Source organism: uncultured Dechloromonas sp. (assembly GCF_945957265.1).
Lineage (GTDB): Bacteria > Pseudomonadota > Gammaproteobacteria > Burkholderiales > Rhodocyclaceae > Azonexus.
Genome location: NZ_CAMFKO010000005.1, coordinates 1 through 110593, shown reverse-complemented (window position 1 = coordinate 110593; position 110593 = coordinate 1). Strand labels below are relative to the sequence as shown.

Sequence of the window (110593 nt, the reverse complement as noted above, 5' to 3'; positions counted from 1 at the left end):
ACCCGGCCGACGCCGGCCCGGCTGGCGCGCACGGCACAGGGCAGGTAGCGCTTGATGTCGGCGCTCAGCCATTCGGCATCGCGCAGCAGCTGCGAGGCTTCGTCGGCGGTCATCGCGTCGAGCAGCTCGCCGGACTTGTCGGTGACCCCGTTGCTATCGGTCAGATAGACCAGCTTGTCGGCCTTGATCGCCGTCGCCACGGCCTCGGCGGCCTCTTCCATCTGCAGGTTGAAGATTTCCCCGGTCGGCGACGGGCCCTCGCAGTTGAGCAGCACGATGTTGCCCAGGCCGAGCTGGGCGTTGATGCCTTCGCTATCGACCTTGCGCACCTTGCCGGCGTATTGCATGTCGATGCCGTCGAGCACGCCTATGGGCTGGCCGGTGATGAAGTTGCCGCCGATGACGCGGATGCGGCTGTTGGCCATCGGCGTATTGGGCAGGCCCTGCGACAGCATGGCCTCGATTTCCAGGTAGACGCTGCCCACCGCGTCGAGCACGCAATCCAGCGCCGCCGCGTCGGTCACCCGGTAGCCGCGGTGGTAGATCGACTCCAGGTTTTTCTCGCGCAGTTCTTCCTCGATCTGCGGTCGCGCGCCATGCACCAGCACCAGGCGGATGCCCAGGCTGACCAGCAGGTTGACGTCGTAGGCCAGGGTCTTGGCGAACTCGCTCTCGACCGCCTTGCCGCCGAAGGCGATGACGAAGGTCTTGCCGCGAAAGGCATTGATGTAGGGCGTGACCGCCCGGAACCAGGAGACGAAATGCTCGTCGTAAGGGGTATCGCTCATTTTTCGGTGGTTTTCCCGTCGTCGTCCTTGAGCGCCGCTTCCAGGCGCTCGCAAATGGTTTTCAGCACTTTAACCCGGGCGAAGTTCTTGTCGTTGGCCTCAACCAACGTCCAGGGCGCCAGCCCGGTTGACGTGCGGTCGACCATGTCGCACACGGCGGCCACGTAGTCGTCCCACTTGTCGCGGTTGCGCCAGTCCTCGTCGGTGATCTTGAAGCGCTTGAACTCGGTGTCCTGGCGCTCCTTGAAACGGCGCAACTGCTCGTCGGCGCTGATCTGCAGCCAGAACTTGACGACCACCGCGCCGGCGTCGGACAACTGGTGCTCGAAATCGTTGATCTCGGCGTAGGCGCGCAGCCAGTCGGCCTCGGCGCAGAAGCCCTCGACCCGCTCGACGAGCACGCGGCCGTACCACGAGCGATCGAAGATCGCCGCCCGGCCGGTGCGCGGCAGGTGGCGCCAGAAGCGCCAGAGGTAGGGCTGCGCCCGCTCTTCCTCGGTCGGCGCGGCAATCGGCACGATCTGGTACTGCCGGGCATCCATGGACGCGGCGACGCGGCGGATGCTGCCGCCCTTGCCGGCCGCATCCGAGCCTTCGAAGACCAGCACCAGCGAACGCTTGCCGACGAAACGCGGGTCGCGCACCAGTTCCGACAGCCGCGCCTGGTACTTGGCGAGCTGCGTCTCGTAGGTTTGCTTGGCGAGCTTCTGCGTCAGATCAAGTTCGCTGAGCACGTTCTTCTCGTCAATCGGATGCACGATGGGCGGGGCGACCGGGACGCGCTGCAGGCCTTCCTGGTTCACCCGGCGCTTCATGGCCTCGAGCACGATGCGCCCGACCGTCAGCGAGCGGTATTCGTCGTCGGTTCCCTCGACGATGATCCACGGCGCATGCGCCGTGTTGGTCACGCGCAGCACATGCCCGGCCACCTGCTGCAGCTGGTTGTAGGTCTTCAGGCGCTCGTAACTCTCCTTGGTCACCCGCCAGGCCGTGCGCGGGTCTTTCTCCAGCGCTTTCAGGCGGGTTTTCTGGCCGTCCTTGGAAAGGTGGAACCAGAACTTGAGGACCAGCGCCCCTTCGTTGACCAGCATGGTCTCGAAGCGGTTGATGTCGTCCAGGCGCCCGTCGAGCTCCGAGCGGCGCATGTCGCCGTTGATGCGGTCGGTGATCGGCTGCGAATACCAGGAGCCGGCGAAGATGCCGACCTTGCCCTTGGGCGGCAGGGCGCGCCAGTAACGCCACATGTAAGGCCGCGACGATTCCTCGTCGCTCGGCGCCGAAAACGCCAGCGTCGAGATGTGGCGCGGGTCCATCCACGAATATAGCAGGTTGATGGTTTCGCCCTTGCCGCTGCCGTCGACCCCGGAAATCAGGATGACGACCGGAAATTCCTTCTTCTGCAGCATGTCGTACTGCACGTCGAGCAACTCGGCGCGCAGCTTCGGGACTTCGGTCTTGAAGGTTTTCTTGTCGACCTTATGCCCCAGTTCTGCCGATTCAAACATAGTCTCTCCCCTTAGTGGCTTTTCAGCCCGCGTTGCTACTGGCGGGCCGATGGATGCTAGGCGCGCGGCACAGCGAATGGCCACCCATTCGCAAGCCGTGCAACGACGCAGACGCGGCCCGCCAGTAGCAACCCGAAGGGACCGGGAGGCCTTGCGCGCATTGCTGCGTCAATCGTCGTTTATTTGGATCAACCAAACTGCACTCCTCTTTCCTTGCACTGCATCGCAAGGCCTCCCGGTCGCGGGCTGAAAAGCCACTAAGGGGAGACACCGCCCCCCCTGAAATCACCCCACAAAGCCTGCATCACCGCCAAGGCGGCCAAGCCCGCCGTTTCCGTGCGCAGCACGCGCGGCCCCATGCGCACGGCGACGAAGCCGGCCTGCCGGGCGGCGATCATTTCCTGCGGATCGAGGCCACCTTCGGCGCCGATCAGCAGTTGCACCGCCCCCTCCGGGCGCATCGAGGCGAAGCTGGTTTCCGCCTCGGGATCGAGCATCAGGCGCAAGACGCCGTTCGCCGGCCGGGACAGCCAGCTCTCCAGCTTTTCCACCGGCGCCACCAGCGGCACCTGGTTGCGCCCGCACTGTTCGCAGGCCGAGGCCACCACGCCCTGCCAGTGCGCCACGCGCTTGGCCGCCCGCTCCCCGGCCAGGCGCAGCACGCTGCGCCTGCTCTCCACCGGAACGATGTCGCGCACCCCCAGCTCGACCGCCTTCTGGATGGTGAAATCCATCTTGTCGCCGGCCTGCAGGGCCTGCACCAGGGTGATGGCGAGCGGCGACTCGCACTCCACGTCCTCCCAGGCCGACAGCTCGGCATAGACGCGATCGCGCTCGATGCGCTCGATGCGCGCCGGGTACTGGCCGCCCCGGCCATCGAAAAGGATCATCGGGGCGCCCGGCGGCAGGCGCAGCACACGCACGGCGTGGCGCGCCACCGGCTCGGGCAGTTCGACATGCGCCCCCGGAGAGAGGGCTTCTCGGCAGTAAAAACGCGGCAAATTCATCGGTGCTATTATGGGCGAAATGCCTTTTGGAGTGGAGAATCCATGGTCGCCCTGAACCCGCCGGTGTGCGATTTCGGCCAAGCCGCCCCCGACTTCGACCTGCCCGGCATCGATGGCAAACGTCATACGCTGGCCAGTTGCCGCGGCCCCAACGGCCTGCTGGTGATGTTCATCTGCAATCACTGCCCGTACGTCAAGGCGATCATCGACCGCCTGATCCGCGACTGCCGCGAGCTGGCCGGGCACGGCATCGGCTGCGTCGCCGTCATGAGCAACGATGTCGCGGCCTACCCGGACGACGCGCCGGACAGGATGCGCCAGTGGTCGGACCAGCTGGCCTTTCCCTTCCCCTACCTCTACGACGAAAGCCAGGCGGTCGCCCGCGCCTTTGGCGCCGTATGCACGCCCGACTTCTTCGGCTACGACGCCGGCCTGACGCTGCAATACCGCGGCCGGCTCGACGCCTCGGGACGCAGCCCCGCAGCCCCCGACGCGCCCCGCGAGCTGTTTGCGGCGATGGCCGGGATTGCCCGCGGCGGGCGGGGGCCGGAAGAACAGACAGCCTCCATCGGCTGCTCGATCAAATGGCGCGAGCAATAGCATCTGCCGCAATTAAAAAAATCGGCATTTTTGCTACACCCTCTTGGCACTGCGCTATCATTTGGCATGAATCCACCGACTGAATGATTCCATTGATTTCTCCGGACGCCCCGCCGCTTCCCGCCGGCGATATTCAGCGCCAACTGGCCTACCTGCAGGCCGTCGTGTCGAACATGCCGCAAGGCATCAGCGTGTTCGACGAAAGCCTGCGCCTGCGCATCTGGAACGACGGGCTGCTCAAGGTGCTGGGCCTGCCCGCCGAGACGGTATTCGAAGGCGCCCTGTTTTCCGACCTGATCCGCATTCCCGCCAGCCGCGGCGAATACGGCCCCGGCGATGTCGAAGCGCACGTCGAACGGATTACCGCGCTGGCCATGAAGTTCGAGGCGCACTGCTTCGAACGCACCCGCCCCAACGGCACCACCCACCTGGTGCAGGGCGAGCCGCTCTACATGGGCGACCAGCTGGTCGGCTTCATCACCACCTACACCGACATCACCGAGCGCAAGGCCGCCGAAACCGCGCTGCGCAAGCAGCACTCCCAACTGCACACGATCATCGAGAGCATTCCCAGCGCCGTCAGCCTGTTCAGCGCCGATACCCACCTCGAGCTGTGCAACACCGAATTCCAGCGCCTCCTCGACTTTCCGCCGGCGCTGACCCAGCCGGGAACGCCGATCGAAGAGCTGTTCCGCTTCAATACCCGGCGCGGCGAGTACGGCCCGGGCGACGAGGATGCAATCGTCCAGTCCCTGCTGAAGCGAGCCCGGAAGCCGGCCTCCCATCATTTCGAGCGCACCCGGCCGAACGGGAAAATCCTCGAGGTGCGCGGCGTACCGCTGCCCGAAGGCGGCTTCGTGACGGTCTATACCGATATCACCGAGCGCCGCCATAGCGCCGAACGGGAGCAACTGGCCCAGAAGGTCTACAGCCACACCCCCGCCGGCATCATCTTCACCGATGATGCCCACCGTATCCTGTCGATCAATCCGGCGACCACGCAGATGACCGACTACGAAACCTTCGAGCTGATCGGCCAGACCGTGTTCGGCCTGCTCAACCTCGAGCCCGGCCAGAATGCCGACGAACTGCAGGTGCAACTGGCGCAACGCGGCTCGTGGAGCGGGGAACTCACGGTCAATCAAAAGAACGGTTCGTCGCTGCCGGTAGGCACCCGCGTCAACCGGGTCGACGACCCGCAAAGCGGCATGCCGGCGCATTACGTCTGGATCCTGGCCGACATCACCGAGCGCAAGCAGGCCGAAGACCGCATGCGCCACATCGCCCAGACCGACGCCCTGACCGGACTGCCCAACCGGCTGGCCCTGCTCATGCGGCTCGCCCAGATCCTGCCCGACGCCCGCCGCCACCAGTGGAAGGTGGCGATGATGTTCCTCGATCTGGATCGCTTCAAGATCATCAACGATACCCTGGGCCACCAGGTCGGCGACGAGCTGCTGCGCGAGGTGGCCTGCCGCCTGTCCAAGCTGGTCCGCGAAACCGACTTCGTCGCCCGCATCGGCGGCGACGAATTCGTCATCATCCTGCCCGCCATCAGCTCGCCGGCCGATGCCGCCAGCATCGCCAGCAAGGTCACCGCCGCGCTGTCCATTCCCATCGAGACGGACGACCACGAACTGCACACCAGCCCGTCGATCGGCATCAGCATCTTCCCCGACGACGGCCCCGACGCCGACATCATCCTGAAAAACGCCGACACCGCGATGTACCACGCCAAGGCGGCCGGGCGGAACAACTACCAGTTCTTCGCGGCGGAGATGAACCACTCGGCAGCGGAACGCCTGCATATCGAGCGCAAGTTGCGCCACGCCATCGCCCGCAACGAACTGAACCTGGACTACCAGCCGCAGTTCAACGCCAGCGACCGGACGCCGATCGGCGTCGAGGCGCTGGTGCGCTGGCACCACCCCAGCGAAGGCCTGATCTCGCCAGCCCGTTTCATTCCGGTGGCCGAGGAAACCGGCCTGATCAACGACATCGGCGACTGGGTGCTCAACACCGCGTGCCGGGAAATGGCCCGCTGGATCGGCGCCGGGCTGCGCCCCATGCGCGTCGCGGTCAACGTCTCGGCCCGCCAGCTGCGGCGCCGCGACTTCTGCGAGACGGTGGCCAACGCATTGACCACCTCGCAACTGCCGCCGGAACTGCTCGAGCTGGAAATCACCGAAAGCTCGGTGATGGAAAACCCGCAGGAAGCCACCCAGATTCTCGAACGCCTCGGCCGCATGGGCGTCACGCTGGCCATCGACGACTTCGGCACCGGCTACTCGTCGCTCGCCTACCTCAAGCTGTTCCCGATCGACCACCTGAAAATCGACCGCTCCTTCGTTGCCGACATCGAACACGACCTCAACGACCGCGCCATCGCCTTCGGCACCATTGCGCTGGCCCACTCGCTCGGCCTCAAGGTCATCGCCGAAGGCGTCGAAACCGAGGACCAGCTCGACCTGCTGCGCACCAACGGCTGCGACGAAGTCCAGGGCTACCTGCTCAGCCGGCCGCTCAACGCCGCCGCGGCGTTCGCCTTCCTGCACGCCAGCCACGACCCGGAGTAAAATCGCGCCTTTGTCACGAACGCAGGAGTTCTCATGGCACAGCAACGCACGCTGGCGCGCTACCTCACCGAAGAGCAACGCAACAAGGGCGTCATCACCGGCGACCTGAAGCTGCTGATCGACATCGTTTCCCGCGCCTGCCAGGCCATTTCCATCGCCATCGGCAAGGGCGGACTGGGCGGCGTGCTCGGCGAGGCCGGCAGCGACAACGTGCAGGGCGAGGCGCAGAAGAAGCTCGACGTGCTGTCCAACGACATCCTGCTCGACGCCAACGAATGGGGCGGCCACCTCGCCGCCATGGCCTCCGAGGAAATGGACCTGCCGCACCTGGTTCCCCATCGCTTCCCCAAGGGCGAATACCTGCTCACCTTCGACCCGCTCGACGGCTCGTCGAACATCGACGTCAACGTCTCCATCGGTACTATCTTCTCGGTACTGAAGTGCCCGGACGGCGCCGACCTGAGCACCCCGCAAGCCGCCGAACAGGCCTTCCTGCAGCCCGGCACGGCGCAGGTCGCCGCCGGCTACGCGGTCTACGGCCCGACAACCCTGCTGGTGCTGACCGTCGGCGACGGCGTCGTCGTGTTCACGCTGGATCGTGAACAGGGCCAGTTCATCCTGACCCAGGAAAACGTGCAGATTCCCGCCGACACCAAGGAATTCGCCATCAACATGTCGAACCAGCGCTTCTGGGAAGCCCCGGTCCAGCGCTACGTCGCCGAGATGCAGGCCGGAAAGGAAGGCCCGCTGGGCAAGGACTACAACATGCGCTGGGTGGCCTCGATGGTCGCCGACGTGCATCGCATCATGACCCGCGGCGGCATCTTCATGTACCCGCTCGACAGCAAGCTCAAGGACAAGGGCGGCAAGCTGCGCCTGATGTACGAGGCCAACCCGATGGCCCTGCTGATCGAACAGGCGGGTGGCGCGGCCACCACCGGCCGCCAGCGCATCCTCGACATCCAGCCCGGCAACCTGCACCAGCGCGTGCCGGTCATCCTCGGCTCGAAGAACGAAGTCGACCGGGTCACTGGCTATCACACCGCCTGAACTGCTACATTCACGCCTTCCCCAACGTCATAGGACGAACGCGATGAACAAGACCACCCTCGCGCTCCTGTTCGCCGCCGGCGCACTGATCGCCGGCTGCAAGAGCAACGAAGCCAAGCCGGAGGAAAAGGCCGCCGAACCGGCACCGGCCGCCCAGCAGGCGCCAGCCCCGGCGCCGGCCAAGCCGGAGTGTCCGCCACCGGAAACGAAGAAGAAGACGACCAGCAAGTCAAAGACGGCCAAGAAGAGCGACCCCCCGCCGGAAGATTGCGAACCGGCCAAACCGAAGAGCGCCGCCACCGCCAAGGCGGCCGAACCGGCCAAGCCGGCGCCGGCCCCCGCCGCCGCGACCGTCGCCGGCAGCACCGTCGGCAAGACCTGCAACCCCTGCGCCATGAAGTCGAAGGACGGCACCTTCGAGGGCGAGGTGTACGGCACCATCCCGGCCGGCAGCAAATGGGCCAGGCTGCAGATCGGCATGCACCAGTCCGAAGTCGAGCGCATCCTCGGCGTGACCTCGAACATCCGTGCCTACGTCACCGCCAAGGCCTGGATTCCGTTCTACTTCGGCGGCGACAGCCACCGCTACGAAGCGGTCTATGCCGGCCAGGGCAGCGTCGCCTACACGGGAGGCAGCTTCGGCGGCGGCCAGGGCATCCTGATGATGATTAATTTTGATCCCAAGATTCAGTAAAACTGATCGAAGGCAGGCCCCAAAAGCCTGCCTTATTGGCCTCCCGCCCTACCCAAAAAGAGGGTTTTCCCGGATAATTTAGGCTTTTCAGCAGGCTGGATTTCCGGACATGAGCGTCAGCAACACCCCCAAGTTTTCCCCCCTGACCGGCGCCATCCGCGCCCTCGCCATGGACGCCGTCCAGCAGGCCAATTCCGGGCACCCCGGCGCCCCGATGGGCATGGCCGAAATCGCCGAAGTGCTGTGGCGCCGCCACCTGCGCCACAACCCGGCCAACCCGCAGTGGGCCGACCGCGACCGCTTCGTGCTGTCGAACGGCCACGGCTCGATGCTGATCTACGCCCTGCTGCACCTTAGCGGCTACGACGTGTCGATCGACGACATCAGGAATTTCCGCCAGCTGCATGCCCGCACCCCGGGCCACCCGGAATACGGCTACACCCCGGGCGTCGAAACGACCACCGGCCCGCTCGGCCAGGGCATCACCAACGCCGTCGGCTTCGCGCTGGCCGAGAAGGTGCTGGCCGCCGAGTTCAACAAGCCGGGCCACGAGATCGTCAATCACCACACCTTCGTCTTCCTCGGCGACGGCTGCCTGATGGAAGGCGTGTCGCACGAGGCCTGCTCGCTGGCCGGCACGCTCGGCCTGGGCAAGCTGATCGCCTTCTGGGACGACAACGGCATTTCCATCGACGGCCACGTCGAGGGCTGGTTCACCGACGACACCCCGAAGCGTTTCGAAGCCTACGGCTGGCATGTCATCCCCGCCGTCGACGGCCATGACGCCGACGCCGTCGAAAAGGCCCTGCTCGCCGCCAAGGCGGTGACCGACAAGCCGACCCTGATCTGCTGCAAGACGACCATCGGCATGGGCTCGCCCAACAAGCAGGGTTCGCACGACTGCCACGGCGCGCCGCTCGGCAAGGACGAGATCGCCGCCGCCCGCGAGTTCATCGGCTGGCCGCACGCCCCGTTCGAGATTCCCGACGACGTCTACGCCGCCTGGAACCGCAAGCCGGCCGGCGCCGTCTTCCAGGAAAACTGGGACCAGCGCTTCGCCGCCTACCGCGAGGCCTTCCCGGCCGCAGCCGCCGAATTCGAGCGCCGCGTCGTCAAGAACGAACTGCCGGCCACCTGGGAAGCCACCAAGACCGCCTACATCGCCGCCTGCCGCGACAAGGCCGAGAACATCGCCACCCGCAAGGCCTCGCAGAACGCCATCGCCGCGCTGGTCCCGGCCGTGCCGGAAATCTTCGGCGGCTCGGCCGACCTGGCCGGCTCCAACCTGACCTTCGTCAAGGGCAGCAAGGGCGTCACCCGCACCGAAGGCGGCAACTACTGCTACTACGGCGTCCGCGAGTTCGGCATGACCGCCATCGCCAACGGCATCGCGCTGCACGGCGGCCTGCTGCCCTACACCGCGACCTTCCTGGTCTTCTCCGACTACGCCCGCAACGGCATCCGCATGGCGGCGCTGATGAAGCAGCGCCAGATCATGGTCTACACCCATGACTCCATCGGCCTCGGCGAAGACGGCCCGACGCACCAGCCGGTCGAGCACATCCCGTCGATGCGCATCATCCCCAACCTCGATGTCTGGCGCCCGGCCGACGCCACCGAGACGGCCATCGCCTGGACCGCCGCCGTGGAACGCGCCGACGGCCCGAGCGTGCTCGCCCTGTCGCGCCAGAACCTGCCGACCGTGACCCAGAAGGTTGCCGATGCCGACATCGCCAAGGGCGGCTACATCCTCTCCGATGTCGCCGAACCGAAGGCCGTGCTGATCGCCACCGGTTCCGAGATCAAGCTGGCGCTCGACGCCCAGGCCGCGCTGGCCGCCGAAGGCATCGCCGTGCGCGTGGTGTCGATGCCCTGCACCAACGTTTTCGACCGCCAGGACAAGGAATACCGCGTTGCGGTGCTGGGCAGCCACGTCCCGCGCGTCGCCATCGAAGCGGCGCACTCCGACTTCTGGCGCAAGTACGTCGGCCTGCACGGCGCCGTGGTCGGCATCGACCGCTTCGGCGAATCCGCCCCGGCCGGCCAGCTCTTCGACCTGTTCGGTTTCACTGTCGCCAACGTCGTGTCCACGACCAAGGCGCTGCTGTCCTGATTCAATATTCAAACGCAGAGAGGAAATAAATCCATGGCTATCAAGGTTGCAATCAACGGTTTCGGTCGTATCGGTCGCTGCACGCTGCGCGCCATCTACGAACAAGGCCTGCAGAACGAGTTCGACGTCGTGGCGATCAACGCCTCCGGCGATCTGGCCACCAACGCCCACCTGCTGAAGTACGACACCACGCACGGCCGCTTCCGCACCTCCGTGGAAACCGAAGGTGAAAACGTCATCATCATCGACGGCAAGAAGATCCCCTTCTACTCGACCAAGAACCCGAAGGACATCGACTGGTCCAAGCACGGCGTCGACCTGCTGCTCGAATGCACCGGCGCCTACACCACCAAGGCCAAGGCCGCCGCCCTGCTCGAGCAAGGCGCCAAGCGCGTGCTGATCTCCGCCCCGGGCGGCGACGACGTCGACACCACCATCGTCATGGGTGTTAACGAAGGCGCGCTGAAGGCCGACATGACCGTCGTCTCCAACGCCTCCTGCACGACCAACTGCCTGGCCCCGGTCGCCAAGATCCTGTCCGACGCCATCGGCATCAAGCAGGGCCTGATGACCACCATCCACGCCTACACCAACGACCAGGTCACCGTCGACGTCCGCCACAAGGACCTGCGCCGCGCCCGCGCCGCCGCCGCCAACATCATCCCGACCAAGACCGGCGCCGCCAAGGCCGTCGGCCTGGTGCTGCCGCAACTGGTCGGCAAGGTCGATGGTTTCGCGCTGCGCGTGCCGACCATCAACGTCTCGCTGGTCGACCTGACCTTCACCGCCGAGCGCGCCACCACCAAGGAAGAAATCAACGCCTTGATGACCGCCGCCGCCAACGGCCCGCTGAAGGGCATCCTCGACGTCAACAACGAGCCGCTGGTGTCGTCCGACTTCAACCACACCACCGTGTCCTCGACCTTCGACGCCACCCAGACCCGCGTCATCAAGGGCGAAGACGGCTCGGTGCTGGTCAAGGTCCTGGCCTGGTACGACAACGAGTGGGGCTACTCCTGCCGCATGCTCGATGCTGCCCGCGCCTGGATGGCCGCCAAGTAAATAAAAATAAGCTGTTCCCCTCGCCCCGCACTCGCGGGGCGAGTCGTTTCAAGCCGGAGAGAGCCGAAGTACCCCACTGCCCAACAGGAGATCGAGATGAACCTCAGTTTCGCCCGCCTCACCGCCGCAGCTCTTTGCCTTTCCCTGACCCTGCCCGCCCTGGCGGCAGATGAAAAGAAACCCGCCGAAGGCGAGCAAGCCATCGTCACCGGCAACCCGCCGACCGATAGCCCGTTCGCCAGGATCAAACCGGGCATGAAGTACGCGGAAGCCGCTGCCATCCTCGGCAAACCAAGCTCCGAAACCGCCTACTGCACCGGCAAGCACGCCATCCCGTTCTACTTCGGCATCGACAAGGCACGCACCAACCAGCACTTCAAGGGCCAGGGCGTGGTTATTTTCTACTCCGACTTCAGCTCCTTCGGTTTCGGCCGCTACAAGAGCTGTTCGGCCAAGGAACCGCTCGAGGTCGCCGAAGTGCATTACGACGCCAATGAAACCGGCGTCGCCGAGGGCGATGAAACCAAGAAGGAGCCGGCCCAGGCCGCCAAGTAAGTTGCTGAAACCGAAACGACTTGCCATCAACGGATACGGCCGCATCGGCCGTTGCTTCCTGCGCGCGCTGCTGGAGTCCCCGGTCGCGCACCCGCTGCAGGTCGTCGCCATCAACGAACCGGCCAACCTGGAAAGCATGGCCTACCTGACCCGCTACGACTCGACGCACGGCCGCTTTCCCGGCCTCGTCGAGGCCGTTGACGGCAAGCTGCTGATCGACAACCGCGGCATCCGGGTCAGTCACGCCAGCACGCCGGAAGAGGTCGATTGGCGCGACATCGACCTCGTCGTCGAATGTTCCGGCGCCTACGCCCGGCGCGGCGAACTGACCCGCTTCCTCGATGCCGGCGCGCCCCGCCTGCTGCTGTCGCACCCGGGCGCCAGCGCCGACGACGTGGATGCGACGATCATCGCCGGCATCAACCAGGCAAGCCTGAGCGGCGAGGAAAAGCTGGTCTCGGCCGCCTCGTGCACGACCAACGCCATCGTCCCGCTGCTCGACCTGCTCGACCGCGAGGTCGGCATCGAACAGGCCCTGCTCAGCACCCTGCATTCGGTGATGAACGACCAGCCGCTGATCGACGGCTATCACCACGACGACCTCCGGCGCACCCGCTCCGCGATGCAGTCCATCATCCCGGTGTCGACCGGGCTGGCGCGCGGCGTCGAGCGCCTGCTCCCGCAGCTGGCCGGCCGCGTCCAGGCCAAGGCCATCCGCGTGCCGACCACCAACGTCTCGGCCATCGACCTGACCATCAGCACCCAGCGCCCGGTCTCGGCGCACAGCATCAACGCCCTGCTCGCCAACGCGGCGCGCGGCCCGCTCAAGCGACTGGTCGCCTACTCCGAGGCGGCGCACGCCTCGATTGACTTCAACCACGACCCGCATTCGGCCATCGTCGACGGCAGTCAGACGCGCACCGCCGGCACCCACCTGGTCAACCTCTTCGTCTGGTTCGACAACGAATGGGGCTTCGCCAACCGCATGCTCGAAGTGGCCGACCACTGGTCGCGCCACTGGCCACAGAATCCAACCTAACCAAAACTCAGGAGATAAACCATGAACGTCATCAAGCTGACCGACCTCGATGTTTCCGGCAAGCGCGTCTTCATCCGCGCCGACCTGAACGTGCCCCAGGACGAAGCCGGCAACATCACCGAGGACACCCGCATCCGCGCCTCGCTGCCGTCGATCAAGTACTGCCTGGAAAAGGGCGCGGCGGTCATGGTCACCTCCCACCTCGGCCGCCCGACCGAAGGCGAGCTGACCCACGAGGACAGCCTGATGCCGGTCGCCGTGCGCCTCGGCCAGATGCTGCACACCTCGGTGCGCCTGATCACCGACTGGGTCGATGGCGGCTTCGAGGTCAAGCCGGGCGAAGTCGTTCTGCTCGAGAACTGCCGCGTCAACAAGGGCGAGAAGAAGAACAACGACGAACTGGCGCAGAAGATGGCCAGGCTGTGCGACATCTACGTCAATGACGCCTTCGGCACTGCCCACCGCGCCGAAGCCACCACCCATGGCATCGCCAAGTACGCCCCGGTGGCCTGCGCCGGCATCCTGATGGGCGCCGAGATCGACGCCCTGGGCAAGGCCCTGCACAATCCGAAGCGCCCGCTGGTCGCCATCGTCGGCGGCTCCAAGGTGTCGTCCAAGCTGACCATCCTCAAGTCGCTGGCCGACAAGGTCGACCAGCTCATCGTCGGCGGCGGCATCGCCAACACCTTCCTGCTCGCCGACGGCAAGCGCATCGGCCAGTCGCTGGCCGAACCCGACCTGGTCAAGGAAGCCCACGCCATCATGGACATCATGAAGGAGCGCGGCGCCGAAGTGCCGTTGCCGACCGATGTCGTCGTCGCCGACGAAGTCTCCGCCCTGGCCCGCGCCAACAAGATCTCGGTCGACGACGTGCATGCCAACGACCGCATCCTCGACGTCGGCCCGAAGACCGCCGCCAAGCTCGCCGAAATCATCGCCAACGCCGGCACCATCGTGTGGAACGGCCCGGTCGGCGTCTTCGAGCTGCCGCAGTTCGCCGGCGGCACCAAGATGATGGCCTCCGCCATCGCCCACTCCGAGGCCTTCTCCATCGCCGGCGGCGGCGACACCCTGGCCGCCATCGCCAAGTTCCACATCCACGACGACGTCGGCTACATCTCCACCGGCGGCGGCGCCTTCCTGGAATTCCTCGAAGGCAAGACGCTGCCGGCGATTGCGATTCTTGAAGAACGCGCTGCAAAGTAGCCCTCGCGAACCGTCGGCCTCGACACGAGGCCGACGGGGTTGTACCTAAAAGAACCAAATTAGGAAGAGACATGTCCCGCCACACAAAAATTGTTGCCACGCTCGGCCCCGCCTCATCCTCCCAGGAAGTTCTCGAACGCCTGGTCCAGGCCGGCATCGACGTCGTCCGCATGAATTTTTCGCATGGCACCGCCGAGGATCACAAGGCGCGCGCTGACGGCATTCGCGCCGCCGCCGCCAAGTACGGCCGCAGCGTCGGCATCCTCGGCGACCTGCAAGGCCCGAAGATCCGGGTCGGCAAGTTCGAGAACGGCAAGATCACGCTCGGCATCGGCGATTCCTTCATCCTCGACGCGGGCTGCCCGCTCGGCAACCAGGAGCGCGTCGGCCTCGATTACAAGGACCTGCCCAAGGACGTGGTCGGCGGCGACATCCTGTTGCTCGACGACGGCCGCCTCAAGCTCGAGGTGCTGCTCGTCCGCGGCACCGAGATCCACACCCGCGTGCTGGTCGGCGGCGACCTCTCCAACAACAAGGGCATCAACCGCCAGGGCGGCGGCCTGACCGCCCCGGCGCTGACCGCCAAGGACATGGACGACATCAAGACGGCGGCGCAGATCGGCGTCGATTTCGTCGCCGTCTCCTTCCCCAAGAGCGCCGCCGACATGTACATGGCCCGCCAGCTGCTGCGCGCCGCCGGCAGCGATGCCGTGCTGATCGCCAAGATCGAGCGCGTCGAGGCGGTCAGCAACATGGCCGAGATCCTCGATGCCTCGGACGGCGTCATGGTCGCCCGGGGCGACCTCGCGGTCGAGGTCGGCGACGCCGCCGTGCCGGCGCTGCAGAAGAAGATGATCCGCATGGCGCGCGACATGAACAAGCTGACCATCACCGCGACGCAGATGATGGAATCGATGATCCACTCGCCGGTGCCGACCCGCGCCGAAGTCTCCGACGTGGCCAATGCCGTGCTCGACGGCACCGATGCGGTGATGCTGTCGGCCGAAACCGCTGCCGGCAAATACCCGGTCGAGACCGTCGAGTCGATGGCGCGCATCTGCGTCGAGGCCGAACGCTCGAGCGAGGTCACCCTCGACCGCGAATTCCTCGACCGCGTGTTCACCCGCATCGACCAGTCGATCGCCATGGCCGCGATCTGGACGGCGCACCACCTCAAGGTCAAGGCCATCGCCGCCCTCACCCAGTCCGGATCGACCGCGCTGTGGATGAGCCGCATCAACTGCGGCGTGCCGATCTACGCGCTGACCCCGGACGCCGGGGCCGTCGCCCGGATGGCGCTCTACCGCGAGGTTTACCCGCTGCTCATGGCGCAGCACCACAGCGACCGCGACCGCCTGCTGGCCGAGGCCGAGCAACTGCTGATCGACCGCGGCGTCGTCGAGAAGGGCGACCTGATCGTGCTCACCATCGGCGAGCCGATCGGCAGCGCCGGCGGCACCAACACGCTGAAGATCGTCCGCGTCGGCGAGCATCAAATCAACTAAAATACATAATTCACCAGCTACAAATTACTGAACAGGAGTTCCCATGCCGATCGTTTCCATGCGCCAACTGCTCGACCATGCCGCCGAAAACGGCTATGGCCTGCCCGCTTTCAACGTCAACAACATGGAACAGGTCTGGGCCATCATGGAAGCCGCCAACCAGGTCGACGCTCCGGTGATCATGCAGGCCTCGGCCGGCGCCCGCAAATACGCCGGCGAGCCCTTCCTGCGCCACCAGATCCTGGCTGCCCTCGAAGCCTACCCGCACATCCCCATCGTCATGCACCAGGACCACGGCCAGTCGCCGGCCGTGTGCATGGCCGCGATCAAGTCCGGCTTCTCGTCGGTGATGATGGACGGCTCGCTGCAGGCCGACGGCAAGAGCGTCGCCAGCTACGAATACAACGTCGAAGTCACCCGCAAGGTCGTCGAATTCGCCCACAGCATCGGCGTTTCCGTCGAAGGCGAGCTGGGCGTGCTGGGCAGCCTGGAAACCATGAAGGCCGACAAGGAAGACGGCCACGGCGCCGAGGGCCACATGACCCGCGAAGACCTGCTCACCGACGTCGAGCAGGCCGCCGACTTCGTCAAGCAGACCAACTGCGACGCGCTGGCCATCGCCATCGGCACCAGCCACGGCGCCTACAAGTTCACCAAGAAGCCGACCGGCGACATCCTGGCCATCGACCGCATCGCCGAAATTCACGCCCGCATCCCGAACACCCACCTGGTGATGCACGGCTCCTCCAGCGTGCCGCAGGAACTGCTCGCCGAGATCCGCGAATTCGGCGGCGACATGAAGGAAACCTACGGCGTGCCGGTCGAGGAGATCGTCAAGGGCATCCAGCACGGCGTGCGCAAGGTCAATATCGACACCGACATCCGTCTGGCGATGACCGGCGCCATCCGCCGCTACCTGGCCGAGCACCCGGACAAGTTCGACCCGCGCGACTACCTCAAGCCGGCCCGCGAAGCCGCCAAAAAGATCTGCATTGCGCGCTTCGAAGCCTTCGGCACCGCCGGCAACGCCAGCAAGATCAAGGCCGTCGGCCTCGACAAGATGGCCGAGCGCTACGCCAAGGGCGAGCTGAACCAGATCGTCCGCTGAGCCAGCGCGCACCAGCCACGGAAAGGCCGCTGCATGCGGCCTTTTTGTTGCGCCCCCGCCACCCGAGAAAAGTCCCTTCCTTGCCGAGACGCCACGCCGCATGACCCGGATTTCCGACCAGCACTTGCATTGGGCGGCGGCCGGGCTCTTCCTGCTGGCCCTCCTGGCCGTGCTCTGGCCCTCGTCCGACCTGCCGCCCGCCGCTTTCGTCGTGCCGGAACACAAGGCCGGCGGCGGAGCGCCGCAGGCCCCGTCACCCGTCGCGCTGCCGGTCGCCGCGCCGATGGCCGGCGCATCGTCCCTGACCCAGTTGGCCGACGGACGAGTCGCCGTCGCCTGGCTGAGCGGCCCGGACGACGACGCGTCGGTGGCGGCGATCTGGCTGTCGACGCTCGGACGCGACGGCTGGAGCACGCCGACCCGGGCGCTCAGCCGGGAACACATCGCCGCCGCCACCTTCATGCACCTGAACCGGCTGGGCCGCCCGCTGCTCCACGCCGAGGGCGGCTGGCTGCACCTGTGGGTCGAGGCACTCCCCTTGGGCCAGTGGGCGGGCGGCAGCATCGTGCACGCCACATCGACCGATGGCGGCCGCAGCTGGGGACGCCTCGAGCGCCTCGCCACCTCGCCGCTCGGCGGCCTGGGCAGCGGCCTGGGCGGCTCGCCCGTGGCCCTGGCCGACGGCGGCATCGGCCTGCCCGGCGACCTTCGCCTGGCCGGCGGCGTCAGCACCTGGCTCCGCCTGTCGGCGACCGGCGCCATCGTCGGCAAGGTCCGCCTGGCGCACGAAGAGGCCAATCGGCAACCCGCCATCGCCGCCCTCGACGAGCGCCGGGCCCTGGCCGTCGTTCGCGAAGGCGGCGGCCAGGCCGGGCGCGCCACGCTGCGCACCGACAACGGCGGCGCAACCTGGCAGGCCGGGCGACGCGCCGAACTGCCCAACCCGGACGCGCCGGTCGCCCTGCTGCGCCTGGCCGGGGGAAGCCTGCTGCTCGCCGGCAATGCGCCGGAAGGCCGCGAGGCCCTGCATCTCTGGACATCGGACAACGACGGGAATACCTGGCGGCACGCCGGGACGGTCGAAGCGGCGGCCGACGGCGGCGCCGAATTCGCCTTTCCGGCCCTGCTGCAAACGCGCGACGGTCGCATCCACCTGAGCTACACCTGGCGGCGGCAGGGCATCCGCCACGCCACCTTCAACGAAGCCTGGCTGCACGGGAGCCGGCCATGAACCTGAGCGCCGCCTACGGCCTGCTCGCCCATGCCCTGGTGTTCGGCGCCCTGGCCGCCCTGCTGCCGCTCGGCACGCTGCGCCCGCGCGCCGCCCTGGCGGCCACCGCCGTCGCGCTGCTGGTCGGCATCGCGCCCTTCATGCTCGCCGTCTTCGGCCCGCCGTCGCTGACGCTGCTGCTGCTCGCCCTGCTCCAACTGGCCCAGCGCACGCCCTCGCCCTTGTCGTACCGCGCCGCCCTGTGCCTGCTGGCCTGCGCCATTCCCCTGCTGCTGACCGCGCTCGGCTGGGGTCCGCTCGATCTCCATGCCCTCGGCTACCGGCCCTGGCCCGCGGTCGCGGCGCTACTGCCGCTCGGCCTGGTCTTGTGGTGGAAGCGCCTCGACGCCTGGCTGATCATCCTGGCGCTCGATCTGCTGGCCTACGCCGGCGGCGTCTTCGCCAACCTGTGGGATGCCCTGCTCGACCCGCTGCTGATCCTGCTGGCAACGGCGGTTGTCGCGCGGCAGTGGATGGTGCGCCTCCTGGCTTCCCGGCGGCGCTAGAACGCCCCCGGGCCACCGCGGCTCACTCCTCGTCGCCGCCCTCCGGCGCGCCGGCCTCCTCGAGGCGCAACAGGGAATCGTCGAGCAAGACATGCAGGGCGATCACCCGCTCCGGCCCGAGCATGGCATTGACCCGCTCCTGCGCCACCCGCCACATCGCCTGCGCCTCCTTGCGCTTTTCCCGGCCGGCCTCGCTGGCGACGATCAGGCGGCTGCGCGCATCCGTTCCCGGCCGCACCTGTACCCAGCCGGCGGCGACCAGCGGCTGCAGGTTGCGCGACAGCGTCGAGGTGCTGAGCTTCATGGCGCGCGCCAGGTCGACCGCGCGCAGCGGCCCCAGCTTGATCACATGCGAGAGCAAGGAATACTGCGTGCCGCGCAGGCCGCTGCGCGCCATTTCCTGGTCGAAGACCGCCCCCACGCGGCGCATCAGCTGACGCAGCTTGAGGTTCGTGCAGCCCTGCGGGCGTTCGGGAAGGGGGTTTGCAAGCGACATGGATGAGATTATGATTGCATCCGCAATAGTTGCATATACAACAATCAACCTCAAGGAGACATCATGCAGACGAACACCCTGGAAAACTGGCTGGCCGAAGAAACCCTGGTCCGCCAGCGCGTCGACGCCGGCCCCGGGCCGGGCCAGGCCGACCCGCAAATGGTCGCCGACTGGAGCGGGCTGCAGCTGATGCAGGCGATGCTCAATGGCGACATCCCCTACGCCAGCATCGCCCGCACCCTCGACTTCATTCTGCTGGAAGTGGGCGCCGGCCGCGCCGTGTTCCAGGGCACGCCGGGCATGGACCACCTGAACCCGATGGGCACGGTGCATGGCGGGTGGTACGCGACCCTGCTCGATTCGGCGCTCGGCTGCGCGGTGCACAGTTCGCTGCCCGCCGGGCGCGCCTACACCACGGCCGAACTCGGGATCAACCTGGTCAAGGCCATCCAGCCCGGAAAGGTGACGCGCGTGCGCGCCGTCGGCGAGATCGTCCATTGCGGCCGCCAGCTGGCGACCGCGCAGGCCCGCCTGGTCGGGCCGGACGGCACGCTGTACGCCCACGCCAGCACGACCTGCCTGGTCTTCGAGTTGCGGCGGTAAAACGAAAGAAGGGGTGCTGGCGGCAAGCCCGGCTCAGCGCGTCAGCGCCTCGCTGATCAGGCGGCGGATGCTGCCGGCCTCGAAGGGCTTGTCGCAGATGGCGGAAACGCCGGCCCGCTCGACGGCCGCCAGCCGCCCCATGTTCTGCTCGCTGGTCACCATCAGGATGGGCACCGCGGCCTGCCAGCTCTGCGTGCGAATGTATTCGGTCAGCTCGCGGCCATCCATTTCCGGCATGTTGTAGTCGGTGATCACCAGGTCGACCATGGTCGTCTGCAGCAATTCCACGGCCTCCTTGCCATTCACCGCCTCGTTGATGCGCTCGATGCCCAGTTCCGCGAGCAGGCGGTGCAGGTGGCGGCGCGAGGCCAGGCTGTCATCGACCAGCAAGACGCGCAGGCTCTCGATTTCCGTGGTGTCGATATCCTCGGGCGGGCTCAGGTAGTCGGCCGCTGCATAGAGGGCACGGGACAACTGCTGCTCGTTGAAGGGCTTGGCGACGATGCTGCAGGCGCCAGACTGGCGAACCGGCTCCAGCACCTGCGGCCGGGTTTCGCTGGAAACGAGGATGAAGGGCACGGACTCCAGCGCGACCTCGGCACGCATCGCCATGACCAGCTCCGTTCCCGCCAGATCGGGCAGATAGAGGCTGCTGATCACCACGGTATTGTCGTGTTCGGTGCGCAATGCCGCCAGCGCGGCGCTGGCCGTGTCGACCACCCGGACCTGCCGGGTGCCCTGGTGCGCCAGCATGCGACCGATCAGGTTGGCCTGCATGGACGATGGCTCGACGAGCAGGACCGACAACTCGGTCAGTGACGTAATCATTGCCATGCGACCACTCCGACGCAAAGGGGAATGGTCCCACTATAGCAGCGCCCCGCGGCTTTTTTCACCCCGGGGCGAGGAGGGATCAGGCGCGCAGGCGGGCGGCGACGGCGGCGACGCGCTGGCCGTAGGCCTTGGCGGTATCGAGATCGCCCTGCGGCACTTCCTCGACGCCGGCATCGGACGGCGAGCGCACGAGCAGGCCGACCGAGCCGCCCAGATGGTTGCTGTCATTGGGGGTCGCCGCCTTGGTGTTGGACGGCAGCATGCCGAGGCTGACCCACAGGCCGCCGTGCTGCGAGGCCAGGGTCTGCAGCTGGATCATCGTCGCGCCCTTGTCGCCGACCGGACTGGCGCTGTTGGTGAAGCCGCCGAAGACCTTGTCCTGCCAGGCGCGGACGTACCAGTTCTTGGACGAGGCGTCGGCGAACTTCTTGAACTGCCAGCTCGGGCCGCCCATGTAGGTCGGCGTGCCGAAGATGATGGCGTCCGCGGCGTTCAGCTGGTCCCAGCCGCCTTCCGGCAGGTTGCCTTCGGCGTCGATGGCGAGCAGCTCGGCGGCGGCTCCTTCGGCGACGAAGCGGGCGACGCGTTCGGTGTGACCGTAGCCGGAGTGATAGACGACGACAGTTTTGCTCATGGCGATTCCTTTCGGGGAAAAATGGGAGGGTTCAATCGTTGGGAGGAAGGTCGAACAACAGGATTTCCGCTTCTTCGTCGGCGACGAAGCGCAAATCGGTTTCTTCTGCGACTTTGGCGCCGTCGCCGCCGGACAGGGCCACGCCGTTCAGCGCGAGGCTGCCGCGGACCACGTGCACGTAGGCCAGACGACGCTCGCCGAGCGCGTAGGCTAGGGTTTGCCCGGGCGGCAGCAGGCTGGCCCACAGGCGGGCATCCTGGCCGATGGTGGTACTGCCGTCGGCGCCATCCGGCGAGGCGACCAGCCGCCAGCTGCCGCGCATGGCATCGACCGCCAGCACCTGCTGCTCGTAGCTCGCCGCCGTGCCGCGCAGCGCCGGTTCGATCCAGATCTGCAGCAGGTGGGTTTCCTCGTCCGCCGAGGGGTTGAATTCGCTGTGCAGAATGCCGGTGCCGGCGCTCATGCGCTGCACCTCGCCGCGCCGGATAATGCCGCCGTTGCCCAGGCTGTCCCGGTGCTCCAGCGAACCGGCGAGGATATAGGTGACGATTTCCATGTCGCGATGGCCGTGGCGCCCGAAGCCGGTGCCCGGCGCGACGCGGTCCTCGTTGATCACGCGCAGCGCGCCCCAGCCCATTTCGGCCGGGTCGTAATAGTCGGCGAAGGAGAAACTGTGCCTGGCCCGCAGCCAGCCATGGTCGGCCTGGCCGCGCTCGCCGGAGGGTCGCACGCGGATCATGGAAATTCCTTTGTGAATTGATCGTATAGCTTTGTTTCCATAATAGGCCTAGAGTTCGATTCACATCGGCGAATTATTTCGGCACTATCGTTCAATAAGATTCACATGAAGATTTCCTTCGAACTCCTGCACATCCTCGACGCCATCGAACGGCACGGCAGCTTCACGGCGGCGGCCGCCGCGCTGCATCGCGTACCGTCGGCGCTGTCGCACGCCGTTGCCAAGCTGGAAGACGAACTGGGCGTCACGCTGTTCCTGCGCCAGGGCCGGCGCGCCACGCTCAACCCGGCCGGCCGCACCCTGCTCGAAGACGGCCGCCACCTGCTGCGCGCCGCCAGCGATCTCGAACGCCGCATCCAGCGCATCGCCGACGGCTGGGAGGCGGAACTGCGCATCGCGCTCGATGCGATCATCCCGGTCGAGCGCCTGTTTCCGTTACTGGAGGAATTCTATGCGGCAGGCCACCCGACGCAGATCCGGATCAACGCCGAGGTGCTCGCCGGCACCTGGGACGCCCTGCTCACCGGGCGGGCCGACCTGGCCATCGGCGCCCCCGGCGACCAGCCGGCGTTCAGCGGCATATCGAGCCGCCCGCTGGTCCGCCGCACCGAGTTCGTCTTCGCCATCGCGCCGGGGCATCCGCTGGCCGCCTGGGAGGGCGCCATCCCCCGCGAGGAGCTGCTGCGCCATCGCGCGGTCGTCATCGCCGACACCTCGCGCGAGCTGGATGCCCGCACCGTCGGGCTGATCGAGGGACAGGACACGCTGCGCGTCCCAGACATCCGTGCCAAGGCCAGCGCCCAGATCGCCGGCCTGGGCATCGGCCACCTGCCGCGCTGGCTGGCGGCGCCGGAGATCGCGGCGGGCCGGCTGGTCGAAAAGACGCTGGCCGATCCGCGCCACGAACTGCCGATCAACATCGCCTGGCGCAATCGCCAGGAGGGGCTGGCGCTGCGCTGGTTCCTGGAAAAGCTGGCTGAGACAGCGACCGTACAAGACCTGACGCACGGGCTGTAGGCGCCCGGCCGGGCCCGGCTACCCCGCCTCGGCCCAATCGATGATCGCCCGCCATTGCTCGATGTCGCGTTCGGCGCGCGAGCGGGGCAGGTCGAACAGCGTCATGCCGGCGGCGGTCGCCTGGACGTAGGTCTGCGTATCGCGCAGATAGGCCAGCACCGGCAGCTCGAAGGTCGCGAAGAAGCGCTCCAGCTCGCCGGCGGCGCGCGTCCGGGCGTCGACCCGCATGCCGATCACCGCGACGTCGGCCTTGCCCTTGCGCACGGCCTTTTCGGACAGCAGTTCGGTGAGGAAATGGCGGGTCGCCAGCATGTCGAACATGGACGGCTGCACCGGCACGATGACCCGCGTCGACAGCTTGAGCACGCGCTCGAGCATCTTGCCGTGCAGCCCGGCCGGGGTGTCGAGGACGACATGGGTTGTCCCCTTGGGCGGGCGCGACACGTTGTCGTGGCCGACCGCCCAGGTGTCGATGGTGGGCAGCGCGAAAGGCCGGATACCCAGCCATTCGCGCGACGACTGCTGACGGTCGATGTCGCCGAGCATCACCTCGTTGCCGCGGTTGGCGAAATAGCCGGCCAGGTTGGTGGCCAGCGTGCTCTTGCCGGAGCCCCCCTTGGGGTTGGCGACGAGAAAGGCTTTCATGCCTGCGCTTCCCTTTTCTGCAGGATGCCGCGCACCAGGTTGACGTGCTCGCGCAAGGTATAGACCAGGTCGGTGAAGCCCAGCGGCACGTGCAGTTCGGCAGCCTCTTCGTCGAGTGCGTCGAGGCGGCGGCGGTAGTCGTCCAGCCGGGCCGGATCGTAGTGGTTCTTCAGGCTGTCCTCGAGGAACTTCAGCTCGCCGTAGCAGCGGAAGACCTTGGAGCGCACGCGCCAGGTGTAGATCGCCGGCGCCACCTTGAGCAGCGGGATGAGCAGGGCGAAGATGGGCACCAGCAGAACGATCAGGCGATCGGCCAGGACCGCCAGCCAGAACGGCAGGTAGCGCTGCAGGAAGGGCGGACCCGACTTGTAGTAGCGCGCCGCGTCCGGGGACAGCGGCAGCATCTGGTCCTTGTAGGCGGGGAACTCGCCCGCATCCTGGAAAAAGCCGTTCTTGCCATGCACCTCGCTGGCCGCCTGCAGGAGCAGCGTCTGCAGCGCCGGATGCAGGTCGTCGCGGACGATCAGGTTGGCCGTCGGGGCCAGCACCTTGATGTCCTGCGGCGGGAAGTCGCGCACCAGGTCGGCCACGCCATGCGGGAAAGTCAGCTTGGTCAGGAAGGGGAAGCGCCGCTGATAGGCGCCGGACTGGGAAAAGCTCATCAGCTTGACGCCCGGCGAGCGCAGCAGCACCTGAACCACCGGCGCATGCTCGGCGGCGATGATGAAGGCTGCGTCGATGCGCCCCTGCTGCAATTCCTCGGCCGCCTTGAGGCCGGACAGCGGCACCAGGTGATCGCCGGCCGGAATGTCGTTGGCCTGCAGCAACTGCTGCGCCAGCTGGCGGACGCCCGAGCCCTCCTGGCCGATGGCGATACGCTTGCCGTGCAGGTCGGTCAGGCGCGTGGCTTCCTTGTCGCCCCGGTAGAAAACCCATACCGGCTCGTAGAACACGCTGCCCAGGGAAAGCAGCCCGGAATCGTCCTCGGCGTCCGGGTCGGCCTTGGGCTCGATGACGCCGCCCTGGACGAAGCCGATCTGCGCCTCGTCCTTCTTCAGGCGCTCCAGGTTCTCCAGCGATCCGGCCGAGGCCTTGACCTCCAGCGCGATGCCGTTCTTGGCCAGGATCGCCGCGTAACGCTGGGCGAACTGGTAGTAGGCGCCGGCCTGGCCGCCGGTCGTGATGACGATGCGCTTCGGCGGCGCCGGCTCGACGAACTGGAAGGCGACGACGAAGCCGATGCCGACGACAAGAATGATCCACCACGCCGTGGCGAAGAGGTCGCGTAGCGACAGCAATCCGGCCTTGATCTTCGCCATCATGGAAGCAGCAGGGTCGAGCCGGTCGTCTTGCGCGCCTCGAGATCGCGGTGCGCCTGGGCGGCATCCTGCAGGGCATAGGACTGATGCACTTCGACCCGGACCTGGCCCGATCCGACCACGCCGAACAGCTCGTCGCCCAGGGCCACCAGGTCGGCGCGCTTGGCCGTGTAGTTCATCAGCGTCGGCCGGGTGACGAACAGCGAGCCCTTCTGCGACAGCTGGATCAGGTCGAGCGGCGGCACCGGCCCGGAGGCGTTGCCGTAGGAAACCATCATGCCCATCGGCCGCAGGCTGTCCAGCGAACCGGCGAAAGTATCCTTGCCGACGCCGTCATACACGACCGCCACGCCCTCGCCACCGGTGATCTCGCGCACCCGCCCGGTGAAGTTCTCGGTGCTGTAGTTGATCACGTGATCGCAACCGTGCGCCCTGGCCAGCTCGGCCTTGGCCGGCGAGCCGACGGTGCCGATGACCAGCGCGCCGAGCGCCTTGGCCCACTGGGTGGCCAACAGGCCGACGCCGCCGGCCGCGGCATGGATGAGCACCGCGTCGCCGGCCTGGACGCGAAAGGTACGGCGCAGCAGGTAGGCCGCCGTCAGCCCCTGCAGCATCATGGCCGCGCCGGTTTCGAAGGCGATGCCGTCGGGCAGCCGCAGCAGGCGGTGCGCCGGAATGTTGCGGACCTCGGCATAGGCGCCGATCGGCCCGCCGGCATAGGCGACCCGGTCGCCGACGCGGACTTCGTCCACACCCTCGCCCACCGCCTCGACGACACCCGCGCCCTCGAGGCCGATGCCGGAAGGCAGCGGAACGGGGTAGAGCCCGGTGCGGTGATAAACGTCGATGTAATTCAGGCCGACCGCATGGTGGCGGACGCGCGCCTCGCCGGGGGCCGGCGCGGCGAGATCGACCGTTTCCCAAACCAGCACCTCGGGGCCGCCGGTCTGGTGGATACGTATGGCGTGGGGCATGGGCATCTCCGCTGAAGTCGAGAGTGCGAGGTTATCACCGCGCTGCCCATCCATCTACCGTCAACGCCGCGCGCGGCAGTCGGTGTCAGCCGCCGGAAAGCCGCAGCCAGGCGATGCCCAGCCACTCGTGCAGGGCGTAATACGAATGATGCAGCGCCGAGGCGGCGGGGAACAGGCTGCCCGCCTCGAAAGCGCGGCCGTTCATGGCCACGAAATGGGTCGGCGCCGGGATCACCTCGAAGCCCTGCGCCGCGAACAGCAGGCGGGCGCGCGGCATGTGGAAGGCCTGGGTCACCAGCACGATGCGCTTGACGCCGGCCGGCGCGAGCATCCGGGCAGAAAACGAGGCGTTGCCCGCCGTATCGAGGCTGTCCTCTTCCCGCCAGCGCACCGGGACGCCGAATTCGTCCTCGAGGATGGCGGCCATCACGGCCGCCTCGGAGGACTCCGCCTGCAGCGGACGCCCGCCGCTGACGAGAACCGGCAACTGCGTTTCTCGGGCCAACTGCGCGCCGCGCCGGACGCGGACCAGCGTGCGCTCGCTGGCCGTTTCGCCGCCGAATTCGGCGCTGGGCCGGATCAGACCGCTACCGAGCACGACAATCGCCTGCGCCCCCGAGATATCCGGCGACCAGGCGCCGGCGCGGTCCTCCAGCGTGCCCATCAGGGCCGTCCCCACCAGCGGCAGGGATTGCAGCAGGAGCAGGAGGCCGCCGAACACGGCCAGCGCGAGCGCCCAGCGTCGGCGGCGCCCGAAGAAGGCCAGCGCCAGCAAGGCCAGGCCGTTGCCCGGCGGCAGCAGCAGGCTGGAGAGCAGCATTTTCAGGAAGCCGGCGAAAGTCATCGCCTGCCCCGCCCCGGAAATGGCGTCACGTCCGCCTCACACCGGCGTCAGCTTGGCGTATTCGAGCGACAGCCACTTCATGCCGGCCGCGCCGCCGAAATTGACCTGCACGCGCGCATCGGCGCCGCGCCCCTCGGTCGATACGATGACCCCGACGCCGAACTTGGCGTGCTCGACCGTCTGCCCGATACGCAGGCCGGACGCGGCCGCCGGCTCGGCATAGCCGCCGCCGAACGCACCGTAGGCCGGCACCGACGAAGCCGTTTCGGCCTTCTTGTTCAGCTTGCGCAGCAGGCCTTCCGGGATTTCGTCGAGGAAGCTCGACGGCATGCAATAGCGCGTCTGGCCGTGCAGCATCCGGGTCTGCGCGCAGGACACGTAGAGCCGCTGACGCGCCCGGGTCACCGCCACATACATCAGCCGGCGCTCCTCCTCCAGGCCGTCCTTGCCTTCGTTCACCGAGTTCTCGTGCGGGAATAGCCCCTGCTCGAGACCGGTAATGAAGACCACGTCGAACTCCAGGCCCTTGGCGGCATGCACCGACATCAATTGCACCGCCTCCTGGCCCTCGCCGGCCTGGTGCTCGCCGGCCTCCAGCGAGGCCAGCGTCAGAAAGGAAACCAGCGCGCCGCCTTCGCCGATGGCGCCTTCGTCATCGACGAAGGTGGCGGCGGCGTTGATCAGTTCGTCGAGGTTCTCCAGCCGGTCCTGGCCTTCCTTCTCGGTGCGGTAATGCTGGGCCAGCCCACTCTTCTCGATGACATGCTCGACCATTTCCGGCAACGGCAGGCCCTCGGTCTCCTGGCGCAGGCTTTCGACCAGCCGGATGAAGGCGCCGACCGTCTGCCCGGCCTTGCCGCTCAGCGAGGCGGCGGCGTTGTACAAGCTGGAATTGGTCTGGTGGGCCGCGGCCTGCAGGTTTTCCAGCGAGCGGGCGCCGATGCCGCGGGTCGGGAAATTGACGACGCGCAGGAAGGCCGTGTCGTCGTCCGGATTGCCCAGCAGGCGCAGGTAGGCCAGCGCATGCTTGATTTCCTGGCGCTCGAAGAAGCGCAGGCCGCCATAGACCTTGTACGGCACGCCCTTCGTGAACAGCTCGTTCTCCAGCACCCGCGACTGGGCGTTGGAACGGTAGAGCAGCGCGATCTGGGTCGGCGACACGCCGTCGCGCACCAGCTCGCGGATTTCCTCGACCACGAAGCGCGCCTCGTCGAGGTCGGAATAGGCCTCGAAGGCGCGGATCGGCTCGCCTTCGCCGGCATCGGTCCACAGGTTCTTGCCCAGGCGCTCGCGGTTGTTCTTGATGATGGCGTTGGCGGCGGCCAGGATGTTGCCGTGCGAACGGTAGTTCTGTTCCAGGCGGATGATGTTCGGCCCGGCGTAGTCGCGCTCGAAGTCGCGCATGTTGCCGACCTCGGCGCCGCGGAAGCGGTAGATCGACTGGTCGTCGTCGCCCACCGCGAAGACGTTCGCCCCGCCGCCGGCCAGCAGCTTCAGCCAGGCGTACTGCAACACGTTGGTGTCCTGGAACTCGTCGACCAGGATGTGCCGGAAGCGCTGCTGGTAATGCGCGCGCAAAGGTTCGTTGCGCTGCAGCAATTCATAACAGCGCAGCAGCAGTTCGGCGAAGTCCACCACCCCCTCGCGATTGCATTGGGCCTCGTACTCGGCGTAGATTTCGACGCGCTTTTGCGTGTAGTTGTCGTACACCTCGGCCTGCCCGGCGCGGATGCCCTGCTCCTTGTGGGCGTTGATGAAATGGCACAGCTCGCGCGGCGGGTATTTTTCGTCGTCGATATTGAGGTTCTTGAGCAGGCGCTTGACCATCGCCAGCTGGTCGGCCGAATCGAGGATCTGGAAGGTCTGGGGCAGCCCGGCCTCGCGGAAATGCGCGCGCAGCAGGCGATTGCACAGGCCGTGGAAAGTCCCGATCCACATGCCGCGCACGTTGATCGGCACCAGCGACGACAGGCGCGCCGTCATCTCCTTGGCCGCCTTGTTGGTGAAGGTGACGGCCAGAATGCCGTGCGGCCCGACCTGGCCGGTCGAGATCAGCCAGGCGATGCGCGTCGTCAGCACCCGCGTCTTGCCACTCCCGGCCCCGGCGAGGATCAGCGCATGGACGGACGGCAGGGTGACCGCCTGCAATTGAGGCGAGTTCAGGCAAGCCAGCAAATCAGACATAAAATACCAAAATCCCAAATGGAATCATAAACATGCATGCCATTGGCAAATGCACTTGCCCAGCCGTTGCATTCGCGCAACGCCACTCGCAAAATCCATGCATTTTTTCACAGACAGCGCTTCGCCGCACCCGTATACTTCCATCAACAAAAAAATATTGCAGTGCACAAAACCTTTCGCCCACAAGGCAGTCTTACCTAATAAGCGGTTACCGCCGCAACGTAAAAGGAGAGTAGTAATGAACAGCATGAACGCCCCCATGATCCTGCCCTGGGTCGCCCGGAAGGCGGGCATTTCCGACGAACTCGCCCTGAAACTGTGGCGCCGTGCGGCCAGCGAGGCAGAATACCTCACCGGCAAGGCCGAAGGCTCCGAATTCTGGGGCCTGAGCGTCGAACGCTTTCTGTCCATCGTCGAGGACGAAGTCGGCAACGCGCCGGCCTACAACCTGACCCCGGCCCCGCAAATGTCCTGGATGTGGCGCCACCAGACCCGCATGTCCATGTTGTCGATCGTGGCGGCGCAGAACGCCTATCGCTACTGGCAGAACACCTGGGACAACATGTACCCGCAAAAAAAAGTGGCGTGACCGGGCGACGCTGAAACCCCAGGTATTCGCAGCGCGTGCAGGCGCCGCGAATACCGCTCCCCCGGTCGTTCCCGCCATACCCCCTCGCGCCCGGCGCAGCGCCGGCCCGCGAAAAGGCCGTGTTTTCGCCTGAAAACAGCCCAAGCCAGGCGCCCTCCCGCAGTTTTGCCGGCACCGGCCGAGCCTGCGGCATCAGACGGTATAATCCGCGGTTATTCTCCGATTTCCAGCGAATGAATTCCGCCATGCCCATGCAGGACAAATACTCCCCGGCCGACATCGAGCGCGCCGCCCAGCAACACTGGGACCAGACCGGCGCCGCCCGCGCCGTCGAAGACACGACGAAACCCAAGTACTACTGCCTGTCGATGTTCCCGTACCCGTCCGGGAAGCTGCACATGGGCCACGTGCGCAACTACACCATCGGCGACGTGCTGAGCCGCTTCCACAAGATGCAGGGCTACAACGTGCTGCAGCCGATGGGCTGGGACGCCTTCGGCATGCCGGCCGAAAATGCTGCACTGCAAAACAACGTGCCGCCGGCCGGCTGGACCTACTCCAACATCGACTACATGCGTTCGCAGCTCAAGTCGCTCGGCTTCGCCATCGACTGGGAACGCGAATTCGCCACCTGCACGCCCGAGTACTACCGCTGGGAGCAGTGGCTGTTCACCCGCCTGTATGAAAAGGGCCTGGTGTACAAGAAGCTCGGCACCGTGAACTGGGACCCGGTCGACCACACCGTGCTCGCCAACGAGCAGGTCATCGACGGCCGCGGCTGGCGTTCCGGCGCGCTGATCGAAAAGCGCGAGATCCCCATGTACTACATGAAGATCACCGCCTACGCCGACGAACTCCTGACCGAACTGGACAACCTGCCGGGCTGGCCGGAACAGGTCCGCCTGATGCAGAAGAACTGGATCGGCAAGAGCACCGGCGTGCGCTTCGCCTTCCCGCTGGCCGACAATGCCGACGAAAAGCTGTGGGTATTCACCACCCGCGCCGACACCATCATGGGCGTCACCTTCGTCGCCGTCGCCGCCGAACACCCGCTGGCCACCCGCGCCGCCGCCAACAACCCGGAACTTGCCGCCTTCATCGAGGAATGCAAGAAGGGCGGCGTCGCCGAGGCCGACATCGCAACGATGGAAAAGAAGGGCCTGCCGACCGGCATCTACGTCACCCACCCGCTGACCGGCGACAAGGTCGAAGTCTGGGTCGGCAACTACGTGCTGATGAGCTACGGCGACGGCGCCGTGATGGCCGTGCCGGCGCACGACGAACGCGATTTCGCCTTCGCACTGAAGTACCAGCTGCCGATCAGGCAGGTCGTCGCTGTTGACGGCGAGACCTTCGGCGACCAGGCCTGGGCCGAGTGGTACGGCGACAAGCAGCGCGGCGCGCTGGTCAATTCCGGCAAGTACGACGGCCTCGGCTACGAAGCCGCCGTCGACGCCATCGCCGCCGACCTCGCCGCCAAGGGCCTGGGCGACAAGAAGGTGCAGTTCCGCCTGCGCGACTGGGGCATTTCCCGCCAGCGCTACTGGGGCTGCCCGATCCCGATCATCCACTGCGCCACCTGCGGCGACGTGCCGGTGCCCGACGACCAGTTGCCTGTCGTGCTGCCCGAAAACGTCGAGATCACCGGCGCCGGCTCGCCGCTGGCCAGGATGCCCGAGTTCTACGAGTGCAAGTGCCCGAAGTGCGGCGGCGACGCCCGGCGCGAAACCGACACCATGGACACCTTCTTCGAGTCGTCCTGGTACTTCCTGCGCTACGCCTGCCCGGACAACGCCACGGCCATGGTCGACGAGCGCGTCGGCTACTGGTGCAAGGGCGGCATCGACCAGTACATCGGCGGCATCGAGCACGCCATCCTGCACCTGCTGTACTCGCGCTTCTTCACCAAGCTGATGCGCGATGTCGGCCTGATCGGCGATCTCGGCGAACCCTTCGCCAACCTGCTGACCCAGGGCATGGTCGTCGCGCCGACCTTCTACCGCGAACTCGATGGCGGCAAGAAGCAGTGGATCAACCCGGCCGACGTCGATGTCGTCACCGACGAGCGCGGCCGGCCGACCGGCGCCACGCTGAAGGCCGACGGCCTGCCGGTGGTCATCGGCGGCACCGAGAAGATGTCCAAGTCGAAGAACAACGGCGTCGACCCGCAGGCGCTGATCGACCAGTACGGCGCCGACACGGCCCGCCTGTTCATCATGTTCGCCTCGCCGCCGGACCAGTCGCTGGAATGGTCGGACGCCGGCGTCGAAGGCGCCTTCCGCTTCCTGCGCCGCCTGTGGAAGACCACCTACGACCACGTTCAGGCCGGCCTCGTCGCCGCCTGCACCGGCAACGACGGCCTGAGTTCCGCCCAGGCCGACCTGCGCCGCAAGCTGCACCAGACCATGGGCAAGGTCGCCGACGACTACGGCCGGCGCAAGCAGTTCAACACCGCCATCGCCGCGGTCATGGAGCTGCTCAACGCCTTCGACAAGTGCGACCTCAAGGATGCCGCCGGCCGCGCGCTGGCCCAGGAAAGCCTGGAAAGCATCGCCCTGCTGCTCTTCCCCATCGTCCCGCACATCGGCCAGGCGCTCTACGCCGAGCTGAAGCCCGGTGCCGACGCCGGCCTCGCCGCTTTCCCCAAGGCCGACCCGGCGGCGCTCAAGCAGGACGAGATCGAGCTGGTCATCCAGGTTAACGGCAAGCTGCGCGGTTCCATTCGCGTGCCGGCCGAGGCCGACAAGGCCGCCATCGAAGCCGCCGCACTGGCCAACGAGGATGCGCAGAAGTTCATCGAAGGCAAGACGCCGAAGAAGGTCGTCGTCGTCCCCGGCCGCCTGGTCAATATCGTCGTGTAAGGAAGCCCCATGCCGCTGTTGCGCCCGCTCTTGCGCCCCCTGCTCGCCCTGATCCTCGCCGCCGGCCTGGCCGGCTGCGGTTTCCATCTGCGCGGCGTGGGCAGCGGCAACCTGCCTTACACCACGATGCACATCGCGCTGCCCGACACGGCCGAGGTGAATATCTGGCTGCAGCGCTACATCAAGGCCAGCGGCAGCACGACCATCGTCGACGAGGCCAAGGAAGCCGACGCCATCTTCCAGCAGCTCAGCGACACGCGGCAGAAGACCATTCTCAGCGTCAACGCCCAGGGCCGCGTGCGCGAATATCGCCTGCAGCTCGACTACCGCTTCCGGGTGGTCAACCAGAAGGGCCAGGTGCTGGTGCCGCCCAATGAAATCAACCTGACCCGCGACATCACCTTCGACGACTCGAACGTGCTCGCCAAGGACCTGGAAGAAGGCCTGCTCTGGCGCGACATGAACAACGACCTGGTCAACCAGATCATGCGCCGGCTGAGCATCATCAAGCCGAAGAACCCCGACGCCGCGGAAGACGAGTAATGCTGCTCAAGGGCGAACAACTCGCCGCGCACCTCGAGCGCGAGCTGCGTCCGCTCTACGTGCTGTACGGCGACGAGCCGCTGCTCGTCCTCGAAGCAGCCGACGCCATCCGCGCCAAGGCCCGCCAGCAGGGCTACAGCGAGCGCGAGGTGCTGACCGTGCTGCCGCAGTTCGACTGGGGCCAGCTGCTCGCCGCCGGCGGCAACATGTCCCTGTTCGGCGACAAGAAGCTGATCGACCTGCGCGTCCCGACCGGCAAGGTCGGCAAGGAAGGCAGCGCGGCGCTGCAGCAGTGGTGCCAGAACCTGTCGCCCGACAACATGCTGCTCGTCACCCTGCCCGAGCTCGACTGGCGCGAGGAAAAGGCGGCCTGGTTCACGGCGCTGGTCAATGCCGGCGTCGCGCTCAAGCTCAACGCCCCGCCGCTCGCCGAACTGCCCGGCTGGATCGCCGGCCGCCTGCGCCGCCAGCAGCAGAGCGCCGACCTGGACAGCCTGAAGTTCGTCGCCGAGCGCGTCGAGGGCAACCTGCTCGCCGCCCACCAGGAAATCCAGAAGCTCGGCCTGCTCTATCCCGCCGGCCAGCTGAGCATGGCGCAGATTCGCGATGCCGTGCTCAACGTCGCCCGCTACGACATCGAAGGCCTGCGCGAGGCGCTGCTCGCCGGCGACATCGGCCGCCTGACCCGGACGCTGGACGGCCTGATGCAGGAAGGCGAGGCGCCGCCGCTGGTGCTGTGGGCGATGAGCGAGGAAATCCGCGCGCTGACCGTCATCCGCGCCGGCATGGACGCCGGCCGGCCGGTCGATCAGCTACTCAAGGATGCCAAGGTGTGGGGACCGCGCGCCGTGCCGGTCAAGAAAGCCCTGCAGCGCCTGAACAGCCCGGCGCTCGAAGCCGCGCTCAAGCACGCCGGCAAGATCGACCGCCTGGTCAAGGGCATCGGGCAGGGCAATGTGTGGGAAGAGTTCCTGCGCCTCGGATTGCGGCTGACGACGGCGAGGATTTAGTCCGGGAGGCCGGGCGCCGCCCGGCCGGGAAAACCCGTTGCGGCCGCTTACTGCCCGGGCTGCGCCGCGGATTGTTCGGCCGGCGCATCCGGCTCGATGTCTTCCCAGATGCAGGAGCATTCCTGACGCACGTCGTGCAGACCCGGCTTGGTCTTTTCCTGGACCAGGCACTCGCCTTCGCACTCGTCGGAAACCACCACCAGCTTCATTTCCGCATCCACCTGGCGTTCGCCATCCCAGTAGCTGCACGTTGCACAGACCTTGACCTCGGCCGGCAGTATCAATTTTTCTGCCATCTGTTCCTCGATGGATAACCCTGAATTTGTTGGGGATAAGAGTTTACCCGGTTACAGAAGTTCCCTCTAATTTGTCTGGCTATAATGTTCCTTTACTCGCACGACGATGACTACGATGGATATCAAGGAATACATGCACACCGTCGGCCGCCAGGCCCGTGCCGCCTCGCGCCGCCTGGCCTCGGCGTCGACGGCCGAGAAGAATGCCGCGCTGATGGCGCTGGCGGCGGCCATTCGTCGGAAAAAGGCGGCACTGCTCGCCGCCAACGCCCAGGATCTCGACGCGGCCCGCGCCGCCGGCCTGGAGCCGGCGATGGTCGACCGCCTGACGCTGACCGACAAGGGCGTCGACAACATGGCCGAAGGCGTCGAGCAGGTCGCCACGCTGCCCGACCCGATCGGCGAAATGAGCGATTTCAAGTTCCGCCCGAGCGGCATCCAGATCGGCAAGATGCGCGTCCCGCTGGGCGTCATCGGCATCATCTACGAAGCCCGCCCGAACGTCACCGCCGATGCCGCCGCCCTGTGCCTGAAGTCCGGCAACGCCGCCATCCTGCGCGGCGGCTCGGAAGCCATCCACTGCAACCGCGCCATCGCCCGCCTGGTCCATGAAGCCCTGCAGGCCGCCGGGCTGCCGGCCGATGCGGTGCAGGTCGTGGACACCACCGACCGCGCCGCCGTCGGCGAGCTGATCACCATGCGCGAATTCGTCGACGTCATCGTGCCGCGCGGCGGCAAGGGCCTGATCGCCCGCCTGCTCGCCGAATCGCGGGTGCCGATGATCCAGCACCTGGACGGCAACTGCCACGTCTATATCGACGACGAGGCCGATCCGGCCAAGGCGCTGAGGATCGTCGAGAACGCCAAGACCCAGCGCTACGGCACCTGCAACACCGCCGAGTCGCTGCTCGTCGCCCGTTCCGTCGCCGCCGCCCAGCTGCCGGCCATCGCCGCCATGCTCACCGGCAAGGGCGTCGAGATCCGCGGCTGCCCGGAAACCTGCGCGCTGGTCAAGGAAGCCGTGCCGGCTACCGAGGAAGACTATTACACCGAGTTCCTGGCGCCGATCATCTCGGTCAAGGTCGTCGCCGGCATCGACGAGGCGATCGCCCACATCAACCAGTACTCGTCCAAGCACACCGAAGCCATCGTCACCGACAACCATCCGAAGGCCATGCGCTTCCTGCGCGAGGTCGACTCCAGCTCGGTGATGATCAACGCCTCGACGCGCTTCGCCGACGGGTTCGAATACGGCCTGGGCGCCGAGATCGGCATTTCCACCGACAAGATCCACGCCCGCGGCCCGGTCGGCCTGGAAGGCCTGACCAGCCAGAAGTGGGTGGTGCTCGGCGACGGGCACGTGCGCGCCTGACCCCGCCAGCCGGGGTTGTCCGAAGGACGGCCCCGCCCGGCGGCATGAAAAGAATAACGCGAGGAGACAGCGCATGAGCAAACCGACCTTCAACTGGGAAGACCCGCTGCTGCTCGACAGCCAGCTGGCCGCCGACGAGCGCCAGGTGCGCAACGCCGCGCGCAGCTTCGCCGAAAAGGCCCTGAAACCGCGCGTGCGCGACGCCTTCCGCCACGAGACGGTGGACCCGGCGATTTTCCGCGAAATGGGCGACATGGGCCTGCTCGGCCCGACGCTGCCGCCACGCTTCGGCGGCGCCGGCCTGAACTACGTTTCCTACGGCCTGATCGCCCGCGAGATCGAGCGCATCGACTCCGGCTACCGCACCATGCTCAGCGTCCAATCCTCGCTGGTCATGCTGCCCATCTTTGCCTTTGGTTCCGACGAACAGAAGCAGAAATACCTGCCCAAGCTGGGCAAGGGCGAGTGGATCGGCTGCTTCGGCCTGACCGAGCCGAACTCCGGTTCCGACCCGGGCAGCCTGGCCACCCGCGCGCGCGCCGTGCCGGGCGGCTGGAAACTGTCGGGCAGCAAGAACTGGATTTCCAATGCGCCGATTGCCGATGTCTTCGTCGTCTGGGCCAAGGACGACGCCGACGTGATCCGCGGCTTCATCCTCGACAAGGGCATGGCCGGGCTGTCGGCGCCGGTCATCCACGGCAAGGTCGGGCTGCGCACCGCGGTCACCGGCGAGATCGTCATGGACGAGGTGTTCGTCCCGGAAGAGAACCTGCTGCCCGGCGTCAGCGGCCTCAAGGGACCGTTCACCTGCCTCAACGCGGCGCGCTACGGCATCGCCTGGGGCGCCCTCGGCGCCGCCGAGGCCTGCTGGCACACGGCGCGCCAATACACGCTGGAGCGCAAGCAGTTCGACAAGCCGCTGGCCGCCAACCAGCTGGTGCAGAAGAAGCTGGCCGACATGCAGACCGAGATCACCCTCGGCATCCAGGGCGCGCTGCGCCTCGGGCGCATGATGGACGACGGCAGCGCGACGCCGGAAATCGTCTCGATGATGAAGCGCAACAGCTGCGGCAAGGCGCTCGACATCGCCCGCACGGCGCGCGACATGCTGGGCGGCAACGGCATTTCGGACGATTTCGGCGTCATCCGCCACGTCGTGAACCTCGAAGTCGTGAATACCTACGAAGGCACGCACGACGTCCATGCGCTGATCCTCGGCCGGGCGCAGACGGGGATTTCGGCTTTCTGACCCGCCGCCAGGAGCTTTCCGCCATGCAGACCCGCCCCAACCAGACCTACCAGGCCGTCGTCGCCGCCCCCGGCTTCTGCCTCGGCGTGCAATGCGACGACGACGAGATCACCGGCATCGACTTTCTCGAGCCGCGCCCCGAAATCGCCCCGGCGACGCCGCTGGCCGCCGAGGCGGTTCGCCAGCTCCGGGCCTACATCGCCGATCCGCACTTCGCCTTCGGCCTGCCCCTGCGCCCGGCCGGCACGCCCTTCCAGCGCCGCGTCTGGGAGCAGATTTCGGCCATCCCCACCGGCCACACGCACACCTACGGCGAGGTCGCCCGCAAGCTGCACAACGCGCCGCGCGCCGTCGGCCAGGCCTGCGGATCGAACCCCTACCCGCTCGTCGTGCCCTGCCATCGCGTCGTCGCCACCGGCGGCGGGCTGGGCGGCTTCGCCCGCGAACGCGGCGGCTTCCTGCTCGACGTCAAACGCTGGCTGCTCCGCCACGAAGGCATCGATGCCTCCCCGGCCGGCTGATCTCGGCGAAATCGACAACTTCTGCGATGCCCTGTGGCTGGAAGACGGCCTGGCCAAGGCAACGCTGGACAGCTATCGCTCCGACCTCGGCCGGCTGGCCGGATGGCTGGCCGAACAGGCGCACGAGCCGCTGCTCGATGTCCGCGAAGCGACGCTGACCGGTTTCATCGCCCACCTGGCGCAGCAAGCCAAGGCCAGCTCGCAGGCCCGCTACCTGTCGACGCTGCGCCGCTTCTACCGCTGGCAGGTCGGGCGTGGCCGCCTGGTCGCCGATCCGACGCTGAAGCTGGCCAACCCCACGCTGCCGTCGCGCCTGCCCAAGATCATGTCGGAAAAGCAGGTGGAAACCCTGCTCGACGCCCCCGACCTCGCTACCCCGCTCGGCCTGCGCGACCGGGCCATGCTGGAAACGATCTACGCCACCGGCCTGCGCGTGTCGGAACTGGTCGGCCTGAAACTGCATGAAGTGGCGCTCGCCGACGGCGTGCTGCGCGCCCTCGGCAAAGGCAGCAAGGAACGCCTGGTGCCGCTCGGCCAGCTGGCCGTCGACTGGATCAAGCGCTACCTGGCCGAAGCGCGGCCGGACATCCTCGGCGGCCAGCAGAGCGACGCCCTGTTCGTCACCGCCCGCGGCGGCGCCATGACCCGCCAGGCCTTCTGGCAGCTGATCAAGCGTTACGCCCTGATCGCCGGCATCGAACCGGCGAAGCTGTCGCCGCACGTGCTGCGCCACGCCTTCGCCACCCACCTGCTCAACCACGGCGCCGACCTGCGCGTGGTGCAGCTGCTGCTCGGCCATGCCGACATTTCGACCACCCAGATCTACACCCACGTCGCCCGCGAGCGCCTGAAAACCCTGCATGCGGAACACCATCCCCGCGGCTGAGGACGGGTTCGGCTTGGGCCGGCGCTTCCCACGTCCCCGGCTTGCCCCTATCATCCGCCTTATCGTCGCCCATCGGAGGAAATTGCCATGCCCGACACGCTACGTTCGCTCGGCACCCTCGCCGGCATCGCCGGCCTGCTGCTCTGCCTGTTCGCCGGCGCCCTCCGGCTCAGCGGACAGCACTGGCTGATGGGTTTCGAAATCGTCACCCTGCTGCAGATCGGCATCGGCGGCATGGTGCTCGGCTGCTTCTGCCTGCTGCTGGTCCTGACCGGCCGCGCCAGCCCGCCGCCGGGGCGCTGAGGGTTTGCCGCAATAGCCTTGTCATGACGAATGCAGCAGCATGCCCGTTTCCCGGCCAACCCGGCTAGCCCGATGCCCACGAATTCACTTCCGCAGGACAAATGGCATGGCGTGATCAAGATCGTGCTGATCTACGCCGCCTTTGCCGCTGCCTGGATCCTGTTTTCCGACAAGGCCATCCTGCTGTTCACGACCGACCCGGACGAGATGCTCAGGATCAGCACGCTCAAGGGCTGGGCCTTCGTCGCGGTCACCTCCCTGCTGCTCTATTTCCTGCTCAGCCGCCACTGGGGACGGTACAGCAAGGCGATTGCGGAGCAGTTCAATACGCTGAAACTGGTCGAAACCGTTTCGGACAGTTCGACCGACGCCATTTTCGCCAAGGACAGCGAGGGGCGTTACCTGGTATTCAACCGCGCCGCCAGCAACTTCGTCGGCAAACCGGCCGACGAAGTGATCGGGCATGACGATTTCGCCATCTTCCCCAGGGACCAGGCCGAGGAACTGCTCGAAACCAACCGCCGGATCATCGCCAATGGCGTCGTCGAGAACCGCTACGAACACCTCGACACGCAGGGCGGCCGCAAGACCTTCTATGTCACCAAAGGCCCGCTGCACGACAGTACCGGCAAGATCATCGGCACCTTCGGCATTTCCCGCGACGTAACCGAACGCATGCTGTTCGAGAACGAATTGCAGCGCCACCGCAAACACCTCGAAGACCTGGTCGCCGAACGCACGGCCGACCTGGAGCGCGCCAAGGCGGCGGCCGAAACCGCCAGCCTGGCCAAGGGCGCCTTCCTGGCCAACATGAGTCACGAGATTCGCACCCCGCTGACCGCCATCACCGGCCTCGCCCACCTGATCCGCCGGGGCGAACTCTCGCCGGCCCAGCGCGAGCAGCTCGACAAGCTGGAAGCCGCCGGCTACCACCTGCTCGAGGTCATCAACGCCATCCTCGACCTGTCGAAAATCGAGGCCGGCCGCCTGACGCTGGAGGAATCACCGGTCTGCGTCGAAACCCTGCTCGACAACGTGGCCGCCATGCTGCACGACCGGGCGGCCGCCCGGAATCTGCAACTGCTGGTCCGCCACGACGAATTGCCGAAGCGGCTGCGCGGCGACCCGACCCGCCTGCAGCAGGCGCTGCTCAACTACGCCACCAATGCCATCAAATTCACCGAGCGCGGCAGCGTCACCCTGCGCGCCAGCATCGCGCAGGACCTGGGCGATGCCGTGCTGCTGCGCCTGGAGGTCCGCGACACCGGCATCGGCATCCCGCCCGACATCCAGGACAAGCTGTTCCGCGCCTTCGAACAGGCCGACAGCAGCACGACCCGCAAATACGGCGGCACCGGCCTCGGCCTCTCCATCAACCACAAGCTGGCCGAGCTGATGGGCGGCTCCGTCGGCGTTGAAAGCAGCCCGGGCGTTGGCAGCACCTTCTGGATCACCGCCCGGCTCGGCAAGGACGCTGCGGACGGACAGCCCGTTCCCGGCAACCCGCCGGAATCGCCGGAAGCCTGCCTGCGACGGGCATTTTCCGGGGCGCGCATCCTGCTCGCCGAGGATGAGTCGATCAACCGGGAAATCGCCGAAATGCTGCTGCAGGATGTCGGCCTGCAGGTCGATCCGGCGGAAGACGGCGCCGCCGCCCTGGAACTCGCCACCAAGCGGGACTACGCGCTGATCCTGATGGACATGCAGATGCCGAACATGGATGGCCTGGAAGCGACGCGCCGCATCCGGCAACTGCCGAACGGCGCCGGCGTGCCCATCGTCGCCATGACCGCCAACGCCTTCGCCGAAGATCGCCTGCGCTGCCTCGAAGCGGGCATGAACGATTTCATGACCAAGCCCTTCGAGCCCGGGCATTTCTATGCCACGCTACTCAAGTGGCTCACTCCCGTTAACGAAAACTCATGAGCAAGACCGAACACGCCCCCGAAACCCAGGCCACCAAGTTCCTCAAGGCCAGCAAGATTCCCTTTTCCACGCATCTTTACGCCTACGAGGAACACGGCGGCACCAAGGTGTCGGCCCGCGAGCTGAATGTGGACGAACACGCCGTGGTCAAGACGCTGATCTTCGAGGACGAGAACGCCAAGCCGCTGATCGTGCTGATGCACGGCGACCGCAAGGTGTCGACCAAGGAACTCGCCCGCCAGATCGGCTGCAAGAAGATCGAGCCCTGCAAGCCCGAGGTCGCCAATCGCCACACCGGCTTCCTGGTCGGCGGCACCAGCCCCTTCGGCACCAAGAAGGCGATGCCGGTGCATATCGAGAAAAGCATCCTCGACCTGCCGCTGATCTACATCAACGGCGGCCGGCGCGGCTTCCTGGTCGGCATCCACCCGCACGACATCCTGCGCGCGCTGCACCCCAAGGTGGTCGAGGTCGCCCTGGCCTGATCATTAAGCGAACAAATCGCAACGATTGCACCAATCGATTGGAGCTATCGATAGCAAGCGAATAAAGTGGCACCCAAGCGTTCAACCGGAGTGCCGCCATGACCCAGATCGTTCTTCAGCATTACGACAAGCCCGCCGCCCGCCGCCATCTCTGGGCCGGGCTGCTCATGGCGGTCGTCGGCGCCGCGTTCGGCATCGAGCAGGCGATGCAGTGGCTGGCCGCCCACCCGATGGCGGCCCGCGGGCTTGAAGCCAGCCTGCTCGCCGGCGCGGCGACCGGACTCGGCGCCATTCCCGTGCTCATGCTGCGCCGCCCCTCCGAACGCCTGATGGCGCCGATGCTCGGCCTCGCCGGCGGCATGATGCTCGCTGCCAGCCTCTTTTCGCTGCTCGTCCCGGCCGTACAAACGGTAGCGGCCAGCGACATGCCGTGGGCGCTCGGCATCGCCACGGCCGCCGCCCTGCTTGCCGGGGTTGCTGCGATGCACACGCTCGACCGCCGCTTGCCACACGAACACGTCGAGGAAGTCGAGACCAGCGGCACGACACCCAGGGTCGCGCTCGTCGTCACCGCCATCGCCATTCACAACGTACCGGAAGGGCTGGCGGTCGGGGTGGCGGCCGCGGCCGGCGCCGACCATGGCATGAGCCTCGGCATCGCCATGCAGAACATTCCGGAAGGCTGGATCGTCGCCAGCGCCATGATCGCCCTTGGCGCAGCACCGCTCCGCGCAGCCCTCATCGCGCTGGCCACCGGCTTGGTCGAGCCGGTCGGCGGCCTGTTCGGCGTCATCGCCAGCACCGTCGCCGGCGCCGCCTTGCCGCTCGCCCTCGCCGCCGCGGCCGGCGCCATGCTCTGGGTGGTCAGCCACGAGATGATCCCGGCCTCGCACAAGCCGGGCCGCATCGGTGCCGGGACAGCCGGCCTCGCCGCTGGATTCGCGGTCATGACGAGCCTGGCGAGTATTTTTTGATGAGGCTAGAACGACCGTTTATGGCAGCGAACCAATTCAAACGGCGTTTGTCTCTCCTGAGGCCCCCAACCCCGACAGAGGAGACGAACCATGCCGAATCGCGCCGCCATCAAGATCATCCAGAATCGTCATTTCCTGACCACCACGCCTGAAAAGAGCGTCCATGCCGTCGCCGCCCACATGCGGGACAACCGTGACGGCGTGGTACTGGTCGTCACGCCGGAGGACGGCAAACTGCTCGGCATCTGTACCGAACGCGACCTGACCTTCAAGGTGCTGGCCGCGGGGCTGGACGCCAACAGCACGCCGGTGCGCGCGGTCATGACCGCCAATCCGCAAACCACCGACCCGGAAAAGCCTTTCGGCCATGCGCTGCACATCATGCACGAAGGCGGGTTCCGTCATTTGCCGGTCATCTTGCCGGATGGTCGCCCGATCGGCGTGCTCTCGTCGCGCGATGCGCTGGGGCTTGAAGCTTCGCGCTTCTACCAGGAGCTCGACCAGAAGGAAGTGCTCACCGAAATACTCTGAAGCGTGCTCCGGCGGCCGGCAGCAAGCGGCCGCCAGCCCGGCTCAGATCGAGCGTTCGATGATGACGCCGACGCGCTTGACGCCCGGCATCATCCCCAGCTTGGCGACGGAGACGCGTACCCACTGGGCGGCGAAGTTTTCCAGCAGGTAGGTGGCGATGTGCTCGGTGAGCTTTTCCAGCAGGTTGAAATGGCTGCCGGCCAGGTCGTTGCGCAGGCGCTCGACGACGACGGCGTAATCGACCGTATCGCGGATATCGTCGCTGGCCCCGGCCGATGCCGTCGACACGCCGATCTGTAGCGAAATCTCGACCGTCTGGGCCATGGCCTTTTCGCGCGGATAGATGCCTATCCACGTTTCGGCGCGCAATTCTTCGATGAAAATGATGTCCATGGGACGGTCGACCGCTGCTCAGGTGTAAAATTCGCCGCGATTGTACCCCTTGCGACCCATTTCACCCATGCCAACCGCCCTCGCCATCCTTGCCGCCTACCTTCTCGGTTCCGTTCCCTTCGCGATGATCTCGTCCAGGGTCTTCGGCCTGGCCGATCCGCGCACCTACGGCTCGGGCAACCCGGGCGCCACCAACGTGCTGCGCAGCGGCAACAAGAAGGCCGCGCTGATGACCCTGATCGGCGATGCGCTGAAGGGCGCCGTCGCCGTCATCGTCGCCCAGCAGATGGGCTTCGGCGACACGGCGATCGCCCTGGTCGCGCTGGCCGTCTTCATCGGCCACCTCTACCCGGTCTTCCTCAAATTCAAGGGCGGCAAGGGCGTCGCCACGGCCGCCGGCGTGCTGCTCGCTCTCGACCCCATCCTCGGCCTGGCCGTCGCCGGCACCTGGCTGCTCGTCGCCTACGTCTCGCGCTACTCCTCGCTCGCCGCGCTGATCGCCGCCGCCGCCGCGCCGGTCATCGCCGTGCTGATGCACGGCGTCACCAACCAGACGCTGGTCGTCGGCCTCCTCGGCATGGCGCTGATCGGCAAGCACTGGCAGAACATCCAGCGGCTGATGGCCGGCCAGGAAACGAAGATCGGCAGCAAGAAAAAGTAAGCCGGCTCAGGCCGCCGGCAGACGCACCGTCACCAGCAGGCCGCCGCCCGCCGCATCGTCAAGCGCGATCTCGCCGCCATGGGCGAGGACGATTTCGCGGACGATCGACAAACCCAGCCCGCTGCCCAGCGTATCGCTGGTTTCCAGGCGGAAGAAGCGCAGGAACACGTTCTGCCGCTGCGCCTCGGGGATGCCCGGCCCGTTGTCGCGCACCACGACGCGGACGCCATCCTCCCGCCGTCCCACCGCCACCGTCACCGAGCCGCCCTCCGGCGTATAGCGCAGCGCGTTGTCGATCAGGTTGGCGATCATTTCGCGCAGCAGCACCGGTTGCCCGCTGACCATGGCCGGCAGCTCACCATCCCGCTCGTAGCCGAGGTCGATCTGCTTGCGCACGGCCAGGGGCAGCAGCTCGACCACCATGTCGCGCGCCACGACGGCCAGGTCCACCGTTTGCGGCGGCGCCACCAGGCCGTTGACCGGCTCCGCCCGCGACAGCGACAGCAGCTGGTTGGTCAGGCGGATGGCGCTGCCCAGGCTGTTGTGGAAAGCCTCGACGGCCGGCCGCATTTCGCCGACCTCGCTTTGCCGCAAGGCGTATTCGGCCTGCGTGTTGAGCACCGCCAGCGGCGTGCGCAGCTGGTGGGCGGCATCGGCGATGAAGCGGCGGCGCGCCTCGACCATGCGTTCGATGCGGTCCATGTGCAGGTTGATGGCATCGACCAGCGGCACCACCTCGCGCGGCAGGTCGTCGGGCTGGATCGGCGTCAGGTCGTCGTCCGGACGGTTGCGGATGGCCTGGCCCAGCCGCTCCACCGGCTTGACCGCCTGCCGGGTGGCGACCAGCGCGACAACCAGGGCGACGACCACGAGCAGCGTCTTGCGGCCGACCTCGCCGAAGAACAGGCTTTGCACCACCTCCTGCCGGGAATTGGTGGTTTCGCCGAGGATGACCAGCACCGGCCGCGGGAATTCGGTGCGGTACAGGGGCTTGAGCATCGCCCCCAGGCGCAGGGCATGGCCCTTGTAGATGCCGTCGTAGAACACCGCGACATTGGGGGTCAGGACCTCGGGCGGCGGCAGGCCCTCGTAGCCGGTGATCGCCTCGTCGCCGGGATGGCCGACGCTGTAGAACACGCGGTCCGAGCTGCCGGCCTCGAACAGTTCGAGCGCCGAATAGGGAATGTCGACCACCACCTCGCTGTCGGTGGCGTAGATGCGTTCGGCGATGCCCTTCAGCGACGCCGACAGCGAACGGTCGTAGGCCTGGTTGGCGGCGCCCAGCGCGTCGCGGTAGCTGAACCAGGCATCGACCAGCAGCAGGGTCGACAACACGCCGACCAGCCAGACGGCCAGGCCGCGCTTGAGGCTCTTGGCCGGCAGGCGGCTACGCACGCGGGAGATCAAGCCGCCGCCTCGCCGGTGGCCGCGATCAGGTAGCCGAGGCCGCGCACCGTGGTCACCGCCACGCCGCTCCCCTCCAGCTTCTTGCGCAGCCGCGAGACGTAGATTTCGATGGCCTCGGGACGCGCGTCCTGCTCCATGCTGAACAGCTTTTCGAACAGCGCGTCGCGCGCCACCGGGCGGCCGATGCGGCCGAGCAGCGCTTCCAGCACCGCCAGTTCGCGCGGCGTCAGCGACAGCGGCGCGCCATTGACCGTCGGCAGGCGGCTCACCGTGTCGAAGGCCAGCGCCCCCAGGCGCACCACCGGCGTCTGCCCGGACGAACGCCGGAGCAGGGCCTTGAGGCGGGCTTCCAGCTCGCCGAGTTCGAAGGGCTTGGGCAGGTAGTCGTCGGCGCCGAGGTTGAGGCCGCGGATGCGGTCATCCACCGAACCGCGCGCCGTGAAGATCAGCACCGGCACCTGCGAGCCGCGGCCGCGCAGGCTTTTCAGCACCTCCAGGCCATCCTTGCCGGGCAGCGACAGGTCGAGCAGCACGCCGTCGTACTCCCCGGTCAGCAGGTAGTGTTCGGCGTGCTCGCCGCAGTCGGCGATATCCACCGCATAGCCGGACTGGCGCAGGGATTTGGCCACCCACTCGCACAGTTCCGGATGGTCTTCGACCAGCAGGATCTTCATGTCTTGTCTCCATTTTGCCGGCTCGGGCCGGACTCTTTGACGGCATTGTTCCGCGCCGAACGACCGAAAGCAAATCGAAAGCTTCCCCGCCTTTAATGCGTTCCCAGCCGGCACCCGCCGGTTCGATTGCACATCGACAACAACCTCCCGGAGGAGACAATGCGTCATCAATCCCTGTACCGGGCCGTCCTGGCCTGCTTTGCACCGCTGGCCGTGGCCGGCACCGTCCACGCCGCACCGCTCGACGACCTGCGCGCCGAAATCGCCGCCCAGAAAGCCCGCCTCGAAAAGCTGGAAGAACTGCTGACCGCCACCGCCGCGACCACCAGCGCGGCCACCAAGAAAGCCGAAGAAGCGACCAGGAAGGCCGACGCGGCGAGCAAGTCCGCCGAAACCGCCGTCCAGGCCGCCGCCACCCCGGCCAAGAGCAAGGGCCTGGCCATGCCGGCCGGCCTGAGCATCTACGGCATCATCGACGCCGGCGTCGAATACGGCAACTACGGCCAGGGCAGCAAGGCGCGCATCCAGAGCGGCCTCGGCTCGGCCAGCCGCCTCGGCTTCAAGGGCGAAAGAGCATTCGGCGACGACCTCTCCGCCTACTTCCAGCTCGAAGCCGGCGTTTCCGTCGACAACGGCCAGAACACCGGCCACTCGTCCAACGTCAGCAACCCGGGCCAGGGCAACGCCTCGTCGGCCTCGGTCAACAGCACCGGCGTCGCCATCTTCTCGCGCAACACCTTCCTCGGCCTGAACAGCAAGAAATTCGGCGACATCCGCTTCGGTCGCGACTATGCGCCGATCTACTCGATCACCAGCATCTCCGACCCGTTCACCATCGGCGGCGCCACCGCCTTCCGCCTGTGGTCGTCGGCTGCGGCCAGCCGCTTCGACAACGCGGTGTTCTACGCCACCCCGACCCTGGCCGGCTTCCAGGGCAAGATCGCCTACTCGGCCGGCATGGAGAACAACAGCAAGGCCGAGGTCGGCGTCACCGGCGGCGCCCCCGGCAACAGCAATACCGGCCCCGAGGGCGAAGGCAAGGGCGTCAGCGCCAGCCTGACCTACGCCAACGGCCCGCTCTTCGTCGGCGCCGGCTACCTCGACTACGCCAAGATGGGCACCGTCACCGCCCCGGCCACCGAGAACGCCCACCGCAAGTCGTGGAACCTGGCCGCCACCTACGACCTCAAGTTCGCCAAGCTGTACGCCCAGTTCCTGCACGGCGAGGATACCCAGGCCGGGGCCGCCACCTACAAGACGCTGGACCGCGACATCTGGTGGCTGGGCGCCGCCATGCCGTTCATGGACCGCCACACGCTGCGCGCCGTCTACGGCCACCTCGACGACAAACTCGCGACCAACCGGGATTCCGACCACTACGGCGCCGGCTACGAGTTCGCGCTCGACAAGCAGACCGACCTCTACGTCTATTACGCCAAGGTCACCAACAAGAACGGCGGCCAGAACTCGCTGTGCGCCGGCGGCACCTGCCAGGGCTACGACAAGGATTCCGGCCTGCCGCCGAACTTCTCGCCGTCGTCGCTGATGCTTGGCGGCCGTTACCGCTTCTAAGCGGCCTGCACGGGGAAAGCGAAAGCCGGACAAATAATCGCTTTCCCCGCGAAAACGAAAGCGAATCGAAAGCCGCAAAACCTACATTGGACCCTGAGCCATCCGGCCGGCGCCTGACAAAGCCCGGACCGGATGCCAGAATCGAACCAAGGAGACAAACATGAATACAACCCGTCGCCGCTTCCAGCGCGGCCTGCTTGCCGGCCTGACCGTGGCCGCCCTCCACGCCGCCTTCGGCCTCGGCCCGGCCCACGCCCAATCCACCGCCGACCTCGCCGCCGCCGCGCAGAAGGAAGGCAAGCTGGTCATCTACGGCGTCACCGACAACGAGCAGGCCAACCACCTGATCCGCGAATTCCGCGCCATGTACCCGGCGGTCAACGTCGAGTACAGCAACATGAGCACCACCGAGCTGTACAACCGCTTCATTTCCGAAACTGCCGCCGGCAGCTCGGCCGACGTCACCTGGTCGTCGTCGATGGACCTGCAGATCAAGCTGGTCAACGACGGCTACGCCCAGCCGCACAAATCGCCCGAAACGGCCAAGCTGCCGGAATGGGCGAACTGGAAGAACGAGGCTTTCGGCACCACCTACGAACCGATCGGTTTCGTCTACAACAAGCGCCTGATCCCGGCCGGCGACGTGCCGCAGACGCATGCCGACTTCATCAAGCTGCTCAACACGCAGACCGACAAGTTCAAGGGCAAGGTCAACACCTACGACCCGGAAAAGTCGGGCGTCGGCTTCATGCTGGTGACCCAGGACAAGCAGGTCAACGCCGCCGGCTTCGCCGAATTGCAGAAGGCGCTCGGCGCGGTGCAGGCCAAGGTGCAGGCGTCGACCGGCACGATGATGGAGCGCATCGCCTCCGGCGAGAACCTGATCGGCTATAACCTCAACGCCGCCTACGCGCTGACCCGCGCCCAGAAGGACCCGTCGATCGGCATCGTGCTGCCCAGGGACTACACCCTGGTCATCAGCCGCGTGATGTTCATCGCCAAGAAGGCGAAGAACCCGAACGCCGCCAAGCTGTGGCTCGATTTCGTGCTGTCCAAGAAGGGCCAGGAGATCATCGCCAGCAAGGCCGACCTCTACGCCATCCGCCCCGACGTCGAGGGCGACACCACGGCCAGCGGCCTGAAGAAGCAGCTCGGCGACGCGCTGCGCCCGGTGGCCATCAACACCGGCCTGCTCACCTATCTCGACCAGGCCAAGCGCCTCGAATTCCTGAAGCAGTGGAATAGCACGGTCAAGGGCAAGTAAGCCGCCGATCCGGGGCGCCGCCTCCCTGGCGCCCGGCGGCCGGCAATCTCCCTGCCGGTCGCCACTCCCTCCCCTTTCCCGAGGAAATCCCATGATGCAAACACTGCCCCGACGGGCCGTGGTGGCCCTGCTCGCCCTGTCCGTCTTCTTCCCCATCGGCCTGGTGATCTACCAGAGCGTGCTGTCCGGCCCCTTCTTCATGCCGGCCGCCGTGCCGAGCCTGGAATCCTACGCCTTCATCTTCGACGACCCGGACTTCTGGCAGGCCGCCAGGAACACCATGGCCGTCGCCATCGGCATGGGCGCCATCGCCATCCCGCTCGGCGCCATCCTCGCCTTCATCATGGTGCGTACCGACCTGCCCGGCCGCAAGTGGCTGGAGACGCCGATCATGATCCCGATCTTCGTGTCGCCGGTGGTGCTCGGCTTCGGCTACGTCGTGTCGCTCGGCCCGGTCGGCTTCTTCTCGGTGTGGTTCGAGTCGCTGTTCGGCAGCGTGCCGTGGAACATCTACTCGCTGGCCTCGATCATCGTCATCGCCGGCCTGACCCACGTGCCGCACGTCTACCTGTACTCCTCGTCGGCGCTGCGCAACCTCGGCTCCGACGTCGAGGAAGCGGCCCGCCTGTCCGGCGCCAGCCCCTTCCGCGTCGCCCGCGACGTGTCCATCCCGATGGTCTCGCCGGCCCTGCTCTACGTCGGCGTGCTGGTCTTCTTCCTCGGCTTCGAGATCTTCGGCCTGCCGCTGATCCTCGGCGACCCGGAAGGCCACCTCGTCCTGACCACCTACCTCTACAAGCTGACCAACAAGCTGGGCACGCCGTCCTACCACCTGATGGCGGCGGTGGCCACCTGCATCATCGCGGTGACCTTCCCGCTGGTGCTGCTGCAGCGCTTCCTGCTCAAGTCGGCGCAGCGCTTCGTGGCGATGAAGGGCAAGTCGGCCCGCCAGCGCCCGCTCGCCCTCGGCCCGTGGAAATGGCTGGCGCTGGCGCTGATCCTCGCCTGGCTGTTCGTCACCGTCGTCGTGCCGGTGGCCGGCATCGCGCTGCGCTCGGTGGTCAGCAGCTGGGGCCAGGGCATCAACCTGCTCGACGTGCTGACGCTGGACCACTTCCGCGCCGTGTTCGAGGAATCGACGATGATCCGCTCGATTATCAATTCGCTCCTCATCGGCACCTTGGGCGGCGCGCTGGCGGTCGGCGGCTACCTCGCCATCGGCCTGGTCACGCACCGCAAGAACGATGCGATCTCGCGCTTCGTCGACTACATCGTGCTCACCCCGCGCGCCGTGCCCGGCCTGATGGCCGGCCTGGCGGTGTTCTGGGTCTTCCTCTTCGTGCCTTTCCTGACCCCGCTGCGGTCGACGCTGTTCTCGGTGTGGTTCGCCTACGCCGTGGTCTGGCTGGCCTACGGCATGCGCCTGATCCAGAGCGCGCTGATGCAGGTCGGCCCGGAACTGGAGGAAGCCGGCCGCCTGGTCGGCGCCTCGAACGCCCGCGTCTCGCGCGACATCACCGTGCCGCTCATCCGCAACGGCCTGCTCGGCGCCTGGCTGCTGGTGTTCATGATCTTCGAGCGCGAGTACTCGACCGGCGTCTACCTGCTCTCCCCCGGCACCGAGGTCATCGGTGCACAAATCGTCTCCCTGTGGGCTTCCGGCGCCGTCGATGTGGTCGCCGCCCTTTCCCTGATCAACATGGCGCTGGTCGGCATCGGCCTGGCTGTCGCGCTGCGCTTTGGAGTGAAACTTCATGACTGACAAGACCATCCTCACCGTCGACAACCTCGCCCTGTCCTACGGCAGCAACCCCATCCTCAAGGGCGTCTCGATGCAGCTGCGCCGCGGCGAAGTCGTCTCCCTGCTCGGCCCCTCGGGTTCCGGCAAAACGACGCTGCTGCGCGCCGTGGCCGGCCTCGAGCAGCCGCACCAGGGCAGCGTCACCATCGCCGGCCGGGCGATCTACGACGCCGCCGCCAACATCGACATTCCCGCCGAGAAGCGCGACCTCGGCCTGGTCTTCCAGTCCTACGCGCTGTGGCCGCACAAGACGGTGTTCGACAACGTCGCCTACCCGCTGGTGCTGCGCAAGGTGGCCAAGAACGAGATCGTCCAGCGCGTGCATAGCGCCTTGAAGAACCTTGGCCTCGACCACCTCGCCGAACGCTATCCGCACCAGCTCTCCGGCGGCCAGCAGCAGCGCGTGTCGATCGCCCGGGCGCTGGTCTACAACCCGCCGGTCATCCTGCTCGACGAGCCGCTCTCCAACCTCGACGCCAAGATGCGCGAGGAAGCCCGCGCCTGGCTGCGCAACCTGATCGTCGAGCTGCAGCTGTCGGCGCTGGTCGTCACCCACGACCAGTCGGAAGCGATGGCGATGTCCGACCGCATCCTGCTGCTCAACGGCGGCGTCATCGAGCAGCAGGGCACGCCGACCGAGATGTACGGCCAGCCGCAGACCTATTTCGTCGCCGACTTCATGGGCAGCAACAACATCATGAGCGGCCGCATCGGCGACATCAAAGGCGGCGAGGCGCGCATCGACCTCGATAACGGCCTGTCGGTGTGGGGCCTGCGCCGCACCAACGCCGCCATCGGCCACGAGGCCAAGGCGGTGATCCGCGTCGAACAGGCCCACCTGGCCGACGCCAACGGCCACAACCGGGCGGAGGTCGACCTCGTCACCTCGATGTTCCTCGGCGACCGCTACGAGTACGTCTACCACGCCGGCAAGGACCTGCTGCGCGCCTGGGGCAAGCGCCACGAAGCGCCGGGCAAGCGCTGGCTGGAACTGCCGGGCGACGCGGTGTGGATTTTCTGATTTTCTCCCTGCAGTAACGCACTGTCGCTGCACTTGGCGCCCCGCTTTCCCCCCACGGCGGGGCGCGCTTTTTCGCTTGCAGCGCGTTTTTACGGCTGACCGTCACCATGCCCGTAGCAATGCCCAAATACTCTCTGCGCCAAGCCGCCTGGACGGCCGCCGCCCTCGTCGTCGCCGCCCTGGCCGGCTGGGCCGCCGCCGCTGCCCACCTGCCGTTGCCGTGGATGCTCGGCCCGCTGTTCTCCATCGCCATCCTGCGCGTCGCCGGCCTGCCCCTGCGGGCGCTGCCCGGCGGCCGCCAGGCCGGGCAATGGGCCATCGGCACCGCCCTCGGCCTCTACTTCACCCCCGCCGTGCTCGGCGAACTCGGCCGCCACACCCCGGCCATCCTGCTCATGGCCGGCAGCGCCGTCGTCTTCGGCCTGATCGCCGCCCGCCTGCTCGAACGCTGGGGGCAGGTCGCCCCGGCCACCGCCTTCTTCGCCGGCCTGCCCGGCGGCGCCTCGGAAATGGTCGTGCTGGCCGAGCGCCACGGCGGGCAGATCGACCGCATCGCCGCCGCCCACGCCCTGCGCGTCATGCTGGTCGTCAGCATCATTCCCTTCGCGCTGCACCACGGCGCCCGCGAAGGCCACGAAACCTTCCGCGCCCTGGCCGGCGCCGTCGACTGGCTGCGCTTTCCGCTGCTGCTCGCCGCCTCGCTGGCCGGCGTCGCCCTGTTTGCCACGCTGCGCATCGCCAACGCCTGGGTGCTCGGCCCGCTGCTCTGCGTCGGCGGGCTGACCGCCGCCAACCTGCCATTGACCAGCCTGCCCGGCTGGCTGGTCAATGGCGGCCAGCTGCTGCTCGGCACCGCGCTCGGCACCCGCTTCTCGCCCAGTTTCTTCCGTGCCGCGCCGCGCTTCCTCAGCGTCAGCGCCGGCGCCACCGCGCTGACGCTGGCGCTGTGCGCCCTTTTCGTCGGCGCCATCGGCTGGCTGATCCCCATCCCCTTCGCCTCGCTGCTGCTCGCCTCGTCGCCGGGCGGCATGGCCGAGATGAGCATCACCGCCCGCGAAATGCACCTCAGCGTGCCGCTGGTCACCGCCACCCACGTGCTGCGCGTCGTGCTGCTCACCGCCTGCGCCCCGCTGCTCTGCCGCTACTACCTGGCCTGGCGCGGGAAACGATCGATCACCACAACAGGAGACAAGCCATGAACCATGCCACCCCGGCGACCGCCGGCCAGAGCGCCGCGCCGTCCGACATGCTGCCCGCGGCGGGCTACCGCGACGCGCGCGAGGAAGCGACCGGCCCGGCGGCCGGCGAGCGCAACCCGGCCCAGACCGACGACAGTCCGGACGCCATCCTCGGCTACAACTGAGCCCGCCGCGCCATGCAGTGCCTAGCCGGCCACCTCAACCACCCGCTGCGCCTGCCCCTGGCCGGCGAAATCCACGCCCGGCCCTTCATGGTGCTCGAGGCGCCGGCCCGCATTTCGCACCTGGCCATCCATGCCGACGACGACCCGGCCGTGCACGATCGCCGGCTCGCCGCGCTGTGCGCCCGCTTCGGCGTGGCGGCGCCGGCCGCCGGGGCGCAGCATTTCTTTCACGATTTCGGCCATTTCCGCCTGAAGTGGGAGCGCCACACCGAGTTCTCGACCTTCAGTTTCGTCGAAGCCGGCGAGGACGGCGGCGACTTCCAGCTCACCGCCCTGCGCCATGTGCCGGCCGACTGGCTGGCGACACTGCAGGGCACGGTGATCGTCGCTTCGCACCTGATCGCCGAACGCGGCAGCCCGCTCGGCATCGCCGACCGCCGCCTCAAGCGGCTGTTCCCGCTGCCGCCGCTGGTCGGCAGCCAGGTGCTGTCGGGCGGCGAGATATGGACCGACTTCCAGGTCGGGCCGGACGGTTTCTCGAAATTCCTGATCCGCGACATCGACCTGCGCGAATCGCAGATGGGCCGGCTGGTCCAGCGCCTCGGCGAAATCGAGACCTACCTCATGATGGCCCTGCTCGCCCTGCCGCTGGCCCGCGAAGGCGCCGGGCTGCTCGGCCGCATCGAGGAAGACCTGAGCGAACTGGGCAGCCGGATGAGCAGCCTCGACATCGACGGCGATGCCGAGGGCCTGCTCCGCGAGCTTTCCCGTCTCGACGGCCGCCTCCGCGCCCAGTCCTTCCGCACCGGCTATCGCTTCAGCGCGGCGCAGGCCTATTACCGCATCGTCGGCGCCCGCATCGGCGAGCTGCGCGAACAGCGCATCGAAGGTGTGCCGACCGTCGGCGAATTCATGGAGCGGCGGCTGGCCCCGGCGATGGATACCTGCCGCTCGGTGGCGGCGCGCCAGGAGGCCCTGGCCGGCAAGATCGGGCGTTCCAACGACATGCTGCGGACCCGCGTCAACCTCGCCCAGGAGCGGCAGAGCCAGAGCGTGCTCGCCAGCCTGAGCCGCAGCGCCAGCCGGCAACTGCAATTGCAGCAGGCGGTCGAGGGCCTGTCGGTGGTGGCCATTTCCTATTACGGCATCGGCCTTGCCGCTTATGCCCTGAAGGCGCTCAAGGGCTGGGGCTGGGCGATTCCCGTCGACCAGGCCGTCGGCCTGCTCCTGCCGCTGGTCGCCGCCGCGACCTGGCTGGGCATCCGCCGCCTGCACCGCCGCCTGCACACCGCGTCGTCCTGACGGCGCCCGCGCGTCAGCTTTCCTGCGCCGCCATCCGCCCGGCCTCTTCCAGCAGCCATTCGCGAAAGGCCCGGACCACCGGGCGCCCGGCCGCCGCGTCCGGAATGACCAGGTAGTAGGACAGCGGCCGACGGATCACGATGTCGAACAGCACCACCAGCCGGCCGGCCGCTACCTCGGCCTCGATCAACGGCGTCGAGGCGAGGGCGACGCCGACGCCGTCGATGGCCGCCGACAGCACCAGGCCCGAGTCGCTGAAATGCATCCCGGCATCGCTGTCGACACCGCCCACGCCGGCCAGCGCCAGCCATTCGGCCCAGGTCGGGCGGACCATCAGCTCGGGTATCGTGTCGTCGTGCAACAGGACCTGGTGGACCAGGTCGGCCGGCGTCTTCAGGGGGTGCGTGCCGAACAGCAGGCGCGGACTGCACACCGCCGCATAGACCGGCGAGAACAGCCGCTCGACCTGGCACGCGGGGTAGCTGCCGCGCCCGAAGCGGATGCAGACTTCGGCCTCGTCCTCGCGCCCGGGGTTGTCGGGCAGCGCCTCCGGCGCCGCGCCGGCCGAACCGTCCGGCAGGTCGATCATGCCCAGCGATGCCGCCATGTGCAGCTGGATTTCCGGATGCCGGGCGGCAAAGCCCGGCAGGTGGCGGATCAGCCAGCGCGCCAGGAAGGTGGGCGGCGACGAGACGTGCAGGCGCCCGCCTTCTTCGTTGCAGCGCGTGCTCTCGATGGCGGCCGCGAAAGCGTCCAGCCCCTCGCGCACCTTGGGCAGCATGGCGCGCCCCTGGGCGGTCAGCTCGATGGCCCGGGTCAGCCGATGGAACAAGGGAAAGCCGAGCGACGCCTCGAGACTGCGTATCTGGTGGCTGATCGCGGTCGGGGTGACCGACAGTTCCTCTCCCGCCAGCTTGAAGCTGAGATGGCGGGCCGCGGCCTCGAAAGCGCGCAGGGCATTGAGGGGGGGAAGTCGATAAGGCATATGAATGAGATTTTCTCACGCATCGACTGACAAATCATCGTTTGTTGCAGCGCATCATCTTTCTTAAAGTGGCGACCGCCCCACCCCAACAAGAAAAGGAACACACGATGAACAGCGATCTCCACCTCTACGTCACCCACCTGGTTATCGTCATGGTCGTCACCATGATTCTCGTCCAGACCCTCTTCCACTTCCGCAAGGCCACCCGCGACCTGATCATCTCCGGCAGCGGCAAGGCCATCGCCTGGACGCTGGACCGCTGCAACCGCCTGCTGCACATCATGCTGATGTCGCCGGTGAAGGCCCGTCCCGGCTCGCGCCAGAACACCCCGGAATAAGCGGACGCCCGCCCGGGCCGCTGTCGACGCCCCGCAAGGCAAGCCATGGCGCATCCATCCGATGCGCCATTTTTTATTGCCCGCCGCCTTTTCATTAATAACCGTAATCAGCCAAATTCATCCAATCAATTGGCTCAATGGAAGATCTCTCCCTACACTGAGTTCATCAGGTCGGCCCGACCTTGTTAAACCCAGGAGGACAACATGATTTCCCGTTACATCGACCGTTGGTTCGACACCTTCGTCAGCTGGGATATCTGTGTCGATGTGCTGGCTACCCTGCCGGACAACTTCTGACCCATCCGTCACTCAAGGAGAGAACCATGCAAGGCAAGAAACTCACGACTGCTGCCGGCGCGCCGGTTGTCGATAACCAGAACACGATGACCGCCGGCCCGCGCGGCCCCGTCCTGTTGCAGGATGTCTGGCTGCTCGAGAAGCTCGCCCACTTCGACCGCGAAGTCATTCCCGAGCGCCGCATGCACGCCAAGGGTTCCGGCGCCTACGGCAGCTTCACGGTCACCCACGACATCACGCAATACACCCGTGCCAAGCTGTTCAGCCAGGTCGGCAAGAAGACCGAGCTGTTCGCCCGCTTCACCACGGTTGCCGGCGAGCGCGGCGCGGCCGATGCCGAGCGCGACATCCGCGGCTTCGCGGTCAAGTTCTATACCGAGGAAGGCAACTGGGACCTGGTCGGCAACAACACCCCGGTCTTCTTCCTGCGCGATCCGCTCAAGTTCCCCGACCTCAACCACGCCGTCAAGCGCGACCCGCGCACCAACATGCGCTCGGCCCGCAACAACTGGGACTTCTGGACCTCGCTGCCGGAGGCCCTGCACCAGGTGACCATCGTCATGTCCGACCGCGGCATCCCGGCCAGCTACCGCCACATGCACGGTTTCGGCTCGCACACTTTCAGCTTCATCAACGCCGCCAACGAACGCTACTGGGTCAAGTTCCACTTCCGCACCGAGCAGGGCATCAGGAACCTCAGCGACGCCGAGGCCACCGAGATCATCGGCCGCGACCGCGAATCGCACCAGCGCGACCTGCTCGACGCCATCGACCGCGGCGACTACCCGAAATGGACCCTGTACATCCAGGTCATGCCGGAGAAGGATGCCTCGAAGGTGCCGTACAACCCCTTCGACCTGACCAAGGTGTGGCCGCATGCCGACTACCCGCTTATCGAAGTCGGCGTCATGGAGCTGAACCGCAATCCGGAGAACTTCTTCGCCGAAGTCGAGCAATCGGCCTTCAACCCGGCCGCCGTCGTCCCCGGCATTTCCTTCTCGCCGGACAAGATGCTGCAGGCCCGCCTGTTCTCCTACGGCGACGCGCAGCGCTACCGGCTCGGCGTCAATCACCACCAGATCCCGGTCAATGCGCCGAAGTGCCCGTTCCACAGCTACCACCGCGACGGCGCCATGCGCATCGACGGCAACCACGGCGCCACCCTCGGCTACCAGCCCAACAGCTACGGCCAGTGGGAGGAGCAGCCGGATTACCGCGAGCCGCCGCTGTCCGTCGAAGGCATGGCCGACCACTGGAACCACCGCGAGGATGCCGACTACTTCTCGCAGGCCGGCAACCTGTTCCGCCTGATGCCGGCCGACGAGCAGCAGCGCCTGTTCGCCAACACCGCCCGCGCCATGGGCGATGCGCCGGAAGAAATCAAGCGCCGCCATATCGCCAACTGCACCCAGGCCGATCCGGCCTACGGCGCCGGCGTGGCCCGGGCGCTCGGACTGGACGGCTGACGCAAGCCGCAACCGGGGCGACGGCCAGGCGGTCGTCGCCCCGATTGAACCAACCCCGGGCAGGCTCGTCCAACCCGCTCACTCAACCCTGTGGAGCACCCGATGTCCCAAACCGTAACCCTCGGCGGCAACCCGATCACCGTCAGCGGCAGCATTCCCAAGAAAGGCGATGCCGCCCCGGCCTTCTCGCTGGTCGCCAAGGATCTGTCCGATGTCGCCCTGAGCAGCCTGGCCGGCAAGCGCAAGATCCTCAACATCTTCCCGAGCATCGACACGCCGACCTGCGCCACCTCGGTCCGCCAGTTCAACGCCAAGGCCAACGACAAGCCGAACACCGTCGTGCTCTGCATCTCGGCCGACCTGCCCTTCGCCCAGGCCCGCTTCTGCGGCGCCGAAGGCCTGGCCAACGTGGTCACCCTGTCCACCATGCGCGGCCGTGACTTCCTCGAAGCCTACGGCGTCGCCATCGCCAACGGCCCGCTCGCCGGCGTCAGCGCCCGCGCCGTCGTCGTCCTCGACGAAAACGACAAGGTGATCCACAGCGAGCTGGTTTCCGAAATCAAGAACGAACCGGACTACGCCGCCGCCCTGGCCGCGCTCTGATGAAAATGGCCGGCCTCGCCTTCGACGACTATCGCAGCCAGGCGCTTGCCGAGGGCTTCGACGAAGTCCTCGCGCGAAGCTGGCCAGCCGACCTGCAGCTCGACACCCATAGCCACCCCTTTGCGCTGAAGGCCAGACTGGTTCAGGGGGAAATGTGGCTGTGCGTCGGCGAGGTCACGCGCCATTTGTTGCCCGGCGACGAATTCAGCCTGGAACGCGACGTGCCGCATGCGGAACGCTATGGCCACCAGGGCGCGACCTACTGGGTGGCGCGGCGCAATGAAACGGCGTGAGGCAGAACGATGAGCCGGAAATGCTGCAAATCCGACCCGCCGTGCAAGGACTGCCCCAAGCGGAAGAAGAAGCGACACCGTACTTGCTGCGCCGCTGACTGTCCTGCCGCCGGGATGGTCACGATCGTCCGCTGCGCCTATTTACCGGCGACGGACATCTCCATCAGCGGCCAGCGCGGCTGAACCGAAAAATCGCCGGCCGGCTTGGCCGGGGTTCCGGCCTGCAGGCGCAGGCAGCCGGCCAGGGCGATCATGGCGCCGTTGTCGGTGCAGAATTCCAGCTCCGGGTAATAGACGCGGAAGCGCTTGCGCTTCGCCTCGTCGTTCAGCGTGGCGCGCAACTGCTTGTTGGCGCCGACGCCGCCGGCCACCACCAGCTGCTTGAGGCCGGTCTGCTTCATCGCCTTCAACGACTTCTTGACCAGCACCTCGACGATGGCCTCCTGGAAAGCCCGCGCCGCGTCGGCCTTGAAGGGATCGTTCAGGTCTTCGCCCTGCTCGCGCACCAGCGTAAGCACCGCCGTCTTGAGGCCGGAAAAGCTGAAGCTCAGGTCGCCGGAATGGAGCATCGGGCGCGGCAGTTCATAAACCCCCGGCGTCCCCGTTTCGGCCAGCTTCGACAGCAGGGCACCGCCGGGATAAGGCAGGCCGAGCAGCTTGGCGCTCTTGTCGAAAGCCTCGCCGGCCGCGTCGTCGAGCGTCTCGCCGAGCAGCTCGTACTCGCCGACGCCGGTCACCTTCATCAATTGCGTATGGCCGCCGGACACGAGCAGCGCGACGAAGGGAAAGGTCGGCGGATCGCTGGACAGCAAGGGCGACAGCAGATGGCCTTCGAGGTGATGCACCGGGATGGTCGGCCGGTCGATGGCCAGCGCCAGCGCCTCGGCGAAGGCACAGCCGACGAGCAGGGCGCCGGCCAGCCCCGGCCCGCGGGTATAGGCGACGGCGTCGATGTCGGCAAAGCGCTTGCCGGCCTGCCCCAGGGCCTCGCGCAGCAGCGGCACAACGCGCCGGATGTGGTCGCGCGAGGCCAGTTCAGGCACCACGCCGCCGTACTCGGCATGCATCGCGACCTGGGAATGCAGGGCATGGGAAAGAAGACCGGCGGCGCTGTCGTAGAGCGCAATACCGGTTTCGTCGCAGGAGGATTCAACACCGAGGATCAGCATAGGTCGTGGATTTTAACACTTGATGCAAAAGGATTTTCTCGACTATACTGTTTGGCTTCCCGCAAAATTGCGGAAAAATTTGAGCGCACTGCCGACCGACAACCCCGGCGGGCGCCGCATAGGAAGGGGGTGAAAATTATGCCGAACATTCGCGTCAAAGAAAATGAGCCGTTCGAAGTTGCTATCCGCCGCTTCAAGCGCACCGTCGAAAAGACTGGTCTCCTGACCGAACTGCGTGCCCGTGAGTTTTACGAAAAGCCCACCACCGAACGCAAGCGTAAGGCTGCCGCTGCCGTTAAACGCCAGCACAAGCGCCTCCGTAGCCTGACCCTGCCGCCGAAGCTGTACTGATCCAGTACGCTTTTGCCCGAAAAGAGCCGCCAGCCTCAACAGCCGGCGGCTTTTTGCTTTAGAAAGTCGAACATGAGCCTCAAAGCCCGCATCACCGAAGACATGAAGGCCGCCATGAAGGCCAAGGAAGCGGCCAAGCTGTCCGCCATCCGCCTGCTCACCGCCGCCATCAAGCAGAAGGAAGTCGACGAGCGCATCGAGCTCGACGACGCCGCCGTCGCCGCCGTCATCGAAAAACTGGTCAAGCAGCGCAAGGACAGCGTCACCCAGTACGAAGCCGCCAACCGCCAGGACCTGGCCGACATCGAAAAAGCCGAGATCGACATCCTCTCCGCCTACCTGCCGGAAAAGATGGGCAGCGCCGAAGTCGCCGCCGCCGTGGCCGCCGCCGTCGCGCAGACCGGCGCCAAGGGCCCGGCCGACATGGGCAAGCTGATGGGCGTCCTCAAACCGCAACTGGCCGGCAAGGCGGACATGGCCGAGGTCTCCAAGCTGGTCAAGGCCGCACTCGCCGGCTAATCCCGCACCATGATCCCGGAGTCGTTCATCCAGGATTTGCTGGCCCGGGTCGACATCGTCGACCTGGTGGACAGCTACGTGCCGCTCAAGAAGGCCGGCGCCAACTACGCCGCCTGCTGCCCCTTCCACAACGAGAAGTCGCCGTCCTTCACGGTCAGCCCGACCAAGCAGTTCTACCACTGCTTCGGCTGCGGCGCCCACGGCACGGCCATCGGCTTCGTCATGGAATACCAGGGCATGGGCTTCGTCGATGCCGTCAAGGACCTGGCCAGCCGCGCCGGCATGACGGTGCCGGAAAGCGAAGGACGCAGCTTCCACGATGAAAAGCCCGGCCAGACCCGCACGCTGATCGAGGTCATGGCGCGCGCCGCCGCCTACTACAAGGCGCAGCTCAAGGCCTCGCCGCGCGCCATCGAATATTGCAAGAAACGCGGTCTTTCCGGCGAAGTGGCCGCTCGCTTCGGCATCGGTTACGCCCCCGACGGCTGGCAAAACCTGGAAGCCGTCTTCGCCGACTACAACGCCGACGAACTGAAGGTCGCCGGCCTGGTCATCGAGAACGAGGCCGGCCGCCGCTACGACCGTTTCCGCGACCGGCTGATGATCCCCATCGTCAATCCGAAGGGCGAGATCATCGCCTTCGGCGGCCGCATCATCGACCAGGGCGAGCCGAAGTACCTGAACTCGCCGGAAACCCCGCTCTTCGAGAAGGGCCGCGAGCTGTTCGGCCTGCCGCAGGCCCGCCAGCCCCTGCGCGAGACCAACACGGCCATCGTCACCGAAGGCTACATGGACGTCATCGCCCTGGCCCAGAACGGGGTCGGCAACGCCGTCGCCACGCTGGGCACGGCAACCACGCCGACCCACGTGCAGAAGCTGCTGCGCCAGGTCGACCGCATCGTCTTCTCCTTCGACGGCGACAACGCCGGCCGCAAGGCCGCCTGGCGCGCCCTGGAGAACGCCCTCGAAGCGCTGGCCGACAACAAGCAGATCGGCTTCGTCTTCCTGCCCGCCGAGCACGACCCGGACAGTTTCATCCGCGAATTCGGCAAGCCGGAATTCGACCGCCTGGTCACCCAGGCCATGCCGCTGTCCGATTTCCTGCTGCGCGAACTGGCCCAGCGCTGCGACCTGACCAGTTCGGAAGGCAAGGCCCGGCTGATCTACGAAGCCAAGCCGCTGCTGCTCAAGCTGCCGACGCCGCTGCTCCGCCTGCAGCTGGTCAAGCGCCTGGCCGAGGCCAGCGGCTTCGCCCAGCCCGAAGTCGAGCGCCTGTGCGAATTGAAGTCCTACACGCCGGCGCCGCCGGCCAGGGCCAGGCGCACCGCCCCGTCGCTGACCCGCAACCTGCTGCGCATCGTGCTGCACAAGCCGCAACTGGCCGGCCAACTGCCCGTCGACCTGCTGCCCGACACGCCGGAGCGCGCCGCCCTGACCCGCCTGCACCAGCTGGTCTCGGCCAGCCCCGAGGCCGCCAGCTACGCCGTGCTGCGCGAACAGCTGCGCGGCCTGCCGGAAGAAAGCGTGATCGAGCATGCCGCGTCGGAACTTCTTGGCCTGCCGTTTGACGAAGAAGGCGCGGACACCGAATTCCGGGACACGCTGGACAAACTCCAGGAAGGCGGCGAAAAGCGCGCGTTCGACGAGTTGCAACGCAAAGCCCAGCAATTCGGCGTCGCCGGCCTGAGCGCGGCGGAAAAACAGGCCTACATTCAGTTCCTCACCACCAAGGCAAACCGTAGCTAAGTTGTGGTAAAATCTACGGTTTTCTCGAATTCTATGGATCGTGTTCATGGCTAAGGCAAAAGACATCGCTAAGGAAGCCCCGAAGGCTCGCGCCAGCAAGGCCAAGGAAAAGGCCGCCGAAAAGGCGCTGTTGCAGGGCCAGATGGCTGAAACTCCGGAACCGCTCGATGCCGAAGCGCGCAAGATGCGCCTCAAGGCCCTGATCAAGCTGGGCAAGGAACGCGGTTACCTGACCTACGCCGAGATCAACGACCACCTGCCGGACGACGTGGTCGATGCCGAATCCATCGAAGCGATCATCTCGACCTTCAGCGAAATGAGCATCCAGGTCTTCGACGAAGCCCCGGCCGCCGAAGAACTGCTGATGTCCGACACCGCCGTGGCCGCCGCCGACGACGAGGAAGTCGAAGCGCAGGCCGAGCAGGCGCTGTCCACGGTCGATTCCGAATTCGGCCGCACCACCGACCCGGTCCGCATGTACATGCGCGAAATGGGCTCGGTCGAACTCCTCACCCGCGAAGGCGAAATCGAGATCGCCAAGCGCATCGAGGAAGGCCTCAAGCACATGATCCAGGCGATCTCCGCCTGCCCGACCACCATCGTCGACATCCTCGACATGGCCGCCAAGGTCGAGACCGACGAAATGCGCATCGACGAACTGGTCGATGGCCTGATCGACCCGAACGCCGTCGAGGAAGCCCCGGCCGCCGAAATGCCGGAAGCCGACGAGGACGAGGACGACGAAGGCGACGAGGACGGCGAAGGCGGCGGCGGTGCCGCATCGGCCTCCCTGCTGCAGCTGAAGGCCGACGCGCTCGAGCGCTTCAAGATCATCAAGGGCATCCACGCCAAGATGCAGAAGGCCCTTTCCAGCAAGGGTTCGCAGGACAAGGCCTACCTCAAGCTGCTGCAGCAACTGTCCGACGAGCTGATGAACATCCGCTTCACCTCGCGCTCCATCGAGCGCCTGTGCGACAGCGTGCGCGGCATGGTCGAGCAGGTCCGCGGCTGCGAGCGCAAGATCCAGCAAATCTGCGTGGACCGCGTCAAGATGCCGCGCCCGCACTTCATCCAGTCCTTCCCGGGCAACGAGATCAACCTCGACTGGGCCGACGCTGAAGTTGCTGCCGCCCCGAAGACCTACGTCGCCGTCCTCACCCGCAACGCGCCGGACATCAAGGAAGAACAGAAGAAGCTGCTCGCCCTGCAGGACCGCATCGGCATCTCGCTGAAGGAACTGAAGGACATCAACAAGCAGATGTCGACCGGCGAAGCCAAGGCCCGCCGCGCCAAGCGCGAAATGACCGAGGCCAACCTGCGCCTCGTCATCTCCATCGCCAAGAAATACACCAACCGCGGCCTGCAGTTCCTCGACCTGATCCAGGAAGGCAACATCGGCCTGATGAAGGCGGTGGACAAGTTCGAATACCGCCGTGGCTACAAGTTCTCCACCTACGCCACGTGGTGGATCCGCCAGGCCATCACCCGCTCCATCGCCGACCAGGCGCGGACCATCCGCATCCCGGTGCACATGATCGAAACGATCAACAAGATGAACCGGATCAGCCGCCAGATCCTGCAGGAAACCGGCGTCGAGCCGGATCCGGCGACGCTGGCCAAGAAGATGGACATGCCGGAAGACAAGATCCGCAAGATCATGAAGATTTCCAAGGAGCCGATCTCCATGGAAACCCCGATCGGCGACGACGACGATTCCCACCTCGGCGACTTCATCGAGGACTCCGCCACGCTGGCCCCGGCCGATGCGGCGATGTACTCCAGCCTGCGCGGCGTGACCAAGGAAATCCTCGACACCCTGACGACGAGGGAAGCCAAGGTCCTGCGCATGCGCTTCGGCATCGAGATGAACACCGACCACACCCTGGAAGAAGTCGGCAAGCAGTTCGACGTCACCCGCGAACGCATCCGCCAGATCGAAGCCAAGGCCCTGCGCAAGCTGCGCCACCCGACCCGCTCGGACAAGCTGCGCAGCTTCATCGACACCAACAACAACTAAGCTTTCCGGGCCTGTAGCTCAGTTGGTTAGAGCAGAGGACTCATAATCCTTTGGTCCACGGTTCAAGTCCGTGCGGGCCCACCATAAAAACAAGGGGTTACAGAAATGTAACCCCTTTGTTTTTGCCCATGGTTCAACTTGCGTACAGGAGGCAACTGGGCCGATCGCCGGGCAACTTGCCTAGCCCGCCTGCTCGTTACCCTTCGCCGCAGCCTTCTGGCGTTGCACTCGATCCGTTGCGTCTCTCGCCATGGCGACCGAACCGAGGACATTGGCGAACTCGTCGATGACGAGGGAAAAGCTCATCTCGACGTACAGCCGGGCACCGGATTTGTGCACGGCCCGGGTCAGGGTCGGCCGGCCGTGCAGGCGCGTGGCGCCTTGCATGATCGCCACTTCGAAGCCGCGCCAGTGGGCCGCGCGCAGTTCTTCCGGGATTATCAAGTCGAGACTCTGTCCGCTGGCCTCGGCGCATTGGTAACCGAACAGGGTCGTGGCAGCCTTGTTCCAACGCTCGATGACGCCCTGACGATTGGCATAAATGAGCGCATCGGCGGTCTGCTCCAGTATCAGCTCGGCCAGCGATGAAACCTGTCGTGTGTCTTCATTCATCATCCGCTCCATTGGTTGGCGAATCATCGGCGACGATGCCCCAGTCGCCCCACTGGTACCAGTCCTCGCCGAGCATCTCGACGGGGTGCTGGGTTCGGCCGGATCCATTGCCGCATTGCAGGGAATTCACCGAGCAGTATTTATCGCAGCCCCAGCAGGTCCGCTCCGGATGCTTGGGATTCAGAGGGAACTTCTTCGCCATGTCGGCGGATTTGAAAAACCCCGGCTTGCCACTCATTTTCGCGACCTCGCGATTATTCCAGCACAGAATTTCAGGTTGAAATTACCTGACTACATTACTCGGACTATACAAATCCGATTTGATCTCGATCACGAATCAGCGCTGCAACCCCATCGTTCTGGTCAGCAAGCAGGGAAGCGACGCCATACAAGAATCTTTCGCCTGAGCCGGGGCGCTCAAACATGGCTTGAAGCCTAATTCCACGAGCCACCTTGACCACCTGGCTGGCTCGCGCCCCCCGCCGGATGGTCAGCGAGAAATCGCCGGCCTTTTGCTTTGGGTCAGCCGGATTCGAACGGCCCTCTCTATAATCAGCGCTTTCGCCCATCTTTCCGGAGTTTGCCTTGAACCTGCGCCAAGTTTCCTCCCTGCTCGCCCTGATGCTGGCCAGCAGCTTCGCTGCCGCCGACATCAAGATCGGCGTCATCGCCTCGTCGACCGGCCCGACGGCCGCCGTCGGCATTCCGCAGAAAAATACCGTCGCCCTGCTGCCGACCGAGATCGGCGGCCAGAAGGTCGAGTACATCGTGCTCGACGATGCCTCCGATCCGACCAACGCGGTGACCGGCGTCAAGAAGCTGATCTCCGAATCGAAGGTGGATGCGCTGATCGGCCCGACGACGACGCCGGCCGCGCTGGCCATGCTCGATTTCGTCGCCGAATCGAAGGTGCCCCTGGTGACCACCGTGGGTTCCTCGGCGATCATCCTGCCGCTCGACGACAAGAAGCGCTGGGTGTTCAAGACGACGCAGAACGACGACCTGATCGCCGCTGCGCTGATCGATCACATGACGGCAGCCGGCGTGAAGACGCTGGGCTTCGTCGGCTTCAACGACCCCTACGGCGAAAACTGGTTCAAGGTGTTCAGCGCCATGGCCGAAAAGGCCGGCTTGAAGCTGGTGGCCAGCGAGCGCTACAACCGGACCGACCAGTCGGTGACCGGCCAGGTGCTGAAAATCATCACCGCCAGGCCGGACGCGGTGCTCATCGCCGCCACCGGCGGCCCGGCCGTGCTGCCGCAGACCAGCCTGCAGGAAAAGGGCTACAAGGGCCGCATCTACCAGACGCACGGCGTGGCGACCAACGACTTCATCCGCATCGGCGCCAAGGCCGTCGAAGGCACGCTGATGGCCGGCGGACCGATGCTGGTGGCGGCCGACCTGGCCGCGAACAACCCGATCAAGGCGGTGGCCCAGGGCTATATCAAGGCCTATGAAGGCAAGTACGGCGCCGGCACGATGTCCACCTTCGGCGCCAATACCTACGATGCCGGACTGCTGCTGCAGAAGGCGATCCCCGAGGCGCTGAAGAAGGCCAGGGCGGGCACGCCGGAGTTCCGCGCGGCCCTGCGCGACGCGCTGGAGCAGTCGAAGGAAGTGGTCGGCGCCCAGGGCGTGTTCAACATGAACGCGCAGAACCACAACGGCATGGACCAGCGCGCCCGCGTGATGATGACCGTCAAGGACGGCAAGTGGGTGCTGCTCAAGGACTGAGCGCTTGCGGCGCCATACGGACGAAGGGCCGGCAGCATTGCCGGCCCTTGTCGTTTGCGGCGCTCAGTAACGTTCGCTCAGGCGCTTGCCGAAGGACACCGCGTAGGCCGGCGAGCGGAAGAGCAGGATGGGGTCGGCCGTCGGCTGGATGCCGGGGGCCATGACCAGCGGATCGTAGTTGATCGGCTCGCACGGCGCACCCTTCTGCGGGCTGGCGCTGCGGATGGTCAGCGTGCCGGCCTTGATACGCGGGCGCTCGGCCGGCCACAGCACGGTCGGATCGGTTTCGCTGTCGCCCGGCTGGCCGATGCTGACCATCATGTCCCAGCGCACCGCGCCCCGCCCGGTCCGTTCGATCAGGGCCGCCTCGAGGAAATTGGCGCCGGCCGTCTTCAATTCCTCGTCGCTCAGCCGCTGCTCGCCATCCTGCGGCACGAACTGCCAGCGCACCGGCGTCGCCTTGCCCTTCTTGTCGACGAACTTGAAGGTGTGGATGCCCCAATAGCTGCTGCCGGCATAGCTGGCCGGCGGGTTGTTGGTCGCCAGGAAATCGGCCTGCGCCTTGTTGTCGGGATGGCTGGCCTTGAAGGCCTTCATTTTCTCGGGATCGGGCTTGCCGGTCGCCGGATCGGGCTGCAGCGCCTGCATCAGGTCGAGGAAGGTCTGCGGGCTGGCAGCGCCGAACATCGGCGTGTTGAGCATGGTGATGTGGTGCAGCTGGCCTTTCGGCAATTGAAACTCGAGGGCCATGCCGCGTCCGCTTTTGGCGACGTCGGGCGCCTTCGGGTTGCCGCCCGACAACGAGAAACGGGCGACCACCGGCACCGGCTTGCCGTAGAACAGCGGCGAAGCGCTGAGCCTTGCCGCCTCCTTCGTGCCGACGAATTCGCCGGCGGCGCAGCTGCCCTTGATGTGGTTGCGCCGCTCGCCCGGCGTCGCGCCGAAGGCTCCCTCGATGGCGGCGACGACCTGTCCGGCGTCGGGTGCGGCATCGGCGGCCAGCGCGGCACGGGGGATCGGCAAGGCGAGGACGAGCGCCGCCAGCGCAAAAGATTTTTTCTGCATGGGATGGACTCCTTGGGGTGGGGTACTGCGTTTATTTTTGATCGAGCTGGTCGTACACGGCGGTGGCCACCTTGGCCAGTTCGCCCTTGTCGATACCCGCCGACAGGGCGTAGCCGAACTTGCCGTCCACCCAGTAGAAGACGTTCACCAAGCCTTCGCGGGCAAAGCGGAAGCCGGTGTCGCGTTTCTCGGTGCTTTCGGTGGTCACGTACAGCGTCATGCGCTGGCCGCTGGCATCCTGGTACATGAACTGGGCCACCGGGCCGCTGTTGCCCGGCAACAGGCGACCGCCGACCAGTTCGTAACCGAGGGCGCCCAGCTTGGGCGGGCTGACCGGCGCACCCAGCCGCTTGGTCAGCCACTTGACCAGCGCCTCCTCCTGATCGGCCGCGATCTCCACCGGGCGACGAACATCCGGGCTATAGACCACGTGCGCGACGGCGGCCTGGTGCGACAGGGGAACGGCCCGCGCCATGCGCTCGCCCTGCAGGTACTGGCCATGGGCCAGCCAGCCGCCGGCACCGCCTAGGGCGGCAATCATGACCCCGGCCGCCAGGCGCTGCCATAGACCGCCCAAGCCGCCGCCGCGCCCCGAGGGCGGCTTGATCGGCTGTACGCTCAGGGCCTGCAGGCGATCCGGCAAGGCTTCGTCGAGCACCGGCTGGAACAGGGCCTTGAGCGCCTGCGTCTGGGCGCGGTAGGCGGCAACGCGCTCGGCATCGGCCGGGTGGCTGGCGAGATGGTCGTCGACCGCGGCCCGCCTTTCCGGCGTCAGCGCGTCGTCCACGTAGGCATTCAGTTCTTCGTCGCTCATCGGGTGCGAGGTCATCGGACGACCCTCAGGTTGGCCGTTTGCTGCCGGCCGTCCATCACCGCGCGCAGCCGTTCGCGGCCGCGCGACAGGCGGGACATCACGGTGCCGACGGGGATATCGAGCAGGGCGGCGATATCGGCATAGCTCATCTCCTCCAGCGCGACGAGCAGCAGGATCTGGCGCTGCTCCTCGGGCAGCTGGCGGAGGGCGGATTCGAGATCCATCACTTCGAGCAGGTCGCTTTGCGTGGCGCGGACCGGGACGTTGCCGGCTTCGTCCTCGTCGAGCGAGCTGGTCGCCAGGGCGCCGCGCCGCAACTGATCGACGCGCAGGTTGTGCATGATGCCGAACAGCCAGGCGCGCAGGTCGCTGCCCGCTCGCCATTGGCTGATCCGGCTCCAGGCGCGTTCCAGGGTGTCCTGCACGAGATCGTCCGCCGCCGCGCGGTCGCCGAGCATCGCCCGCGCATAGCGGCGCAGGCGGGGCAGCTCGGCGAGGATGGCGCGGCTATCCACGTTTCCGGGTTACGGCTTGGCGGTATGCCAGACGTTGTTGAAACCGTCGCCCGTCCGGTCGCCCGGCTTCTGGTCCTTGTTCCAGTAGTACAGCGGCTTGCCCTTGAAGGCCCACTGCTTCTTGCCGTCGTCGCGATTGACGATGCTGTAGTCGCCGCTCGCCATGTCGCCGTCCATCGCCATCAGCGGCGGCCAGTTGGTAGCGCACGGCCCGTTGCAGACGCTCTTGCCGCTGCCGGCGGCATCCTTGTCGAAGGTGTACAGGGTCATGCCGTTGGCGCCGGTCAGCGCGCCATCCATGACTTTCGCCGGCGCCGCCGCGTACATCCCGCTGCCGGCACAGGCCGCCAGGGTCAGCGCAGCCAGCAGCGCGCACATCCACTTGATTTTTTTCATGATGGTCTCCGTTGGTTTCGGGGTGCTACACCTTGGTAAACGGAAGCGACCATCGTTTTATTCCCTAGATTTTTCCCAGGCGCCACAGGGAGGTGACTTCGGCCGCCCGTGCCGCATGCAGCGGGTCGCCGGCATCCTGCGCCTTGGGGTGTGTCGGGCGGGTGTCGAGGCGACCGAGCACCTGCAGCCCGGCTTCGGCGATCCACGCCAGCAGCTGTTCGCGCGACCGCAGGCCGAGCAGTTCGGCGATATCGGAAATGATCAGCCAGCCCTCGCCGCCGTCCGCCAGATGCGCCGCCAGGCCGCCGAGGAAGCCGCGCAGCATGCGCGAATCGGGGTCGTACACCGCGTACTCGACCGGCGAAGTCGGTTGCGCCGGCAGCCATGGCGGATTGCAGACGACGAGCGGCGCCTTGCCTTCCGGGAACAGGTCGGCCTTGATGACCTGCACGTTCGCGGCCAGCCCGAGCTGGCCGATATTGTCGGCGGCGCAGGCCAGCGCCCGCGCATCCTGGTCGGTGGCGACGATCCGCTTGACGCCGCGCCGGGCGAGCACGGCGGCGATGATGCCGGAGCCGGTGCCGATGTCGAAGGCCTGCTCGCAACCGGCCGGCAGCGGCGCCGTGGCGATCAGGTCGACGTATTCGCCGCGCACCGGCGAGAACACGCCGTAATGCGGGTAGATGCGCCCCTGCACCGCAGGCACCGGGACACCCTTCTTGCGCCATTCGTGGGCGCTGATCACGGCCAGCAGTTCGCGCAGCGCGACCAGCGAATCGCCGCCGCCCGCTTCGCCGTAGGCGGCCAGGCAAGCCTCGCGAACATCCTGCGCCCGGCGCAGCGGCACCGTGTAATCGGCATTCAGCGGCACCAGCAGGCGGTTGAGCAGCACCGCACGCTGGCCTTGGGTGATGCGATGGCGGGCGAAGGCCTCGGCCGGCGTCTTCGGCGCCTTGCCGCGCGCCGCGCCGAAACGGCGGTCGGCCCGCTTGGTCAGCGCCTGCACCAGGTGCCGGGCATTGACCCAGTCACCGCGCCAAAGCAGCGCCGTGCCGGCTTCGAGCAGGCGGTAGGCGTCGTCGGCACCGGTTCGGTCGTCGGCGATGCGGATGTCGGCGTGCGGCGCGATGCCGGCTTCGGAGCGCCAGCCGGCTATATGTTCCCGGCCAGCTTCCTGCCAGCGGATCTCGGGTCGTTGAATCGATGTCATGCCGCATTGTAGGGCACTTCCGGCACGCGCCAGTGTCGTGTTTCATGCTGCGCGGCACTGAATAAAACCGATGCATTTGGCCTTGTGGCAAGGCGCAAACCACAGCGATACCGAGTGTATCGCGAGAATTTGCAACGCTGTCACGGGGTCAAAGGCGCGGTTTTATGTGCCGAGTAGCGTGAAACACGACACCAGTCATACAATCCCCCTCACCCCCAGCACAGAAGACAAACAATGAAATTCGAAGGTACCGATAGCTACGTCGCCACCCGCGACCTGACCCTGGCGGTGAATGCCGCCGTCGCCCTGCAACGTCCGCTGCTCATCAAGGGCGAGCCGGGCACCGGCAAGACGCTGCTCGCCGAGGAGGTGGCGCGGGCGCTGAACATGCCGCTGTTCCAGTGGCACGTCAAATCGACGACCAAGGCGCAGCAGGGCCTCTACGAGTACGACGCGGTGTCCCGCCTGCGCGACTCGCAGCTCGGCGATCCGCGCGTCGAGGACATCTCGCACTACATCGTGCATGGCGTGCTGTGGCAGGCCTTCGAATGCGAGCAGCCGTCGGTGGTGCTGATCGACGAAATCGACAAGGCCGACATCGAGTTCCCCAACGACCTGCTGCGCGAACTCGACCGCATGGAGTTCCACTGCTACGAGCTGCACCGCACCATCAAGGCGAAACACCGGCCGCTGATCATCATCACCTCGAACAACGAGAAGGAGCTGCCCGACGCCTTCCTGCGCCGCTGCTTCTTCCACTACATCAAGTTCCCGGACAAGGAGACCATGCAGCGCATCGTCGGGGTGCATTTCCCGGTGCTCAAGCACGAGCTGCTGAAGGAAGCGCTGGAAGTCTTCTTCGACCTGCGCGAAATCCCCGGCCTGAAGAAGAAGCCCTCGACCAGCGAACTGATCGACTGGCTGAAGCTGCTGCTGGCCGAGGACATTCCGCCGGAAGCCCTGCGCGCCAGGGAAGCGAAGGATGCCATCCCGCCGCTGCACGGCGCGCTGCTCAAGAACGAGCAGGACGTGCATCTGTTCGAACGCCTCGCTTTCATGGCCCGCCGCAAGAGCTGAACCCATGCTGGTCGATTTCTTCCTGCACCTGAAGGCGCGCCAGCTGCCGGTGTCGACCAAGGAACTGCTGGCCCTGCTCGAAGCGCTGGAAGCGCGGCTGGTCAGCGGCAGCCTGGACGATTTCTACCTGCTGGCGCGTACCCTGCTGGTCAAGGACGAAGCGCTGTACGACCGCTTCGACCGCGCCTTCGGCGAATACTTCAAGGGCATCGAGGCGCTGCCCGGCTTCGATGCCATGGTCCCCGAGGAATGGCTGGAACTGGCCGCCCGCCGCCACCTGTGGGAAGCCGATCGCGCCCGCCTGCAGAAGCTCGGCTACGAGAAGGTGCTCGAACAGTTGAAGGCGCGCCTGGCCGAGCAGAAGGAACGCCACGCCGGCGGCAGCAAGTGGATCGGCACCGCCGGCACCTCGCCCTTCGGCCACGGCGGCTATAACCCGGAAGGCGTGCGCATCGGCGGCGAATCGGTCGGCAACCGGACGGCGATCAAGGTGTGGGACCAGCGCGAATTCCGCAATCTCGACGACTCGCTCGACCTCGGCGTGCGCAACATCAAGGTCGCCCTGCGCCGCCTGCGCCGTTTCGCGCGCAAGGGCGCGGCGACCGAGCTCGACCTCGACGGCACCATCGCCGGCACCGCCCGCAACGGCGGCTGGCTCGACCTGCACCTGCGCCCGGAAAGGCACAACGCCATCAAGGTGCTGCTTTTCCTCGACGTCGGCGGCTCGATGGACGACCACATCCAGGCCTGCGAGGAATTGTTCTCGGCGGCCCGCGCCGAGTTCAAGCACCTGGAACACTTCTACTTCCACAACTGCGTCTATGAAGGCGTGTGGAAGGACAACCGCCGCCGGCACGGCGAGAAACTGTCCACCTGGGATGTCATCCACACCTACGGCCCGGACTACAAGCTGATCTTCGTCGGCGATGCCAGCATGAGCCCCTACGAGGTCGGCCGTCCCGGCGGCAGCGTCGAGCACTGGAACGAGGAGGCCGGTGCCGTGTGGCTGCAGCGCCTGGTCGACACCTGGCCGCGTGCCGCCTGGCTCAATCCGCTGGCCGAGAACACCTGGGGCTACACGCCGTCGATCGGCATGATCCGCGAAGTCGTCGGCAACGACCGCATGTTCCCGCTGACGCTTGACGGCCTGGAGCGGGCCATGCGCAGCCTGTCGAAATAAAGCCCCCGCACCCTTTTCACAAAGTAGACAAAATCGTGAAATAGTCGATTTCAGACGGGACACACTGCGTCCAGAATTTCCTCCATCGGATCCATCCCATCCCCTGAGGAAAAATCGTGGCCACGCTCAACACCCTCCGTACCGGAAGCCTGATCGACGCCGCCTTTCTGGCGCCAAGTCGCCCGCCTCGCCCCGGCAATCGCCGCTTCGCCGCCGAACAGGAACAAGCCATGGCAAGACGCCTGCAACAACTGCAGAAGGCGCTGGACGACAAGAGCGACAAGTCCCCGCTTGCCCCCGCTTCTCCGGCGGCTTCCCCGACGATGCCCGAACGGCGGGAGCGCAGCCTGGCTCGCACGCTGCTCGCCTGCCTGCTGTCGGCCGCCCTCGGCGCGGGTGGCACCTGGCTGCTCATGGCTGATCTTGGCGCCGCCCCGGGCGAGCCGGGACAGCCCCAGGCAGTCCGCATCTCGCCGACGGCAATCGCCAGCGCCGAGATGGCGGCGCTCGCGACACCCGTCGCTCCCGTGGCGCTCGCCGCCCCCGATGCAGCGCAGGTTGGCGAACTGGTCGAACAATGGCGCCAGGCGTGGTCCGGCCGGGATATTGCAGCCTACCTGGGTGCCTACGGCGCCGCCTTCGAGCCTGCCGTCGGCAGCCGCGACGCCTGGGTTGCCGCGCGCACCAAGAAACTCGCCACGCCGGCCGGGATCGAGGTGCAATTGCGCGAGCTGGTCATCGAAGGTTGGGGAGAGGATCGCTACAAGGTCAGCTTCCTGCAGGACTATGCGTCGGGCAGCTATCGCGAGACCGGGCGCGCCAAGACCTTGCAGGTGGCCCGCGAAAATGGCCAATGGAAGATCGTGCGGGAACAACAGGCCCCGTAAGCGCGCAGAAAATGGAAAGCCGGCCGATAAGCCGGGTTCTGTTCCCCCCTTGCGGGGTTCGGCAATCATTCCTCTAGGCCTGCCGTTACCGACAGGCTCAAGCAACCTACCCGGAAGCAGCGCGGGCCACGCCTCAGCTTCCCTATTTGGTCTTGCTCCGGATGGGGTTTGCCGTGCCGTCCGCCGTTACCGTGGACGCGGTGAGCTCTTACCTCGCCGTTTCACCCTTACCTGTGCGTCTTGCGACGCCATCGGCGGTCTATTCTCTGTTGCACTTTCCGTTGCCTTGGGTCTTGCGACCGTATAGCACCCAGCCGTTAGCTGGCATCCTGCCCAATGGAGCCCGGACTTTCCTCCCGATACCGAAGTATCCAGCGATTGCCTGGCCGACTTTCCGCTGCGGATTATACGCGCACACCCCGCCCGGCCGCCGCAAAACCGTCGTGCGCCCCTTCGTGAAGCATTTAACGGCGACTTTCGGCGACAAACGATACCCTTGGGACGTACCCGGTAACAAAAGCCACGATCGCATAGAGCTTGACCGCCGGGCTATCGTTTGCAGGAAGAGAAGCCATGTACAGCGCACTTCGACGAGCCGTCGAAAAAGGAAATCTGAAAGCGGCCATGATCGCCCTCGATCACGGCGCCGACATCGAGGAAGCCGACATTCACGGCGATCCGGGATTGCCGTTGCGTGTCGCCTGCTTCAGGGGCCATATCGACCTCGTCCGCGAACTGATCCGGCGCGGCGCCGACATCCATGCCCCGAACGCCCAGGGCAGGGGCGGCCCGATCCGCATGGCGCTGCGCGGCGAACACCGCGCCGTCGTCAATCTGCTGCTCGCCCACGGCGCCGAGATGCCCGACGTGCCCCCCAAGCCCAAAGCCATCGCCTGCGAACGCCGCAAACGGCGCGACCGGCGCCTGCGCAACTCGGGGCCGCCCAAGGGTTTGACCGAACGCCGCCTGTACGAGGAACGCCGCGTCACCAGCGTGACCGAGGTGGAGCTCTCGGAAAAGCAATGGGAAACCTACTTTTCCGCGTCGCTGCCCAGCCTTCCCTTCCCCACCCTGCACGATCCGGCGGACCTCGCCTCCGGCGTCTTCGAACGCGCCCGGGATTGAGAAGCGCTGAGCGCATGCAGCGCAGCGACCCGGCCCGGGCGGGCCGAGGAAGGCCGTAGGCAAGTACGGCCAGGGGCGTTTTGTCGGCGGTGCTAAGGCGTGGCCGCGCCGACCGGCAGGGCGCTGCGGTCGATGACCTTGCGCAGCACGAAGCTGGTATGCACGCCGGTGACGCCGGTGATCCGGGTCAGCTTGTTGAGCAGCAGGTCCTGGTAGGCATCCATGTCGCGCACCACGACCTTGAGCTGGTAGTCCGACTGCTGGCCGGTGATCAGCAGGCATTCCAGCACTTCCGGAATGTCGGCGATAGTGGCTTCCAGGTTGGCGAAGCGCTCGGGGGTGTGCTGGTCCATCGAAATGCCGATCAGGGCGGTCAATGTCAGCCCCAGCCGCCGGGCATCGAGATGCGCCCGGTAGCCGGCGATCAGTCCCGACTCTTCCAGCGTGCGCACGCGGCGCAGGCAGGGCGAAGGCGACAGGCCGATGCGGTCGGCCAGGTCCTGGTTGCTGATGCGCCCGTCGTGCTGCAGGATGGCCAGGATTTGCCGGTCGTAGCGATCGAGTTCCATAAAAAGGCCCCGCAAGAAAAGAGGCAGCAATATTGCTGCCTCGACGTCGTTTAAGCAAGCCTCGATCGGCCAGCGATCACACGACGCAATTTTCAGTCGCGCAGGCTGCTGAAAACAAAATCCTTCTCCTGCTGCGAGCGATGACAGGCATGGCAGTCCGCCTGGGCCTTGGCATCCAGGCTGCCTTTCCGCGTCCGGGCGTCGAAAACCTCGTAGCCCCAGCCGTCGTTGGCCTTGTGCGCCCGGGCATTGCGGGACATGACGACGACCGCCTTGCGCTGGCCCTCGGCCACGGCATTGTCCTTGTCGACGGCCTCGAACAGGTCGAACACGATGACCGATCCGTCGGCGAACTTCCCCGACTTGTAGCCCTGCATCGCCTTCGCGTTGGCATAGATGTGGTGCATGCCGCCGACGGCGTCGTAGAGCGGATGGCCCGGCTTGAGGACCATCGACTTGACGTGCCCCCACTGGCGGAAGCCGTTCGGATAGGCCACTTCGCCGGCCACGGCCGACACGGATGCCGTCGCGGCAGCGACGGCCAGGATCAGGTTGATGAATACACGCATGATTTTCTCCTCGCTCGGTTGATGGACATCGCCCCCGTGGACGATGAATCAAGTTTCGATTCGATACCATTATTTGTCAAGCTGGTTTTGAATCGCTACCATCAACACATGGATCGATCCTCTCTTCCCCAACTGCTCAACGCCCTGTCGCGGGCGATGCAGAACGAGCAGCGCCAGGCGGCGCTGGGCGCCGGCTTGCTGCCGGTCCAGCTCGCCATCCTCGGCTACCTGCGCGATGCCAACCGCTACAGCAACATGCCGCAATGCCTGACCGAGTACCTCGGCCTGACCAAGGGAACGGTTTCGCAAAGCCTGAAAATCCTCGAGGAGCGCGGCTGGGTACTGCGCCAGGCCGACGAATCCGACCGTCGCGTCGTGCGCCTGGCCTTGAGCGACACTGGCAGGCGCGTGCTCGACAGCGCGGCGGACGATGCCTGGCAGGCGGCGCTCCGCCATTTGCCGAGCGGCGACCAGGAGAGCCTGCGCGCCCTGCTGACCCGACTGCTGGCCTCGTGGCAACAGGAGCGCAACGGCAAGACCTTCGGCGTCTGCCGGACTTGCCGCCACTTCCGCCCCGGCGAAGCGGGCCATCAATGCGGACTGACCGGCGAGGCCCTCAGCGAAGCTGACAGCGCGCAAATTTGCCGCGAGCACAGCCTGCCGTAGGCACATCCGCCCAGACTTTCGGATACGAAAAACATTTTATTGCCGCGAATTGCATATATCGGCAATATAAAATCAAAAACACAACAAGCGCTGCGATAAAACGCAAGCACATGCCGGGCGTTGTTCCGTAAGATTCAGTCCATCGAATCCCCTTTCAGGAACAGCGCCATGAAGCCGAACCCCAGCACCAAATACACCGCCTTCCCGCCGGTACGACTCGCCGACCGCCAATGGCCGGGCCGCGTCATCGACAGGGCGCCGACCTGGATGAGCACCGACCTCCGCGACGGCAACCAGGCCCTTTTCGAGCCGATGAACGCCGACAAGAAGATGCGCATGTTCCAGATGCTCTGCGCCATCGGCTTCAAGGAAATCGAAGTCGCCTTCCCGTCGGCCTCGGAAACCGAGTTCGGCTTCGTGCGCGGCCTCATCGAAGGCGGCCACATTCCCGCCGACGTGACCATCGAAGTGCTTACCCAGGCCCGCGAACACCTCATCCGCCGCACCTTCGAGTCGCTCAAGGGTGCGCCCAAGGCCATCGTCCACGTCTATAACGCCACCAGCAAGGTCTTCCGCGACAACGTCTTCGGCATGAGCAAGGCCGAGGTCGTCGCCATGGCCACCGACGCCGTGCGCCTCGTCCGCACGCTTGCCGACGAGATGCCGGAAACCGAGATCACCCTCGAATACAGCCCGGAAACCTTCACCGCCACCGAGCTTGATTTCGCCAAGGAAGTCTGCGACGCCGTCACCGCCACCTGGGGCGCCACGCCGCAGCGCAAGGTCATCCTCAACCTCCCGACCACCGTCGAGATCGCCACGCCCAACGTCTACGCCGACCAGATCGAGTGGATGCACCGCAACCTCGAACGCCGCGACAGCGTGATCATCAGCCTCCACCCGCACAACGACCGCGGCACCGCCGTCGCCGCCGCCGAGCTCGGCCTCATGGCCGGCGCCGACCGCGTCGAGGGCTGCCTCTTCGGCAATGGCGAGCGCACCGGCAACGTCGACCTCGTCACCCTCGCCCTCAACATGTACACGCAAGGCGTCCATCCGGGCCTCGACTTCTCGGACATCAACGCCGTTGCGCGCACCTTCGAACACTGTAGCCAGCTCCCGATCCACCCGCGCCACCCATACGTCGGGGATCTCGTTTTCACGGCCTTCTCCGGCTCCCACCAGGACGCCATCAAGAAGGGGTTCTCCGCTCAAAAGGCGGATGAGCAATGGTCAGTGCCCTACCTCCCGATCGACCCGGCCGACGTCGGCCGCAGCTACGACTCGGTGATCCGCGTCAACAGCCAGTCGGGCAAGGGCGGCATCGCCTACCTGATGGAAACCGAGTACGGCGTGATCATGCCGCGCCGTCTTCAGGTCGAGTTCTCCGGCGTCGTCCAGCAATACACCGACAAGCACGGCGGCGAGGTCAGCGCCGACGCGATCTGGAACATCTTCAGCCAGACCTACCTCGCGGCCGAAAGCGTCGTTCGCTACCGCGAACACCATCTCTACGAGCACGGAAGCGCGCAAGGCATCCGCCTCTCGGTCGACATCGACGGCACGCCGCACATCCTCACCGGCGAAGGCAACGGTCCGATCAACGCGGCCATGCACGCCCTCGAAAGCGCCGGCATCAAGGTGCAGGTCCGCAACTACGAGGAGCGTTCGATGGTGCCGATGGGCGAGGACGGCAACGCCCGGGCCTGCGCCTTCGTCGAAATGGCGGCCAGCGGCAAGGGCGAAACCTTCGGTGTCGGCATCGACAGCAACATCGTCACCGCGTCGATCAAGGCCATCGTCAGCGGCATCAACCGCCTCGAGGTCGTCGGACGCGTCCAGCAGGCAGCCTGAGCGACGGAGCCGGCGCCGCGCGCTCAGTTGCGCTGGCGCCGGCCCGGACGAAACTGCCAGGTATCGTCGTAATAGGCCGGGTCCTCGCTGGCCGGCACCAGGCCCGGAATGCCCAGCAAGGGCAGGGGCTGGAGATCGGCCGAGCGGGTGACGCGGCCGGCCCCTACATCGGCCGCCAGCAAGCCATCCACCGCAAGGCTCAAGTCGGCCGCCGGCAGCGCCAGCCAGGATGCATCCACCGGATAGAGCAGCGCCTTGGAGGTCAGGCCGCGAAACGGCGCCAGCAACTGCTCGTAGGTGGCGTGGCCGAAGACCACGAAGCGCATGTGTCGCCGGACCTCGTCGCGCCGTTCGACAAACAGCTCCTTCCAGCGAAACCCGCGCAGGCAGTCGAGCAGTTCCGGCCGGCTAGCCAGCACGGCGATGCCGCACTCGTCGAAATGGGTCAGCGCGTCGCGCACCTTGCCCCGCAATTCGCCCGGTGCCTGCATGGCGCGGACGTGGGCGGCGCTGATCGCCTTCTTGGTTTGCGGAAAGTTCAACCAGACGAGGGCGTTGAAGAAGTCGTGCCAGTTGTCCGGGCGGGTCTCGACCTCGCCGGACTCATGGATGCGGCACTCGTAGATCCGGCCGTCGGCCTGTGGCGGCACGAAGCGGATGCGCTGCCCGTTATCGAGATGCACCGGGAAGCGCCCGGCCAGTTCGGCCAGCGCCGCGGCATCGGGGCGGTCCGGCAAGCGATCCAGCCAGGGACGCAGCGGGTCGAACAGGAAACCCGCAAAAGGCGAGCGAGCGCTCACTCTTCGGCGGCGGTATTGTCCGCCTCGTCTTCCTTGACGAACACAAGCACACCTTTCTTCAGGCGGAAGGTCCCCTTCAAGGTCCCCAGCCCCTCCGGCGGCTCGCTGTCCATCCTGGCGAAGCTCTCGCAGGTCTGCGTCTCGGTCGCGAACATCTTCTTGCCGGCCTTGACGATGAAGGCGCCGGACGGCACCTGGTAGACCTCGACCCTGGTCTTCTCCGTCGCCACGCCCAGGCTGTGCCGGCGCATGCAGGCCGGCATCCGGGAAACGACCAGGTAGAGATTGAGCTTGCTGTCCCAGAAATACGGCTGCTCGCGGATCAGCGACAGCACATGCTCGCGGGTGTTGTCGATCTCGTACGTCGCGCCATCGTTCACACAGGCCGACAGCAGCGGCAGGGCGAACAGCGGCAGGAGAAGATGACGCAGACGCATGGTCGGTTTCCTCAGAGCATTTTCCAGGTCAGTGTTTCGCCGGCGCGCAGCGGCACGATGCTGTCGGTCGCCAGGTAGGGATATTCGCCCGGCACCGTCCAGCTCTCCTTGGCCAGCGTAATCCGCTCGGCATTGCGCGGCAAGCCGTACCAGTCCGCACCGTGGAAGCTGGCGAAGCCCTCCAGCTTGTCCAGCGCACCGGCCTGTTCGAAGGCTTCGGCATACAGCTCGATGGCGGCGTAGGCCGTGTAGCAGCCGGCGCAACCGCAGGCCGCTTCCTTGGCGCCCCGCGCGTGCGGCGCCGAGTCGGTACCGAGGAAGAATTTCGGGTTGCCCGAAATCGCCGCGGCGACCAGCGCCTCGCGATGCGTCTCGCGCTTGAGCACCGGCAGGCAGTACCAGTGCGGCCGCACGCCGCCCTGGAAGATGGCGTTGCGGTTGTAGAGCAGGTGATGCGCGGTAATCGTCGCGCCGACGTTGGCCGGCGTGGAGGCCACGAATTCGGCGGCATCCTTGGTGGTGATGTGCTCCATGACCACGCGCAGCTTCGGGAAACGCTGCGTCAGCGGCAGCAGCACGGTGTCGATGAAGACCTTTTCGCGGTCGAAGAGATCGACCGTCTGGTCGGTCACCTCGCCATGCACCAGCAGCGGCAGGCCGACGCGCTCCATTTCGGCCAGCGTGGCGTAGGCCTTGGCGATATCGGTCAGCCCGGCATCGGAATTGGTCGTCGCCCCGGCCGGATACAGCTTCACCGCCTTGACAAAGCCGGACGCGGCGGCCTTGGCCACTTCGCTGGCCGGCGTATTGTCGGTCAGGTACAGCGTCATCAGCGGCTCGAAAGCCATGCCGGCCGGCACGGCGGCCAGGATGCGGTCGCGGTAGGCGGCGGCCTGCTCGACGGTGGTCACCGGCGGCTTCAGGTTGGGCATGACGATGGCGCGGCCGAACTGGCGCGCGGTGTGCGGCAGCACGGCGGCGAGCGCCTCGCCGTCGCGCAGGTGGAGATGCCAGTCGTCGGGGCGGGTGATGGTCAGTTGCATGTGGATTTCCGGAAACATTCTTCCGCGATTTTAACAGCCCGCCGCCCGGCGCAACGAAGAGATACCCTTCAATGGAGGGCAAGCCAGGCAACAATCGGCAAACCGAGGTTGGCGCACAGCAGCATTCCATACCAACGCCTGCCGGCCCGCAGGCTCTGCAGGACGGCCGCTGCCGTGAGCGTCGACAGCGAGAGGAAGACGGCAGCCATGAACAAGGCCTGCCCGCCGTCGATCAGCGCCGCATTCCGGGAGCGCCTGCCGAGCGACAGCATCAGGCTCCCATCGACGACGATCCACCAGCCGGCCACCGCCCACAGAAGCGCCAGCACCAGCAGGGCCCGGCGGCCTGCCCGCGAGCGGATGACGACCGGCGTCAGCCCGCTGCCCACGCCTTAGCCCTTCAGGGCCAGCGCCCGCTCGTAGAGCGCGTTCTTCGCCGCGCCGGTGATCGCCGCCGCCAGCTTGGCCGCCTGCTTGGTCGGCAGGCCATCGGCGAGCAGCAGCCTGAGCACGCGCTCGCCTTCGCCGTCGTCACCGCCTTCCGGCGCACCGGAGAGCATCAGCACGAATTCGCCGCGCTGGCGGTTGGCGTCCTCCTTCAGCCAGTCCAGCGCTTCGCCCAGGGGCAGGGAATGCACGCTTTCGAACAGCTTGGTCAGCTCGCGGGCAATGACCAGCGTCCGCTCGCCGAACACCGTTGCCATGTCGGCCACGGTTTCCAGCACGCGATGCGGCGCCTCGTAGAAAACCAGGGCGCAGGGGGTATCGCGCAGTTCCTCCAGCGCCTGCCGGCGCTGCCCGCCCTTGGAGGGCAGGAAGCCGTAGAACAGGAAATGCTCGTCGAGCAGGCCGGAAGCCGACAGTGCCGTGGTCGCGGCACACGGCCCGGGCAGCGGCACCACCTTGCAGCCGGCGGCGCGCACGGCGGCGACGACGCGGGCGCCGGGGTCGGAAATGCCGGGGGTGCCGGCGTCGGAAATGAGCGCCACCGATTCGCCGGCCTGCAGGCGCTCGACAATGCGCCCAGCCGCCTCGTGTTCGTTGTGCCGGTGCGCCGGCAGGGTGCGCGCCCGGGCGCCGAGCTGCTTGAGCAGCGGGCCGCTGTGCCGGGTGTCCTCGGCGGCGACCCAGGGCACCGCGCGCAGGACTTCCTCGGCCCGCCGCGTCAGGTCGGAGAGATTCCCGAGCGGCGTCGGGACAACATACAATGCAGCGAATTCTTCCGTCATTTTTTCGGGATGCAGGCAAAGACCAACGATACCACCACCGCCCGCGGCCGCGAAGCCGAGGAGCGGGCGGCGCGCCACCTGAAACGCAGCGGCCTGCAGCTCGTCGCGCGCAATTTCCGCGTGCGCGGCGGCGAGATCGACCTGATCTGCCGCGACGGCCGGCGCCTGGTCTTCGTCGAAGTGCGCCAGCGCAGCCGCAACGACTTCGGCGGCGCTGCCGCCAGCATCACGACCGGCAAGCAGCGCCACATCATTCTCGCCGCCCGGCACTATCTCGCCGGCAAACCGGAATGCGACTGCCGTTTCGATTGCGTGCTGATCGACGGCGAACGCCTGGAATGGCTCAAGGATGCGTTTTCTGCCGACGCTTAGCCTGCTCGCCTGGCTGGGCTGCGCCCAGGCGGAAGGCGTGCGCGCGCTGATCCAGAGCTCGCCGCTGGCCGGCAGCCAGTATTACGCCTTGAGCGCGCTATGGCAGGAGATCCGGGCGGGGGATGAGCTGACCCTGGTGCGCGAACCGGACAATCGCCACGACCGCAACGCCGTCCGCGTCGAATGGCGCGGGCAGAAGCTGGGCTACGTGCCGCGCGCCGAGAACCGCCTGATCGCCGACGCCATGGATGCCGGCGAGCGATTGACCGCCCGCGTGTCGTCGGTAAACGACAACAAAAATCCATGGCTGCGGGTGGCCTTCGAGGTCTTCGTCGAGCTGTGAGGTAGAATGCCTTGATCTATAGACACAAAAGCCCGAACGTTATGGATCTGATTGCCCGCGTCGCCAAGAATTTCGAGGACAGCGCCCACACCAAGCTCAACGCCGTCGAACTGATGGCCGCTCCGATTGCCGCCGCCATCGAGACGATGACCAACAGCCTGATCAACGGCGGCAAGATTCTCGCCTGCGGCAACGGCGGCTCGGCCGGCGACGCGCAGCATTTCGCCGCCGAACTGATCGGCCGCTTCGAAGCCGAGCGCCAGGAACTGGCCGCCATCGCGCTGACCACCGACAGCTCGATCCTGACCGCCATCGCCAACGACTATTCGTTCAACCAGATTTTCTCCAAGCAGGTGCGCGGCCTCGGCCACGCCGGCGACGTGCTGCTGGCGATCTCGACCTCCGGCAATTCCGGCAACGTCATCGAGGCGATCAAGGCCGCCCACGAAGCCGACATGCGCGTCATCGCGCTGACCGGCAAGGGCGGCGGCCAGATCGGCGACATGCTGCTCGACGACGACATCCACCTCTGCGTGCCGGCCGACCGCACGGCGCGCATCCAGGAAACCCATCTGCTGATCATCCACTGCCTGTGCGATGGCATCGATGCACTGCTTCTCGGAGTCGAATGATGCAAAAAGCCAAACTGAGCCTCGCCGCCCTGGCCCTGATCGTCGCCCTGCCCGGCCTGCAGGGTTGCGTCGAGGCCGCCCTGCTCGGCACCGCCGCCGCGGCCAGCGTGATGTCGGCGCACGACCGCCGCTCGACCGGCACGCAGACCGACGATGAAACCATGGAATGGAAGGCCAACAACCACGTTCCGGCGCAGTACGCCAAGCAGGCGCACGCCAACTTCACCGCCTTCAACCGCCGCATCCTGATCACCGGCGAAGTGCCGAACGAAGATGCCAAGGCCAGCATCGAAGCGGAAATTCGCAAGATCGAAGGGGTCAAGGACGTCTTCAACGAGTTGGGCATCGGCCCGGCCACGCCGCTGACCAGCCGCAGCAACGACAGCTTCATCACCTCCAAGGTCAAGGCCCGCCTGGTCGACACCAACCAGCTGTCGGCCAACCACATCAAGGTGCTGACCGAGCGCGGCATCGTCTATCTGATGGGCATCGTCAACGAGCGCGAGGCCAAGGTCGCCATCGCCGTCGCCCGCACTACGGCCGGCGTGGTCAAGGTGGTCAACGTGCTGGAAGTGGTCGGCGAGGATGAAACCCGCCGCCTCGACAACCAGGTGCTGGGCGCCCGCAACCCGCCGCCGCCGAGCGCGCCGGTCGAGAACCGCTGATTCGCCAGCGCCCTGCCGGAAGGCGGGCTGCGCCGACAGGGCGTCCCGGGCAACCGGGGCGCCCTGTTCGCTTGGGAACGACGCCCGGCCTTACTTGCCGCGATAGCGCACGATCAGGTCGCGGCGATTGTGGGCGCCGGTCTTGATGAAAATCTGCTCGATGTGGCTGCGCACCGTCCAGAACGAAATCCCCATCTCGCGGGCGATTTCCTTGTCGGTCTTGGCCGCCAGTATCCTTTCGGCAATCTCGCGTTCCCGCTGCGAGAGCAGGGACATGAAATCCTGCCCTTCGGGCATCGGCGACACCGGCTCGGCATCGGACAGCGCGTAGGTGCGGAGCAGCTTGGTCAGGCGCCAGATCAACTCTTCCGGCGAGAACGGCTTGCTGATGAAATCGTCCGCGCCGCTTTTCAAGGCCAGCAGCCGCCGCGGCAGATCGTCATAGCCCGACATGACGAGTATGGGCTGCCGGCCGTCCAGATGCCGCTCGCGGACGTCACGCACCATGCTGATACCGCTCTGTATGCCCTCCAGAACGACATCGACGATGAGCAGCTGGTACTTTCCCCGGCGGTAGCGCGCCAATCCGGCCTTGACGCTGGTGCAGACATCCACCTCGAGGCCGAGCGCGCGGCACAGGTGCACCACGTAGCTGGCGTGCGACTCCGAGTCCTCGAGCAGCAGGACCCGGCCGCTGAAATGCGCCTGCTCGCGATCCGCCACATAAGCGGCGATGAAGTCGCCCAGGGCGCACGGATCGCGCCGCAGGAACACCTCGGTCGCCCCGGCCCGCATCGCCACGTTGGCCAGCGCACGGTCTTCGTTGCCAGTCACGAAGGCGACCGGCAACATCGCCGTCTCGATCGACAGGCGGACCGCCTCGATCAGTTGCAGGCTGTCGCCATCGGCCAATTCGTTGGCCACCACCATCAAGGCGTAGTCATCCTCCAGCATGCGCAGGGCCTCGGCCTCGCCGGAGCAGGCAACAAAGTCGAGTCCATATTGCTTGGCCATCTGCTGAACGATTGCCTGCTGGGTTAGGGATGGCTCCACACACAGCAATTTTTGCATCTGAGGCGGCATAAACACCCCGACCAGTTATTTGTGTCGATTTTATCGTTTTATTTATTCAACCGTACCCCTAACTTTAGGGATAGGTTCCCGCGGCCAATCATTAACATCTAAGTCAGCATCCTGCCTCCGCCCCGAATGAACCCCCGAATGAAGTACGTACTATCATCGCTCCAAAGAGCCCGTCTACACCTGGACAATCCCGCGTCCAGCCCGGACGTGCATTCGGTCGTGCACGACCTGATGCAGGAGCTGATCTACACCATGGGGCTCACCAACAGCTGGGAGACGACGGGCACGCCGGTGGACGAAACCTGGGAACACGTCTGGCTGTACGACCTGATCGAGGGCCTGACCGACACCTGCTTCAAGCTCTCGGAAGCCACACCCGACCAGGCCGCGCTGACCTTGCGCACGCGCCTGGACCGCGCCATCGAAGGCTGCCTGCGCCCACCGCCCCCGCTGCACGCCTAAGCCGGACCGGGCGGCCGCCGAGCGCTGGCAATAGTGCGCTTACTTGAGAAATTCGTCGATCTTCTTCAGCAGGTCCTTGTCGTCGGGCTTGGTAAAGCTGGTGTAGGCCACCACCTGCGTCGCGTCGCGATTGATCAGGTATTTGTGGAAATTCCACTTCGGCCGGCTACCGGTGATCTCGGCCAGCTGTCGATAGAAGGGATTGGCATCCCTGCCCTTGACCACCGTCTTGCCGACCATCGGGAACTCGACGCCATAGGTCAGCCGGCAGAAATCGGCGATTTCCTTGTCGCTGCCCGGCTCCTGCTCGCCGAAATCGTTGGACGGAAAACCGACGACCACCAGTCCCTTGTCCCGGAGGCGGGCATACAGCTTCTCCAGCCCGTCGTACTGCGAGGTGAAGCCGCAGTAGCTGGCGGTATTGACGACGAGAACCACCTTGCCGGCGTACTGGCACAGCGGCATCGGCTTGCCGTCCTGCAGAACGCTGAACGTGTGGTCGAGCAAGGGCGGGCAGGCTGCCGCGGCGCTCGCCGGCAGTACGCCCGCCGAAATCAGGCCGACGATGCCGAGCCAGCGTTTGAGAAAACCTTTCATCTTCAGCTCCTGTCTGTTCCGTCCGGGACGAATCGCCCGCTCCACCTCGGCCCCGCCGGCATTCGTCCGACGGCCCGATGATCGCTACCCACAAGTGAATTGACCATCCTCGCGCCATGGCGTTCGCCGGCCGGCGACATGCCATGACGGAAGGTAGCAGCTTTGTATCGTTTTGTTTCCCCTCCGCGCCGGGCTCAACCTTTGGCGCGGCATGACGTTAATAGAGGCGTGACCGGCAGGTTTGCCGGGGCAACGCACAGGAGCCGCATCATGACCTACTGCAGCCAACTGGATATCGAATCGCTCGCCGCGACCGCCAGCCGCGCGGCCGCCTACGTCGACGACTGCGACAGCGGGGCCCGCGACGTCCGCCTCGACCCCAACTACTACCAGGCATGTAGCAATGTGCTGATCCAGATCTTCAAGGTCTGCGATGCGCCACGCGATTTCCCGATGCTGCTCGCGCACTCGCCGGCGGCACGCGAAGTCGACGAGGCGCTGCGCATCGGGCAGCGGATTTGCGCCGACCGCGCCAGCCACTGCCCCGAGCTCGACGCCGTCCTCCGGCGTCAGGCGCGCTGAAGCGGACGGCAAGCCCCTTTCCGCCCCGGCGGGGAATGGCCGGGGGCATTCGCTTTTCATGCAGCCGCCCCCGACAGGCACTAAAATGGGGGCATTGCCACCGACCTACACGCCATGTCCTACGCCCAACCCGGTTTCGAAACCAAAATCTGCCCCCCCGGGGAACTCGCCGCACGCGCCGCCCAACTCGCCCGTCCGCTGGTATTCACCAACGGCTGCTTCGACATCCTGCACCGCGGCCACGTCACCTACCTGGCCCAGGCAGCCGCCCTCGGCACCACCATGGTCGTCGCGCTGAATACCGATGCCTCGGTGAAGCGCCTGGGCAAGGGCGACGACCGCCCGGTCAATGCCCTGGAAGACCGGCTGGCGGTGATGGCCTCGCTCGGCTGCGTCTCGCTGGTCACCTGGTTCGACGAGGACACGCCGCTCCAGCGCATCCTGGAATGCCGGCCGGAGATCCTGGTCAAGGGCGGCGACTGGCCGGTCGACAAGATTGTCGGCTGCCAGGAGGTCAATGGCTGGGGCGGCAGCGTTCATTCGATCCCCTTCATCCACCAGAAATCGACCACCGCGCTGCTGGAAAAAATCCGGCGCCTCTGAGCAAACAGGCCATGCCGACGCATCCCAGGGAAGCCGAGGGCCTCAGCGAGCGGGAGCAGCAAACCCGCCTGCGGGCCGCGGCCTTCCTGGTCGTCGGCTTGCCCATCATCGGCTACGGCGTCGGCACGGGCATCGCCGAGGGCAGTCCGGCGCTCACCATCCTGGGCACCTTGACCGCACTGGCCGTCAGCATCGGCGCCTTCCTGCTCTGGCGCAAACAGGGCGGCTACCGGGCCATCCGCCCCGGCATCGCCTGCCATACCGCCCTGATGCTCTACCTGGTGGCCTTTTCGGGCACCGAGCACGCGCGCAGCCTGTGGTTCCTGACCGTACCGCTGACCTCGATCATGCTGCTGCCGCCGCGCGAAGGAACCGCCTGGTCGATCGGCGCCATCGCCATCGCCTGCGGCCTGATGTTCCAGGCCGGGGGGCTGGAAGGCTCGCACGCCTACTCGTCGATCTTCGCTGTCCGCTACACCATCCTGGCCCTGATGATCACCGGCGTGCTGTGCTGGTCGGAAGTTCTGCTCGAGCGTTACCAGATCCGGCTGCAGAACCAGAATGCCGCGCTCAAGGACGAACGCGACCATCTCGAGAACGAGGTTATCCAGCGCGCGGCGCTGGAGGAGGAGTTGCGCTACCTGGCCACCACCGACTCGCTGACCGGCCTGCTCAACCGTCGCGCCTTCATGGCCGCCCTGGCCGGCGAACTGACCCGCAGCCAGCGCCTGAACAGCCCGCTCACCGTGCTCATGATCGACATCGACCACTTCAAGCAGATCAACGACAGCCAGGGGCATCCGGCCGGCGATGCGGTGCTCGTTCATCTGTCGGCCCTGCTCCAGGAACAGTTGCGCAGCATCGACAAACTGGGGCGCATCGGCGGCGAAGAGTTTGCCATCATGCTGGTCGACACCCCGGCCGATGCCGCCGGGATCGTGGTCGGACGGCTGCTCGAGGCCATCCGTAACCGCCCGGCCGAGCATCCGGAAAGCCATCGCCCGATCGCCTTCACGGCCAGCATCGGCTGCACGGAACGTCACCCGGACGACGACGAGCTGACTTCCCTGAGCCGCGCCGACCGGGCGCTCTATGCCGCCAAGCAGGACGGCCGCAACCGCAGCCACTGGATTTGAGAGCCTGCCGCGACAGGCTCCCGCTTGCTACAGGACGACCTGCGTCCCGAGTTCGACGACCCGGTTGCTCGGGATGTTGAAGAAGGCCGTAGCCGAGCCGCCGTTGCGGAACATGGCGACGAAGAGCTTTTCGCGCCAGAAGGCCATTTCGGAACCGAGGCGGGGAATCAGCGTCTCGCGGCCGATGAAGTAGGAGGTTTCCAGCGAGCTGAACTCAAGGCCCGAAGCGACGCACATGCCCATCGCCAGCGGGATGTCCGGCTCATCCTTGAAACCGTACTGGACGATGACGCTCCAGAAGTTCTCCTTGAGCTGGCGCACCTCGACCCGGTCGATATCCGGCACGTAAGGCACGTCGAAGAACTGCACCGACACCAGCACGACGCGCTCGTGCAGCACCTTGTTGTGCATCAGGTTGTGCAGCAGGGCGTGCGGCACGCCCTTCGGATCGGCGTTGAGGAATACCGAGGTCCCGGCCACCCGCGTCGGCATCGACGAAGCCAGCGACTCGATGAACATCGACAGTTCGAGGCGCTCGCCCTTCAGGCGGTCGGAGAGCAGCTGGCGGCCGCGCTTCCAGGTCGTCATCAGGATGAAGACGCCCATCCCGGCGACCAGCGGGAACCAGCCGCCATCGGGAATCTTCAGGATGTTGGCGGTCAGGAAGACGAGTTCGACGGCGAGGAAGCAGGCGAACAGCAGGCCGGCCCTGAGCCAGCCCCAGCCCCAGACCTTGGCGGCGACGACCGTGGCCAGGATGGAGGTGATGACCATGTCGCCGGTGACGGCGATGCCGTAGGCGGCGGCGAGGTTGTTCGACGACTTGAAACCGAGCACCAGGATCATCACGGCGACCATCAGGCCCCAATTGACGGCCGGCAGGTAGATCTGCCCCTGCTCCTTCTCGTTGGTGTGCTGCACCTCCATGCGCGGCACGAAACCGAGCTGCATGGCCTGGCGGGTCACCGAGAAGGCGCCGGAAATCACCGCCTGCGAGGCGATCACCGTGGCCAGGGTGGCCAGGCCGATCAGCGGATACAGCGACCACTCCGGAGCCGAGCGGAAGAAGGAATTGTCGGCCACCGCCGGGTCGGCCAGAATGGCCGCGCCCTGGCCGAAGTAGTTGAGCACCAGCGCCGGCAGCACGAAGGCGAACCAGGCGCGAGAAATCGGCTTGCGCCCGAAGTGCCCCATGTCGGCGTACAAGGCCTCGGCCCCGGTCACCGCCAGCACGACGTTGCCCATGGCGACCAGCGACATGGCCTTGTTGGCGAGCAGGAACTGGTAGCCGTGGAGCGGATTCAGCGCCGCCAGGATTTCCGGGTGGACAACGATATTGTTGATGCCGAGCAGGGCCAGCACCGAGAACCAGATCAGCATGACCGGTCCGAAGAAGGCGCCGACCACGGCGGTGCCGCTTTTCTGGACGAAGAACAGCCCGAACAGCACGACGATGGTGATCGGAATGATGAAGGGGTGCAGCGCCGGCGCCCCGACCTCCAGCCCCTCGACGGCGGACAGCACCGAAATGGCCGGAGTCACCATGCCGTCGCCGTAGAACATCGCCGCGCCGAGCACCCCGACGATCATGATCCACCGGGCGTGGTGCGGCTTGTCCTGCACCGTGTGCAGCGCCAGCGCGATCAGCGCCATGATGCCGCCCTCGCCCCGGTTGTCGGCGCGCATGATGAAAGTCACGTACTTGACCGAGACGACGATGATCAAGGCCCAGAAGAACAGCGACAGGCTGCCGTAGATGTTGGCTTCGTTGACCGGGATCGGGTGGTTGCCGGCGAAGACTTCCTTGACCGCGTAGAGCGGGCTGGTGCCGATGTCGCCATAGACGACGCCGAGGGCGGCCAAGGCCAGTGCGGCAAAACGCTTGCCGGAAATATCATCGGCCGCGGGTTGGTTGCTCATGGAATGCTGTTTCCTGACTATCTGGCGGCCTTCTGTCCGGGCCGCTCCACGGTTGATCCGGCAGCAGCGCGGCCCGTGCAGGCGGCGCGACCACCGGCCCTGCTCAGCCGCCCAGCGCGGCCTTCAGCGACTGGACTTCCTCTTCCGACTCCTCGACGATCTCGGCCAGCGTCTCGGCGTCGAACAGGGTATCGAGCATCGAGGTGTCGACCGCCCCGTCAAGCTCCGGATCGCGCCAGCAGGAGGTGCGATTGGCGATCTTGTTGGCGACGTAGAGCACGTCCGACAGGTTGCCGACCGATTCGATCTCGCGGTCGGTTTCGTGGTCGCGCACCGCATCCAGCACCTGTTCCGGCGACCCCAGGGCCGACAGCAGGGCATGGCCGATATTGTCGTGCCAGCCGACGAGCAGGCCGTGCAGTTCGACCTTGTCGTTGACCAGCTCGGGGAAATTGGCGGCGCGGGACATCAGGTAGAAGACGCCGAGGTCGTGCACCAGGCCGGTGAACATCGCCTCGTCGCCGTTGATCTTGGCCAGCTTGCGGGCCAGCACGCGGCACAGCGCCGCGACGTGCGAGGTGTGCTCCCACAGGCGCTGGGAAATCCCCTCGAACGGCTGCATCTGCTTGGACTTCAGCAGTTGCTCCATGGCCACCGCGAAGGACACCGTGCGCACCGCCTCCATGCCGACCCGGACGATGGCGCTCTTGACGTCGGCGATCTCGCGGCCGCTCGGGTTCAGCGCCACCGAGTTGGCCATGCGAATGATCTTGGCGCTCATCAGCGGCTCGGCGCCGACCAGCTTCGCCAATTGCTCGATGCTCAGGTTGGGATCCTTGAGCGCGCTGCGCACCTGGAAGGTGATGTCGAGAAAGGTCGGGAAAGTGATCTCGGAGCCCGACAGGTCGCGGGCGATGTCTTCGAGAACCTTGAAGGTGACGGCGTTGGTCATGCGGATACCTTTGAACGAATGTTCGGGCGAAGCCGGGAACCGAAACGTCCCGGCTGTCGGCGGGTCAGAACGGGATATCGTCGCCCAGATCGTCGAAGGAGGGCTTCGGCTTGTTCTTCGGCGGCGCCGGGGCGTAATCGGTCGGTTCGTCGTAACCGCCACCGCCGCCACCGGCCGGGGCACCCATGCCCTGACGCGAACCGAGCATCTTCATGTCGTCACAGCGGATTTCGGTGGTGTAGCGCTCCTGGCCATCCTTGTCCGTCCACTTGCGGGTACGCAGGCTGCCCTCGACATAAACCTGGGAGCCCTTCTTCAGGTACTGGCTGCAAATCTCGGCCAGCTTGCCGAAAGCCGAGATGCGGACCCACTCGGTCATTTCCTTGCGCTCGCCGCTCTGCTTGTCCCGCCAGCTTTCGGTGCAGGCGATGCTGAAATTGCAGATCGCCTCGCCGCTGGCGGTATAGCGCGTTTCCGGATCGCGACCCAGATTACCGATGCCGATCCATTTGTTTACCGATGCCATTGCCTGTATCTCCTAAACAGTTGGTGCCGCACCGGCCGGCTGGCGCCGCTGCGGAAAATTCATGGTGCTCGCCACCGCCAGCCAGATCAGGACCAGACCGGTGCACGCAGCAAAAACAGCATTATCGCCGAAATGCTGCGCAATATATCCGCCCAGCGCGCCGCCGATGAAAAGCCCCATCGCCTGGGTCGTGTTGTAAACGCCCAGCGCCGCGCCCTTGGCCGAGGGCGGCGCGGTCCGCGAAACCAGTGACGGCAGCGTTGCTTCCAGCACGTTGAAGGCGACGAAGAAAAGAAGCAGCCACAGGGCCAGCGCCCACAGACTTTCATGCAGCGCATACAGGCCGGCCTGGACGACGACCAGCAAGCCGACGGCGGCGATGAAGACCGGGCGCATCTTGTCCTTGCGCTCGGCGGCGATGATCGCCGGCACCATGACGACAAAGGAAACCAGCACCGCCGGCAGATAGACCTTCCAGTGCGCCGCCGCCTCCAGGCCGCCATGCTCGACCAGGGCGTGCGGCAGCACGACGAACATGGCCATCTGCACCATGTGCAGCGTGAAGATACCCGTATTCAGGCGCAGCAGATCGGCATCGAAAATTACCCGGCGCAGCGGCAGCTTTTCGTGCCCGTGCGGCGCCGGCGCCGGCGGCACGGCCTTGAGCAGCAGGACGATGGCGGCCAGGGCAAGGACGCCGGTCATGATGAACAGCCCGGACATGCCGATCCAGCCATAGAGGATCGGTGCGCCGACCAGCGACAGGGCAAAGACCAGGCCGATCGACGAGCCGATCATCGCCATCACCTTGGTGCGGTGCTCCTCGCGCGTCAGGTCGGCGGCCAGCGCGGTCACCGCGGCCGAAATGGCCCCCATGCCCTGCAGCACGCGACCGACGATGATCCAGTTCATGTCCGGCGCCCAGGCGGCGACAAAGCTGCCCAGCGCAAAGACGAGCAGGCCGACGACGATGACCTGCTTGCGCCCGAAGATGTCCGATGCGATGCCGTAGGGAATCTGGAAAAAAGCCTGGGTCAGGCCATAGGCGCCCAGCGCGAAACCGACCAACGCCAGGTTGTCGCCCCCGGGGAGGGTTTTCGCATAGACCGAAAACACCGGCAGGATCAGGAACAAGCCGAGCATGCGCAAGGCGAAGATGGAAGCCAGCGAAGCGCCGGCGCGGCGTTCCTCGGGGCTCATGCGATCGGAGGGGGGGGACATTATGGTTTGGTTATGTTGCATTGCAGCGGGTGGGAAAGTTTAGCAGGTTTGGGGGTAGGGGAATGGGAGGCGACCTGAGGTTCTTGTTGGTGCGGATCAAAGGTGGTCTCTTGTTCGAGCGTTGTTTTCCGCCCTTGCGGGGCGGGCATACTTTCTTTTGCTTCGCCAAAAGAAAGTAGCCAAAGAAAAGGCGACCCCAACTTACGCGGTCGGCGTTGCCGACTTCCCTGCGCTACTCGCCGCCGGCGGGGGCTGCGGAACTCGGGCTGCGCCCTCAGACAGTCCTCGCCCTTTTTCCGCCGGCAGCTGCGTTGCTCGGCGCTCCACATGGGGACCCGAAAGGCGTCGCGGGGATAGGCAGCACGCACAAAATTGAATGCGATCGCTGGTCGCGGAAAAGCCCAATACCAAGAGCCACTGTTCGGTCCCGGACGCTTTTCCGGGCCCCTTGGAAGGTGCCGAGCAACGCAGAAATGCCGGGGGCCTTCGGCTTGCCTTGTCTGAGCCGCAGGCGAGTTCAGGCAAGCCGCCCGGCGTTTCGAGTAGCGCAGGGAACCCGCGCAGCGGGCACCGACCCGGGGTCGCCTTTTCTTTGCTTACTTTCTTTTGGCGACGCAAAAGAAAGTAAGACGCCCCGCAAGGGCGGAAAACAACCGTCAATAGCCGAGCCCCCGTTCGGAAACCCGAACACCCCAACACCACCAAATTCGGTTTTCCGACAACGCCCCGCCCACACCCTCACCACAACTCCTTAAAAACCAGCAACTTGCAACACACAACCTCCTGGCACGCCGCGTGCAATAAGAAACCCACCCGCAGCCTCGCCGCTGCCGGCCATGGACAACCACAGGAGACAACCGATGCCCACCACACCGACCCGCCTCGAACACGATCTGCTCGGCGACCGCGAAGTTCCCGCCAGCGCCTATTACGGCGTGCACACCCTGCGCGCCCTGGAGAACTTCCCGATCACCGGCATTCCCATCGCCGTCTATCCCGACCTGATCCGCGCCCTGGCCCAGATCAAGAAGGCCGCCGCCCAGGCCAATCGCCAACTCGGCCTGCTCGACGCGACGCGCACCGACGCCATCGTCGCCGCCTGCCGCGAAGTGATCGACGGCAAGCTCCACGACCAGTTCGTGGTCGACGTCATCCAAGGCGGCGCCGGCACCTCGACCAACATGAACGCCAACGAGGTGATCGCCAACCGCGCGCTGGAAATCCTCGGCAAGGAACGCGGCGACTACAAGGCGCTGCATCCGAACGAGCACGTCAACATGAGCCAGTCGACCAACGACGTCTATCCGACGGCGCTGAAGCTGGCCACTTACGTCGGCATCTTCCGCCTGGTCGACGCCATGGCCTACCTGCGCAAGGCTTTCGAGCGCAAGGCCGACGAATTCGCCGACGTGCTGAAGATGGGCCGCACCCAGCTGCAAGACGCCGTGCCGATGACCCTCGGCCAGGAGTTCTCGACCTACGCCGTGATGTTGGGCGAGGACGAGGAGCGCCTCAAGGAAGCCGCCCTGCTGATCCGCGAGATGAACCTCGGCGCCACCGCCATCGGCACCGGCATCAACGCCCACCCCGACTACGCCCCGCTGGTTTGCCGCAAGCTGGCCGAGGTCAGCGGCATCCCGGTCGTCACCGCCCCCAACCTGATCGAGGCGACGCAGGATTGCGGCAGCTTCGTGCAGCTGTCCGGCGTCCTCAAGCGCGTCGCCGTCAAGCTGTCCAAGGTCTGCAACGACCTGCGCCTGCTCTCCTCCGGCCCGCGCGCCGGTTTCAACGAGATCAACCTGCCGGCGCGCCAGGCCGGTTCGTCGATCATGCCGGGCAAGGTCAATCCGGTGATCCCGGAAGTGGTGAACCAGATCGCCTTCGAGGTCATCGGCAACGACAGCACCGTGACCTTCGCCGCCGAGGCCGGCCAGCTGCAGCTCAACGCCTTCGAGCCGATCATCGCCCACAGCCTGTTCAAGAGCGCGCTGCACCTGACCAACGGCTGCCGCGTGCTGGCCGACCACTGCGTCAGCGGCATCACCGCCAACCGCGACGTGCTGCGCGAATCGGTCGAGCGCTCGATCGGCATCGTCACCGCGCTCAACCCCTACATCGGCTACGCCAACGCCACCGAAGTCGCCGCCGAGGCCTTCCGCAGCGGGCGCGGCGTCGCCGAGGTGGTCATCGAGCGCGGCCTGATGAGCCCCGAGCAACTGGCCGAGGTGCTGCGCCCCGAGGTGCTGACCCGCCCGCAAAACATTCCCCTTCCTGTCGCCGCCTGATCCGGGCGCATTTCCACCCAGTACCACAAGGAAACCATCATGAAAATGAACCGCCTGACCACCTGGATCGGCATCGCCCTGGTCCTCGGCGTCGCCGTCGGCTACGCCTGCAACGCGCTGGCGCCGTCGCCGGCCGCCGCCAAGGAAATCGCCGGCTACTTCGGCATCCTGACCGACATCTTCCTGCGCATGATCAAGATGATCATCGCCCCGCTCGTCTTCGCCACCCTGGTTGCCGGCCTGGCCAACATGGGCGACTCGAAGACCGTCGGCCGTATCGGCGCCAAGGCGCTCGGCTGGTTCATCGCCGCCTCGTTCTGCTCGCTGTTCATCGGCCTGCTGTTCGCCAACCTGCTGCAGCCGGGCGCCGCGCTCGCCGTGCCGCTGCCGGAAAGCGCCGCCGGCCTGAACCTGAAGACCAGCGCGCTGAACCTCAAGGACTTCATCACCCACGTCTTCCCGAAGAGCATCATGGAAGCCATGTCGGGCAACGAGATCCTGCAGATCCTGGTTTTCGCGGTGTTCTTCGGCCTGGCCCTCGGCCACCTGCACAACCAGACCGCCCGCTCGCTGGTCAACACCATGGATGAAGTGGTGCACGTCATGCTCAAGGTCACCGACTACGTGATGCGCTTCGCCCCGTTCGGCGTCTTCGGCGCCGTGGCCGGTGCCATCACCACCCAGGGCCTCGGCATGCTGGCCGTCTTCGGCAAGTTCATGCTCAGCTTCTACGTCGCCCTCGCCGTGCTGTGGTGCGTGCTCATCTTCGCCGGCTACGTCGTGCTCGGCAAGGACATCTTCCGCCTGCTCAACCTGGTGCGCGGCCCGATGCTGGTCGGTTTCTCGACCGCCAGCAGCGAATCGGTCTATCCGAAGCTGATGGAACAGCTCGAGAAGTTCGGCATCAAGAACCGCGTCACCGGCTTCGTGCTGCCGCTCGGCTACTCGTTCAACCTCGACGGTTCGATGATGTACACCACCTTCCTGGCCCTGTTCATCGCCCAGGCCTACGACATCCCGATGTCGCTGACCGCCCAGATCACCATGCTGCTGGTGCTGATGGTGTCCTCCAAGGGCATCGCCGGCGTGCCGCGTTCCTCGCTGGTCGTCGTCGCCGCCGTGCTGCCCATGTTCGGCCTGCCTGAAGCCGGCCTGCTGCTGATCCTCGGCATCGACCACTTCCTCGACATGGGCCGCACCGTGACCAACGTGCTGGGCAACGCCATCGCCACCGCCGCCGTCGCCAAATGGGAAGGCGCCATCGACCCGGTGCCGGCCGAACTGGCCGATGCCGACGAGGCCCTGCCGGTGCCGGAAGACATCGTCACCCAGGGCGCCTGAGCGTTTTCGTCTCCTCAGGGTTCGGCCAACCCTCTGTGCCGATCCCCTTGCTTGCCCGGCGTCCGCGCCGGGCTTTTTTACTGAAGAAGCCCTGAACACACGATAATCCGACCATGATCGACTGGACCATCCTCGCTCCCGCAGCCTTCTTCGCCGGCATGGTCGATGCCGTGGTCGGCGGCGGCGGCCTCATCCAGATTCCCGTGCTGCTCTCGCAGTTCCCGCAGACGGCCATCCCCATCCTGTTCGGCACCAACAAGGTGTCGAGCATCGCCGGCACCGGCGCCGCGCTGTGGCGCTATGCGCGCAGCGTGCGCATCCCGTGGGCCGTCGTCCTCCCCGCCACCGTCGCCGCCCTGCTCGGCGCCTGGGGCGGCGCCGCGCTGGTCGCCTGGCTGCCGCGCGAAACCATGCGCCCGCTGGTCATCGTGATGATGATCGCCGTGGCGCTGTACACCTTCATGAAAAAGGATCTCGGCCAGCAGGTGACGCGCGTCATCGACGGCCGCGACCGCTGGAAGGGCGCCCTGTTCGGCGGCGTCATCGGCGTCTACGACGGCTTCTTCGGCCCGGGCACCGGCAGCTTCCTGATCTTCGGCTTCGTCCGCCTGTTCGGCATGGATTTCGTGCAGGGCTCGGCCAGCGCCAAGGTCATCAACTTCGCCACCAACCTGTCGGCCATCGCCTTCTTCGCCAGCCACGGCCCCATCCTCTGGCAGGTCGGCCTGATCATGGCCGTGTGCAACCTGGCCGGCTCGTGGATGGGCACCCACCTGGCGCTCAAGCATGGCGCCGGCTTCATCCGCAAGGCCTTCCTCGGCGTCGTCGTCGTGCTCATCGCCAAGCAACTGGCCGATCTCCTCGGCTGAGCGCGGTAACATAGGCCACCCTGCCCGGACCGCCCGTCGATGCTCCGTTTCCGCTCCCTGCCGCTGTTGCTACTCTGCCTGCTGCTGGTCGCCCTGAGCGGCTTTTCGGCCTATCGGGTGGCCCAGCGCCTGGGCATCTCCGACCTGCAGGCGACCGGCCTGCACCGCCTCGATCTCTACGCCACCAGCCTGGAACGCGAGATCGGCAAGTACGCCTACCTGCCCGGCACCCTGAGCCTGACCCCGGAAGTGCTCGAACTGCTGGCCGGCAAGGGCGGCGAGCAGGCCAGCGCCCGGGTCAGCAGCTACCTCGAGAAACTCAACGAACGCACCGGCACCCTGTCCATCTACGTCATGGACACCAAGGGAGCGGTGCTGGCCACCAGCAACTGGCGCCGGCCGGACAGCTTCCTCGGCGAAGACCTGTCCTTCCGCCCCTATTTCCGCGAGGCGCTGGAGGGCGGCAACGGGCGCTTCTTCGGCATCGGCACGACGCGCGGCGAACCCGGCTACTACCTCGCCTCGGCGCTGACCGGCGACAGCGGCACGCTGGGCGTGGCGGTGATCAAGGTCAGCCTCGAACAACTCGAGAAATCATGGACCACGGTCGAGGCCCCGGTGCTGGTCGCCGACGAGAACGGCGTGGTCATCCTGTCGGCCGTCTCGACCTGGAAATTCACCTCGCTGCGCCCGCTCGACGACTCCACCCGCGCCGCCTTCGACCACACCCAGCAGTACAACCGGCGCGCCCTGCAACCGCTGGGCATCAAGGCCATCGAAGACTACGACCATGGCGCCCGCCTGGTACGCATCGCCGCCAGCGGCCCGGAAACGGTGTCGGTGTACCCGGTCACCGGCCGCTTCCTCGAACAGTCGCGCACCCTGCCCGGCACGCCGTGGACGCTGACCGTGCTGTCGCATCTCGAACAGGTCGACGACCTCGCCCAGAGCCGCGCCGCGCTGGCCGCCATCGGCGCCGCCTGCCTGTGCCTGCTCGGCATCATCCTCAACGAGCGGCGGCGCCACCTGCGCGACCGCCTGGCCGCCCGCGAGGCGCTGCAGAAGGCGCACGACGAGCTGGAGCGCAAGGTCGAGGAACGCACCGCCGACCTGTCGGCCGCCAACCAGCAACTGCAGGACGAGGTCGGCGAACGCATCCGCGCCGAGCGCACGCTGCGCGCCGCCCAGGACGAACTGGTGCAGGCCGGCAAGCTGGCGGTCATCGGCCAGCTGTCGACCGGCATCGCCCACGAGCTGAACCAGCCGCTGGCCGCGCTGCGCACGCTGTCGGCCAACGCCGAGCGCTTCCTCGAACGCGGCGACGTCGATACCACGCGCACCAATCTCGGCCGCATCGCCGACCTGGTCGACCGCATGGGGCGCATCACCGGCCAGCTGCGCAACTTCGCCCGCAAGTCCAGCGGCCAGTCGGCGCCGGTGCCGCTCTGTCATGCCCTCGACAATGCGCTGGCCCTGCTCGACACCCGCATCCGCCGGGCCGGCGCCGACATCGAGCGCAGCTGCCCGGTCGCCGAACCGGTCGCCCTGTGCGACGCCAACCGGCTGGAGCAGGTGCTGATCAACCTGATCGGCAACGCCCTCGACGCCATGGCCGGCCAGCCCCGGCCGCAGCTGGAACTAGCCTGGGAGTGCGCCGACGGCGTGGTCCGCCTGCATGTGCGCGACCACGGCCCCGGCCTCAGCGAAGAGGCGCAGGCCAGGCTGTTCGAGCCCTTCTTCACCACCAAGCCGGCCGGCGACGGCCTCGGGCTGGGCCTGGCGATTTCGGCCGGCATCATCCGCGACTTCGGTGGTAGCCTGCACGGCGCCAACCACCCGGGCGGCGGTGCCGTCTTCACCCTGGAACTCCCGCTCGCTCCCGCGCCATGACCGACAACCTGAAAATCCTGATCATCGAAGACGATCCCGACGTCGCCCTCGGCTGCGAGCAGGCCCTGCAGCTCGAAGGCCTGGCCGCCGAATGCGCCGGCAGCGCCGAGCTGGCCCGCCGCCGGCTGAGTGCCGACTTCCCCGGCATCGTGATCAGCGACATCCGCCTGCCCGGCGAGGACGGCCTGAGCCTGCAGCGCGCGCTGCACGCCGTCGACCCCGAACTGCCGGTGGTGCTGATCACCGGCCACGGCGACGTGTCGATGGCCGTGCAGGCGATGAAGGATGGCGCCTACGACTTCCTGCAGAAGCCCTTCGCCCCCGAGCAGCTGGTCGACATCGCCCGCCGCGCGCTGGAAAAGCGGCGCCTAGTCCTCGAAGTGCGCGCCCTGCGCCGCCAGCTCGACCAGCGCGACCTGCTCGACGCCCGCCTGATCGGCAATTCGGCCGGCATGGCGCGCGTCCGCGGCCTGATCGGCGCCCTCGGCAGCAGCGCGGCCGACGTGCTGATCCACGGCGAAACCGGCACCGGCAAGGAACTGGTCGCCCGCTGCCTGCACGACGCCAGCCCGCGCGCCAAGGGCAATTTCGTCGCCATCAACTGCGGCGGCCTGCCGGAAACCCTCTTCGAAAGCGAAATCTTCGGCCACGAGGCGGGCGCCTACACCGGCGCCAGCAAGCGGCGCATCGGCAAGATCGAATACGCCAGCGGCGGCACGCTGTTCCTCGACGAAATCGAAACCATGCCGGTGCCGATGCAGATCAAGCTGCTGCGCGTGCTGCAGGAACGCACGCTGGAACGCCTCGGCTCGAACACGCCCATCCCCATCGACTGCCGCATCATCGCCGCGACCAAGGAAGACCTGACGGCGCTCGCCGACCAGGGCCGCTTCCGCGCCGACCTCTACTACCGGCTATCCGTCGCCACCCTGCCGCTGCCCCCGCTGCGCGAACGGCGCGAGGACATCCCGCTGCTCTTCGAGCACTTCCTGCTGCAGGCCGCCGCCCGCCACGAGCGCCCGGTGCCGGCGACGCCGGCCGGCCGCATCCAGCAGCTGGTCGGCTACCACTGGCCGGGCAACGTGCGCGAACTGCGCAACGTCGCCGACCGCTGCGTGCTCGGCATCGAGGCCGGCTCGCCGCCCTTCGGCCAGCCCGCCGGCGACGCGCCGCGCCCGCTGGCCGAGACCGTCGACGCCTTCGAGCGCGCCCTGATCGCCGACGCCCTGCGCCGCTACGGCAGCCTGGCGCGCACCGCCGAAGCCCTGGCCATCGCCAAGACGACCCTGCACGACAAGATTCGCAAACACGGCCTGCACGGCGAATAAACCGCCCACAAAGGCAAAGGGCAGACCGGCGATGCCGGCCTGCCCTTGTTCCATTCCCCTGCCGGGGCAACGCTTCCGGTAAGAAGCGCCTGTCCGGACCAACCGGAGCCGGGTTCGGCTACTGCATCCCGGCTGGTGGCCGGAAGCGTCGGTGCAGATCAGTTGTGACCATTAGATCGCATCCACAGCCATCTGAAAACTTCAGAATTTCGATATCGCCATCTTGAAAAACGATAGACTGACGATTCCGCATCCCTCCGCTCCGCCATGGAACTGCGCCAGCTCCGCTACTTTCTCGCCATCGCCGAACAGGGCAGCCTGTCCAAGGCCGCCGCCACGGTGTATGTCGCGCAATCCGCCCTCAGCCACCAGCTCGCGCAACTCGAGGCGGAACTCGGCCAGCCGCTGTTCCACCGCCTGCCGCGCGGCGTCGAGCTGACCCCGGCCGGGCGGGCCTTCCACCCCCACGCGCTCGCCATCCTGCGCCAGGTCGAGGATGCCCGGCACAGCCTCAACCAGGCCGAGGGCGAAACCGTCGGCAAGGTCATCTTCGGCATCCCGCACAGCGTGTCGCAAGCCCTCGCCCTGCCGCTGCTCAAGGCCGTGCGCGCCGCGCTGCCCCGTGTCGAGCTGGAACTGACCGAAGAACTCACCGGCAACCTGATCCCGCAGCTGCGCACCGGCCTGATCCACCTGGCAGTTCTCTTCGACGACGGCCTGCTCGACGAATTCCGCAGCCACCCGCTGCTCGAAGAAGCCCTGCTGCTGATCTCCCCGGCCGACGCCCCCGATGCGCCCGGCGGCCCGATCCGCCTGCGCGACGCCCTGCGCCTGCCGCTCATCCTGCCCGCCCCGCCGCACGGCGTCCGCCCCATCGTCGACGCCGCCGCCAGACAAGCCGGCCTCGCCGCCCCCAACGTGGTCGCCGACATCAGCTCGATCAGCATCCTGCGCACCAGCCTGCTCGCCGGCCTCGGCCACACCCTGCTGCCGCCGATGCCGCTGCAGCGCGAACTGGAACGCGGCGAACTGCGCGCCGTGCCCATCGCCCCGGAAAGCCTGACCCGCCGCGTCATGCTCTGCGCCTCCCGCCACATCCCCGCCTCGGCCGCCACACTGGCCGTCGCCCGCGTGGTGCAGACCTTGGTCGGGCAACTCTGTGCCGACGGAAGCTGGCGGGAAGCGCGGCTGATCACGACTGAGCGCCAGCCCTTTACCGAGCGCTAAGCCGGCTTGGGGGCTGGTGAGGAATTTAGCCAAAGCAGCCTTGCGAGTGCCATCAAGCGTCGAAAAATGACAAGCGGGTTGAATGCGGGCAAAATGCGGCAGCAATTTAACTGTGCCATATATGACTGCCACCTATTCTCATGGATATTCGTCTGAATCTCCGGAAAGGCTCGCTGAGTCGGCCATTCAGACTGCCGCATTAGCCAGCGTATACGTCACCTGTCCAGCGTATACGTTAATAGTGACGTCTACTTCACGTTGGGCGTCATGAAAAACATCGTGGAAACACTCGGTGTATCTAGAGATGGCTGGGTGGCAGCCGAACCGGCACCTTCAGATCAAATAGAAGGACTGCTACGTACGTATCCAGACCTTCCAACTGACTACATATCGCTGCTTCGCGTCAGCAATGGCGGGGAAGGAGAATTGAACCTGCCGCCGCAATGGCTTCAACTGTACGACGCTAAGTTTGTAGCTGACTTGGCTTCAGGTGAGATCGTCAAGTGGCATCCGGGATTCATCTTCTTTGCGAGCAATGGGGGTTTGGAAACGATTGCATTTGATACCCGTGGGTCGAAGCCATGGCCTGTAGTCATGGTTGACACGATTGCCGGGCCAGAAAGTGCAGTAGTTATTGCGCAATCGTTCTCGTCCTTCATCGAAGCTATTGGTGTCCCATTCAATGAAACTTCCCGTTAGCGAATTCCCATCGCGCGTGCCGCCCAACAATTCCGTCAACCGGACCGTCAAAAAGCTACGCTTTTTGCCGTCCGGTTACGTCCAACGTTGGGCATCTGGAGGCACTCATGACCGACATTAAGCTCGACAACTTGGCTCAGGCCCATCGCGTTTCAATTTGGGCCGTTATTGCAGGGTTCGTAGGCGCATGCACCCACATATATGCCGCCCTCGCAGCAATACCGCTTCACATGTACGGGGCTTTCCGAGTAGGTCGCTGCCTTCGCGTTCACATCGTCGCGCTTGTCGCAATCGAGATTGTCATGCTGGTCCCTGTTGCAAACACGCTTGCGTTGCTTCTGCTTAATAATCGAGCCGGTCGAGTGCTAAAGCAGGCAGGGCTATCCGTCGGGCCAATGGGTGTATCAAAGGATTTAGCTGAACGCGTCAACCAGTCGGAAGCAATGCTCAAGGCAATTGAGGCAAGTAGCTCCTCTACATCGTCAGCCACCGATGGGCAATCCCAAAGGTAATCGACCAGATGCCCAACAAACCGCTCCAGCCGACCGTCAGCCAGCTTCGCTGCCTGCCGTCGGCTGAGCTAGCACGTTGGGCGTCGGAATGCTGAGTAGCGTGCTCCGCGCCTTGTTCGGTCGGCGACCACCGCCATTAAATGCGGGAGGCGAAACGGCGCTGTTGAACTACTCGTTGGAACTGGCCCAAGAGTGGGGAGATCAATGGCTCAAGCCCATACAAGATCGCTTGCGGAAGGCATACCCAAGCTTGAGTCAGTCGGAGTTGGATCGTTTCAACTCTGAGGCACAGGCGGCTATGAACTACGGACACCAACTCGTGTACTCGATGGTGGAAAAGAATGGGCGAGATATTAGCGAATCATTGTGGCGCGAAACATATCTCGCACGTTATTCGTGGGTAGACGAAAAGAACCTTCGGCACCTCTTCTCTACGGGTCAGTACTATGCGTGGAAAGATTTTGGCTGAGAAGCCGACGCCCAACCCTGCAGTCGAGCGGACCTGCGCGAAAAGCCGCGCAGGCCGCTCACTTCCACGTTAGGACGCAAAGAAAACACTGTGAAAATTTTGGCTATCTCAGGCAGCGCACGCAAAGCATCAACGAATACTGCGTTGTTGCAGGCCATGAAAAACCTAGCTCCATTGGGCGTTGACGTCTCAGTTCTCCATAATCTCCATGCTCTACCCGTTTTTTCGCCAGATGCCGAGGGGGAAAAAACACCCGTGCCTGTCCGTGAATTCTTAGAAGTGGTCTCCGTCAACGATGGCATTATCATCTCAAGTCCAGAATACATCCGTGCTATTCCCGGCGGTCTCAAGAATGCAATCGACTGGATGGTTTCGCGCTTTGAGGTTATCGGCAAGCCCATTGTTTTAGTACATGCATCGCACCGGGGCGACGACATGTTGGCTTCGCTAAGGTTGGTGCTTTCGACGGTGAGCAGCAATTTTCTCGAACATCTGTTTTTACGTATTCCTCTCATTGGCAAATCCCCGGAAGAAGTCATGAAATTTCTTTGCCTGCCCGAGCATGAGACACAAATCAGGTCGTTTCTGCTCAGCTTTGCTGCGGCAGTTCATCAAAGCAGCGAGGGAGCGCCTAACATTTCATTCAACCCGGACGCGCTAACGCGCGCCGGTTAATTCAGACGTTGGGCATCATGAATCAGCATCGTATCTCGCTCGCAGCGCTGGTTGCCGTGGTTGCGCTTGGCGCCTGCGTCTCTACAACCACAGTGCAGCTAGCACCGTCGCCTCAGCCTTCGGTGTGTCAGAGCACCGCAAACGCACTCGTGCTTTGGGTACCGCAGTGGCGCCCGAACCAGAAGGACATTTCCGAACGGGAGGCGGCCGCAGCAGACGGCATCACACAGTTCTTTGCCAAGTCAGGTTGCTTTTCCTCAGCCACCGTTCAACGGATTGCACAGCCATCTGCCGCCGAAGTGGCCGCAGCATTGGAGCAAGCGCAGTCGCGCTATGACCGTGCTGTCGTGGTCATGGTCCGTGAACTGGGGCCCATAGTCAAAATCGGGTCATCTGCGGCGCTTGTTGAAGGAGGAACCGAAGTTGTGCTGGAGTTGACAGAGTACAGACTGCCGGCGTTGTCGGCGCAACGCAGCTTCTCTGTAAATTGGCGGAACGGCGGGCCTGGTGTCATCAAGGGCGTAGCGAGCCTGCCGCAAGATATCCAGGCCGCATTGACCGCAGGTATGCAGCCAGTCGCAAAATGACGCCCAACCCATCCATCAACCCGGAGACACTTATGCAAGACATCGCTGCACTCGCAGGCATCATTGGCGCACTGGCTGTCGGTACCATTAGCCCCGGTCCGAGCTTCGTCATGGTGGCTCGCCTTGCGGTTGCCACCTCTCGTGCGAACGGCCTAGGTGCCGCTCTGGGCATGGGTGCTGGCGGCGTAGTCTTCGCGGTAGCGGCGCTTCTAGGTCTTCAGGCCGTGCTGCTTGCCGTACCTGCTGTCTACTTGGCACTCAAAGTTCTAGGCGGCCTGTACCTCTGCTACTTGGGCTTTCGTATCTATCGGGCAGCCAAGGTATCACTTGCGATTGAGGCTCCCGGTCAGAGCAATGCCACCTCGCCGTCTCGATCATTTTGGCTTGGGTTTACCACTCAAGTCAGCAATCCAAAAACCGCCATCGTATATGCCAGCGTCTTTGCCGCTTTCCTTCCCGGCACTTACTCCCCATCGTTCTCCGCTGTGCTTCTGCTTGTTGTCTTCGTCATCGAGGCTGGGTGGTATGCAGTCGTCGCAACATTGCTGTCGTCGGCCCGGCCAAGGCGCACATACCTGAGCGGCAAAGTCTGGATCGATCGCGCGGCTGGGGTTGTCATGGGTGGCTTGGGTTTCAAGCTCGTCGCCTCAGCCCACACGGCGTAGGCCAACAGTGCGGGCAACCCTACAGTCGAGGGGAGCTGCGCAAAAGGCCGCGCAGCCCCCTCACCTCCACGTTCAACGTCTGCACCTGAAGTACGCCAACTGCTGATCCGCGATTGATAGCCAACTGTCACGCAGCAAACAGCCCCCCTCACCACACAAACCAGACTCACCCCGCCGATTCCCGGCACAAAAAACCCGACGGTGCTAGCCGTCGGGCAAGCGGCCACCTGAGCCAGGCGGCCGGGGGGCACTGTTACCTACTTCTTCGCAGCAATCCGCTCACGGATATGCTGCGCACGCCCCGAAGAGGACGGGTGCGAGCTGAGCATGCTGTTGCTGTCGCCCAGTTTGGCGAGCTTCTCGAAGGCGGTGATCAGGCCTTCGCGCTTCAGTTTGGCGGCGGTCAGCAGGTCGAAGGAGTAATCGTCGGCGTCGGTTTCCTGGGCTTGCGAGAACTGGGCGTTAACCAGCTTTTCGGCAATGGCGCCGATGTCGGAGGAGCTCAGCGCGGCGACGGCGGAGTTGCCCGAGGCGGCTGCCACCTGGCGGGCGGCGCCGGCGGCGTAGGCGACCTGCATGGATTTCTTGGAGTGGCCCAGCGCGACGTGGCCGATTTCGTGGCCGACGACGCCGCGCACTTCATCGTCGTTCATCAGGTCCATCAGGCCGGAATAGACGCGCACGCAGCCGTTGTTCATGGCCCAGGCATTCACTTCCTTGGTCTCGTAAACCTTGTAGCTGATGTTCACGCCCTCGACCGCCTTGGGCATGCTCTTGACGATCCTGGCCAGGCGCAGCGCGTACTTGCTTTTCGGGGCGGCGATCTTCGATTTGCCGTCGAGTTCGGCGCAGGATTTTTCGGACAGCTGCATTACATCGGCATCGCTCAGCGTGGCGGCCTGGACGGCCGATTTGCCGGCGGTGATCAGACCTTCGGCATTGGCGGAGGATACTCCGGCGGTGGTGCCGGTATTGCTGCAGGCGCCGAGAAACAGGCTCGCCAGCACCGTGGCTGCTGCAAGACGACCGTTCCGGATGATGGCAGGCGAGGTATTTGAAAAAAGTGGTGCAATTTTCATGACTGGAATCCTATTTCGTTTGCGGAATTGACCGCTTGGCGGCGGCCGAACCGAAATTTTATCACTTTGACATAAGTCGAAATTCATTTTTCATGCAATCGGAATTTCAGTGCCGTTGCGCGCCAAACGCCATCCGCCTCGCGCGCCCTCGCTCGCCTTCGATGAAGCATCCGCAACAGGCCAGTCACCCTCTCTCGAAACGCCCGCCACCGGAACCTGGCAATTGGCTAGAATCCGCTGCCTGACAGGCTTTTCACACCCGATCGATCTCTTAACATGCATCAACTACAGGCTCAGCACAGCCAGCTATCGTCTCGCCCGCCCGACAGATGAAACCGCCCTCACCGACCGGCCACGATAGCTGTTCCGGCTGCCGGCGCTAGCACTTCCGCCACGTCACGAATCCCCGTTCTTCCTACACAAGACATTTCATGAAAAACCTCAGCATCGCCGCCCGCCTCGGCATCGGCTTCAGCGTTGTCATCGCCTTTCTGGTGACCATCGCGGTCATCGGCATCTCCCGCCTCGCCCTGCTCGACAGCAACACCCGGACCATCGAGACGCAGGTCCAGATGATGAGTCTCAGCACCGACATCATCGGCAAGACCAACCAGATCGCCATCGCCCTGCGCAACATGCTGCTGGCCGAAACGCGTGACGACTTGGGCATCCAGAAGCAGATCGTGCTCGACCGCCGGGCTTCCATCCTGAAGGACGTCGAGCAGTTGTGGCCGCTGGTCACCGATCCGCGCGCCCGCGAAATCCTCGAACGCGCCAAGGTGCAGCGCGCCCGCTACATCGAAGGCCAGGAAAAGCTGGTCGCCCTGATCGAATCGGGATCGCCCGAAGAATCGCGGCACTTCCTGAATACCGAACTCCGCCCCGTCCTGCTCCAGTATCAGAACGCGCTGGTCGAGTTCAACACCTACCAGAAAGAGCTGGTCGCCGCGGCCGGCACCGAGGCGCACGAGCAACACAAGAGCGCCCGCAACCTCAGCATCGGCATTGTCGTCGTCGCCCTCGCGGTTTCGATCCTCATGGCCCTGTGGGTCATTCGCTCGGTTACCGGGCCGCTCGGCGGCGAACCGGCGGCTGCCCAGGCGGCGATCGAACGGATCGCCGAAGGCGACCTGACGGCGACGATCCCGGTCCGCGACCAGGACACGCGCAGCCTGATGGCGGCGACGCGGAAGATGCAAGCCAACCTGCAGCACATGCTCGACGAGCTGCGCCGGAATGCTGACGGCGTCGCCAACGCGGCGCATGAGATGGCAACCACCTCGCAGCAGGTCGCCGGCGCCTCGGCGCTGCAATCGGAAGCCGCCGCGTCGATGGCGGCGGCCGTCGAGGAAATGACGGTTTCCATCAACCACGTTTCGGACAGCGCCCACCACGCCCACAGCGTGACCACGCAAACCGGGGAACTGTCGAACGCCGGCAACCAGGCAATCGACGAGACCGTCGCCGAAATGCAGCGCATCTCGGCCACCGTGCACCAGGCATCGAGCACCATCCGCGAGATGGGCGAAAGCTCGCAGCGCATCAGCAGCATCGTCGGCGTCATCAAGGACGTTGCCGACCAGACCAACCTGCTCGCCCTCAATGCCGCCATCGAGGCGGCCCGCGCCGGGGAAGCCGGGCGCGGCTTCGCGGTGGTGGCCGACGAGGTCCGCAAGCTGGCCGAACGCACGGCCAAGGCGACGACCGAAATCTCCGACATGGTAAGCACGGTGCAGGGCAATGCCGAGCTGGCGGTCAGCACCATGGACGAAACCGTCGCGCGCGTCGCCGAAGGCGTCAGCCTGGCGCGCAAGACCAGCGAATCGATGCTCAGCATCAACCACGGCGCCCAACAGGTGATGGATACGGTGACCGACATTTCCAACGCGCTCCGGGAACAGGGCGTGGCCAGCAACGAAATCGCGGTCAATGTCGAGAACATCGCGCGGCGCTCCGAGGAAAACAGCAGTGCCGTGCGCGCCGTGGCGGAAACCGCCATCCACCTGGAAAAGCTGGCGGCCGACACGCGCCAGGCGGTCAGCCGCTTCCGCATCTGAGGGCAAGCCGGATGCTGTATTTAAATACAGCATCCGCGTGCAAGGCGGGCCGCTTTTGCGTATAGTTTCCACCTCCCCCACCCCCAGCCCTACAGCGATGGAAACCATCCGCATCCGCGGTGCGCGCACCCACAATCTGAAGAACATCAACCTCGACCTGCCGCGCGACCAGTTGATCGTCATCACCGGCCTGTCCGGCTCCGGCAAGTCGTCGCTGGCCTTCGACACGCTGTACGCCGAGGGGCAGCGCCGCTACGTCGAATCGCTGTCGGCCTACGCCCGGCAGTTCCTGCAGTTGATGGAAAAGCCCGACGTCGACCTGATCGAGGGCCTGTCGCCGGCCATTTCCATCGAGCAGAAGGCGACCTCGCACAACCCGCGGTCGACCGTCGGCACGGTCACCGAGATCCACGACTACCTGCGCCTGCTCTACGCCCGCGCCGGCACGCCGTATTGCCCGGACCACAACCAGCCGCTGGAAGCGCAGACCGTGTCGCAGATGGTCGACAGCGTGCTTGCCCTGCCGGCCGAAACCAGGCTGATGATCCTCGCCCCGGTGGTGGCCAACCGCAAGGGCGAACAGCTCGACCTGTTTACCGAGCTGCGCGCCCAGGGCTTCGCCCGCGTCCGCGTCGACGGCACGGTCTATGAAATCGACGCCGTCCCCAAGCTGGCCAAGACGCAGAAGCACACCGTCGATGTCGTCGTCGACCGCCTCAAGGTGCGCGACGACATGCGCCAACGCCTGGCCGAATCCTTCGAGACCGCGCTGCGCCATGCCGAGGGCCGGGCCATTGCGCTGGAGATGGATAGCAACGTCGAGCACCTGTTCTCGGCCAAGTTCGCCTGCCCGGTCTGCTCGTATGCCCTGCAGGAGCTGGAACCGCGCCTCTTTTCATTCAACAACCCGATGGGCGCCTGCCCGAAGTGCGACGGCCTCGGCGTCATCCAGTTCTTCGACCCCAAGCGCGTCGTCACCAACCCGGCCGCCTCGCTGGCCGCCGGCGCCATTCGCGGCTGGGACAAGAAGAACCAGTTCTACTTCCAGATCGTCGAATCGCTCGCCGCCCACTACGACTTCTCGGTCGATACGCCGTGGCAGGAACTGCCCGAGAAGGTGCGCCAGGTCGTCCTCTACGGCTCCGGCACGCAAGCCATCGCCATCCGCTACCTGAACGAGAAGGGCACCCGGTTCGACCGCACGCACACCTTCGAAGGCATCATCCCCAATCTCGAGCGGCGTTATCGCGGCAGCGAGTCGAATGCGGTGCGCGAGGAACTGTCGAAGTACGTCAGCAGTTCGGCCTGCCCGAGCTGCAACGGCACCCGCCTGCGCATCGAGGCGCGCCATGTCCGCGTCGGCGACAAGACCTTGCACGACATCAGCCGCCTGCCGCTCGGCGACGCCCGCAACCATTTCAACTGCCTGACGCTGACCGGCGCCAAGGCGCAGGTGGCGGAAAAGATACTCAAGGAAATCACCGCCCGGCTGAGCTTCCTGATCAACGTCGGCCTCGACTACCTGTGCCTCGAACGCTCGGCCGAAACGCTGTCCGGCGGCGAGGCGCAGCGCATCCGCCTGGCCTCGCAGATCGGATCGGGCCTGACCGGCGTCATGTACGTGCTCGACGAGCCGTCCATCGGCCTGCACCAGCGCGACAACGACCGCCTGCTCGAAACGCTGAAGAACCTGCGCGACATGGGCAACACCGTGCTCGTCGTCGAGCATGACGAGGACGCCATCCGCAGCGCCGACTACGTGATCGACATCGGCCCCGGCGCCGGCGTGCATGGCGGCAGCATCGTCGCCGAAGGTACCCCGGCCCAGGTCGCGGCCAACCCGGCGTCGATGACCGGCGACTACCTGTCCGGGCGCAAGGCCATTGTTGCTCCGAAGAAGCGCCGCCAGCCCAACCCCGACAAGCAGCTCAAGGTCGTCGGCGCCTACGGCAACAACCTGCGCGACGTCACGCTGGAAATCCCCGGCGGGCTGTTCACCTGCATCACCGGCGTCTCCGGCTCCGGCAAGTCGACGCTGATCAACGACACGCTGTACGCAGCCGCCGCCAAGCACCTCTACGGCTCGACCACGGAGCCGGCGCCGCACAAGGAAATCGTCGGGCTGGACCTGTTCGACAAGGTCATCAACGTCGACCAGGCGCCGATCGGCCGCACGCCGCGCTCCAACCCGGCCACCTACACCGGCCTGCTGACACCGATCCGCGAGCTGTTCTCGCAGGTGCCGGAAGCGCGCGTGCGCGGCTACGGCCCAGGGCGCTTCAGCTTCAACGTCAAGGGCGGCCGTTGCGAGGCCTGCCAGGGCGACGGCATGATCAAGGTCGAGATGCACTTCCTGCCCGACATCTACGTGCC

110 protein-coding genes, 1 tRNA gene and 1 other RNA gene (1 of these 112 cut by a window edge) are annotated in these 110593 nt (G+C 66.0%); 72 read left to right on the top strand and 40 right to left on the bottom strand.

What is annotated here, in order from left to right:
• The 3 genes from argA to Q0P59_RS04725 all read right to left on the bottom strand — a co-directional run.
• Nucleotides 1-788, bottom strand: the 5' portion of a protein-coding gene (argA, locus tag Q0P59_RS04735) for an amino-acid N-acetyltransferase (protein WP_295004098.1). The gene continues 532 nt to the left of window position 1, outside the view; the window shows 788 of its 1320 coding nt (coding positions 1-788); its start codon is at nucleotides 786-788; its stop codon lies off the left edge, out of view.
• The gene (gene pap / locus Q0P59_RS04730) at nucleotides 785-2293 is read right to left on the bottom strand and encodes a polyphosphate:AMP phosphotransferase (protein WP_295004096.1); all 1509 of its coding nucleotides are present in this window, start codon (nucleotides 2291-2293) and stop codon (nucleotides 785-787) included. Before pap ends, argA begins: the two co-directional genes overlap by 4 nt.
• Nucleotides 2294-2550: 257 nt before the next feature.
• A complete protein-coding gene (locus Q0P59_RS04725; RefSeq protein ID WP_295004094.1) occupies nucleotides 2551-3300 on the bottom strand; it encodes a 16S rRNA (uracil(1498)-N(3))-methyltransferase in 750 nt (249 codons plus the stop codon).
• A gap of 42 nt (nucleotides 3301-3342) precedes the next feature.
• On the opposite strand from Q0P59_RS04725, the gene Q0P59_RS04720 reads away from it, so the two are divergent.
• From Q0P59_RS04720 to Q0P59_RS04660, 13 genes are all read left to right on the top strand, one after another.
• A complete protein-coding gene (locus tag Q0P59_RS04720) occupies nucleotides 3343-3900 on the top strand; it encodes a thioredoxin family protein (RefSeq protein WP_295004092.1) in 558 nt (185 codons plus the stop codon).
• An 83-nt stretch (nucleotides 3901-3983) separates the two neighbouring features.
• On the top strand, nucleotides 3984-6476 hold the full coding sequence (locus tag Q0P59_RS04715; protein ID WP_295004090.1) for an EAL domain-containing protein: 2493 nt from the start codon (nucleotides 3984-3986) through the stop codon (nucleotides 6474-6476).
• Nucleotides 6477-6509: 33 nt separating this feature from the next.
• Complete coding sequence (locus Q0P59_RS04710; RefSeq protein ID WP_295004088.1) at nucleotides 6510-7526, top strand: class 1 fructose-bisphosphatase; 1017 nt, start codon at nucleotides 6510-6512, stop codon at nucleotides 7524-7526.
• Nucleotides 7527-7569: 43 nt separating this feature from the next.
• On the top strand, nucleotides 7570-8220 hold the full coding sequence (locus tag Q0P59_RS04705) for a hypothetical protein (protein ID WP_295004086.1): 651 nt from the start codon (nucleotides 7570-7572) through the stop codon (nucleotides 8218-8220).
• Nucleotides 8221-8329: 109 nt separating this feature from the next.
• Nucleotides 8330-10333: a transketolase gene (gene tkt, locus Q0P59_RS04700; RefSeq protein ID WP_295004084.1), complete on the top strand. Its 2004-nt coding sequence runs from the start codon at nucleotides 8330-8332 to the stop codon at nucleotides 10331-10333.
• Nucleotides 10334-10366: 33 nt separating this feature from the next.
• The gene (gene gap / locus Q0P59_RS04695; RefSeq protein ID WP_295004082.1) at nucleotides 10367-11395 is read left to right on the top strand and encodes a type I glyceraldehyde-3-phosphate dehydrogenase; all 1029 of its coding nucleotides are present in this window, start codon (nucleotides 10367-10369) and stop codon (nucleotides 11393-11395) included.
• 96 nt (nucleotides 11396-11491) lie between these two features.
• A complete protein-coding gene (locus Q0P59_RS04690; protein ID WP_295004080.1) occupies nucleotides 11492-11950 on the top strand; it encodes a hypothetical protein in 459 nt (152 codons plus the stop codon).
• Nucleotides 11913-12989 (top strand): glyceraldehyde 3-phosphate dehydrogenase NAD-binding domain-containing protein, encoded by a 1077-nt coding sequence (locus tag Q0P59_RS04685; protein ID WP_295004078.1) that lies wholly within the window; start codon nucleotides 11913-11915, stop codon nucleotides 12987-12989. Before Q0P59_RS04690 ends, Q0P59_RS04685 begins: the two co-directional genes overlap by 38 nt.
• A 21-nt stretch (nucleotides 12990-13010) precedes the next feature.
• Nucleotides 13011-14195 (top strand): phosphoglycerate kinase, encoded by a 1185-nt coding sequence (locus tag Q0P59_RS04680; RefSeq protein WP_295004076.1) that lies wholly within the window; start codon nucleotides 13011-13013, stop codon nucleotides 14193-14195.
• Nucleotides 14196-14266: 71 nt separating this feature from the next.
• Nucleotides 14267-15700: a pyruvate kinase gene (gene pyk / locus Q0P59_RS04675; protein WP_295004074.1), complete on the top strand. Its 1434-nt coding sequence runs from the start codon at nucleotides 14267-14269 to the stop codon at nucleotides 15698-15700.
• Nucleotides 15701-15743: 43 nt separating this feature from the next.
• Nucleotides 15744-16808 (top strand): class II fructose-bisphosphate aldolase, encoded by a 1065-nt coding sequence (gene fba / locus Q0P59_RS04670; protein ID WP_295004072.1) that lies wholly within the window; start codon nucleotides 15744-15746, stop codon nucleotides 16806-16808.
• A 100-nt stretch (nucleotides 16809-16908) separates the two neighbouring features.
• Nucleotides 16909-18039 (top strand): exo-alpha-sialidase, encoded by a 1131-nt coding sequence (locus tag Q0P59_RS04665; RefSeq protein WP_295004070.1) that lies wholly within the window; start codon nucleotides 16909-16911, stop codon nucleotides 18037-18039.
• Nucleotides 18036-18584, top strand: a complete 549-nt coding sequence (locus Q0P59_RS04660) for a hypothetical protein (protein ID WP_295004068.1) — start codon at nucleotides 18036-18038, stop codon at nucleotides 18582-18584. Before Q0P59_RS04665 ends, Q0P59_RS04660 begins: the two co-directional genes overlap by 4 nt.
• Before the next feature lie 22 nt (nucleotides 18585-18606).
• On the opposite strand, the gene Q0P59_RS04655 is transcribed toward Q0P59_RS04660, so the two are convergent.
• Nucleotides 18607-19080, bottom strand: coding sequence for a MarR family winged helix-turn-helix transcriptional regulator (locus Q0P59_RS04655; protein ID WP_295004066.1), 474 nt, complete (start codon nucleotides 19078-19080; stop codon nucleotides 18607-18609).
• A 63-nt stretch (nucleotides 19081-19143) separates the two neighbouring features.
• On the opposite strand from Q0P59_RS04655, the gene Q0P59_RS04650 reads away from it, so the two are divergent.
• Nucleotides 19144-19683, top strand: a complete 540-nt coding sequence (locus Q0P59_RS04650) for a PaaI family thioesterase (protein ID WP_295004064.1) — start codon at nucleotides 19144-19146, stop codon at nucleotides 19681-19683.
• A gap of 33 nt (nucleotides 19684-19716) precedes the next feature.
• Here Q0P59_RS04650 and Q0P59_RS04645 read toward each other — a convergent pair whose 3' ends face one another.
• From Q0P59_RS04645 to Q0P59_RS04635, 3 genes are all read right to left on the bottom strand, one after another.
• Nucleotides 19717-20517 carry a response regulator gene (locus tag Q0P59_RS04645; protein WP_295004062.1) on the bottom strand — a complete coding sequence of 267 codons (801 nt, stop codon included), beginning with the start codon at nucleotides 20515-20517 and terminating at the stop codon, nucleotides 19717-19719.
• Nucleotides 20518-20596: 79 nt separating this feature from the next.
• Nucleotides 20597-21151 carry an NAD(P)H-dependent oxidoreductase gene (locus Q0P59_RS04640; RefSeq protein WP_295004060.1) on the bottom strand — a complete coding sequence of 185 codons (555 nt, stop codon included), beginning with the start codon at nucleotides 21149-21151 and terminating at the stop codon, nucleotides 20597-20599.
• A gap of 31 nt (nucleotides 21152-21182) precedes the next feature.
• Entirely contained in the window at nucleotides 21183-21890 is a 708-nt protein-coding gene (locus tag Q0P59_RS04635) for a pirin family protein (protein WP_295004058.1), read from the bottom strand.
• Between the two features lie 105 nt (nucleotides 21891-21995).
• On the opposite strand from Q0P59_RS04635, the gene Q0P59_RS04630 reads away from it, so the two are divergent.
• Nucleotides 21996-22907 carry a LysR family transcriptional regulator gene (locus tag Q0P59_RS04630; RefSeq protein WP_295004056.1) on the top strand — a complete coding sequence of 304 codons (912 nt, stop codon included), beginning with the start codon at nucleotides 21996-21998 and terminating at the stop codon, nucleotides 22905-22907.
• Between the two features lie 18 nt (nucleotides 22908-22925).
• On the opposite strand, the gene Q0P59_RS04625 is transcribed toward Q0P59_RS04630, so the two are convergent.
• The 5 genes from Q0P59_RS04625 to Q0P59_RS04605 all read right to left on the bottom strand — a co-directional run bounded on the left by Q0P59_RS04625 (nucleotide 22926) and on the right by Q0P59_RS04605 (nucleotide 28873).
• Nucleotides 22926-23552 carry a ParA family protein gene (locus tag Q0P59_RS04625; RefSeq protein WP_295004054.1) on the bottom strand — a complete coding sequence of 209 codons (627 nt, stop codon included), beginning with the start codon at nucleotides 23550-23552 and terminating at the stop codon, nucleotides 22926-22928.
• The gene (locus tag Q0P59_RS04620) at nucleotides 23549-24874 is read right to left on the bottom strand and encodes a TAXI family TRAP transporter solute-binding subunit (protein ID WP_295004052.1); all 1326 of its coding nucleotides are present in this window, start codon (nucleotides 24872-24874) and stop codon (nucleotides 23549-23551) included. Before Q0P59_RS04620 ends, Q0P59_RS04625 begins: the two co-directional genes overlap by 4 nt.
• Nucleotides 24871-25845 (bottom strand): quinone oxidoreductase, encoded by a 975-nt coding sequence (locus Q0P59_RS04615; RefSeq protein ID WP_295004050.1) that lies wholly within the window; start codon nucleotides 25843-25845, stop codon nucleotides 24871-24873. The genes Q0P59_RS04620 and Q0P59_RS04615 overlap by 4 nt, the downstream gene beginning before the upstream one ends.
• A gap of 85 nt (nucleotides 25846-25930) precedes the next feature.
• Nucleotides 25931-26689 (bottom strand): YdcF family protein, encoded by a 759-nt coding sequence (locus tag Q0P59_RS04610; RefSeq protein WP_295004048.1) that lies wholly within the window; start codon nucleotides 26687-26689, stop codon nucleotides 25931-25933.
• 36 nt (nucleotides 26690-26725) lie between these two features.
• The gene (locus tag Q0P59_RS04605) at nucleotides 26726-28873 is read right to left on the bottom strand and encodes a UvrD-helicase domain-containing protein (RefSeq protein ID WP_295004046.1); all 2148 of its coding nucleotides are present in this window, start codon (nucleotides 28871-28873) and stop codon (nucleotides 26726-26728) included.
• Between the two features lie 238 nt (nucleotides 28874-29111).
• On the opposite strand from Q0P59_RS04605, the gene Q0P59_RS04600 reads away from it, so the two are divergent.
• The 4 genes from Q0P59_RS04600 (at nucleotide 29112) to holA (ending at nucleotide 33876) form a co-directional block, all read left to right on the top strand.
• Entirely contained in the window at nucleotides 29112-29462 is a 351-nt protein-coding gene (locus Q0P59_RS04600) for a hypothetical protein (RefSeq protein ID WP_295004044.1), read from the top strand.
• A 251-nt stretch (nucleotides 29463-29713) separates the two neighbouring features.
• Nucleotides 29714-32323: a leucine--tRNA ligase gene (gene leuS / locus Q0P59_RS04595; protein ID WP_295004162.1), complete on the top strand. Its 2610-nt coding sequence runs from the start codon at nucleotides 29714-29716 to the stop codon at nucleotides 32321-32323.
• Nucleotides 32324-32332: 9 nt separating this feature from the next.
• A complete protein-coding gene (gene lptE / locus Q0P59_RS04590) occupies nucleotides 32333-32866 on the top strand; it encodes an LPS assembly lipoprotein LptE (RefSeq protein WP_295004042.1) in 534 nt (177 codons plus the stop codon).
• The gene (holA, locus tag Q0P59_RS04585; RefSeq protein WP_295004040.1) at nucleotides 32866-33876 is read left to right on the top strand and encodes a DNA polymerase III subunit delta; all 1011 of its coding nucleotides are present in this window, start codon (nucleotides 32866-32868) and stop codon (nucleotides 33874-33876) included. The genes lptE and holA overlap by 1 nt, the downstream gene beginning before the upstream one ends.
• Nucleotides 33877-33923: 47 nt before the next feature.
• On the opposite strand, the gene Q0P59_RS04580 is transcribed toward holA, so the two are convergent.
• Complete coding sequence (locus tag Q0P59_RS04580) at nucleotides 33924-34172, bottom strand: hypothetical protein (RefSeq protein ID WP_295004038.1); 249 nt, start codon at nucleotides 34170-34172, stop codon at nucleotides 33924-33926.
• A 115-nt stretch (nucleotides 34173-34287) separates the two neighbouring features.
• Between Q0P59_RS04580 and Q0P59_RS04575 the strand changes: the two genes are divergently transcribed.
• The 9 genes from Q0P59_RS04575 to Q0P59_RS04535 all read left to right on the top strand — a co-directional run bounded on the left by Q0P59_RS04575 (nucleotide 34288) and on the right by Q0P59_RS04535 (nucleotide 42419).
• Complete coding sequence (locus tag Q0P59_RS04575) at nucleotides 34288-35544, top strand: glutamate-5-semialdehyde dehydrogenase (protein ID WP_295004036.1); 1257 nt, start codon at nucleotides 34288-34290, stop codon at nucleotides 35542-35544.
• 73 nt (nucleotides 35545-35617) lie between these two features.
• Entirely contained in the window at nucleotides 35618-36793 is a 1176-nt protein-coding gene (locus tag Q0P59_RS04570) for an acyl-CoA dehydrogenase (RefSeq protein ID WP_295004034.1), read from the top strand.
• A 23-nt stretch (nucleotides 36794-36816) separates the two neighbouring features.
• Nucleotides 36817-37314 (top strand): methylated-DNA--[protein]-cysteine S-methyltransferase, encoded by a 498-nt coding sequence (locus Q0P59_RS04565; RefSeq protein ID WP_295004032.1) that lies wholly within the window; start codon nucleotides 36817-36819, stop codon nucleotides 37312-37314.
• Complete coding sequence (gene xerD / locus Q0P59_RS04560) at nucleotides 37295-38200, top strand: site-specific tyrosine recombinase XerD (protein ID WP_295004030.1); 906 nt, start codon at nucleotides 37295-37297, stop codon at nucleotides 38198-38200. The genes Q0P59_RS04565 and xerD overlap by 20 nt, the downstream gene beginning before the upstream one ends.
• Before the next feature lie 87 nt (nucleotides 38201-38287).
• Nucleotides 38288-38503: a hypothetical protein gene (locus Q0P59_RS04555; protein WP_295004028.1), complete on the top strand. Its 216-nt coding sequence runs from the start codon at nucleotides 38288-38290 to the stop codon at nucleotides 38501-38503.
• A 72-nt stretch (nucleotides 38504-38575) separates the two neighbouring features.
• Complete coding sequence (locus Q0P59_RS04550; protein WP_295004026.1) at nucleotides 38576-40429, top strand: PAS domain-containing sensor histidine kinase; 1854 nt, start codon at nucleotides 38576-38578, stop codon at nucleotides 40427-40429.
• Nucleotides 40426-40914: a Cys-tRNA(Pro) deacylase gene (gene ybaK, locus Q0P59_RS04545; RefSeq protein ID WP_295004023.1), complete on the top strand. Its 489-nt coding sequence runs from the start codon at nucleotides 40426-40428 to the stop codon at nucleotides 40912-40914. Before Q0P59_RS04550 ends, ybaK begins: the two co-directional genes overlap by 4 nt.
• A 98-nt stretch (nucleotides 40915-41012) precedes the next feature.
• The gene (locus Q0P59_RS04540; protein ID WP_295004021.1) at nucleotides 41013-41888 is read left to right on the top strand and encodes a ZIP family metal transporter; all 876 of its coding nucleotides are present in this window, start codon (nucleotides 41013-41015) and stop codon (nucleotides 41886-41888) included.
• A 90-nt stretch (nucleotides 41889-41978) separates the two neighbouring features.
• A complete protein-coding gene (locus Q0P59_RS04535) occupies nucleotides 41979-42419 on the top strand; it encodes a CBS domain-containing protein (RefSeq protein ID WP_295004018.1) in 441 nt (146 codons plus the stop codon).
• A 42-nt stretch (nucleotides 42420-42461) separates the two neighbouring features.
• Here Q0P59_RS04535 and Q0P59_RS04530 read toward each other — a convergent pair whose 3' ends face one another.
• Nucleotides 42462-42812 (bottom strand): dihydroneopterin aldolase, encoded by a 351-nt coding sequence (locus Q0P59_RS04530; RefSeq protein WP_295004016.1) that lies wholly within the window; start codon nucleotides 42810-42812, stop codon nucleotides 42462-42464.
• Between the two features lie 67 nt (nucleotides 42813-42879).
• Between Q0P59_RS04530 and plsY the strand changes: the two genes are divergently transcribed.
• Nucleotides 42880-43473 carry a glycerol-3-phosphate 1-O-acyltransferase PlsY gene (gene plsY, locus Q0P59_RS04525; protein WP_295004014.1) on the top strand — a complete coding sequence of 198 codons (594 nt, stop codon included), beginning with the start codon at nucleotides 42880-42882 and terminating at the stop codon, nucleotides 43471-43473.
• Nucleotides 43474-43479: 6 nt separating this feature from the next.
• Here the strand turns inward: plsY and Q0P59_RS04520 are convergent, their stop codons facing one another.
• Nucleotides 43480-44868 (bottom strand): sensor histidine kinase, encoded by a 1389-nt coding sequence (locus Q0P59_RS04520; protein WP_295004012.1) that lies wholly within the window; start codon nucleotides 44866-44868, stop codon nucleotides 43480-43482.
• Nucleotides 44869-44876: 8 nt separating this feature from the next.
• Nucleotides 44877-45554, bottom strand: coding sequence for a response regulator (locus Q0P59_RS04515; RefSeq protein WP_295004010.1), 678 nt, complete (start codon nucleotides 45552-45554; stop codon nucleotides 44877-44879).
• 159 nt (nucleotides 45555-45713) lie between these two features.
• Between Q0P59_RS04515 and Q0P59_RS04510 the strand changes: the two genes are divergently transcribed.
• The 7 genes from Q0P59_RS04510 to Q0P59_RS04480 all read left to right on the top strand — a co-directional run bounded on the left by Q0P59_RS04510 (nucleotide 45714) and on the right by Q0P59_RS04480 (nucleotide 53877).
• A complete protein-coding gene (locus Q0P59_RS04510; protein WP_295004008.1) occupies nucleotides 45714-47126 on the top strand; it encodes a porin in 1413 nt (470 codons plus the stop codon).
• 160 nt (nucleotides 47127-47286) lie between these two features.
• A complete protein-coding gene (locus tag Q0P59_RS04505; RefSeq protein ID WP_295004006.1) occupies nucleotides 47287-48390 on the top strand; it encodes an ABC transporter substrate-binding protein in 1104 nt (367 codons plus the stop codon).
• Between the two features lie 91 nt (nucleotides 48391-48481).
• The gene (locus Q0P59_RS04500; RefSeq protein WP_295004004.1) at nucleotides 48482-50152 is read left to right on the top strand and encodes an iron ABC transporter permease; all 1671 of its coding nucleotides are present in this window, start codon (nucleotides 48482-48484) and stop codon (nucleotides 50150-50152) included.
• The gene (locus Q0P59_RS04495; protein ID WP_295004003.1) at nucleotides 50145-51212 is read left to right on the top strand and encodes an ABC transporter ATP-binding protein; all 1068 of its coding nucleotides are present in this window, start codon (nucleotides 50145-50147) and stop codon (nucleotides 51210-51212) included. The genes Q0P59_RS04500 and Q0P59_RS04495 overlap by 8 nt, the downstream gene beginning before the upstream one ends.
• A gap of 119 nt (nucleotides 51213-51331) precedes the next feature.
• Nucleotides 51332-52411: an AbrB family transcriptional regulator gene (locus Q0P59_RS04490; protein WP_295004001.1), complete on the top strand. Its 1080-nt coding sequence runs from the start codon at nucleotides 51332-51334 to the stop codon at nucleotides 52409-52411.
• Nucleotides 52408-52575 carry a hypothetical protein gene (locus Q0P59_RS04485; RefSeq protein WP_295003999.1) on the top strand — a complete coding sequence of 56 codons (168 nt, stop codon included), beginning with the start codon at nucleotides 52408-52410 and terminating at the stop codon, nucleotides 52573-52575. Before Q0P59_RS04490 ends, Q0P59_RS04485 begins: the two co-directional genes overlap by 4 nt.
• A gap of 12 nt (nucleotides 52576-52587) precedes the next feature.
• Nucleotides 52588-53877, top strand: coding sequence for a DUF3422 domain-containing protein (locus Q0P59_RS04480; protein WP_295003997.1), 1290 nt, complete (start codon nucleotides 52588-52590; stop codon nucleotides 53875-53877).
• Between the two features lie 13 nt (nucleotides 53878-53890).
• Here the strand turns inward: Q0P59_RS04480 and gcvA are convergent, their stop codons facing one another.
• Nucleotides 53891-54862 carry a transcriptional regulator GcvA gene (gene gcvA / locus Q0P59_RS04475; protein ID WP_295003995.1) on the bottom strand — a complete coding sequence of 324 codons (972 nt, stop codon included), beginning with the start codon at nucleotides 54860-54862 and terminating at the stop codon, nucleotides 53891-53893.
• A gap of 107 nt (nucleotides 54863-54969) precedes the next feature.
• Between gcvA and Q0P59_RS04470 the strand changes: the two genes are divergently transcribed.
• The 4 genes from Q0P59_RS04470 (at nucleotide 54970) to Q0P59_RS04455 (ending at nucleotide 57859) form a co-directional block, all read left to right on the top strand.
• On the top strand, nucleotides 54970-55200 hold the full coding sequence (locus Q0P59_RS04470; protein ID WP_295003993.1) for a hypothetical protein: 231 nt from the start codon (nucleotides 54970-54972) through the stop codon (nucleotides 55198-55200).
• A 323-nt stretch (nucleotides 55201-55523) separates the two neighbouring features.
• Nucleotides 55524-56963 carry a catalase gene (locus tag Q0P59_RS04465; RefSeq protein ID WP_295003991.1) on the top strand — a complete coding sequence of 480 codons (1440 nt, stop codon included), beginning with the start codon at nucleotides 55524-55526 and terminating at the stop codon, nucleotides 56961-56963.
• Nucleotides 56964-57065: 102 nt separating this feature from the next.
• Nucleotides 57066-57566, top strand: a complete 501-nt coding sequence (gene tpx, locus Q0P59_RS04460) for a thiol peroxidase (protein WP_295003989.1) — start codon at nucleotides 57066-57068, stop codon at nucleotides 57564-57566.
• Nucleotides 57566-57859: an AraC family transcriptional regulator gene (locus Q0P59_RS04455; protein WP_295003987.1), complete on the top strand. Its 294-nt coding sequence runs from the start codon at nucleotides 57566-57568 to the stop codon at nucleotides 57857-57859. Before tpx ends, Q0P59_RS04455 begins: the two co-directional genes overlap by 1 nt.
• 137 nt (nucleotides 57860-57996) lie before the next feature.
• On the opposite strand, the gene tsaD is transcribed toward Q0P59_RS04455, so the two are convergent.
• A complete protein-coding gene (gene tsaD, locus Q0P59_RS04450) occupies nucleotides 57997-59028 on the bottom strand; it encodes a tRNA (adenosine(37)-N6)-threonylcarbamoyltransferase complex transferase subunit TsaD (RefSeq protein ID WP_295003985.1) in 1032 nt (343 codons plus the stop codon).
• 138 nt (nucleotides 59029-59166) lie between these two features.
• On the opposite strand from tsaD, the gene rpsU reads away from it, so the two are divergent.
• From rpsU to Q0P59_RS04425, 5 genes are all read left to right on the top strand, one after another.
• On the top strand, nucleotides 59167-59379 hold the full coding sequence (gene rpsU / locus Q0P59_RS04445; RefSeq protein WP_011286295.1) for a 30S ribosomal protein S21: 213 nt from the start codon (nucleotides 59167-59169) through the stop codon (nucleotides 59377-59379).
• Nucleotides 59380-59451: 72 nt separating this feature from the next.
• The gene (locus tag Q0P59_RS04440) at nucleotides 59452-59898 is read left to right on the top strand and encodes a GatB/YqeY domain-containing protein (RefSeq protein WP_295003982.1); all 447 of its coding nucleotides are present in this window, start codon (nucleotides 59452-59454) and stop codon (nucleotides 59896-59898) included.
• A 9-nt stretch (nucleotides 59899-59907) separates the two neighbouring features.
• Nucleotides 59908-61644: a DNA primase gene (dnaG, locus tag Q0P59_RS04435; RefSeq protein WP_295003980.1), complete on the top strand. Its 1737-nt coding sequence runs from the start codon at nucleotides 59908-59910 to the stop codon at nucleotides 61642-61644.
• Nucleotides 61645-61684: 40 nt separating this feature from the next.
• On the top strand, nucleotides 61685-63661 hold the full coding sequence (gene rpoD, locus Q0P59_RS04430; RefSeq protein WP_295003977.1) for an RNA polymerase sigma factor RpoD: 1977 nt from the start codon (nucleotides 61685-61687) through the stop codon (nucleotides 63659-63661).
• 7 nt (nucleotides 63662-63668) lie between these two features.
• Nucleotides 63669-63745 (top strand) — tRNA-Ile (locus tag Q0P59_RS04425).
• 96 nt (nucleotides 63746-63841) lie between these two features.
• Here the strand turns inward: Q0P59_RS04425 and Q0P59_RS04420 are convergent.
• Together Q0P59_RS04420 and Q0P59_RS04415 are read right to left on the bottom strand one after the other, a co-directional pair.
• Complete coding sequence (locus tag Q0P59_RS04420) at nucleotides 63842-64273, bottom strand: PAS domain S-box protein (protein ID WP_295003975.1); 432 nt, start codon at nucleotides 64271-64273, stop codon at nucleotides 63842-63844.
• Nucleotides 64266-64475, bottom strand: a complete 210-nt coding sequence (locus Q0P59_RS04415; protein WP_295004160.1) for a DUF3079 domain-containing protein — start codon at nucleotides 64473-64475, stop codon at nucleotides 64266-64268. The genes Q0P59_RS04420 and Q0P59_RS04415 overlap by 8 nt, the downstream gene beginning before the upstream one ends.
• Nucleotides 64476-64858: 383 nt before the next feature.
• Between Q0P59_RS04415 and Q0P59_RS04410 the strand changes: the two genes are divergently transcribed.
• Complete coding sequence (locus tag Q0P59_RS04410) at nucleotides 64859-66007, top strand: ABC transporter substrate-binding protein (protein WP_295003973.1); 1149 nt, start codon at nucleotides 64859-64861, stop codon at nucleotides 66005-66007.
• Between the two features lie 63 nt (nucleotides 66008-66070).
• Here Q0P59_RS04410 and Q0P59_RS04405 read toward each other — a convergent pair whose 3' ends face one another.
• The 5 genes from Q0P59_RS04405 to Q0P59_RS04385 all read right to left on the bottom strand — a co-directional run bounded on the left by Q0P59_RS04405 (nucleotide 66071) and on the right by Q0P59_RS04385 (nucleotide 70007).
• Nucleotides 66071-67072, bottom strand: a complete 1002-nt coding sequence (locus tag Q0P59_RS04405; RefSeq protein WP_295003971.1) for a catalase family peroxidase — start codon at nucleotides 67070-67072, stop codon at nucleotides 66071-66073.
• A gap of 31 nt (nucleotides 67073-67103) precedes the next feature.
• The gene (locus Q0P59_RS04400; RefSeq protein ID WP_295003969.1) at nucleotides 67104-67901 is read right to left on the bottom strand and encodes an anti-sigma factor; all 798 of its coding nucleotides are present in this window, start codon (nucleotides 67899-67901) and stop codon (nucleotides 67104-67106) included.
• Nucleotides 67898-68401, bottom strand: a complete 504-nt coding sequence (locus Q0P59_RS04395) for an RNA polymerase sigma factor (protein WP_295003967.1) — start codon at nucleotides 68399-68401, stop codon at nucleotides 67898-67900. Before Q0P59_RS04395 ends, Q0P59_RS04400 begins: the two co-directional genes overlap by 4 nt.
• A gap of 9 nt (nucleotides 68402-68410) precedes the next feature.
• A complete protein-coding gene (locus Q0P59_RS04390; RefSeq protein WP_295003965.1) occupies nucleotides 68411-68797 on the bottom strand; it encodes a hypothetical protein in 387 nt (128 codons plus the stop codon).
• A 64-nt stretch (nucleotides 68798-68861) separates the two neighbouring features.
• The gene (locus Q0P59_RS04385; protein ID WP_295003963.1) at nucleotides 68862-70007 is read right to left on the bottom strand and encodes a class I SAM-dependent methyltransferase; all 1146 of its coding nucleotides are present in this window, start codon (nucleotides 70005-70007) and stop codon (nucleotides 68862-68864) included.
• Between the two features lie 234 nt (nucleotides 70008-70241).
• Here Q0P59_RS04385 and Q0P59_RS04380 point away from each other — a divergent pair, with 234 nt between their 5' ends.
• The 3 genes from Q0P59_RS04380 (at nucleotide 70242) to Q0P59_RS04370 (ending at nucleotide 73151) form a co-directional block, all read left to right on the top strand.
• On the top strand, nucleotides 70242-71084 hold the full coding sequence (locus Q0P59_RS04380; protein ID WP_295003961.1) for a MoxR family ATPase: 843 nt from the start codon (nucleotides 70242-70244) through the stop codon (nucleotides 71082-71084).
• 4 nt (nucleotides 71085-71088) lie between these two features.
• Nucleotides 71089-72264 (top strand): VWA domain-containing protein, encoded by a 1176-nt coding sequence (locus Q0P59_RS04375; protein ID WP_295003959.1) that lies wholly within the window; start codon nucleotides 71089-71091, stop codon nucleotides 72262-72264.
• A gap of 116 nt (nucleotides 72265-72380) precedes the next feature.
• Nucleotides 72381-73151: a hypothetical protein gene (locus tag Q0P59_RS04370; RefSeq protein WP_295003957.1), complete on the top strand. Its 771-nt coding sequence runs from the start codon at nucleotides 72381-72383 to the stop codon at nucleotides 73149-73151.
• Nucleotides 73152-73162: 11 nt separating this feature from the next.
• On the opposite strand, the gene rnpB is transcribed toward Q0P59_RS04370, so the two are convergent.
• Nucleotides 73163-73545: RNase P RNA component class A (gene rnpB / locus Q0P59_RS04365), an RNA gene on the bottom strand.
• 179 nt (nucleotides 73546-73724) lie between these two features.
• Here rnpB and Q0P59_RS04360 point away from each other — a divergent pair.
• Entirely contained in the window at nucleotides 73725-74276 is a 552-nt protein-coding gene (locus Q0P59_RS04360; RefSeq protein ID WP_295003955.1) for an ankyrin repeat domain-containing protein, read from the top strand.
• Between the two features lie 92 nt (nucleotides 74277-74368).
• On the opposite strand, the gene Q0P59_RS04355 is transcribed toward Q0P59_RS04360, so the two are convergent.
• Nucleotides 74369-74845 (bottom strand): Lrp/AsnC family transcriptional regulator, encoded by a 477-nt coding sequence (locus Q0P59_RS04355; protein WP_295003953.1) that lies wholly within the window; start codon nucleotides 74843-74845, stop codon nucleotides 74369-74371.
• A 92-nt stretch (nucleotides 74846-74937) separates the two neighbouring features.
• Entirely contained in the window at nucleotides 74938-75414 is a 477-nt protein-coding gene (locus tag Q0P59_RS04350; protein ID WP_295003951.1) for a cytochrome P460 family protein, read from the bottom strand.
• Between the two features lie 108 nt (nucleotides 75415-75522).
• Here Q0P59_RS04350 and Q0P59_RS04345 point away from each other — a divergent pair, with 108 nt between their 5' ends.
• Both Q0P59_RS04345 and leuA read left to right on the top strand, forming a co-directional pair.
• The gene (locus tag Q0P59_RS04345; protein ID WP_295003949.1) at nucleotides 75523-76080 is read left to right on the top strand and encodes a MarR family transcriptional regulator; all 558 of its coding nucleotides are present in this window, start codon (nucleotides 75523-75525) and stop codon (nucleotides 76078-76080) included.
• Nucleotides 76081-76248: 168 nt separating this feature from the next.
• Nucleotides 76249-77934, top strand: coding sequence for a 2-isopropylmalate synthase (gene leuA, locus Q0P59_RS04340; protein ID WP_295003947.1), 1686 nt, complete (start codon nucleotides 76249-76251; stop codon nucleotides 77932-77934).
• Nucleotides 77935-77957: 23 nt separating this feature from the next.
• Here leuA and Q0P59_RS04335 read toward each other — a convergent pair whose 3' ends face one another.
• The 5 genes from Q0P59_RS04335 to rsmI all read right to left on the bottom strand — a co-directional run bounded on the left by Q0P59_RS04335 (nucleotide 77958) and on the right by rsmI (nucleotide 81443).
• On the bottom strand, nucleotides 77958-78734 hold the full coding sequence (locus Q0P59_RS04335) for a DUF3025 domain-containing protein (protein ID WP_295003945.1): 777 nt from the start codon (nucleotides 78732-78734) through the stop codon (nucleotides 77958-77960).
• Complete coding sequence (locus Q0P59_RS04330; RefSeq protein WP_295003943.1) at nucleotides 78731-79171, bottom strand: hypothetical protein; 441 nt, start codon at nucleotides 79169-79171, stop codon at nucleotides 78731-78733. Before Q0P59_RS04330 ends, Q0P59_RS04335 begins: the two co-directional genes overlap by 4 nt.
• Nucleotides 79172-79182: 11 nt before the next feature.
• Nucleotides 79183-80214 carry a dihydroorotase gene (gene pyrC, locus Q0P59_RS04325; RefSeq protein WP_295003941.1) on the bottom strand — a complete coding sequence of 344 codons (1032 nt, stop codon included), beginning with the start codon at nucleotides 80212-80214 and terminating at the stop codon, nucleotides 79183-79185.
• A 68-nt stretch (nucleotides 80215-80282) separates the two neighbouring features.
• The gene (locus Q0P59_RS04320; RefSeq protein WP_295003939.1) at nucleotides 80283-80603 is read right to left on the bottom strand and encodes a hypothetical protein; all 321 of its coding nucleotides are present in this window, start codon (nucleotides 80601-80603) and stop codon (nucleotides 80283-80285) included.
• A gap of 3 nt (nucleotides 80604-80606) precedes the next feature.
• On the bottom strand, nucleotides 80607-81443 hold the full coding sequence (rsmI, locus tag Q0P59_RS04315; protein ID WP_295003937.1) for a 16S rRNA (cytidine(1402)-2'-O)-methyltransferase: 837 nt from the start codon (nucleotides 81441-81443) through the stop codon (nucleotides 80607-80609).
• Nucleotides 81444-81452: 9 nt separating this feature from the next.
• Between rsmI and Q0P59_RS04310 the strand changes: the two genes are divergently transcribed.
• The 4 genes from Q0P59_RS04310 to Q0P59_RS04295 are packed head-to-tail and all read left to right on the top strand — an operon-like array spanning nucleotide 81453 to nucleotide 83455.
• Nucleotides 81453-81815: a YraN family protein gene (locus Q0P59_RS04310; protein WP_295003935.1), complete on the top strand. Its 363-nt coding sequence runs from the start codon at nucleotides 81453-81455 to the stop codon at nucleotides 81813-81815.
• On the top strand, nucleotides 81793-82158 hold the full coding sequence (locus Q0P59_RS04305; protein ID WP_295003933.1) for an HIRAN domain-containing protein: 366 nt from the start codon (nucleotides 81793-81795) through the stop codon (nucleotides 82156-82158). Before Q0P59_RS04310 ends, Q0P59_RS04305 begins: the two co-directional genes overlap by 23 nt.
• A gap of 41 nt (nucleotides 82159-82199) precedes the next feature.
• Nucleotides 82200-82790, top strand: coding sequence for a phosphoheptose isomerase (locus tag Q0P59_RS04300; RefSeq protein WP_295003931.1), 591 nt, complete (start codon nucleotides 82200-82202; stop codon nucleotides 82788-82790).
• Entirely contained in the window at nucleotides 82790-83455 is a 666-nt protein-coding gene (locus Q0P59_RS04295; protein WP_295003929.1) for a BON domain-containing protein, read from the top strand. Before Q0P59_RS04300 ends, Q0P59_RS04295 begins: the two co-directional genes overlap by 1 nt.
• Nucleotides 83456-83545: 90 nt before the next feature.
• Here the strand turns inward: Q0P59_RS04295 and Q0P59_RS04290 are convergent, their stop codons facing one another.
• Entirely contained in the window at nucleotides 83546-84469 is a 924-nt protein-coding gene (locus Q0P59_RS04290) for a DNA-binding response regulator (RefSeq protein WP_295003927.1), read from the bottom strand.
• A 207-nt stretch (nucleotides 84470-84676) separates the two neighbouring features.
• Between Q0P59_RS04290 and Q0P59_RS04285 the strand changes: the two genes are divergently transcribed.
• Entirely contained in the window at nucleotides 84677-85000 is a 324-nt protein-coding gene (locus Q0P59_RS04285) for a hypothetical protein (RefSeq protein WP_295003925.1), read from the top strand.
• 39 nt (nucleotides 85001-85039) lie between these two features.
• Here the strand turns inward: Q0P59_RS04285 and Q0P59_RS04280 are convergent, their stop codons facing one another.
• A complete protein-coding gene (locus tag Q0P59_RS04280; protein WP_295003923.1) occupies nucleotides 85040-85597 on the bottom strand; it encodes a glutathione peroxidase in 558 nt (185 codons plus the stop codon).
• Between the two features lie 270 nt (nucleotides 85598-85867).
• Between Q0P59_RS04280 and Q0P59_RS04275 the strand changes: the two genes are divergently transcribed.
• The 3 genes from Q0P59_RS04275 to Q0P59_RS04265 all read left to right on the top strand — a co-directional run bounded on the left by Q0P59_RS04275 (nucleotide 85868) and on the right by Q0P59_RS04265 (nucleotide 87918).
• Complete coding sequence (locus Q0P59_RS04275) at nucleotides 85868-86179, top strand: hypothetical protein (RefSeq protein WP_295003921.1); 312 nt, start codon at nucleotides 85868-85870, stop codon at nucleotides 86177-86179.
• A gap of 114 nt (nucleotides 86180-86293) precedes the next feature.
• A complete protein-coding gene (gene rfaE2, locus Q0P59_RS04270; protein WP_295003919.1) occupies nucleotides 86294-86782 on the top strand; it encodes a D-glycero-beta-D-manno-heptose 1-phosphate adenylyltransferase in 489 nt (162 codons plus the stop codon).
• Nucleotides 86783-86793: 11 nt separating this feature from the next.
• Complete coding sequence (locus tag Q0P59_RS04265; RefSeq protein WP_295003917.1) at nucleotides 86794-87918, top strand: GGDEF domain-containing protein; 1125 nt, start codon at nucleotides 86794-86796, stop codon at nucleotides 87916-87918.
• Between the two features lie 27 nt (nucleotides 87919-87945).
• Here the strand turns inward: Q0P59_RS04265 and Q0P59_RS04260 are convergent, their stop codons facing one another.
• The 4 genes from Q0P59_RS04260 to Q0P59_RS04245 all read right to left on the bottom strand — a co-directional run bounded on the left by Q0P59_RS04260 (nucleotide 87946) and on the right by Q0P59_RS04245 (nucleotide 92537).
• Nucleotides 87946-89838, bottom strand: coding sequence for a potassium transporter Kup (locus tag Q0P59_RS04260; protein ID WP_295003915.1), 1893 nt, complete (start codon nucleotides 89836-89838; stop codon nucleotides 87946-87948).
• A 103-nt stretch (nucleotides 89839-89941) separates the two neighbouring features.
• A complete protein-coding gene (locus Q0P59_RS04255; protein ID WP_295003913.1) occupies nucleotides 89942-90790 on the bottom strand; it encodes an HDOD domain-containing protein in 849 nt (282 codons plus the stop codon).
• A gap of 64 nt (nucleotides 90791-90854) precedes the next feature.
• Complete coding sequence (gene ssb, locus Q0P59_RS04250; protein ID WP_295003911.1) at nucleotides 90855-91316, bottom strand: single-stranded DNA-binding protein; 462 nt, start codon at nucleotides 91314-91316, stop codon at nucleotides 90855-90857.
• Between the two features lie 12 nt (nucleotides 91317-91328).
• Nucleotides 91329-92537 (bottom strand): MFS transporter, encoded by a 1209-nt coding sequence (locus tag Q0P59_RS04245; protein ID WP_295003909.1) that lies wholly within the window; start codon nucleotides 92535-92537, stop codon nucleotides 91329-91331.
• A gap of 860 nt (nucleotides 92538-93397) precedes the next feature.
• Here Q0P59_RS04245 and aspA point away from each other — a divergent pair.
• From aspA to Q0P59_RS04195, 10 genes are all read left to right on the top strand, one after another.
• A complete protein-coding gene (gene aspA / locus Q0P59_RS04240) occupies nucleotides 93398-94822 on the top strand; it encodes an aspartate ammonia-lyase (protein ID WP_295003907.1) in 1425 nt (474 codons plus the stop codon).
• A 39-nt stretch (nucleotides 94823-94861) separates the two neighbouring features.
• Nucleotides 94862-96163, top strand: a complete 1302-nt coding sequence (locus Q0P59_RS04235) for a dicarboxylate/amino acid:cation symporter (protein ID WP_295003905.1) — start codon at nucleotides 94862-94864, stop codon at nucleotides 96161-96163.
• A 113-nt stretch (nucleotides 96164-96276) separates the two neighbouring features.
• Nucleotides 96277-97032: a TSUP family transporter gene (locus Q0P59_RS04230; protein ID WP_295003903.1), complete on the top strand. Its 756-nt coding sequence runs from the start codon at nucleotides 96277-96279 to the stop codon at nucleotides 97030-97032.
• 39 nt (nucleotides 97033-97071) lie between these two features.
• Nucleotides 97072-98922, top strand: a complete 1851-nt coding sequence (locus Q0P59_RS04225; RefSeq protein ID WP_295003901.1) for an ATP-binding protein — start codon at nucleotides 97072-97074, stop codon at nucleotides 98920-98922.
• Complete coding sequence (locus Q0P59_RS04220) at nucleotides 98919-100250, top strand: sigma-54 dependent transcriptional regulator (RefSeq protein ID WP_295003899.1); 1332 nt, start codon at nucleotides 98919-98921, stop codon at nucleotides 100248-100250. Before Q0P59_RS04225 ends, Q0P59_RS04220 begins: the two co-directional genes overlap by 4 nt.
• Before the next feature lie 267 nt (nucleotides 100251-100517).
• Nucleotides 100518-101477, top strand: a complete 960-nt coding sequence (locus tag Q0P59_RS04215; RefSeq protein ID WP_295003897.1) for a LysR substrate-binding domain-containing protein — start codon at nucleotides 100518-100520, stop codon at nucleotides 101475-101477.
• A 267-nt stretch (nucleotides 101478-101744) separates the two neighbouring features.
• Nucleotides 101745-102176: an SMI1/KNR4 family protein gene (locus Q0P59_RS04210; protein WP_295003895.1), complete on the top strand. Its 432-nt coding sequence runs from the start codon at nucleotides 101745-101747 to the stop codon at nucleotides 102174-102176.
• A gap of 1071 nt (nucleotides 102177-103247) precedes the next feature.
• On the top strand, nucleotides 103248-103832 hold the full coding sequence (locus tag Q0P59_RS04205; protein WP_295003893.1) for an NADPH-dependent FMN reductase: 585 nt from the start codon (nucleotides 103248-103250) through the stop codon (nucleotides 103830-103832).
• A gap of 17 nt (nucleotides 103833-103849) precedes the next feature.
• Nucleotides 103850-104419, top strand: coding sequence for a hypothetical protein (locus Q0P59_RS04200; protein ID WP_295003891.1), 570 nt, complete (start codon nucleotides 103850-103852; stop codon nucleotides 104417-104419).
• Nucleotides 104420-104451: 32 nt separating this feature from the next.
• Nucleotides 104452-105084, top strand: coding sequence for a LysE family transporter (locus Q0P59_RS04195; protein ID WP_295003889.1), 633 nt, complete (start codon nucleotides 104452-104454; stop codon nucleotides 105082-105084).
• Nucleotides 105085-105341: 257 nt separating this feature from the next.
• On the opposite strand, the gene Q0P59_RS04190 is transcribed toward Q0P59_RS04195, so the two are convergent.
• Nucleotides 105342-106163 carry a M48 family metalloprotease gene (locus Q0P59_RS04190; protein ID WP_295003887.1) on the bottom strand — a complete coding sequence of 274 codons (822 nt, stop codon included), beginning with the start codon at nucleotides 106161-106163 and terminating at the stop codon, nucleotides 105342-105344.
• A gap of 431 nt (nucleotides 106164-106594) precedes the next feature.
• On the opposite strand from Q0P59_RS04190, the gene Q0P59_RS04185 reads away from it, so the two are divergent.
• Nucleotides 106595-108220 carry a methyl-accepting chemotaxis protein gene (locus tag Q0P59_RS04185; RefSeq protein WP_295003885.1) on the top strand — a complete coding sequence of 542 codons (1626 nt, stop codon included), beginning with the start codon at nucleotides 106595-106597 and terminating at the stop codon, nucleotides 108218-108220.
• A gap of 97 nt (nucleotides 108221-108317) precedes the next feature.
• The coding region (uvrA, locus tag Q0P59_RS04180; protein ID WP_295003883.1) for an excinuclease ABC subunit UvrA at nucleotides 108318-110593 on the top strand (2276 nt) is incomplete at its 3' end.

Coding starts and splice junctions, on each gene's coding strand:
- Q0P59_RS04620 (WP_295004052.1), bottom strand. CDS start 24,874: ATGATGGCGAAGATCAAGGCCGGATTGCTGTCGCTACGCGACCTCTTC.
- Q0P59_RS04480 (WP_295003997.1), top strand. CDS start 52,588: ATGCAGTGCCTAGCCGGCCACCTCAACCACCCGCTGCGCCTGCCCCTG.
- Q0P59_RS04330 (WP_295003943.1), bottom strand. CDS start 79,171: ATGCGTCTGCGTCATCTTCTCCTGCCGCTGTTCGCCCTGCCGCTGCTG.
- Q0P59_RS04570 (WP_295004034.1), top strand. CDS start 35,618: ATGAGCAAACCGACCTTCAACTGGGAAGACCCGCTGCTGCTCGACAGC.
- dnaG (WP_295003980.1), top strand. CDS start 59,908: ATGATCCCGGAGTCGTTCATCCAGGATTTGCTGGCCCGGGTCGACATC.
- tpx (WP_295003989.1), top strand. CDS start 57,066: ATGTCCCAAACCGTAACCCTCGGCGGCAACCCGATCACCGTCAGCGGC.
- Q0P59_RS04360 (WP_295003955.1), top strand. CDS start 73,725: ATGTACAGCGCACTTCGACGAGCCGTCGAAAAAGGAAATCTGAAAGCG.
- ssb (WP_295003911.1), bottom strand. CDS start 91,316: ATGGCATCGGTAAACAAATGGATCGGCATCGGTAATCTGGGTCGCGAT.
- Q0P59_RS04405 (WP_295003971.1), bottom strand. CDS start 67,072: ATGCAGAAAAAATCTTTTGCGCTGGCGGCGCTCGTCCTCGCCTTGCCG.
- tkt (WP_295004084.1), top strand. CDS start 8,330: ATGAGCGTCAGCAACACCCCCAAGTTTTCCCCCCTGACCGGCGCCATC.
- Q0P59_RS04635 (WP_295004058.1), bottom strand. CDS start 21,890: ATGATCCGCGTGCGACCCTCCGGCGAGCGCGGCCAGGCCGACCATGGC.
- plsY (WP_295004014.1), top strand. CDS start 42,880: ATGCCAACCGCCCTCGCCATCCTTGCCGCCTACCTTCTCGGTTCCGTT.
- fba (WP_295004072.1), top strand. CDS start 15,744: ATGCCGATCGTTTCCATGCGCCAACTGCTCGACCATGCCGCCGAAAAC.
- gap (WP_295004082.1), top strand. CDS start 10,367: ATGGCTATCAAGGTTGCAATCAACGGTTTCGGTCGTATCGGTCGCTGC.
- tsaD (WP_295003985.1), bottom strand. CDS start 59,028: ATGCTGATCCTCGGTGTTGAATCCTCCTGCGACGAAACCGGTATTGCG.
- Q0P59_RS04400 (WP_295003969.1), bottom strand. CDS start 67,901: ATGACCTCGCACCCGATGAGCGACGAAGAACTGAATGCCTACGTGGAC.
- Q0P59_RS04720 (WP_295004092.1), top strand. CDS start 3,343: ATGGTCGCCCTGAACCCGCCGGTGTGCGATTTCGGCCAAGCCGCCCCC.
- Q0P59_RS04455 (WP_295003987.1), top strand. CDS start 57,566: ATGAAAATGGCCGGCCTCGCCTTCGACGACTATCGCAGCCAGGCGCTT.
- Q0P59_RS04220 (WP_295003899.1), top strand. CDS start 98,919: ATGACCGACAACCTGAAAATCCTGATCATCGAAGACGATCCCGACGTC.
- Q0P59_RS04390 (WP_295003965.1), bottom strand. CDS start 68,797: ATGAAAAAAATCAAGTGGATGTGCGCGCTGCTGGCTGCGCTGACCCTG.
- Q0P59_RS04490 (WP_295004001.1), top strand. CDS start 51,332: ATGCCCAAATACTCTCTGCGCCAAGCCGCCTGGACGGCCGCCGCCCTC.
- Q0P59_RS04245 (WP_295003909.1), bottom strand. CDS start 92,537: ATGTCCCCCCCCTCCGATCGCATGAGCCCCGAGGAACGCCGCGCCGGC.
- aspA (WP_295003907.1), top strand. CDS start 93,398: ATGCCCACCACACCGACCCGCCTCGAACACGATCTGCTCGGCGACCGC.
- Q0P59_RS04355 (WP_295003953.1), bottom strand. CDS start 74,845: ATGGAACTCGATCGCTACGACCGGCAAATCCTGGCCATCCTGCAGCAC.
- Q0P59_RS04575 (WP_295004036.1), top strand. CDS start 34,288: ATGGATATCAAGGAATACATGCACACCGTCGGCCGCCAGGCCCGTGCC.
- Q0P59_RS04235 (WP_295003905.1), top strand. CDS start 94,862: ATGAAAATGAACCGCCTGACCACCTGGATCGGCATCGCCCTGGTCCTC.
- Q0P59_RS04515 (WP_295004010.1), bottom strand. CDS start 45,554: ATGAAGATCCTGCTGGTCGAAGACCATCCGGAACTGTGCGAGTGGGTG.
- Q0P59_RS04210 (WP_295003895.1), top strand. CDS start 101,745: ATGAAAAACATCGTGGAAACACTCGGTGTATCTAGAGATGGCTGGGTG.
- Q0P59_RS04290 (WP_295003927.1), bottom strand. CDS start 84,469: ATGGCCAAGCAATATGGACTCGACTTTGTTGCCTGCTCCGGCGAGGCC.
- Q0P59_RS04500 (WP_295004004.1), top strand. CDS start 48,482: ATGATGCAAACACTGCCCCGACGGGCCGTGGTGGCCCTGCTCGCCCTG.
- Q0P59_RS04600 (WP_295004044.1), top strand. CDS start 29,112: ATGAACAGCATGAACGCCCCCATGATCCTGCCCTGGGTCGCCCGGAAG.
- pyrC (WP_295003941.1), bottom strand. CDS start 80,214: ATGCAACTGACCATCACCCGCCCCGACGACTGGCATCTCCACCTGCGC.
- Q0P59_RS04680 (WP_295004076.1), top strand. CDS start 13,011: ATGAACGTCATCAAGCTGACCGACCTCGATGTTTCCGGCAAGCGCGTC.
- lptE (WP_295004042.1), top strand. CDS start 32,333: ATGCCGCTGTTGCGCCCGCTCTTGCGCCCCCTGCTCGCCCTGATCCTC.
- holA (WP_295004040.1), top strand. CDS start 32,866: ATGCTGCTCAAGGGCGAACAACTCGCCGCGCACCTCGAGCGCGAGCTG.
- Q0P59_RS04625 (WP_295004054.1), bottom strand. CDS start 23,552: ATGAAAGCCTTTCTCGTCGCCAACCCCAAGGGGGGCTCCGGCAAGAGC.
- Q0P59_RS04535 (WP_295004018.1), top strand. CDS start 41,979: ATGCCGAATCGCGCCGCCATCAAGATCATCCAGAATCGTCATTTCCTG.
- rpsU (WP_011286295.1), top strand. CDS start 59,167: ATGCCGAACATTCGCGTCAAAGAAAATGAGCCGTTCGAAGTTGCTATC.
- Q0P59_RS04440 (WP_295003982.1), top strand. CDS start 59,452: ATGAGCCTCAAAGCCCGCATCACCGAAGACATGAAGGCCGCCATGAAG.
- Q0P59_RS04215 (WP_295003897.1), top strand. CDS start 100,518: ATGGAACTGCGCCAGCTCCGCTACTTTCTCGCCATCGCCGAACAGGGC.
- Q0P59_RS04295 (WP_295003929.1), top strand. CDS start 82,790: ATGCAAAAAGCCAAACTGAGCCTCGCCGCCCTGGCCCTGATCGTCGCC.
- Q0P59_RS04715 (WP_295004090.1), top strand. CDS start 3,984: ATGATTCCATTGATTTCTCCGGACGCCCCGCCGCTTCCCGCCGGCGAT.
- Q0P59_RS04280 (WP_295003923.1), bottom strand. CDS start 85,597: ATGAAAGGTTTTCTCAAACGCTGGCTCGGCATCGTCGGCCTGATTTCG.
- Q0P59_RS04285 (WP_295003925.1), top strand. CDS start 84,677: ATGAAGTACGTACTATCATCGCTCCAAAGAGCCCGTCTACACCTGGAC.
- Q0P59_RS04555 (WP_295004028.1), top strand. CDS start 38,288: ATGCCCGACACGCTACGTTCGCTCGGCACCCTCGCCGGCATCGCCGGC.
- Q0P59_RS04615 (WP_295004050.1), bottom strand. CDS start 25,845: ATGCCCCACGCCATACGTATCCACCAGACCGGCGGCCCCGAGGTGCTG.
- leuS (WP_295004162.1), top strand. CDS start 29,714: ATGCAGGACAAATACTCCCCGGCCGACATCGAGCGCGCCGCCCAGCAA.
- Q0P59_RS04665 (WP_295004070.1), top strand. CDS start 16,909: ATGACCCGGATTTCCGACCAGCACTTGCATTGGGCGGCGGCCGGGCTC.
- Q0P59_RS04305 (WP_295003933.1), top strand. CDS start 81,793: ATGCGTTTTCTGCCGACGCTTAGCCTGCTCGCCTGGCTGGGCTGCGCC.
- Q0P59_RS04310 (WP_295003935.1), top strand. CDS start 81,453: ATGCAGGCAAAGACCAACGATACCACCACCGCCCGCGGCCGCGAAGCC.
- pap (WP_295004096.1), bottom strand. CDS start 2,293: ATGTTTGAATCGGCAGAACTGGGGCATAAGGTCGACAAGAAAACCTTC.
- Q0P59_RS04345 (WP_295003949.1), top strand. CDS start 75,523: ATGGATCGATCCTCTCTTCCCCAACTGCTCAACGCCCTGTCGCGGGCG.
- Q0P59_RS04465 (WP_295003991.1), top strand. CDS start 55,524: ATGCAAGGCAAGAAACTCACGACTGCTGCCGGCGCGCCGGTTGTCGAT.
- Q0P59_RS04725 (WP_295004094.1), bottom strand. CDS start 3,300: ATGAATTTGCCGCGTTTTTACTGCCGAGAAGCCCTCTCTCCGGGGGCG.
- Q0P59_RS04380 (WP_295003961.1), top strand. CDS start 70,242: ATGAAATTCGAAGGTACCGATAGCTACGTCGCCACCCGCGACCTGACC.
- Q0P59_RS04275 (WP_295003921.1), top strand. CDS start 85,868: ATGACCTACTGCAGCCAACTGGATATCGAATCGCTCGCCGCGACCGCC.
- Q0P59_RS04660 (WP_295004068.1), top strand. CDS start 18,036: ATGAACCTGAGCGCCGCCTACGGCCTGCTCGCCCATGCCCTGGTGTTC.
- Q0P59_RS04640 (WP_295004060.1), bottom strand. CDS start 21,151: ATGAGCAAAACTGTCGTCGTCTATCACTCCGGCTACGGTCACACCGAA.
- Q0P59_RS04605 (WP_295004046.1), bottom strand. CDS start 28,873: ATGTCTGATTTGCTGGCTTGCCTGAACTCGCCTCAATTGCAGGCGGTC.
- Q0P59_RS04385 (WP_295003963.1), bottom strand. CDS start 70,007: ATGACATCGATTCAACGACCCGAGATCCGCTGGCAGGAAGCTGGCCGG.
- Q0P59_RS04195 (WP_295003889.1), top strand. CDS start 104,452: ATGCAAGACATCGCTGCACTCGCAGGCATCATTGGCGCACTGGCTGTC.
- Q0P59_RS04610 (WP_295004048.1), bottom strand. CDS start 26,689: ATGACTTTCGCCGGCTTCCTGAAAATGCTGCTCTCCAGCCTGCTGCTG.
- Q0P59_RS04190 (WP_295003887.1), bottom strand. CDS start 106,163: ATGAAAATTGCACCACTTTTTTCAAATACCTCGCCTGCCATCATCCGG.
- Q0P59_RS04565 (WP_295004032.1), top strand. CDS start 36,817: ATGCAGACCCGCCCCAACCAGACCTACCAGGCCGTCGTCGCCGCCCCC.
- Q0P59_RS04470 (WP_295003993.1), top strand. CDS start 54,970: ATGAACAGCGATCTCCACCTCTACGTCACCCACCTGGTTATCGTCATG.
- Q0P59_RS04650 (WP_295004064.1), top strand. CDS start 19,144: ATGCAGACGAACACCCTGGAAAACTGGCTGGCCGAAGAAACCCTGGTC.
- Q0P59_RS04530 (WP_295004016.1), bottom strand. CDS start 42,812: ATGGACATCATTTTCATCGAAGAATTGCGCGCCGAAACGTGGATAGGC.
- rsmI (WP_295003937.1), bottom strand. CDS start 81,443: ATGACGGAAGAATTCGCTGCATTGTATGTTGTCCCGACGCCGCTCGGG.
- Q0P59_RS04630 (WP_295004056.1), top strand. CDS start 21,996: ATGAAGATTTCCTTCGAACTCCTGCACATCCTCGACGCCATCGAACGG.
- Q0P59_RS04260 (WP_295003915.1), bottom strand. CDS start 89,838: ATGAGCAACCAACCCGCGGCCGATGATATTTCCGGCAAGCGTTTTGCC.
- Q0P59_RS04230 (WP_295003903.1), top strand. CDS start 96,277: ATGATCGACTGGACCATCCTCGCTCCCGCAGCCTTCTTCGCCGGCATG.
- Q0P59_RS04505 (WP_295004006.1), top strand. CDS start 47,287: ATGAATACAACCCGTCGCCGCTTCCAGCGCGGCCTGCTTGCCGGCCTG.
- Q0P59_RS04225 (WP_295003901.1), top strand. CDS start 97,072: ATGCTCCGTTTCCGCTCCCTGCCGCTGTTGCTACTCTGCCTGCTGCTG.
- Q0P59_RS04510 (WP_295004008.1), top strand. CDS start 45,714: ATGCGTCATCAATCCCTGTACCGGGCCGTCCTGGCCTGCTTTGCACCG.
- Q0P59_RS04690 (WP_295004080.1), top strand. CDS start 11,492: ATGAACCTCAGTTTCGCCCGCCTCACCGCCGCAGCTCTTTGCCTTTCC.
- Q0P59_RS04420 (WP_295003975.1), bottom strand. CDS start 64,273: ATGAATGAAGACACACGACAGGTTTCATCGCTGGCCGAGCTGATACTG.
- ybaK (WP_295004023.1), top strand. CDS start 40,426: ATGAGCAAGACCGAACACGCCCCCGAAACCCAGGCCACCAAGTTCCTC.
- Q0P59_RS04265 (WP_295003917.1), top strand. CDS start 86,794: ATGCCGACGCATCCCAGGGAAGCCGAGGGCCTCAGCGAGCGGGAGCAG.
- Q0P59_RS04685 (WP_295004078.1), top strand. CDS start 11,913: ATGAAACCAAGAAGGAGCCGGCCCAGGCCGCCAAGTAAGTTGCTGAAA.
- leuA (WP_295003947.1), top strand. CDS start 76,249: ATGAAGCCGAACCCCAGCACCAAATACACCGCCTTCCCGCCGGTACGA.
- Q0P59_RS04550 (WP_295004026.1), top strand. CDS start 38,576: ATGCCCACGAATTCACTTCCGCAGGACAAATGGCATGGCGTGATCAAG.
- Q0P59_RS04415 (WP_295004160.1), bottom strand. CDS start 64,475: ATGGCGAAGAAGTTCCCTCTGAATCCCAAGCATCCGGAGCGGACCTGC.
- Q0P59_RS04495 (WP_295004003.1), top strand. CDS start 50,145: ATGACTGACAAGACCATCCTCACCGTCGACAACCTCGCCCTGTCCTAC.
- Q0P59_RS04375 (WP_295003959.1), top strand. CDS start 71,089: ATGCTGGTCGATTTCTTCCTGCACCTGAAGGCGCGCCAGCTGCCGGTG.
- Q0P59_RS04185 (WP_295003885.1), top strand. CDS start 106,595: ATGAAAAACCTCAGCATCGCCGCCCGCCTCGGCATCGGCTTCAGCGTT.
- rfaE2 (WP_295003919.1), top strand. CDS start 86,294: ATGTCCTACGCCCAACCCGGTTTCGAAACCAAAATCTGCCCCCCCGGG.
- xerD (WP_295004030.1), top strand. CDS start 37,295: ATGCCTCCCCGGCCGGCTGATCTCGGCGAAATCGACAACTTCTGCGAT.
- Q0P59_RS04200 (WP_295003891.1), top strand. CDS start 103,850: ATGAATCAGCATCGTATCTCGCTCGCAGCGCTGGTTGCCGTGGTTGCG.
- Q0P59_RS04580 (WP_295004038.1), bottom strand. CDS start 34,172: ATGGCAGAAAAATTGATACTGCCGGCCGAGGTCAAGGTCTGTGCAACG.
- pyk (WP_295004074.1), top strand. CDS start 14,267: ATGTCCCGCCACACAAAAATTGTTGCCACGCTCGGCCCCGCCTCATCC.
- Q0P59_RS04540 (WP_295004021.1), top strand. CDS start 41,013: ATGACCCAGATCGTTCTTCAGCATTACGACAAGCCCGCCGCCCGCCGC.
- gcvA (WP_295003995.1), bottom strand. CDS start 54,862: ATGCCTTATCGACTTCCCCCCCTCAATGCCCTGCGCGCTTTCGAGGCC.
- Q0P59_RS04485 (WP_295003999.1), top strand. CDS start 52,408: ATGAACCATGCCACCCCGGCGACCGCCGGCCAGAGCGCCGCGCCGTCC.
- Q0P59_RS04705 (WP_295004086.1), top strand. CDS start 7,570: ATGAACAAGACCACCCTCGCGCTCCTGTTCGCCGCCGGCGCACTGATC.
- Q0P59_RS04300 (WP_295003931.1), top strand. CDS start 82,200: ATGGATCTGATTGCCCGCGTCGCCAAGAATTTCGAGGACAGCGCCCAC.
- Q0P59_RS04255 (WP_295003913.1), bottom strand. CDS start 90,790: ATGACCAACGCCGTCACCTTCAAGGTTCTCGAAGACATCGCCCGCGAC.
- Q0P59_RS04645 (WP_295004062.1), bottom strand. CDS start 20,517: ATGGCAATGATTACGTCACTGACCGAGTTGTCGGTCCTGCTCGTCGAG.
- Q0P59_RS04710 (WP_295004088.1), top strand. CDS start 6,510: ATGGCACAGCAACGCACGCTGGCGCGCTACCTCACCGAAGAGCAACGC.
- Q0P59_RS04350 (WP_295003951.1), bottom strand. CDS start 75,414: ATGCGTGTATTCATCAACCTGATCCTGGCCGTCGCTGCCGCGACGGCA.
- Q0P59_RS04655 (WP_295004066.1), bottom strand. CDS start 19,080: ATGTCGCTTGCAAACCCCCTTCCCGAACGCCCGCAGGGCTGCACGAAC.